Consider the following 85,272-nt stretch of genomic DNA (forward strand, 5'->3'; position numbering starts at 1 on the left):
GATGAACTCGCCCGGTTCCTCGGTGTACCGCTCGCTCGGCGCAGAGTCGGGTGCGGTGGTGAAGATTCGCAGGGCACAGCCTGCGGAACGACCCGGGGGTGAGGCATCGTGATCGTCGCCGCACCGACCGATCTGTCTATGTTCGGCACCGACCCGTGGTGGTTGGTGATCGGCAAGGCCTTGGCGGTCTTCGTATTCCTGGTTCTCACACCGCTCGTGGCGATCTATGCCGAACGCAAGATCATGGCGTGGATGCAGATGCGCGTCGGGCCCAATCGAGTAGGCCCGTGGGGACTGTTGCAGTCGCTGATGGACGGGATCAAGCTCGCACTGAAGGAGGGAATCACTCCGACCGGCGTCGACAAGCCGATTTACATTCTGGCTCCGATCATTTCGGTGGTTCCTGCCTTCATGGCCTTCGCGGTGATTCCGTTCGGGCCCGAGGTGTCGGTGTTCGGTACCACGACTCCGCTACAGATGACCGATCTGCCGGTGGGGGTTCTGTACATCCTCGCGGTCACCTCGGTGGGTGTGTACGGGATCGTCTTGGCCGGTTGGGCGTCGGGTTCGACCTACCCGTTGCTGGGCGCACTGCGGTCGACGGCGCAAGTCATCTCCTACGAAGTTGCGATGGGTCTGTCCTTCGCTGCAGTCTTTCTGTACGCGGGGACCATGTCGACCTCCGGGATCGTTGCTGCGCAACAGAACACCTGGTACGTGTTCTTGCTCCTGCCGTCGTTCCTGGTGTACGTGACGGCGATGGTCGGGGAGACCAACCGTGCGCCCTTCGACCTACCCGAGGCCGAAGGGGAATTGGTGGGCGGGTTTCACACCGAGTACTCCTCCTTGCGTTTCGCGATGTTCATGCTTGCCGAGTACATCAACATGGTCACGGTGTCCGCGCTCGCCACCACGTTGTTCCTGGGCGGCTGGCGGGCTCCGATTCCGTTGAGTCTGTGGAGCGGTGCGAATTCCGGATGGTGGCCGGTGCTGTGGTTCGTCGTCAAGGTGTGGGTGTTCCTCTTCGTCTTCATCTGGTTGCGTTCGACGTTGCCGAGGTTGCGTTACGACCAGTTCATGAACTTCGGCTGGAAGATCCTCATTCCCGTCGCTCTGGTGTGGGTGATGGTGATCGCGACGGTTCGGGTACTCGGGGCCGGTCGATACGACGTGCCTGTGGTCACGTTCGTCGCGTCGACGATCTTCGCGGTCGTCGTTCTGGGTTCTCTGCTGCTCATGCTTCGGAAGCGGTCGCGTGTCCGGAACGTTCCACCGCCGGCGTCCACCGAGAAATTCGACGCTGCGGCGGGCGGATTCCCGGTTCCTCCCATCCACCCGCAGGGCACGAACATCGCGAGCCGGCATGCCGGAGCACGGTCACACCCGGCCAGGTCACTGAAGGAGAACGCCGATGCCTGAATTCCTCGGTCCCATAGCAGGATTCGGCGTCACCTTCGCCACGATGTTCAAGAAACCCGAGACCGAGCTGTATCCGGAGGAGAAGAAGCCGACCGAGGTTCGCTATCACGGTCGGCATCAGCTCAATCGGTACGCCGATGGCCTCGAGAAGTGCATCGGGTGCGAGCTCTGCGCGTGGGCGTGCCCCGCCGACGCCATCTACGTCGAAGGAGCGGACAACACCGAGACCGAGCGGTTCTCGCCCGGCGAGCGATACGGCGGGGTCTACCAGATCAACTATCTGCGGTGCATCGGCTGCGGATTGTGTGTGGAGGCCTGTCCGACACGGGCTCTGACGATGACCAACGAGTACGAACTCGCCGGTGACAACCGAGCAGACCTGATCTACGAGAAGGATTCGCTGCTGGCACCGCTGGAGCCGGACATGGTGGCGCCACCGCACGCGATGGCACCGGGGCGTTCGGCCGAGGACTACTACCGCGGCACCGTCACCGGTGCCGAGAGCGAGGCCGAAACCGATCGCGGTCCGGTTCGATGACTGCCACGGTGCAGCTGGCCCTCGAAGCAACCTCCACCGGTGAGGCCGTGCAATTCTGGACCCTCGGTGTTGTCGCGGTCATCGGTGCTCTGGGTGTGGTGATGAGCACGAAAGCTGTCTACTCTGCACTGTTTCTCGCCGCCACCATGGTGGTGCTCGCCACCTTCTATATGGCGCAGGGGGCGCTGTTCCTCGGTGTCGTGCAGATCGTCGTCTATACCGGCGCGGTCATGATGCTGTTTCTGTTCGTCCTGATGCTCGTCGGGGTGGACTCCTCGGAGTCGCTGACCGAGACATTACGAGGGCACCGTATCGCGGCCGTCGTCATCGGAATCGGCTTCGGGCTGTTGATCATCGGGGTACTACTACGTGACTCGGCCCGCGCCGGTCGACTCGATTTCGTCGGGCTCGACGCGGCCAACACCACCGGTAACGTCGAAGGCCTGGCCGAGCTGATCTTCGTCGAGTACGTATGGGCGTTCGAGCTGACCGGAGCGCTGTTGATCACGGCCACCATCGGGGCCATGATCCTGGCGCACCGGGAAGCGCTGGGACCGGTGAAGGGTCAGCGAGAGATGTCGCAGGACCGGTTCCGTGACGGCTCCAGAGTGACACCGCTGCCGAGTCCCGGTGTGTTCGCTCGTCACAACGGCGTGGATCGCCGGGCTCTGCTGCCGGACGGAAGCGAGTCGGAGTCGTCCGTCAATGCACTGTTCGCGGATCCACGGAGCCAGTACAAGGTGGACGGGGGTGACGAGCGATGAATCCCGAGAACTACCTCTACCTGTCGGTCCTGCTGTTCACGATCGGCGCAGCGGGAGTCATCGTCAGGCGCAACGCCATCATCGTGTTCATGTGCATCGAATTGATGCTCAACGCAGTCAATCTCGCGTTCGTCACCTTCTCCCGCATGCACGGCAATCTCGACGGGCAGTTGTTCGCGTTCTTCACCATGGTGGTCGCTGCTGCCGAGGTGGTGGTGGGCCTGGCGATCATCATGGCCATCTTCCGTTCTCGTCGCTCGATCTCGATGGACGAGAACTCTCTGATGAAGAACTGACGGGGGAGCAGAAACGATGTCGATCCTGTGGCTTCTCCCGGCTCTGCCGGCCTTCGGTGCAGCCGTCCTGCTGCTCGGTGGCCGGCGCTGCAACCAGTGGGGGCACCTTGCTGCGACAGCCGCAGCGGTGTCTTCGTTCGTCGTCGCCGCACTGGTGTTCGCCTCGATGCTCGGGCGTGACGAGCAGAACAGAGCGATCGCCGAGACTCTGTTCCGCTGGGTTCCCGTCGACGAATTGCAGGTCGACTTCGGACTGCGTGCAGATCAACTGTCGATTTGTTTCGTCCTGTTGATCACCGGAGTCGGGTCACTCATTCACGTGTACTCGATCGGATACATGAGCCACGACGCGGAGCGTCGGCGCTTCTTCGCGTACCTCAATCTCTTTCTCGCCGCCATGCTGCTGCTGGTGCTGTCCGACAACTTCCTCGGCCTGTATCTGGGTTGGGAGGGTGTCGGTCTCGCGTCGTACCTGCTCATCGGATTCTGGCAGCACAAGCCGTCGGCCGCCTCGGCAGCTCGAAAAGCGTTCGTGGTCAACCGCGTCGGCGATATCGGCCTGGCGATCGCCCTGATGATCATGTTCGTGAACTTCGGATCGGTGCAGTACGACGTGGTGTTCGCCGGAATCGGGGATGCGAGTGAATCGGTGGCCACCGCGATGGCGCTGATGTTGCTGCTTGCCGCCTGCGGAAAGTCGGCGCAGGTCCCGCTGCAGTCGTGGCTCGGCGACGCGATGGAGGGCCCCACTCCGGTCTCCGCACTGATTCACGCGGCGACGATGGTCACCGCCGGTGTGTATCTCATCGTCCGATCGGGGCCGATCTTCGAGGCCTCGCCGGCCGCCCGAGCAGCGACCGTCGCCGTCGGCGCAGTGACGTTGCTGTTCGGTGCCGTGATCGGTTGTGCGAAGGACGACATCAAGAAGGCGCTTGCAGCCTCGACGATGAGCCAGATCGGCTACATGGTGCTCGCCGCCGGACTCGGACCGGCCGGCTATGCCTTCGCCATCGTCCTGTTGCTCTCGCACGGATTCTTCAAGGCCGGACTGTTCCTGGGCGCCGGCTCGGTGATGCACGCGATGACCGACGAGACCGACATGCGAAAGTTCGGCGGGCTCCGCGCCGCGATGCCGATCACTTTCGTCACGTTCGGTCTGGGCTACCTCGCCATCATCGGCGTACCGCCGTTCTCGGGCTTCTTCGCCAAGGACCCGATCATCGAGGTCGCGTTCGCGGCCGGGGGAGTGACAGGTGCGGTGCTCGGCTGCGTGACACTGCTCGGTGCGGGACTGACCGCGTTCTACATGACTCGGGTGATGCTGATGACATTCTTCGGGCCGAAACGGTGGGCAGCGCAGGCACATCCGCACGAGGCGTCGGCGACGATGACGGTGCCCATGATTCTGTTGGCCATCGGCTCGGTGGCATCGGGAGCCTTCCTCGCGGTGGGCGGACGCCTCGAGACGTGGTTGGAACCGGTGGTCGGATCGGCGCACGAGGAACACGCGATACCCGCCTGGGTCGTCACGGTCGCAGTTCTGGGCGTGGTACTCGTGGGCGCGGGCGTCGCGTACCGGAAGTACATCGCCCGCGACGTTCCCCCGACTCCACCCGAGGACGTATCGGTGCTGACCAGAGCCGCACGCGCCGATCTGTACGGCGACGCCTTCAACGAGGCCGCGCTGATGCGGCCAGGTCAAAAGCTCACTCGCACATTCGTATACGCCGACAATGCGGGCATCGACGCCGTCGTGGACGGGGTGGGGAGATCGATCGGCGGAGTATCGACTCGATCTCGGCGGCTGCAGACCGGATTCGTACGGTCCTATGCGTTGGCGATGTTCGCGGGGGCCGTTCTCGTCGTGCTGATGGTGGTGGTCCTGTGACGTTCCCCTGGTTGACCGTCCTGTGGGTTCTGCCGATTCTCGGCGCGATTTTCGTCGCCCTCGTCCCGGCCGATCGTCCGACGATCGCGCGTGGCGTCGCCGTCGGGTTCGCGACCGGCACACTCGCGCTGTCGGTGGTGCTCGCGATCGTCTTCGACGCCGGTGGCGATCGCTACCAGTTCCTCGAAGATCATTCCTGGATAGCGGCATTCGGCGCGCGCTACACACTCGGCCTCGACGGAATCGGCCTCGTGCTCGTGTTGCTCACCACCGTGCTGACCCCACTTCTGCTCGTCGCGGGCTGGCACGACGGCAGCCGCGTCGCGAACTACGGATCGCGTCGGGTCTCGCACACCTACATGGCGTTGATCCTGGTGGTCGAGTCCATGGTGATCGTCTCGTTCCTCGCCTTGGACGTACTGCTGTTCTACATCTTCTTCGAGGCCATGCTCATTCCGATGTACTTTCTCATCGGTGGTTTCGGGGGAATCCATCGAACGCGCGCTGCGGTGAAGTTCCTGCTGTACAACCTGTTCGGCGGCCTGGTGATGCTGGCTGCCGTCATCGGGTTGTACGTCGTCACCGCCCGGCCCGACGGTCCGTTCGGCGGCGGCACGTTCGATCTACGCGCAATCGCGGATGCAGCGGCATCGGGCGGGCTCGGTGTGGATCCGGCAGTGCTCAACGCGCTGTTCCTCGGTTTCATGCTCGCGTTCGCGATCAAGGCACCCCTGTGGCCGTTCCATACGTGGTTACCCGACGCCGCAGTGCAGTCCACCCCGGCGACGGCAGTGCTGATGATGTCGGTGGTGGACAAGGTCGGCACCTTCGCGATGCTGCGCTTCTGCCTCGAGCTCTTTCCCGGCTCGTCGCAGACGTTCGCCCCGTGGATCATCACGCTCGCAGTGATCGGCATCGTCTACGGCGCGATACTGGCGATCGGTCAGACCGACATGATGAGACTCATTGCCTACACCTCTATTTCGCACTTCGGATTCATCATCCTCGGCATCTTCGCGATGACCGGCCAGAGTCAGGCCGGTGCCACGCTGTACATGGTCAACCATGGAATCTCCACCGCCGCATTGTTCTTGATCGCAGGCTTTCTCGTGTCCCGTCGTGGTTCACGAGCGATCGCCGACTACGGCGGCGTCCAGAAGGTCGCGCCGGTGCTCGCCGGAACCTTCCTGGTCTCCGGTCTCGCCACGCTCTCGCTGCCCGGTCTCGCCCCGTTCATCAGTGAATTCCTGGTGTTGATCGGCACATTCGGGCGCTACGGTGTGGCCGCGATCGTAGCCACCGGTGCGCTCGTGCTGTCGGCGATCTACATTCTCTGGCTCTACCAGCGAGTGATGACTGGGCCGGTCCGAGAGGGCAACGAGAAGATCTCCGATCTCGTTCCCCGTGAGGCGTTGGTGGTGGTCCCGTTGCTCGCGTTGCTGATCGTGTTCGGGGTATACCCGAAACCGGCCCTCGACGTGATCACTCCGGCAGTGCAATCCACGATCGTCGACAGTGCAGGAGGTCAACCATGACCACTCCCGAGGTGCAGTACGGACTGCTGTCGCCCATGTTGATCGTCTTCGGTGTCGCGGTTCTCGGGGTCCTGGTCGAAGCGTTCGTGCCGATGCGGGCACGTCGTGGGGTCCATCTCGGCCTTGCGCTGGCCGGTTTGGTGGTGGCTCTCGCGGCCGTTCTCGGTCTGGCCGGCACCGAGGCGTATGCGATGAACGGGGCCGTGGCGATAGACGGGCCGACCCTGTTCCTGCAGGGAACCATTGTGCTGGTGTCGATTCCGGCAATCGCACTGCTTGCCGAGCGTACCGTCGCCGTCACCTCCACCGGTACCGAGCGCCGCATCGATTCGTTCACTCCGCAGGCGTCCACCACTCCGGGCAGCGTGGCGGAGAAGGAGGCCATCGATGCAGGCGTCGCTCAGACCGAGGTCTTCCCGCTGGCAATGTTCGCGATCGGCGGCATGCTGTTGTTTCCGGCGTCTACCGATCTGCTGACGATGTTCGTTGCGTTGGAAGTGCTGTCTTTGCCGCTGTATCTGCTGTGCGGACTGGCGAGACGACGACGGCTGCTCTCTCAGGAAGCAGCCCTCAAGTACTTTCTGCTGGGCGCGTTCTCGTCTGCGTTCTTCCTGTTCGGAGTCGCGTTCCTGTACGGCTACGCCGGGACGGTCCGGTTGGACGGAATCGCCGACGCAATCGCTGTAGACGGACAGGGCAAGTCGTTGGCACTGATCGGAACCGCCCTGCTGGCCGTGGGGTTGCTGTTCAAAGTCGGTGCGGTGCCCTTCCATTCGTGGATTCCAGACGTCTACCAGGGTGCCCCCACGCCGGTGACGGCGCTGATGGCCACCGTGACCAAGGTGGCCGCCTTCGGTGCGATCCTGCGGATCTTCGGAATGGCGCTACCCGGTCTCGAATCGAGTTGGCGTCCGATGCTGTGGGTGATCGCTATCGCGACGATGGTGCTCGGTTCGGTTGTCGCGGTGACGCAGACCGACGTCAAGCGCATGCTGGCCTACTCGTCCGTGGCACATACCGGGTTCATTCTCACCGGAGTGACCGCGCTGGGTAGTGCAGAGGATACAGGGGTTTCGGGCACGATGTTCTACCTGCTCGCCTACGCCTTCAGCACGCTGGGTGGATTCGCCGTGATCGGTCTGGCCCGAGACGAGCGCGGTGAGGTAGGCGACCTGGAACGGTGGGCCGGTGTCGGTCGACGCTCACCGCTCGTGGCCGCGGTGTTCGGGTTGTTCCTGCTCTCGTTCGCGGGTATCCCACTCACCAGCGGCTTCATCGGCAAGTTTGCGGTATTCAGCGCGGCCTCCGGTGCCGGGGGAGCTGCACTGGTCGTGGTCGGAGTGGTGTGCAGCGCTGTTGCGGCGTTCTTCTACGTGCGCGTGATCGTGCTGATGTTCTTCACCGAGCCCACGGATCGGACCGTCACCATGGTGCGTCCTACCGCATCGGTGTCGTGCGCGATCGGGGTGTCGGTGGTCGTCACCGTGGCACTGGGAGTCTTTCCCCAGCCCGTTCTCGATATCGCCGCGCGAGCGGGGAACTTCCTCTAGCTCGTCAGGCGTGTTCGGCGGACTTCATTCGCTGCTTCCACGTGTGCGAGCCGGTGCCGACCGGAATCGAACCGATGGCTCCCGCGAGGCCGAACGGCGGCATGTTCACGTAGATCGCTTCACTGTTCTGCGCTGTTGCGGTGTAGGTTTCGTGCCATACGCCGACATTGCCGGTCGCAGCGACCGACCGGTTGAACGCGCGCCAGGCCGGTGCATGGGGTGCCTGGGGATCGGAGGCGAATCGCGTGAGGTCTTCCGCGTTGCGCCAATAGCTGACCAGCATGGTGGTGCGTCCCAACCACGAGTGATAGCCGAGCAGTCCTGAGGCAGGATCCTGTTCGAGATGGCTGAGCATCCGTGGCATCGCGCGCACCGCGGGAAGCCAGGAGCGAACGGCAAGGGGGTTGTTGATGCGCATCCCGATGAGAAAGACCGTGACGGTGTTGCGGTCGGCTTCGACCGTGCTGCGGCCGTCGATGATGGGTTGCATGACGTGTTCCCGTCTGTTCGGGGGTCGGGCATTGCTGTGACACTGTTATAAAACACCGTCGTGGTAAGTTTCGCAAGTGGCGAGACCGAGAATTCACGATGCCGAACTGCGCACCCGGCTACTCGAGGCCGCGGCGGAAAGCGTTGCCCAACACGGCGTCGATTCGTTGTCGCTACGTAAACTCGCCGCCGCGCAGGGCACCTCGACCACGGCCATCTACTCACTGTTCGGCGGTCGCGCGGAACTGCTGGTGGCTCTGTTCGCCGCGTCGTTCTCCAGTTTCGGTGACGCCCAGCGGCAGGTGCCGGTCACCAGCGACCCAGAGGTCGATCTGCGCGAACTCGGCGTTGCCTACCGGCGCTGGGCTCTGCAGAACCCTCATCTGTACGCCGTGATGTTCGGCGGCCTTCTCGGTTCGGTCGATGTATCCGAAGAGGCGAAACTTGCGGCTGCAGCGATGGATCCGCTCCGGGCGGCGGTAGGGCGAGCCGTCGCGGCCGGCACCATGAGCGGCGCATCGGTCGAGGTGATCAGCCATTCGTTCTGGGCGATCGTGCACGGGTTGGTGTCGCTGGAGTTGGCGATGCCGATGAAGTACGACGACGAAAGTCGACGTGCGGTGTTCGATGCCGGGACTGCGTCGGTGCTACGAGGGTGGACGCGTCAGTAGGTGCGCGGTATCCCGAGGATCTTGGTGGCATCGACGGTCATGCCCAATCGTGCCGTCGGAGCGAGTGCAGGGAGTACCGGGAGGTCGTCGGGGGTAGAAGTCGCGGCGCCGATCACGTCGGAGCCGGCGATTTCGAAGTCCGATATCGCACGCCGCAGGTGACTGGGAGTCGTGGACAGAACCAGATTCTCGACGCCGATCTCCGCCGCCAGCGAGGTGGCGCGCTGCGCGTTCTGCACGGTCGAATTGGCGGTGGGCTCGGTGTGAATACGGTCGCCAACGACCTTGTTGTCGATCAGCCATTTCTTCATCACGTCGGCCTCGGTGATGCCGCTCTGCGGATTTCCGCCGGTGACGATGATGGGCGATTCGGGGGAGCGCTCTGCGACAGAGACGGCAGAATTCAGTCGCTCCACCAATTCCGGGGCCATGCTGCCGTCGCCGTTCAGCCCCAGGCCGAGTACCACGATCGCGGTGCGGGGCCCGTCGGTGACCGGTGCGAAGTCGATCGTCCGGGTCGCGGCGTCGTCGATGACGGCAATGGCCCGCTCCACCGCATCGGCGAGCGAGGGAGACAGGGTGCGCAGGCGGGCCGAGTGCTGCGTGCGAGCGGCGGCATCATCGGTTGCGTTGGCGTAGAACGTCTGCAGCGCTGCCACATTGGCATCGTCCGGTGCGGCCGCGGCAACCGCGTCCAGTGCCGCGAACCCGGCGTCGTAGCGACCCTTGACCAAAGCGTTCTGCGCATCGTCGTACTGCTGCGCGTCGGCCGAACGGACTGCCTCGGTGACTGTTGCCGGGGCGGGCTGGGCCGTCGCCGCGCCCATGCCCGTGCCGAGGGCAAGTGCAGCCGCACAGGTGACAACGGCAACACGGATCATCGGTTGTGCTCGGCCGGATCGCACTGTCGGTTGCCCTTCTGAGCGGTGACGGGTTTCCGTCACCATAGCTCAGTTCGGTACCAGTGTGACTGGTGTGATCCAAGTTTCTCGAGTTACACCGATGTACTTCTGAGCAGGCAATTTCCGCTCATCACAGGGTGACGGGGGCGCGTCCTCGATCGGCCGGTTCGATGGTGACCTCGGCGTCGGGGAGAAAAACGCGCTCGGTAGTCGTGGTGCCGTCGACGCCGTCGGTCACTGTCACCGCCACGTTCTCGGCAACCTGTCCGGCGCTTTCGATGAACCCGGTCGCAACGCCCTCCTCGATGAGGAGATGATCACCCACGAGCAGAAGGAGCTCGTCTGCCGTCACCGTTCGTCTGCCGCCCACATCTTCGATAGTCATGACCCCACCGTAATGCGCTGCGCTGCACGGTGCCGTCGCATGTTCGACAATCGCCGTATGAGCTTCACAGCGCCCGTGCCCGATCCCGTCGACGGTCCGCTCGTCGGTGACGAGAGACCGATTCTCGAGGGAGTGCTGCGCTGGCATCGAGCCACATTGCTGAACATCTGTGCCGGTGCCGATGCCGAACAGCTTGCGCGCCGCCCCTTCTCGCACTCGACGCTCTCCCTCCTCGGACTCGTCCGTCATCTCGCGAAGGTCGAACGTATCTGGTTTCGAGAGCGTCTGGCGTCGATGTCGTTCGAGCCGATGTACGACGCGGCCCTGGGGAAGGACTCCGACTTCCTGGGAGCGACGGCATCGAGCGCAGAGTCGGACTTCGCGCGATTCGCTGCCGAGTGTGCGGCCTCGGACGAGATCGCTGCCCGTCACTCGTTCGAGGATCCGGTCGACTCTCGAGGCGGGCCGATGTCGCTGAGGATGGTCTACGTACACATGATCGGCGAATACGCGCGGCACAATGGGCACGCGGACATCATTCGCGAACAGATCGATGGAGTCACCGGCCGCTGAGGGCATAACGTAGACACACGATCAGGCCCACTCACGGAAGAAGGTGTTTCGGTGACCGACTCCGACGCAGGATTCGATCCGACCGCATTGCGCCCCTCGTTGTTCGTCGACGGGCAGTGGCTGGGGTCCGGTGACGGTGGGACCCGCGACATCGTCGATCCGTCCGACGGCAGCACGGTGGCCGTCGTGGACGAGGCCACGCCCGACGACGCGTTGCGCGCGGTGGCCGCGGCGCGGTCCGCGTTCGACGACGGACCGTGGCGCTCGGTGACGGTGGGTGAGCGCAAAGACCTGCTCAATCGCATCGCAGACTTGCTCCAGCGCGACAAGGCGAAGTTGGCGCGCATCGAAACCCTCGACACCGGAAAGACGTTCGGTGAGAGCGAGATCGACATCGACGACGTCACGTCGGTGTTCCGCTTCTACGCCGATCTCGCGGTGGTGCAGGCAGATCGACTGATCGATGTCGACCGGCCCGAAATCCTCAGCCGCGTGGTGCACGAGCCGATCGGTGTGTGCGTCATGATCGCACCGTGGAACTACCCGCTGTTGCAGATCTCGTGGAAGATCGCCCCCGCGCTTGCGGCCGGTTGCACGATGGTTCTCAAACCGAGCGAAGTGACCCCGCTGAGCACCATCGCATTCACCAGGCTGGTCGAGGAAGCAGGTGTACCTCCGGGTGTGGTCAATCTGCTGCAGGGTAGCGGCGCGGTCCTCGGAGATGCGCTTACCAGGAACCGCGACGTCGACTTCATTTCCTTCACCGGTGGGCTCGCAACAGGCCGGCACATCCTGGCCGCGGCGGCCGAGAATGTCACCAAGGTGGCCGTAGAACTCGGCGGCAAGAACCCTCACATCGTGTTCGCCGACGCGGTGGCCGACGAGCAGGCCTTCGCCGACTCGGTCGACAACGTGCTGACCGGAGTGTTTCTGCATTCCGGTCAGGTGTGTTCGGCCGGTACCCGCCTGATCATCGAGGAATCCGTGGCCGATCGTTTCGTCGCCGCCGTGGCAGAGCGCGCGAAGACCATCGTGATGGGGCCGGGTATGGACCCGGCCAGCGAGACCGGACCGCTGGTGTCGCAGGCGCAGCGCAAGAAGATCGAAGGCTTCGTCGCGGGCGGCATCGACGAAGGTGCGACGTTGGTCATCGGTGGAACGAAACCGGACGATCCTGCTCTGGAGAACGGTAGCTACTTCCTCCCCACGATTTTCGATCATTGCACTCGGTCGATGAATATCGTGCAGGAGGAGACATTCGGGCCCATACTCACTGTGGAGCGCTTCGACACCGAGGCCGAAGCGCTGCTGTTGGGTAACGATACGAATTACGGTCTCGCTGCGGGAGTTCGGACGTCCGACGTCGCACGAGGCGAAAGAATGGTGCGTGGGCTCCGCCATGGAACGGTGTGGCTCAACGACTTCGGTGTCTACACGGCGGCCGCGGAATGGGGCGGCTTCAAGCAGTCCGGGAACGGCCGCGAACTAGGTCCGTCCGGTATGTCCGAATATCAAGAAGCGAAGCATATTTGGCACAACACCTCACCTACCGCGGCGGGGTGGTTCGGTACCCGATAGAGCACGATGGGAAAGGCCACAGGCATGGCAATACTGAACGACAACTCGAGCGGGATGGACGATTTCGGGTACAAGGAATCGCTCGACCGCAGTCTCGGCAAATTCGCCAGCTTCGCCGCAGGCGTCAGCTACATCTCCATTCTCACCGGCACGTTCCAGCTGTTCTACTTCGGTTTCGGCACCGCCGGGCCGGCGTACCTGTGGTCGTGGCCTGCGGTCTTCGTCGGTCAGCTCTGCGTGGCACTGTGCTTCATGGAGCTGGCCGCGAAATACCCGGTGGCGGGATCGGTGTACAACTGGGCGAAGCTGTTGGGCCGCAGGATCGTCGGTTGGTCGGCGGGCTGGTTGATGCTCACGGCATCGATCGTGACACTGGCCGCCGTTGCCCTTGCTCTGCAGCTGAACTTGCCACGCATCTGGAGCGGATTTCAGATCATCGGTGACGGTTCGGGTGCCACCGACTTCGCGGCCAACGCAGTGCTGCTCGGTGCGATCCTGATCGCCATCACCACCACGATCAACGCACTCGGAGTTCGACTGATGGCGATGATCAACAGCGCGGGTGTGTTCATCGAACTCATTGCGGCCGTGCTCATCGCGATCCTGCTCGCGGCCAACATCACTCGCGGGCCCGAAGTGTTCTTCTCCTCCAACGGCTACGGTGCCGGTGAGAGCGGCGGTTACCTCGGTGCCTTTCTGGTCGCGTCGCTGGCGTCGGGCTACGTCATGTACGGATTCGACACCGCGAGCTCGCTCGGGGAAGAAACCGTCGAACCGCGACGCACCGCCCCCAAAGCGATCTTTCGCGCCATCCTCGCCTCGTTCGTCATCGGCGGAGCCATCCTGGTGTTCGCCGTCATGGCCGCGCCCGACCTGAACGATCCCTCCCTCGGGAGCCCCGACGGCAGCCTGCAGTCCATCGTCGAATCGGTGATGTGGGGCCCGCTGGGTACCGTCTTCCTCATCTGCATCGTCATCGCCGTGTTCGTCTGCTCGTTGGCAGTGCACACCGCGGCAATCCGGCTCACGTTCGCCATGGCGCGAGACAACGCGTTGCCCTTCGGCGAGAGCCTGGCCAAGGTGAATCCCAAGACCCAGACCCCGGTGGTGCCCGCGGTGACCATCGGCGTGCTGGCCATCGTCATTCTCGTCGTCAACATCGGTCAGCCGCAGATCTTCACGGTCCTCACCTCGATCGCGATCATCATGATCTATCTCGCGTATCTGATGGTCACCGGACCGCTACTGGTCAAACGCATCAAAGGCGAGTGGCCGCCGGAGGATCTGAAACCCGGTGGATATTTCACAATGGGTAAGTTCGGGCTGCCGGTCAACATCGCGGCCGTGGTGTGGGGTGCCGGGATGGCAATCAATCTCGCCTGGCCACGAGAGGCCGTGTACGGAACCCCCTGGTACAACACCTTCGGTGCGTTCGTCTATATCGGAGGCATCTTGGGCGTCGGCCTGCTGTGGTACGCAGTCAAGGGGCGCAAGCACATCGGCACTCTGAAATCACATGCCTCCACGGGCAACTAGAAGGAGCCTGCAGTGACAGACACCCAGTTCGATTACGTCGTCGCAGGAGGGGGCACGGCGGGATGTGTGCTCGCCGCGCGATTGAGCGAGGATCCCTCGGTCAGCGTCTGCCTTGTCGAAGCAGGGCCGACCGATGTCGGTGACAAGGCGATTCTCGAACTGGCGGAGTGGATGCATCTGCTCGACTCCGGTTACGACTGGGACTATCCCGTCGAACCTCAGGAGCGGGGCAACAGCTTCATGCGGCACGCGCGCGCGAAAGTGCTCGGCGGCTGTTCGTCGCACAACTCCTGCATCGCTTTTCATCCGCCCGCCGAAACCCTCGACGATTGGGCTGCAGCCGGCGCGACCGGATGGGGCGCGTCGGACATCCTTCCTTTTGTCGCCCGCGTGGAGAACAACGACACCGGCCGTGGACAGGACGGCCCCGTGCGAATCCGCGACGTGCCGCCGAACGATCCCTGCGGTGCAGCAGTGCTCGAATCGGCGGCCGGAATAGGGCTTCCCACCGTCGAGTTCAACCGCGGGACGCCGGTACTCAACGGTGCGGGTTGGTTTCAGATCAACGCGGGAGAAGACGGCTCGCGTATGTCGACCTCCCATGCGTACCTGCACCCGATCATCGGCTCACGGCCGAACCTGGAGGTGCGCACCGACTGCTGGATCAGTGAGATCCTGATCGACGAGTCGCTGACCGCGACGGGTGTGCGGTATCAACGGCCCGACCTGACCGGCTACGACACCGTGTCCGCGCGTCGCGAGGTGATTGTCACCGCCGGTGCCATCGACACGCCGAAGTTGTTGATGCTCTCCGGAATCGGGCCGGCGGCTCAGCTGCAGGAGATGGGAATCACGGTGCGAGTCGACTCGCCCGGCGTGGGCGAGAACCTCGACGACCACGTCGAAGGGCTGGTGTTCTGGGAGGCGAGCAAGCCCATGGTCACCACCTCCTCGCAATGGTGGGAGATCGGAGTGTTCGCCCAGACCGACTCGTCGCTGAACTATCCCGACGTCATGATGCATTACGGCAGTGTGCCGTTCGACATGAACACCCTGCGGTGGGGCTATCCGACCACCGACAACGGCTTCTGTCTGACGCCCAACGTGACCCAAGGCCGCTCGCGCGGCACGGTTCGATTGCGCAGCAGGGACTTTCGCGATCGCGCCAAGGTGGATCCGCGCTATTTCACCGACGCAGACGGCCATGACGACGCGGTGATGCTCGCCGGTTTGAAGCTTGCTCGTCGGATCGCGTCGGATGGTCCGATGGCCGGCTGGATAGAACGTGAACTCGCGCCCGGGCCCGAGGCCGTCACCGACGACGATCTACTCGACTACGTGCACAAGACGCACAACACGGTGTACCACCCGGCCGGTACCGCCCGGATGGGATCGGTGGACGACGCGATGGCCGTGCTCGATCCCGAGCTTCGCGTGAAAGGAATATCACGTCTGCGCGTCGTCGACGCGTCGGCGATGCCGAAGCTGCCATACGTCAATCCGAACATCACGGTGATGACCATGGCGGAGAAATGCGCCGACCTGATCCGTGGCGGATAGACCGGCGCTCACCGAGTTCCTCGGCGCACACCCACCGTTCCAAGGCGCGTCACCTGCGTTACTGACCGACATCGCCCGAGCAGCTGTGGAACGCGACTATGCCGGTGGCGCATGGGTTGTGGGCCCGACGCCCACGCCCGACGTGGCCGACACCGTATGGGTGGTGCGTACCGGTCGAGTGGTGATCGTGCACCCCGACGACACCTCGCCCGCCGACAGACCGATCGACACCATCGGTCCAGGTGGGGTCTTCGGTTTCTCGGCATTGCTCGCCGGCGGGACGGTCGAATTCTGCGCGCGCGCCACCGAGCCGAGCACTGTCCTTCGATTGCCCGGGGAGCTGATCCGACCGCTGTTCGCAACGCCGACCGGGCTGGCGTTTCTGGCCGATGCCGTCACCTCGGCCACCACGCATCGCGGTGGGGCGGCCGAGGGTAGTTCCGGCCGTGCCGTCGGCGAACTGCTGTCGGCACCGCCGGTGTTCACATCCGCAGGTACTTCTGTCCGAGATGCGGTTCGGCACATGACCGAACAAGGCAGCTCGTACGTCCTGGTTCCGCTGCGCGGTTCACGCTACGGAATATTCACCGACCGTGACCTCCGAGTGCGTGTTGTCGCTGCCGGAATCGGCGTCGACACCCCGGTCGAGCGAGTCATGACGTCGCCCGTCGAGACCGTCACGGCTGACCGACTTGCCGGCACCGTCCTGATGGACATGCTCGAGCTGGGGCTGCGGCACATGCCCGTGGTGTCCAGCCGAGGTGAGGTTCTCGGCGTCGTCGAAGATTCCGATCTGCATGCCGCGTCCACCCGTCGCAGCTTCGTGGTTCGTCGTGCGGTGACCTCGGCGTCGACTTCGGCCGAACTCGCCGACGCCGGACGGCTCGTTCCGGGACTGGTGGTGGATCTGTTCCGGGGCGGGACCGACGCCGTGGCGGTCAGCGCGATCCTGTCCGTCGTGGTCGACAGCCTCGTCCGCCGAGCCGTCGAGATCGAATGGTCGGCGCGGCCGGAAGTGCCGCGCGACCGGTTCGCCTGGATCACCCTCGGCAGTGTGGCGCGTCGGGAAGCCATGCCGTCCTCGGACGTCGACAGCGCATTGACCTGGTCCGACACCACCGCGGACCCCGGCTCGCGAGGGAAATCGAGCGCGGTGTCGAGAACCCGCGACGAGGCGCTGATGGACTTGGCCGATCGTGTCCACGTGAGCCTCGACGGTGCCGGGCTACCATCGGACACCAACGGGGCGGTCGCGAGCTCGCCCCGATTCGCGCGCTCGGCCGGTCAGTGGGAACGGGCCGCGGCCCACTGGCTCAGCAACCCCTTCGGCGATCGAGGAAACCCGGCTGGTGACTCCGGTCTCATCATGTCCTCGCTGATGATCGACGGCAGGGTGGTGTGGGGCCCACGAGAGCTGAACACCGTGCCCGAGGCGTATCGCCGGCTCCTGGTCGACAACCCCGATGCACTGCGGTTGCAGCTGCGTGATGCGCTCGCAGGCCGGGCCCGGTTGCGCTCCCTGCGAGACGTGCTGGCTCGGCGCGGCGGAACGTTCGATCTCAAGGCCCATGCCCTGACGCCCATCGTCAACCTCGCTCGGTGGGGTGGGTTGTCGGTCGGCATCGCCTCGTCCTCCACCCCCGCGCGGCTCGCGGCGGCGTCGGGCAACGGCATGCTCTCCGAACGCGATGTCGCCACTCTGACCGAGGTGTTCGAGATGCTGCAGCGTCTGCGACTGTCGCACCAGATCGATCAGATCTTGGCAGGGCATCGGCCCGGTGACGTGCTGGTCATGGCCGATCTGTCACCCCTCGAGCGCAGTCTGCTCACCGACGGAGTCCGAGAGATCGCCGCGGTGCAACGCCGGGTCGGCTACCTGGCTGCCAATGTCGGCGTGCATCGCTGAGCGTCAACCACCAGACTGTGTGCCGTGACCACCAATCCCGTGAGCGTCCCTACCCCGTCCACCGTCGAGCACTCTCGGTTGGCGGAATCGCCCGGCGTCAGCGGCCCGTGGCGTCAGTGGGGGCCGTACCTGGCAGGACGGCAGTGGGGCACAGTGCGCGAGGACTACTCCGAAGACGGGAACGCGTGGGCGTCGTTCCCGTTCGATCAGGCGCACAAGCGGGCATACCGCTGGGGTGAGGACGGAATCGGGGGAATCTGCGATCGTTTCGGGTTCCTCAATTTCTCGTTCGCACTGTGGAACCGCAAGGACCCGATCCTCAAGGAACGGCTGTTCGGTCTCGCCAACGAAGAGGGGAATCACGGCGAGGACGTCAAGGAGTACTTCTGGGCTGTCGACGGAACACCGACGCACAGCTGGATGCAATGGCTCTACCGCTATCCACACGCGGAATATCCCTATGCCCAACTGAGGGAAGAGAATGCCCGACGCGGCCGTGACGACCGCGAGTACGAGCTGGCCGACACCGGGATCCTCGACGAGAACAGATTCTTCGACGTCCAGGTCACGTATGCGAAGGCATCACCCGACGACATCTGCATCACCATCTCCATCACCAACCACGGACCGGAGGCAGCGTCGGTCGATCTGCTGCCGCACCTGTGGCTGCGCAACACGTGGTCGTGGGGCCGCGACGACCGCGGCGGTGTCCTGGATCGGTTGACCCCACCGGACCTACTGGCCGGTGGTCTCGAAGCCATTGCCGTCGACCATGGATTTCTGGGACGCTACTACCTCAGTGCCGAGGGAACGCCGTCACTTCTGTTCTGCGACAACGAAACCAACGCTCAGGCGCTGTGGGGTCAGGAGAACGTCTCGGCCTATCCCAAGGACGGAATCGGGCGGCGAGTGGTCGACGGCGACGTGGATGCCGTCAACCCCGAGCAGACCGGAACGAAGGCCGCATTCTGGTATCGGTTCGACGACATCGCATCCGGTGCAACGGAATCGGTCAAACTGCGCCTGTCGCCCAACCGGCCGGACGAGCAGACGTTCGGGACCGGATTCGACGCGGTCACCCTCGATCGTCGAGTGGAGGCGGACGAGTTCTACGGTGCAGTGATCGGTGCCGATCTCACCGACACCGATCGGCACGTGGCGCGGCGCGCGTACGCGGGACTGTTGTGGACGAAGCAGCTCTACCGGTACGACGTCGAAGAGTGGATCGAAGGCGACAAGGTGGGGGCACCGGCCCCGGATTCGAGGCAGGACCCGCGCGGTCGAAACGCGCACTGGCGTCACCTCGCGTTGGCCGATGTGATCTCGATGCCCGACGAGTGGGAGTACCCCTGGTTCGCAGCCTGGGACTTGGCATTTCACGCGATTCCGCTGGCGCACGTCGACGCCGATTTCGCCAAGGAACAGTTGGTTCTGATGTGCCGAGAATGGGCCATGCACCCCAACGGTCAACTGCCGGCGTACGAATGGGAATTCGGTGACGTCAACCCGCCGGTCCACGCGTGGGCGGCATGGCACGTGTATCGCATCGACGGCTATCGGGATCGCGAATTTCTGGTTCGAGTGTTCACCAAGCTGTTGCTCAACTTCGCGTGGTGGGTCAACCGCAAGGACTCGGAAGGGTCCAACATTTTCGAGGGCGGCTTCCTCGGAATGGACAACATCGGATTGTTCAATCGTTCCGCACCGCTGCCCCCGGGGTTTCGCCTCGAGCAGTCCGACGCAACGAGTTGGATGGCGTTCTACTGCCAGCAGATGTTCAAGATCGCCTTGGAGCTCGCGCGGCACGACAGCGCCTGGGACGACGTCGCAACCAAGTTCTTCTCGCACTTCCTCTCCATCGCGAAAGCGGTCAATTCCTTCGGTTCGCAGCACATTTCGCTGTGGCACGAGGAAGACGGGTTCTTCTACGACGTCCTGGTTCAACCCGAGGGCGATGCGGTACCGATGCGGGTGCGATCCATGGTCGGACTCCTTCCCATTCTCGGTGCAACGGAAATTCCGCCCTGGGTCGAGGCCGAATGCCCGGATCTTGCCGCGCGGCTGCGGTGGGTGCAGCATCGTCGGCCCGAAATGGTCTCGCCGCTGCTGGCGCGGCGAGAAGGCAACGAGGTGCGTCTCTTGCTGACGCTCGTCCAGCCCGAGCGTCTGAAGCGGATCCTGGCGCGCATGTTCGATTCGGAAGAGTTTCTGTCGGAGTTCGGAATTCGATCGCTCTCGGCCTCGTACCGCGAGCCGGTGACCTTCGACGTCGATGGCCGCAGTCTGTCCATCGAGTACGAACCGGGGGAGTCGCGAACCGGAATGTTCGGTGGCAATTCCAACTGGCGTGGCCCGGTGTGGTTCCCGGTGAACGTGCTGCTGGCCGACAAGCTCCGCGCCTACGGTCGGTACTACGGCGACTCGTTCACCATCGAGATCCCCACCGGATCGGGCAACCACCGCACTCTGACCGACGCGGCCGACCTGATCGACAACGGCCTGGCCGGCCTGTTCCGGCCGGTCGACGGCAAGAGGCCGGCGGACGGCAACCGGATCGAATCCAGTGCCGACCCACTGTGGAGCGAGCACCCCAGCTTCAACGAGTACTTCGACGGCGACACCGGAGAGGGACTCGGTGCCACCCACCAAACGGGATGGACCGCTCTGGTTGCGCACCTGCTCAGGCCACGTTTGCCGCTGTGAGGGCCTGCGGCCCACGTGCACGGAAATTCGTAGCCCACTACGAAGTTCCGCGCACATGCGGCGGAGCCGCATAGTCTGGCGGGATGAAGATTCGCGGCGCAGTACTCGAAGAAATCGGCCGATCACGTCCCTTCGCGGACTCGCATCCCATTACGGTCTCCGACCTCGAACTCGGCTCGCCGGGCGACGGCGAATTGCTGATCAGAATCGAAGCCGCCGGCCTGTGTCACTCGGACCTGTCGGTAGTCGACGGCAATCGAGTGCGTCCGGTCCCGATGTTGCTCGGCCACGAGGCCGCAGGCCGCGTCGAGGAGGTGGGCGCGGGCGTCGAGGACATCGAGGTCGGGACCCGTGTCGTCATGACATTCCTGCCGCGTTGTGGTGACTGCGCCGGGTGCGCCACCGACGGCCAGATGCCCTGCGTCGTGGGAAGCGCGTCGAACAATGCCGGCACGTTGCTCGGCGGAGGCATCAAGTTGCACCGTGACGGGGAAGAGGTCAAGCATCACCTCGGAGTGTCCGGATTTGCGACACACGCGGTGGTCAGCCGAAAGTCGGTGGTCCCGGTGGACGACGACATCCCGGCCGATATCGCAGCCGTCCTCGGGTGTGCGGTATTGACCGGCGGCGGTGCAGTTCTCAACGCGGGAACTCCGAAGCCAGGGCAGTCGGTGATGGTGGTCGGCCTCGGCGGAGTAGGCATGGCGGCTGTTCTGACGGCCGTCTCGGTGGGTGCCGGTGAGGTGATCGGTGTCGACGGTGTCGCGGACAAGCTCTCCACCGCAACTGATCTCGGCGCAACTCAGGTCTACTCACCCGCCGAGGTCGCCGAGAAGGGCATCAAGGCCGACATCGTGATCGAGGCCGCAGGTAATGCCCGCGCCTTCGAGACTGCCGTCGCGGCAACCGCTCCCGGTGGTAAGACCATCACCGTGGGACTCCCCGCACCCGACGCGCGATCGTCCATCTCGCCCTTGGGCCTGGTGGCGGAAGCGCGCACGATCATCGGCAGCTACCTGGGCTCGGCCGTCCCGGCACGCGATATTCCCACGTACGCCCAGATGTGGCGCGAGGGTCGACTCCCCGTCGAGAAGCTGATCTCCTCGCGTATCACGTTGGACGAGATCAACCGCGGCATGGACGAATTGGCCGACGGTAACGCAATCCGTCAGGTCATCGTCTTCGACTGAGCATCAGCTCTGCGAGGCCGTGGCCACCCAACGGCCACGTTGCTTCGAGATCTCGATGGGATGGTCGAAACAGACACTGATGTTCTCGGTGGTCAGCACAGTGTCGACAGCCCCTTGCGCCAGTACTTTTCCGTTGCGGACCAACAGTGCGTGCGTCGTCGACACCGGGATTTCCTCGAGGTGGTGGGTCACCAGAATGCTCGCCAGGTTCGGGTGCTCGGACCGCAGTGAGTCGAGCGCGGTCAGAAGTTGTTCGCGGGCAGCGAGATCGAGCCCGGTAGCGGGCTCGTCGAGCAGCAACACCGCCGGATCGGGGAGCAGGGCGCGAGCGATGAGCGCTCGGCCACGTTCGCCCTGCGACAGCGTGTGCCAGGACGCTTCGGCGCGATGGGTGACGCCGAGGGACTGGATCAGCCGGCGCGCGCGGGCTACCTGGGTCTCGGTGGCCGACCATCTCGGGATCAGGTCTGGAGTGTTGGTCAGCCCGGTCAGCACCACCTGGAACAACGTCAGTGGAGCGTCGATCCTCAGCCGTGGATCGACGTGGCCGATGTTCGTCCGCAACTCCCGCATGTCCACCCGGCCGAGGCGATGACCCAGAACGTGGACGGCACCGTGGGTGGGATGGACGACGGCACCCAGCAAACTGAGCAGGGTGCTCTTACCGGCACCGTTGGCACCGAGCAACACCCAATGCTCGCCTTCGTCGACCCTCATCGTGGCATCGCTGAGTAGGTATCGGCCCCCGCGGACCAGATCGACTCGGTCGGCGAACAGAACGGTGGACGTCACCGGACGACCGTAGCTGCCGGTGCGAAGAGCGGGGAAAGTAGGCTCTGAGGTCAGTAAGGCCTCGAGACGACGACGAAAAGAGTGTGGACGAGACGTGAGTGCAACGGCACCTGTTCGAGTAGGGGTACTGGGATCGCGCGGCAAGGTCGGGCAGGCGATCTGCGCTGCCGTCGACGCAGCCGACGACCTCGAGCTCGTGGCCACCGTCGACCAAGGCGATCCGCTGGCGAACTTCGTCGATTCCGGCGCGCAGGTGGTGGTCGATTTCACTCACCCCGATGTGGTGATGGACAACCTGCAGTTCCTGATCGAGCACGGCATTCATGCCGTTGTCGGTACCACCGGTTTCGACGAGCCGCGGCTCGAACAGGTACGTGAATGGCTGGCCGGATCGCCGGACACGGGAGTGCTGATCGCCCCGAACTTCGCCATCGGTGCCGTGTTGTCGATGCGCTTCGCTCAGCAGGCCGCTCGGTTCTTCGACTCGGTCGAGGTGATCGAACTGCATCACCCCAACAAGGCCGACGCGCCGTCGGGCACGGCCTATCGCACTGCTGCGCTGATCGCCGAAGCGCGCGCCGCCGCAGGCACTGCGCCCAGCCCCGATGCGACGACGACCGAATTGGACGGTGCCCGCGGTGCAGACGTCGACGGAGTGCGTGTGCATTCGATCCGGCTCGCGGGACTCGTTGCGCATCAAGAGGTTCTGCTGGGGACGCAGGGCGAGACGCTGAGCATCCGGCACGATTCGCTGGACCGTACGTCGTTCGCTCCGGGAGTGCTTCTCGGAGTCCGAGAGATCGCCGCTCGACCAGGTTTGACCGTCGGTCTCGACCCACTACTGGATCTGTGAGCTGATCGACTGTGAACAAAGCGACCAAAGTCGTCGCCATCATCGCGGTGATGGTGCTGATCCTCGGCTTCTACTTCTTCTTACTCGGCCAGCGCGGAGTGACTCTGATCCAGAACGGTGGGGTAGCCAGTATTGCCCTGGGGATCGGGGTCATCCTCCTGCCGATCGTCGGATTGTGGATCGTGTGGGCGACGCTCAAAGCGGGGTTCGACCATCAGCGGCTGGCGTCACGGATGCGGGAGGAAGGGCTCGAACTCGACGTCGACGACCTCCCGCGGATGCCGTCGGGACGGATCGAACGCACTGCCGCAGACGAGATGTTCCAGCAAATCAAGGCCGAGTGGGAAAAGGATCCGGACAACTGGAGAAGCTCGTACCGGCTTGCGCGGGCCTACGACTATGCGGGCGATCGCGGGCGGGCTCGCGAGACCATGAAACGCGCTGTGGAACTGGAACGGGCCGAGAGCTGACGGTCGATGGCGCGCACTCTGCTGGTGGTTCATCACACTCCGAGCCCGCTCACTCGCGAGCTGCTGGAGGCCGTTGTCTCCGGCGCGCGTGATCCGGGGATCACCGGTGTCGACGTCCGCAGTGTCCCTGCTCTCGGCGCGACGGTCCCGGATGTGTTGGATGCCGACGGTTTCCTCTTCGGCACGCCTGCCAATTTCGGCTACATGAGCGGGGCGCTCAAGCACTTTTTCGATACCGTCTACTACCCGTGCCTGGACGCCGTCGCCGGAAAGCCCTACGCCGCATGGATTCACGGGAACAACGACACCGTGGGTGCCGCACGCGGTGTCGAGGCCATCGCGTCGGGCTGGGGACTCGAGAAGGTGTTCGGCACCCTGCACCTCGCCGAAGGAGGCAGGGCTGCTCGCGATCGCTGCTACGAGCTGGGCGGTACGGTCGCGGCGGGACTGTCCGACTGAAAGAGTCAGTCGGAGTCGGCGGGGGAGTGCGGTCGCAGAACGTCGTCGGCCGGGATCGACAACGGAATTTCCAGAAGCCGTTCCGGCCAACTCGGGTACGCGGGTCTGATCCAGACCCGGTTGTCGTCGAGTTGCGTCATCAACACCCGACGCCACTGCCAATCGTCCTGCGGGGTGAGGAGATCGGTCTCGAGCTGCAGAGGCAGCGGGGCTTTTGTCCAGTGCGGCAACGACAGTGATGCCAGTCCGCGTTCCTCCAGGGCGGAAATCGCGTCTTCCAACGACACACCCTGCGCAACAGTGATTCCCACCGGATTGACGGCGTCGACCAGATATCCCTCGTCGTTTTCGTCCTCGGCGTTCAGTTCATTCGAGCTGTGGGCGACAGTCCATCCGATCACCTCACCGTCCGAGGCTCGCTTCACCGGCAATCTGCTACGCCACCGTTCGATGTCCACTCCCTCGAGCTTACGCGGCTCGATGTAGTGAGTTCGGTGAAGAAACTATGTGCGATTGTGAGCAGGCAGGGCGGTCCTCGTGTTTGACTGCATGGGTTAGTTGATCTTTGTACCGCTCTCCATACCAAGGGATTTCGATGACCCTCCCCATTCTCGACCGCTCCAGAATCGTTGCTACGCCCGAGTGGAGTCGCTGGTTGATACCACCGGCAGCACTGTCGATCCACCTCGCGATCGGGTCTGCATACGCATGGAGCGTCTTCAAGAACGCCATCTCACAACCCGATGCGCTCGGACTCAGTGGAACCGTCACTGCTATTCCGTTCCAGCTGGCCATCGTGATGCTCGGCCTGTCCGCCGCAATCTTCGGGACCAGAGTGGAGAAGAACGGTCCGCGCTGGGCGATGGCCGTTTCGCTGGTATTCTTCGTATCCGGCCTGCTCATCTCCGCCCTCGGCATGGCCCTCGGCCAGTTCTGGCTGGTGATCTTCGGTTACGGGTTCGTCGGCGGTATCGGCCTCGGAATCGGATACATCTCGCCCGTGTCGACGCTGATGAAGTGGTTTCCCGACAGGCCGGGAATGGCCACCGGCATCGCCATCATGGGCTTCGGCGGTGGTGCGCTCATCGCGTCACCGCTCACCAGTCAACTGATGGTGAACTTCGGCGGCTTCACCGATGGTTCGATCGCCAAGACGTTCCTCACCTTGGGCGTCGGCTACGCGGTGTTCATGGCGCTGGGGGTCGTGCTCATCAGAGTGCCCGCCGAAGGGTGGACACCGGCAGGATGGACCCCGCCCGCCTCGTCGGCGATGATTTCCACGCACAACGTCTCGGCCGCGAATGCCGTCAAGACACCGCAGTTCTGGTTGTTGTGGGTCGTGTTGTGCTTCAACGTCACCGCCGGCATCGGAATCCTCGAGCGAGGCTCGGGTATCTATCAGGACTTCTTCCCCGACGCGACCTCGCCCCAATCTCTGGCTGCTGCGGCCGCCGGTTTCGTTGCCTTTCTCTCGCTGACCAACATGATCGGACGATTCGTCTGGTCGTCGGTCTCCGATGTGGTGGGCCGCAAGAACATCTACCGGATGTACCTGGGCGTGGGCGCGCTGCTCTATCTCTACATTGCGCTGTTCACCAATACGAACAAGATCCTCTTCATGGTCGCGGCACTGTTGATCCTGTCGTTCTACGGCGCGGGATTCGCGACCGTTCCGGCCTACCTCAAGGACCTCTTCGGCACGTACCAGGTGGGCGCGATCCATGGACGACTGCTCACCGCATGGTCGGTGGCGGGTGTTCTGGGACCACTGATCGTCAACGCCATCGCCGACGCCGGAGAGCCGGGAACCACCGGCCGATACCTCCCGGCCTTCTACGTGATGATCGGATTGCTGGTCGTCGGGTTCCTGGCCAACGAAGCCATCAAACCGGTGGCATCGAAGTACCACGAATCCGATCACACGGATTCTGCAGCCACCACGGGAGCGAAGGCATGAGCGGCGCACAGAAGCAGGTCACGATGGCGGTCGCATGGGCGTGGGTTGCCGTGCCGTTCGCCTACGGACTGTTCGAGCTGATTCTCAAGGCGAAGAACCTCTTCAGCACCTGACACCGTGTGTCGGTGACTCGTGACAGGGTGGATCGATGCGAGACATGAGCGCTGCGATGGCGCGCCGCACTGCTTTGGCCGCCCAAGGTCTGGCTTCGCGTCGTAGCAGGAGCGCCCCTGCCGGCCGAGCGGCAGTGCATGCCGCGATCGACACAACCGGGCTGTTGCAGATCGACTCCGTGTCGGTGGTGGTGCGCGCGCACTACGCGCCGGTGTTCAGTCGCGTCGGTGCCTACAACAGGAAATTCGTCGACGACGCCGCGTGGACCGACACCACCCGGCGTCCCAGGCGATTGGTCGAATACTGGGCGCACGAGGCGGCGTTGCTGCCGGTGGAGGACTGGCCGCTGATGCGCTGGCGCATGGAGTTGTATCGGCACGGTCGATGGGGCGGAGCCGCTCGCATTCTCGACCGAGAACCGACCCTGGTGGACGATGTTCTCGCTGTGATCGGAGATCACGGTGCATCCAGTGCGGGTGAGATAGAGACGCATCTGGACGTCGAGAAGCCCGGGCGCAAGGGTCCCTGGTGGGATCGAAGCGACGTCAAGGTCGTCTGCGAGCAACTCTTCGCTGCCGGGGTGGTGAGCGTACCGGCACGCTCCGGGTTCGTCCGGCAGTACGAGCTCAGCGAACGGGTGCTTCCCGACGCCGTTCTGCGCAGACAGATCGACGAACCGGATGCTGTGCGGGCTTTGATCGAAAAGTCCTCTCGTGCACTGGGAATCGGGACCGAGCCGGACCTGCGAGATTACTATCGGCTGTCCCAGAAGCAGTCCAAGGCAGCGATCGCCGACTTGGTGGAAGACGGTGTTCTCGAGCAGGTGTCGGTTCGAGGATGGAATGCGCCGGCCTACATGCATCGAGACGCCAGAACACCGCGAACGGCCACCGCGGCCGCCCTGCTGTGCCCGTTCGATCCGATGATTTTCTTCAGGCCTCGGGTGGAGCGGATCTTCGGCTTCCACTACCGCATCGAGATCTACACCCCGCAGCACAAGCGGGTTCACGGCTACTACGTCTTCCCGTTTCTGCTCGACGGCCATTTGGTGGCACGTGTCGACCTGAAGGCGGTGCGCGCCCTGTCCGAACTCCACGTCATTGCGGCCTACGTCGAGGGGGACCGCGACGCCCGCGACATCGCCCCACGCCTGCGTGATGTTCTCCGAGAGATGGCCGACTGGCTCGAACTCGAACGTGTGGTGGTGGGGGAGCGCGGCGACCTCGTAGCAGCGTTGCGCTGAATTCTGCCCAGGTGCGCCAATTCTGCCGAGGTGCACATCGACAGAATCGGTGCCACTATTTCCAGTGTGACTTCGCGCCGGACAGACACCGACTCCGAACTTCCGCCCCAGGTCGTCGTGCTGTTCGGCGCGACGGGGGATTTGGCCAAACGAAAACTTCTGTCCGGAATGATGCACTTGGCATTGTCCGATCTCGCGCCGAACATCCGCGTCGTCGGCACCTCGCTCGAAGAGATGTCGACCGATGAATTCCGCACTCTCGCTCGCGAATCGATCAACACCTATTCGAGTCGTAAAGTCGGCGACGATCAATGGAGTCGCTTTGCTTCACGTCTGACCTACGTGTCGCAGAAGGCAGGACCGGCGGCGCTGGGGGAGGCCGTGGCAGAGGCCGAGATCGAACTGGGAGGAAGCGCCAAACGGCTGCACTACCTATCCGTTCCACCGAGAGCTGCTCTCGCAGTGGTGGATACGCTCGCATCGGCAGATCTGGTCAAGCGTTCCCGGATCATCATGGAGAAGCCGTTCGGCACCGACCTCGACAGCGCGATCGCCTTGAATGCGCGGGTGCACGAAACGTTCGACGAGGACCAGATCTTCCGGATCGATCATTTTCTCGGGAAGGAGCCGGCGCAGAACATCCTGGCGTTTCGTTTTGCCAACGGCTTGTTCGAGCCGATCTGGAACCGCAATTTCATCGATCACGTGCAGATCGACATACCGGAGAAACTCGCCCTCGACGGTCGAGCAGGGTTCTACGAGTCCACCGGCGCGTACAAGGACATGGTCGTCACCCATCTGTTCCAGGTGCTGGCTTTCATGGCGATGGAACCGCCGACGGCACTCGAACCCCGCGCGATCAGTGAAGAGAAGAACAAGGTTTTCCGATCCATGGTGCCGCTGAAACCGAAAAACGTTGTGCGAGGGCAGTACACGGGATATCGATCGGAGGAAGGCGTGGCACCGGATTCCGACACCGACACCTTCGTGGCCCTCAAATGCGAAATCGACAACTGGCGCTGGGCCGGGGTGCCGTTCTACCTCCGTAGCGGGAAACGTCTCGCCGAAGGCCAACGCATCATCTCGATAGCGTTCCGAGAGCCACCGAAGAGCATGTTCCCGGCGGGTTCCGGGGTCGGCGCCCAAGGCCCGGATCATCTGACCTTCGACCTGGCGGACGCATCCAAGGTGTCGCTGTCGTTCTACGGCAAGCGGCCCGGGCCCGGGATGCGCCTGGACAAACTCAGCATGCAGTTCGCCATTCACGAAACCGAACGCGCCGGCGACGTACTCGAGGCCTACGAGCGGCTCATTCTCGACGCCATGTACGGCGACCACACACTGTTCACCACAGCCGAGGGCATCGAACGATTGTGGCAGGTATCGGAGCCGTTGCTGGCGGATCCACCTCCGGTGCGACTGTATTCACCGGGATCGTGGGGCCCCAACGCAATTCATCAACTCATTGCGCCGCACGCCTGGCGGCTCCCGTTCGAGCGGGAGTGGCGCGAGAAGAAGTAGCGCTCCTCAGTTGTTCCGGCCGCGATCCTTGCGCATCTGATCGCGCAGAGCGCCCTGAACCGCTTGTGACAACCACGAATTGAGAGATACGCCGCTGTTGTTGGCCGCATCTTCGGCGCGTTCCTTGATCTGTTCGACCAAGCGAAGCGTCACCCGTCGTACTTCGCCGGACACGTCGTCCATCGTCGGGTAGTCCTCGGCTTCGGGTGCGTCGGTCACGCCCATGTCCACGATCGGGGTGTCGTGTCGAACGTCGGCGTGCGCTTGCGTCCCGTCCAGTCGGACGGTAACGGTGTGGCCGTCCAGGTCGTTCGACACCTCGGCCGCAAAATCCGACAGCGCGGTCAGCAGCATCAATCTGGCCGAGGCCTCCGCGGTCTTTCCGAGCGCCTCCGCCGTCTGCCGGGTGTGCTCGTCTCCCAGGGCCGCAGCCGCAAGAAGATCGGTCCGTAGCGACTCGGTGTACTTGTCCAGTTCCATGACGCCAGTGTGGCGTCATAGATGACGTCAGTCAAGGCGCTTCTGTGGCGTCGATCGATCCGTGATGACGTCACGCGTCGCCGAATGCCGTGGACCGCACTTAGTGTTGTGCGGTGTCATCAGAAATCGAACGTAGAGCGGTGCCCCGAACGGTCGCGCTGAAAGTGCAACTCGTTGCTCGGACCGAATTCGTCCCACCGGCGGACATCCCGTGGGATACCGACGCCGACGGCGGACAGGCTTTGGTCGAGTTCGCTGGACGTGCGTGCTACCAGAGTTGGTCCAAACCCAATCCCAGGACGGCCACCAATGCGTCGTATCTGCGCCATCTGCTCGATGTCGGCCACCTGTCGGTGCTCGAGCACGCGAGCGTGAGCTTCTACATCACCGGTATTTCTCGGTCGTGCACGCACGAGCTGATTCGCCACCGACACTTCTCGTATTCCCAGCTCTCGCAGCGTTTCGTTCCCGAGCACGACGCCAATGTCGTTCTACCGCCTGCGATCGAAGGGGACCCCGAGCTCGAAGCGCTGTTCGCGTCCGCGACCGAGGCCAGTCGTGCGGCGTACACCGAACTGCTCGGTGCCCTCGAAGGCAAGTTGGAATCGGTCACCAATGCTGCGCTGCGCGGCAAGCAGGCGCGGCAGGCAGCAAGATCGGTACTACCGAACGCGACCGAGACGCGCGTGGTGGTGAGCGGAAACTACCGCGCATGGCGCCATTTCGTGTCGATGCGTGCCTCGGAGCATGCGGACGTCGAAATTCGCCGCGTCGCCGTCGAATGTCTGCGTAAGCTCGTGGCAGTGGCCCCGGACGTGTTCGGGGACTTCGAGATCTCCACGTTGCCGGACGGTACGGAAGTGGCCCGCAGCCCGTTCGTGACCGAGGTGTAGAGGCAAGGTTCGGTTCGGGCCTGAACCGGGTACACCCGTGAGGTGTCAGCCGGGAGTCCCGCTGCGCGAGAGTGGGTAAAGCACCGGGTAATCTGCTGCCATGACCTACGGTGACGCCGCTCCTTCCGTTGCGCCTGTGTTCGGTACGGTGCTCACTGCGATGGTGACCCCGTTCACAGCGGACGGAAAGTTGGATATCGACGCCGGTGTTCGCCTGGCGCATCACCTCGTCGAGCAAGGCAACGATGGGCTGGTTCTGGCCGGAACGACGGGCGAATCACCCACCACCACAGAGAACGAGAAGCTCGAGCTGCTGCGCGCCGTGATCGCCGCGGTAGGTCACCGAGCTCGCATCATTGCCGGAGCCGGAAGCAACGACACGGCGCACAGTGTGGAATTGGCCCGCGATGCCGCTCGTGCAGGTGCGCACGGTCTCCTTGTCGTCACCCCGTACTACTCCCGGCCACCTCAGGCCGGGTTGTACGCCCACTTCACCGCGGTTGCGAACGCCACCGACCTGCCCGTGATGCTCTACGACATCCCTCCCCGCTCCGTCGTTCCCATCGAGACCGAGACCTTGCGCAGACTGGCCGAGCACCCCCGGATCCTCGCGGTCAAGGACGCCAAGGGAGACCTCAATGCAGGCGCGGAACTGATCGCCTCGACGGGCCTGCAGTTCTATTCGGGCGACGACCCACTGAACCTTCCGTGGCTTTCGGTCGGGGCGACGGGCTTCGTCAGTGTCATCGGCCACCTCGTCCCCGCTCGGCTCCGCGAACTGCACACCGCCTTCATGATGGGCGACATCGCGCGGGCGCAGGCAATCAACGTCAGCCTCATTCCGGTCATTCGCTCGGTCGCACGCCTCGGCGGCGTCAGCGCCTCGAAGGCCGGCCTCCGCCTCATCGGAATCGATGTCGGCGAACCACGACTTCCCCAGGTGCCACCGAGCATCGATCACATCGAATTGCTCGCAGCGGAGCTGCGGGCGGCAGGAGTTCTTGTATGACACGACCGAACAGATCGCGCGGACGCGCAACCCGAAACGCCGGACCGCCGTCCGAGCGGCCGGCTCCTACGCAGGGCCGGCCGTCGGGTGCCCGGCAGGGTAAGCCGATGGTGCAGAACTCGGCGCGGACTCAACGTCCCGACAAGCGCCGTGAATTCGACCCGACACAACGACTCGGCACTCCGCCCAAGGCACCGTTCAAGGGCCTTCGAGTGGTTGCGCTGGGCGGTATCGGCGAAATCGGCCGCAACATGACCGTGTTCGAGCACCAGGGCAAGTTGCTGATCATCGACTGCGGCGTGCTCTTTCCCGAGGACCAGCAGCCGGGTGTCGACCTGATCCTGCCCGATTTCCGCCACATCGAGAACCGTATGGCCGATGTCGAAGCAGTGGTGCTGACACACGGTCACGAGGACCACATCGGAGCGGTCCCGTTCTTGCTGCGCCTGCGGCCCGATCTCCCCGTCGTCGGATCCAAATTCACGCTCGCACTGGTCGCTGCGAAGTGCCGTGAGCATCGGCTACGACCGAATCTCGTCGAGGTCATCGAGGGACAACACACCCAGCACGGTCCGTTCGACTGCGAATACTTCGCGGTGAATCACTCGATTCCCGACGCATTGGCCATTGCCATCAGGACCGACGCCGGTCTCGTCCTGCACACCGGGGACATCAAGCTCGATCAGCTGCCGCTCGACGGTCGTCTCACCGACCTCGCCGGTTTCTCGCGTCTGGGCGACGAGGGTGTCGACCTGTTTCTGGTCGACTCCACCAATGCCGAGGTGCCCGGATTCGTCACGCCCGAACGTGAGATCGGCGGAGTGCTCGACACCGTCATCGGCAAGGCGAAGCAACGCGTCATCGTGGCGTCGTTCGCCAGTCACGTGCACCGCATCCAACAGGTCATCGACGTCGCCGAGCGATACAACCGTCGTGTCGCGTTCGTCGGACGCTCGATGGTGCGCAACATGCAGATCGCCCAGGATCTGGGTTATCTGCGGGTGCCCGACGGCCTCGAGGTGACTGTCGACACCGCCGCAACACTTCCCGACGACCGGTTGGTGCTCATCTCCACCGGCTCGCAGGGCGAGCCGCTGTCGGCGCTGTCCCGGATGGCTCGGGGCGAGCACCGCCAGATCAACGTCAAGGCCAACGATCTCGTCGTTTTGGCGTCCTCGCTCATTCCCGGCAACGAGAACTCGGTATTCGCCGTCGTCAACGGCCTCGCCAAGCGCGGCGCGACCGTCGTGACGCAGCAGAACGCGAAGGTCCACGTCTCGGGACACGCGTCGGCGGGAGAACTGCTCTACCTGTACAACGCGGTTCGACCGACCAACGCCATGCCGGTGCACGGCGAGTGGCGTCACCTGCGCGCCAACGCCGCGCTGGCGAAGGCAACCGGTGTACCCGAGGACCGCGTGGTGCTCGCAGAGGACGGCGTGGTGGTCGACATGGTCGACGGCCTCGCCGAGATCGTCGGCCAGGTCCCGGTCGGTCACGTGTACGTCGACGGCCTCTCGGTCGGTGATGTCGGCGATTCGACGCTGTCGGATCGTCTCGTACTGGGCGAGGGCGGCTTCATCGCGATCAGCGTCGCCGTCGATTCGGCCACCGGCCGTGCAGTGACCGCGCCCGAGGTGTCCGGTCGGGGCTTCTCCGACGATCCGGCGGCCCTCAAGGAGGCCGGACAACTCGTGGAGGCCGAGCTGCAGCGGCTTGCCTCGGACGGGGTCTCCGACACTCATCGCATCGCACAAGCAGTGCGCCGAGTCGTGGGTCGGTGGGTAGCGGACAAGTATCGCCGCAAGCCGATGATCGTTCCGACGATCATTGCGGTCAAGCCGCAACCGCAGTCGAGCTAGTTCATCTAGACCAGTAGTCGCCAGAGTCCGATCAGTCCGAGAACGACGATGGCACCGCGTAAGGCCGCCGGCGACAGCCGGCGGCCGTACCGGGCTCCGACGGCACCGCCGATCAGGGAGCCGACGGCGATCAGACCGGCGGCCTGCCAGCTGATGTCGTCGAATCGAAAAATCGTGAATGCCACTGCTGCAACGATATTGACCACGAGCGACAGTAAGTTCTTGGCTGCATTCATCCGCTGCATCGTCTCGGGGAGCAGGGCTCCCATAACGCCGATGAGCAGGATTCCCTGTGCTGCAGTGAAATAGCCGCCGTAGATGCCGACGAGCAGAGTGCCGATGGTCACCAGTGCCATTCGGCCGCGACCGATCTGGTTTGCCGCCTTTCCGGCCGCTTCCGACCGCCGCTTCGCCCAGGCTTGGATCTTCGGTTGTGCGACAACGAGAATCAGCGCACCGATGAGCAGAACCGGAACGACCGAGGCGAACACCTTTTCGGGCAGGTGCAGCAGCAGCCAGGCCCCACCGAGCGCTCCGAGAAACGATGCGGGCAGTTGCCATCGAAGTCGGTGCCATTGCCCGCGCAGTTCTCGGCGATACCCCCACGTGCCCGAGACGCTTCCCGCTACCAGCCCGATGGCGTTGGACATCGTGGCGACCACCGGGGGATACCCGAACGCGACCAGCGTTGGAAACGTGATCAACGTTCCGGAACCGACGACGGCGTTGATTGCACCGGCTCCGAGGCCGGCAAGCAGGATGACGAGAATTTCCGATACCGGCACTGTTGGGAGGTTACCCAGACAAAGGATGAGATCCTGCGGCAGGATGCCGCTGGTTCCGTCTGGCCGTAGCCTGGAGCGCGTGAGCCTTGCCCAGGATGAACGTTCCCAACTTGTTCAGACCCTTCTCGACGTGGGTCCCGATGCACCGACGCTGTGTGGTGAGTGGACCGCTGCCGATCTGGCCGCGCACCTCGTCGTCCGCGAGCGACGGCTCGACGCGTCGCCGGGGATACTTCTGTCGCCGTTCGCCGGGTACACGGAGCGGGTCCAGCGTTCCGTCGCGAACCGACCGTTCGCGGCCGTGGTCGAGGATGTTCGCACCGGGCCGCCGATGTGGTCGCCGTTCGCGCTCCTCGATCCACTGATCAACCTCGGCGAGATGTTCGTGCACCACGAGGACCTGCGCCGCGCGACCGGGAGTTGGACGCGACGACTGCTGCCGGCGGCGGTGGAGAAACGATTGTGGCCGCAGGTCCGGTTCATCGGGCGCGCAGGCCACCGCTCCGCGCCGATTCCGGTACACGCTCGCACTCCGGACGGCCGCTCGGCCACGTTCAAGGGTGGCTCCGGTGCCGGTGTGACGGTGGTGGGGGAGCCGTCCGAACTGCTCCTCTACGCGTTCGGCCGGGACCAGCTCGACGTCGAGTTCGAGGGTTCGGCGGGCGACATCGCTGCGGTGAAGGCGCTCGATCTGAGCTTCTGACACACAACCTCTTCGCTGTTACTGGTGTTGCGGATGGTTTCGACGGGGCTGTTGCGACTAGCCTGGGTGCATGGCAGGAAAGACCAGCACCTCCACCGCCAGGGCCGGATCCAGCGGATCCGGGTCTTCGCGCGCGTCCGGCACCGCTCGTAAGTCCGGCACCGGCCGCACCGCGCGCACCGTCACGACGCCGAAGAAGCCCACCGCCCCGCGCAACCCGGCAACCTCCCGGGCGAGCGCGTCGTCTCGCGGTAAGGGAACGGCGAGAGGATCGGCGACGCGTCGACCACCCACCAAGAAGAAGTCACGCGGTGCGCTCGACGCGATCGGCCGCGGAATCGCGTCCACGTGGTCGATGGCGGCGCGAGGTGTCGGTGCCACGACCAGGACGGTCGGTAAGGCCGCCGACATCGAGCACGGACACCGTCGCGACGGGATCGCACTGGGGCTGATTGCCGTCAGCGTGGTGGTTGCCGCGAGCGTGTGGTTCAGCGCCGGCGGGCCAGTCGGTGAATGGATCGAGGTGGGTATTCGCGCTGTCATCGGTCAGGCCGGTTTTGTGGCCCCCGTTCTCGGTGTTGCCATCGCGGTCGTTCTCATGCGGTCCGAACCCCGTCCCGAGGTGCGCCCTCGGCTCGTTCTGGGGTCGATTCTTCTCGGCCTCCCGATCCTGGGCCTGTGGCACATGGCCGCAGGCTCGCCGACCGACGCTGCCGGCAGGTCCGAGGGTGCGGGCTTCGTGGGGTACGTGGCGGGCGGTCCGATTGCCGACGGCCTCACCGTCTGGTTGGCGGTACCTCTGCTTCTGCTCGCGGGCCTGTTCGGGGTGCTGTTGCTCACCGGTACCACCGTGCGCGACGTACCGGACCGGATGCGTGCGCTGTTCGGCACCGACAGTCGGGGTGATGAATACGAGGACTACGACCCGGCCGACTTCGGTTCCGAATTCGGAGACGAGGGCTACGGCGACTACGACTCCAACTTCGATGCCGACGGTTATCCGGTCCACGGCGGCGCGGATCCCTACGACAACTATCCGACCGAGGAGTACATCCCGGTCGCGAAGCCGCCGCGCGCCCGTAGGACCCCGGCCCCGGAGGCCGCGACCGAGGCCATTGCGCCTGCGGCTGCTGCAGTGCCGGTGCCGGAAGCGCCTGCCGCGCCTGCGCGGCCGAAGCCCAAGCCGATCGTCAAGGCGGCCGAACCGAAAGCGGCAGCCGAGGACGACAAGATCGTCGTCGACCGCGTCGTCGACGGGGATTACACGCTCCCGTCGTTGTCCCTGCTCATCGACGGCGACCCGCCCAAGACGCGGAGCCAGGCCAACGACGCCATGATCGAGGCCATCTCGGAGGTGCTCGAGCAGTTCAAGATCGACGCCGCGGTAACCGGATTCACCCGGGGCCCGACGGTCACCCGCTACGAGGTCGAACTCGGGCCGGGCGTGAAGGTCGAGAAGATCACTGCGCTCGCGCGGAACATCGCATATGCGGTGGCGACCGACAACGTACGTCTGCTCGCACCGATCCCCGGCAAGTCCGCGGTCGGTATCGAGGTACCGAACTCGGACCGTGAGATGGTCCGATTGGCCGACGTGCTGACTGCGCCGTCGACGCGAAAGGATCACCATCCGCTGGTGATCGGCCTCGGCAAAGACATCGAGGGCGATTTCGTCAGTGCCAACCTCGCGAAGATGCCCCACTTGCTGGTGGCCGGATCCACCGGTTCCGGTAAGTCGAGCTTCGTGAACTCGATGCTGGTGTCGTTGCTCGCGCGGGCGACGCCGGACGAGGTTCGGATGATCCTGATCGACCCGAAGATGGTGGAGCTGACGCCGTACGAGGGCATTCCACACCTCATCACCCCGATCATCACGCAGCCCAAGAAAGCTGCCGCGGCGCTGGCCTGGCTCGTCGAGGAGATGGAGCAGCGCTACCAGGACATGCAGATCAACAAGGTCCGGCACATCGACGACTTCAACAAGAAGGTGCGTTCGGGTGAGATCACCGCACCCCTCGGCAGTGAACGCGTCTACCGGCCCTACCCGTACATCCTCGCGATCGTCGACGAGCTTGCCGACCTGATGATGACCGCCCCGCGCGACGTCGAGGAAGCGATCGTGCGGATCACGCAGAAGGCCCGCGCCGCCGGTATCCACCTGGTGCTCGCCACCCAGCGACCCTCGGTCGACGTCGTGACCGGTCTGATCAAGACGAACGTCCCGTCGCGTCTTGCCTTCGCGACATCGTCGTTGACGGACTCCCGAGTCATCCTCGATCAACCGGGTGCCGAGAAGCTGATCGGTATGGGCGACGCTCTGTTCCTGCCGATGGGTGCGGGCAAGCCGACACGTCTGCAGGGTGCGTTCATCACCGACGAGGAGATTGCGGCGGTCGTCGACTTCGCCAAGAACCAGGCCGAGCCGGAGTACAACGACACCGTCACCGCAGCGAAGGTCTCGGACAAGAAGGATGTCGACCCCGATATCGGCGACGACCTCGACGTGCTGTTGCAGGCGGTCGAACTCGTCGTGACCAGCCAGTTCGGTTCGACCTCGATGCTGCAGCGCAAACTACGCGTCGGCTTCGCCAAGGCCGGTCGCCTGATGGACCTGATGGAGAACCGCGGAGTGGTGGGGCCGAGCGAGGGATCGAAGGCTCGCGAAGTGCTCGTCAAACCGGACGAGCTCGACGGTCTGCTGTGGTCGATCAAGGGTGGCGACCCGGACGAGCAGCCTGCGTCGGACGAGTTCTAGGGCTCATACAGCGCTCCCGGTACGCGTGAATGGACCATTGCAGCCGTCTCGGCGGTGCAATGGTCCACTCACGTGGGCTGGATGAGCGGGGGATCAGGACGTGAACGTGCCCATGACCGGGGTCCATTCGTCGAACGTTGCCGACTCGATCAGGTTCTCGATCGCGAACGGATCCTGAGCGAACAACGTTTCGACGGTCGCGGCATCCGGCCCCTCGACCAGCAGCAGTGCCCCGCTGCCGTCGGCGTAGGGACCACTCGAGACCAGAGTCTTCTGCTCGAGCAGGTCGGCCAGCCATGCGCGGTGGGCTGCGCGATGGGTGTCGCGCCCGTCCGTGGTGGCGGGGGAGTAGGTGTACCTGACGGCAATGAGGGGCATGGAGCTCTCTTCCGAATTCGATGGTTGTCCGGAGGATTCTGTCAGAGAGACAGCAGCATTCGGGTGTTGCCCAGAGTGTTCGGTTTGACGTAGCTCAGATCCAGGAACTCCGCCACGCCGGTGTCGTACGACCGGCACATCTCCGCGTAGACCTCGGCGGTGACGGGCGTTCCCTCGATTTCCGCGAATCCGTGCCGGGAGAAGAAGTCCACCTCGAACGTCAATACGAACACTTTCTGCAACGCCAGATCGCGCGCGACCTCGACGAGTTTGGCGACGATGAGATGCCCGGCACCATGCCCTTTCGCGGCGGGATCGACGGCGACTGTTCGCACCTCACCGAGATCGGCCCACAGCACATGCAATGCCCCGCACCCGATGACCTCGCCGTCACGTTCGGCGATCCAGAATTCCTGCACGGCTTCGTAGAGCGTCACAAGGTTCTTCTCGAGCAGAATCCGACCGGCGTAGATATCTATCAATCGCTTGATCTCGGGAACGTCCGAGGTCCTGGCACGACGCACGGTGAGTGTTCTGTCGGATGGGGAGAGGTGGTCCGTGGTCTCGTGGTGTGCGTCGGATTCGGGATTCGAGGTGTCGCGACTCGCCCGACTCGGCCCAGAAGTCATGGGGTGAACAGTAGTCAGTACCGCAACCGATAAACTTTTCGTGTGTCCTTCAGTGAGCTGTGTCCCCGTCTCGGCGGGTGGACGCTGCGCGAAGGTGTACCTACCGCCGGATCCGGCGCTGTCGGCTCGCGAGTTCCACGATGACCGGCCCGGTTGCGCCTGATCAGGGCGTCCCGTCGAGCAGCGGTAAGCCGAACGGCCGAGCCCCGGTCAGCGGTGCTTCGCGCTCCGGAAGCGGCGCGCGCAGTGCAGATCTGCCACACGGAAACGCAGTCCCCGGTGGTACGGACGAGGTGCCGTTGCTCAACATCGCCAACATCTTGACCGTCCTCAGAATCGCGCTGGTGCCGGTGTTCCTCGCGGCGTTGTTCGTGGGTGACGGCCATGACGCCACCTGGCGCCTGACAGCCACCGTGGTCTTCGCCGTTGCTGCCATCACCGACCGGATCGACGGCCAAGTGGCGCGCAAGTACGGTCTGGTCACCGACTTCGGGAAGATGGCAGACCCCATCGCGGACAAGGCTTTGATCGGTGCCGCGCTGGTCGGTCTGTCGATGTTGGGAGATCTGTCCTGGTGGGTGACCGTGATCATCGGGGTGCGGGAGATCGGCATCACCGCGGTGCGCTTCGCAGTCATCCGGCACGGCGTCATCCCCGCCGGTCGCGGCGGGAAGGTCAAAACTCTGGTACAGACGTTCGCCATCGGTGTGTACTTGTGCCCGCTGCCCACTGCGGTCGATCCGGTTGCGATGGGGCTGATGGCTCTGGCAGTGCTGCTGACCGTCTACACCGGAATCGACTACGTGGTGCAGGCCGTTCGATTGCGCCGAGGTGTGTCCGCCTCGTGAGTGTGCCGGCGGGATACAGTCGTGGGAAACGTGTCGGAGCTGCTTCGGCGCGTGTTGGAGTGAACGGGCATATAGGGTCGGGAACCAATCGGACCGACTGGGACGTTGAACAACATGACGGCTCCGGACGAACGAGATATGAACGTTGTCGTCTCGACGGCTCGGCCGTCGGCACGGACACCAACGAGGAGGAGCGAGATGGCGCTGCTATTGCGTGAAGCACTCGGCGACAGTTTGCGGCGTACTCGCGTCGCACAGAGCCGAACCCTGCGTGAAGTCTCGAATACTGCACGCGTGAGCCTGGGGTATCTCTCCGAGGTGGAGCGTGGCCGCAAGGAGGCGTCGAGCGAACTGCTCGCCGCGATCTGCGATGCGCTGGCCGTGCCGCTTGCCGATGTGATGAGCGACGTCAGCGTGACACTGTCCGACGCGTCCATCGCCGCCGCCCGACTCGACGATGCGGCTGTCGCCACCCGCATCGACGGCGATACCCGTGTCGTGATTCCCGCACCTGCTGCCAGAGCTCTCGCTGCCGCCTAAGATCGGGAACGTACGCCGTTTCCACTCCTGACCCAGACCAGACACCCGACTTTTTCAGCACGGACAGGTTCATTTCGGTCACTGCGAGAGCAGCCGACCCGTACGCGGCCACCGCGGCGCAACAGATGGAGGCAGGACCACCCCATGGCTAATCCTTTCGTCAAGGCCTGGAAATACATGATGGCGCTCTTCAATTCCAAGATCGACGAGAAGGCCGACCCCAAGGTTCAGATTCAGCAGGCGATCGAAGATGCACAGCGGCAGCATCAGGCTCTGTCTCAGCAGGCTGCGTCCGTCATCGGCAATCAGCGCCAGCTCGAGATGAAGCTCAGCCGGCAGCTGGACGAGGTCGAGAAGCTCAATGCGAACGCCCGACAGGCAGTCACACTGGCAGATCAGGCCGCTACAGCGGGCGATATCGAGAAGGCCACGCAGTACACCAATGCTGCCGAGGCGTTCGCTGCGCAGTTGGTGACCGCCGAGCAGAGTGTCGAAGACCTGAAGGTTCTGCACGATCAGTCTCTGCAGGCCGCCACTCAGGCGAAGAAAGCCGTCGAGCAGAACGCGATGGCGCTGCAGTCCAAGGTTGCCGAACGCACCAAGCTGCTGAGCCAGCTCGAGCAGGCGAAAATGCAGGAGAAGGTCAGCGAATCACTGCGTTCGATGGACAGCACGCTGTCCGCGCCCGGCAACACTCCGAGCCTGGACGCTGTCCGAGACAAGATCGAACGCCGCTACGCCGATGCTCTCGGTTCGGCGGAGTTGGCTCAGAACACCGTCTCGGGTCGCATGCTCGAGGTACAGCAGGCGTCGGTTCAGATGGCCGGCCACAGCCGGTTGGAGCAAATCCGCGCGTCGATGGCAGGCGACTCGCTGCCGTCCGGCGATTCCGCAGCCAAGCCGTCGATCGCCAAGTCGCCGAACGCAACGCCCGAGCCCCCGGCTCAGGCGTGATCGTCCAAACGAACACGCCCGTCGACTGACACCACTGTCGGCATGGGTAGGAAAGAACACGAATCGGGCCGGTCGCGTAAGCGGCCGGCCGTTTCGCTCGATCGGGACTCCATCGTAGCGGCGGTCGCGGAGTCCGGAGCGGTGGTCAGGTCCCTCGCGGAATCCGCGCGCAGTGTCGGCACGTCTGTGTTCGATGCCGCCGGACGTCGAAAAGACCCGCGGGCCAAGCATCTGAAGAAGATTCGTCGAGCCAGGCGACGAGGAATCCGGTTCGGTGCTGCATCCACCACCACAGCAGCCGGCACAGCAGGACTGGCCGTACTGTCTGCTCCTGAGTGGTCGCTGTTCGTCGGCGGCGGAGGTGCCGCACTCATGGCCGTCCCGGCTGTATTCGCGGTCACCCGGTTACGACGGCTTCGATCCCAACCGGTACCCGTGGGAATACCGGCACGACGCTTGTTGCCGGAACGCGGGTCTGCCGCCTACGAACCGATGGCCCGGCTGGCAGGAGCCGAGAAGAGTCTGTTCGAGCTGTTGGGAATCCTGGCGAGATCCAAGAGGATCGGGACCGACGAGGTCGAAGAGACGATCGGCGTCGCCTCGGAGGCAGCTCAGGGGCTCGAGGGCGTCGCCGTCGACATCGCCGCACTGGAACGAGCAGGCGCAGCAAGCCTCGCAACGCGAGAACACTTGCGCAACGGAATCGATTCGGCTGCAGCGGACCTCGCGGCCGGAGTCGATCAGTACGAACAACTCGTGGCAGCCGCCGCTCACATGACCGGACCGTCTGCCTTCACATCGTCGACGGTTGTGGATGTCCACCGCCGCGAGCTGGAGTCGGCCACCGACCGACTGCAAGGGTGGGCCGAGGCCCTCACCGAAATCGATCGGATCAGGGCGCGGCACCGCTGACACAATTCAGGGTTCACCCCGATGTGCTCGAAGCGCACCGATGTCAAGATCGATATACGCGACACGACACGGTGCGCGTCTACGGTTGGAGTTTCACATGTTCTGGAAAGTACTCGGATTCATCGTCCTGATCTGGATCGCGCTCGCACTGCTGGGCACCATCATCAAGGGTGTGTTCTGGCTGGTGGTAGCCGGTGCCATCGTGTTCGGACTCGTATGGCTGTACAAAGCGATCTCATCGAACAGTGACCACACTTCACTGAAGTACTGACACGTCGGTCGCTCACGCCCATGACGAGCGATCCCGGTCCACGAACACCCGCAGAGCACCAGGTACGGACTGCACGGTGACAGGCAGTTCACCGACGCGTTCACCGTCCGCATATGCGACGATTCCCTCGCACCTCAGGGTGACCCGCTCCGATGTGTACGTGTCGACCTCGGGCAGATCGATATGCGATCCCCGGTAGAGGGTAGGCGACATCCTGAGAAGTCGGGTTCGGCTCACTCCGCGCACGACGGTGATGTCGAGCAGACCGTCGTCGACCTGAGCAGCGGGGCAAATCGCCATCCCGCCGCCGTAGCAACGGCCGTTCCCGATGGCTACCAGCGTGGCGTCGACCCTGAGTTCGGCATCGTCCAATTCCAGGACGTACGAAAGGTTTTCGAGCGCGGCCAACTGCAGAATCATGGCCACGTTGTAGCGCAGGGGGCCGCCGAACCATCGCAGTCGACCGGCTCTCTCGGTGACCAGGGAATCGAAACCGCTGGAGAGAACGGTTGCGAACCACCGGTCGCCGGCTCGGCCCAAATCGATTGTTCGAGTGAGACCGTCGACGACGAGGTCGGCTGCTCGGACTGCATCTTCCAGAGGTATCCCCAGATCGCGGGCCAGATCGTTTCCGGTGCCTGCAGGGATGAGACCCATCGGGGTCTCGGTGCCGGCGAGCACTTGAATCACGAGATTGACGAGCCCGTCGCCTCCGACGGCGACCACGGCGTCCGTTCCGCTGTCTACCGCTTTGTTTAACAATGCCAACGCGTCTCCCGGGGTACGGCCTTCGATCGCCGTGACGTGAATTCCGCGCTCGCGGAGTCGGGCTACGGCTCGCCGACCGGTCTGTGCTGCGCGCCCACCACCGGCCGTCGGATTGGTCAGCACCGTTACCGATCGGGTCATGGTCGTCCGGATTCGTCGGTCACGTCGATCAGCTTGCCAGGGTTGACGATTGCAGTGTCGGTGACCGGCGCTATTCCCCGTCGACAGTCTTCGGCGTAGATTGCCGATTCATGTTCTCGCCGACTTCGGGACCGAATGTGACCGAATCCGTGAGGTACAGTAACGAAATTACTTGCTTCGGCCCGCGATTCAGATCTTCGGCCCATAGTGTGAAGGGTGGCACGTGACCGAGCGACCGGTGTCGAGTCCTGCCTCGTCTCAGTCCGCGCATCCGTCCGAGACGGACGCGCCGGAGAAGTCGATCGAAGACTCCGTGCTCGATGCGGCCCGATCGTGCATCCTCGAACATGGTGTCAGACGCACCACCCTGGCCGAAATCGCTCGCCGAGCCGAGGTCAGCAGGCCGACCGTCTACCGGAGATGGACGGACACACGAGCAGTGGTGTCCAGCCTTCTCACTCGCGAGATCGGCGCACTCATTCCGAGCTTCGATGCGACCGCGTCCGGCCGAGAGCAGATCGTGACCGCCGTGGGTCAGGCGGCCGACCGGATCCGAACTCACCCGCTGTTCGTGAAAATTCTCCGTTCCGATTCCGATGTGCTCGCCACGTACATCCTGCATCGGCTCGGTACCAGCCAGGCGCTGATCATCGATACCCTGACCTCATTGATTGTTGTGGGGCAACGTGACTCGTCCATTCGTCCGGGGGATCCCGCGGCGCTGGCAACCATGTTGCTGTTGATGGTGCAGTCCGCTGTCCAGTCCGCCGAGATGGTGTCCGAGCGCATCTCCGGTGCCGAAGTGATGCGCCAGATGACGTACGCGGTCGATGCCTACCTGCGTCCCCGGAGCGCGTGACGGGCGTTCCTTCACCTGTGGTGATCTCGACATACGTCGAGCTCGTCGAGTCGGGTGTGGCACCCTGAGTCGATGCGAGTTGCAGTGGTGGCCGGGCCCGATCCGGGACATGCGTTTCCGGCCATTGCCCTGTCTCTGTTGTTCCGTCGTGCCGGTGACGAACCGGTCCTGTTCACCGGAAGTCGTTGGGTGCCCGACGCTCGTGCCCTCGGGCTGCGGGCATTTCCCTTGGGCGGACTGACACCGCGACCGGAGGACGACGATCTGGATGCCGGGCAGCGTATCCACTCTCGCGCCGCGTTCGTCTCCACCGAATTGTTGCCCGACCTCGCTCGGGAGAACGTCGACCTCGTGGTGTCCGACATTCTCACTGCAGGAGGCGGTATGGCTGCCGAACGTCTCGGTACGCCCTGGATCGAGCTCTCGCCCCATCCCCTGTATTCGCCCTCTAAAGGTTTGCCGCCCATCGGAAGTGGGTTGGCTCCGGGCATCGGTCTTCGTGGCAGGTTCCGCGATACCGTCATGCGCGCGTTGACTGCACGCTCGATCGCGCAGGGACGGGCTCAGCGTTCCCTCGCGAGGGCGAGTATCGGTCTACCGGAGCGGGATCCGGGCCCGAGTGCTCGACTGATTGCCACAATCCCCGCGCTGGAGGTGCAACGTCCCGACTGGCCCGAGGACGCGCACGTGACCGGTCCGTTGCTGTGGGAGCCGACCGACGATCTGCTCGAGCTACCCGACGGCGAATCACCTGTGGTGATGGTCGCACCGTCGACGGCGTTCACCGGTGCCGAGGGGATGCTCGAGATGGCACTGAAGGGGTTGCATGGCGGCGGGGTTCGGGTAGTGGCTTCGGTTCTCGACGGGGCCCCCGACGTGTTGCCGAACTGGGCGAATGCGGGCCTCGGTCGGCAGGACGAACTTCTGCGTCACGCCGATGTGGTGGTGTGTGGGGGTGGCCATGGAATGTTGGCCAAAGCTCTGATGCACGGAGTTCCGGTGGTGACCGTGCCCGGTGGCGGTGATCAGTGGGAACTGGCGAATCGGGCTGCGCGGCAGGGGAGCGCCGTGATCGTGCGACCCCCGACGGCAGCCTCGATCGCCGGCGCGGTGGCCGACGTTCTCGCCGATCCTCGATTTGCCCTGGCTGCTGCCGAGGCGGCGGCCGGCGCGAAGTCCGTCGAGGATCCGGTGGCGGTATGTCACGAGGTCCTTGCTCGGAGCGCGCGTCGGACGGGGCGTTAGGGTTGTCGATGTGCGTCTGACCGAATTTCGTGAACTGCTCACCGAGGAGTTCGGCTCCGTTCGAGGCAATTCCCTGCTGACCGATCATGTGCTGTCCGGGATCGGACGAACCGGGGCACAGGCCATCGAGGAGGGCGTCGACCCGAGGGAAGTGTGGCGCTCGATCTGCTACGAGTTCGATGTTCCGAAAGAGCGCTGGTAGCCCTTCGCGGGTCGAATCCAGTTTGCTCGGCGTGTCGAACGCGGCGGTAGTTGACTCGAACACGTGTTCCCCTATGCTGGTGACAACGGTTGCTGAGCGGTCCAGAGAAACTTCTTGTCGGTACCCCGTTCTAGCGTTACCGACGACCAAGCTGAACGACACGACACAGCTGAACGACACGACACAGGGAGCTCACGATGGCTGCATACGATCGCGACAAAGCGCTCGATCTCGCACTCGCGCAGATCGACAAGAACTTCGGCAAGGGTTCGGTGATGCGCCTCGGTGACGAGGTTCGCCAGCCCATCGCCGTCATTCCCACGGGATCGATCGCGCTCGATGTAGCACTCGGCATCGGAGGGTTGCCGCGTGGACGTGTCATCGAGGTCTACGGCCCGGAATCCTCGGGTAAGACCACCGTTGCCTTGCACGCGGTGGCCAGTGCTCAGCGCGCCGGCGGCATCGCCGCCTTCATCGACGCCGAGCACGCACTGGATCCGGACTATGCGAAGAAGCTCGGTGTCGACACCGATGCACTGCTGGTCTCGCAGCCCGATACCGGTGAGCAGGCCCTCGAGATCGCAGACATGCTGATCCGTTCGGGCGCACTCGACATTCTCGTGATCGACTCGGTGGCGGCACTCGTGCCGCGCGCCGAGATCGAGGGCGAGATGGGCGACAGTCACGTGGGTCTGCAGGCTCGCCTGATGAGCCAGGCGCTGCGCAAGATCACCGGCGCGATGAGCAATTCCGGCACCACCGTCATCTTCATCAACCAGTTGCGCGAGAAGATCGGCGTCATGTTCGGCTCTCCCGAAACCACCACCGGTGGTAAGGCATTGAAGTTCTACGCCTCGGTTCGCCTCGACATCCGCCGCATCGAGACTCTGAAGGACGGAACCGATGCCATCGGTAACCGCACCCGGGTCAAGGTCGTCAAGAACAAAGTCGCGCCGCCGTTCAAGCAGGCCGAGTTCGACATCATCTACGGCAAGGGCATCAGCCGCGAGGGCTCGTTGATCGACATGGGCGTCGAGCACGGCTTCATCCGTAAGTCGGGTTCGTGGTTCACCTATGAGGGCGATCAGCTCGGTCAGGGCAAGGAGAACGCCCGCAAGTTCATGCTCGAGAACCCCGATGTGCGAGACGAGATCGAGAAGAAGATCATGGAAAAGCTGCAGATCGGCGCGGACGTCACCGCGGAGGAGCCCGCAGCCGCTCCGGTCGACTTCTAACCTTGTGCCGCTGTGCAGCAGCGAGACGAGGGTGGCGGCACCGAGGCGCAGGCGAAAGATGTCTGCCTTCGGTTGCTGACCGACCGAGCGCGTAGCAGGCACGAACTCGAAACGAGTCTTGCCAAAAAAGGATTCACTGCCGAGATCGCGAACGCAGTTCTCGACCGGCTCGAGAAAGCAAAGCTCGTCGATGACGAATCCTTTGCTGAACAGTGGGTCCAGTCCCGGCACAAGTACTCAGGTAAGGGCAAACGCGCACTCAGCATGGAGCTGCGGAACAAAGGCGTCAGCAACGAGTTGGCCGTGAGCGCCCTCGATCTGATCGATTCCGAAGACGAACTCCAACGTGCTGCGGAGTTGGTGCGCAAACGATTTCGATCGTTACGTCTGCCAGACCCGAACGGGCCCGACGCACGGGTCGAACGAGACAAAGTAGTGCGCAAGCTGGTCGGTATGCTGGCTCGCCGCGGATACTCGCAAGGAATGGCATTTGCGGTGGTCAAAGATCAACTCGACCGCGTAGGTGCAGACACCGAAGACTTCGACGGCCCCGACACGATGTGATCGTCCACCTCGAGTAGGAGGCGTCGAGAAACAGTAAGGCCCGCAACACCATCGGTGTTGCGGGCCTTACTTGTCGAGGGCCTCGATCAGTTTCAGTGTCGTGTAGTCAGGCTGCCTGGCCACCGTCGAGAGCCGGAACCACTTCAGTCGCGCCGGCCTTGCGCTTGCGAGAACGCAGACGACGCTCGACCACGGTGGCCAGCTTGGTCAACAGCGAGTTGATGATGATCATGATCACGGCGACGATGATCAGCGACGGCAGGTAGTTGCTGTAGAACGCGCCCACCTGCTGCCCGGAACGGACGACCTCGACGTAGCCGATGACGTAACCCAGCGCCGAGTCCTTCAGTGCCACCACCATCTGCGAGATGATCGCCGGAAGCATGGCGGTGACGGCCTGGGGGAGCAGAACCAGGAGCATTACCTGGCTCTTCCGCATGCCCAGCGCCGACGCTGCTTCGCGCTGACCCTTGGGCAGAGAATTGACGCCAGCACGCACGATCTCGGCAATGACCGAACCGTTGTACAGGGTCAGGCCCGTGACTACCGCAGCCAAGGCCAGGTACTTGACCTTGAAGACCTCGTAGTCGGCGTACACCGCGTACAGGAAGATCATCAGGATCAGCACGGGCACTGCGCGGAACAATTCGACGATTGCGCCACTGATCACTCGGACCACTCGATGATCGGACAACCTGCCGATACCGAGTACGGCACCGAGGATCAGGGCGAACACGATCGACAGTGCCGCTGCCACCAGGGTGCCCTGGATACCGGGAATCAGATAGGTTGTCCACGTGGTCGATTCGAGGAACGGATCCCACTTCTCGGCGGTCAGCTGTCCCTTCGAATCGAGGGCACGGTAGATCAGAAATGCGACTCCGAGTGAGACGATCGCGACCATAACGGTCAGAATGCGGTATCGGAGTACTGCTTTCGGTCCGGGAACGTCGTACAGAACTGCTACTGCATCACTCATCATGACACCGCCAATCGCTTGCTGATGTAGCCGAACAGCAACCCGGTCGGGAGCGTCAGGATCATGAAGCCGAGGGCAAAGATGCCACCGACGACGAAGATCGCGGCTTCGTTCTCGATCATGTTCTTCATCAGGAACGACGCCTCCGCAACGCCGATGACCGATGCGATGGTCGTGTTCTTGGTCAATGCGATCACGACACTGCCCAGCGGTCCGACGACGGCGCGAAATGCCTGGGGCAGAACGACGATGGAGATGTTCTGGGTGAACGTCATGCCGAGCGAGCGGCCTGCTTCGGCCTGACCGACCGGGACCGTGTTGATGCCCGATCGTAGAGACTCGGCCACGAACGACGCGGTGTAGACACTCAGACCGAGGATAGCCAAGCGAAAGTTGTTGTCGTCGAGGAACGTCGACGACGACTCGGATGCCAGGGAGACGCCCATGGTCTGGTAGAGACCGAACGAGGTGAACAGGATGATCAGGGTCAACGGGGTGTTACGGAAGATGGTGACGTACGTCGCGGCTATGCCACGTGCGATCGGGATGGGGGACACCCGCATCGCGGCAATGATCGTTCCGATGACCAACGCTCCGACGAGTGATGCCAACGTCAGATAGATGGTCGAGAGGAACGCGTCGATCAATTGATCGCCGTACTTGCTCAATAGGTTCACGGTGCTTGTTGATCCTCACGGCTCGGCGAGATCGAACCGCCGTGTTCCGCGTGCGCGTGCACGCGGAACACGACGAGAAGAGTCGATCAGTAGCGGTCGACGGTGGGCTCGGCGGGAAGCGGGTAGCCCGATGCGCCCACGGTGTCGTTGAACGCCTGCTCCCAGGCACCGCTCGACACCATCTCCTCGATGGCGTCGTTGATCTTGTTGCGTCCGTCGGTGTCGTCCTTGTTCAGGCCGATGCCGTAGTTCTCCGTCGTGAACGGCTCGCCGACCACCTTGAACTGTCCGGGTGACTGTGCGGCGTAACCGGCCAGGATGATGTCGTCGGTGGTGACGGCGTCGACGGTGCCGTTACGCAGGGCCTCCACGCACGCGGAGTAGGTGTCGAACGGCTGCAACTGAACGCCCGGGTACTCGTCGGCGATGTTCTGGGCCGGGGTGGAGCCGGTGACCGAGCACAACCGCTTACCGTCGTTGAGCGAATCGGCGCCGGTGATGTCGGTGTTGTCCTCGCGGACGAGCAACGATTGACCCGCCACGAAGTACGGTCCGGCGAAGCCGACCTTCTCCTTGCGGGTGTCGGTGATCGAATAGGTGGCGACGATGTAGTCGACCTCACCGTTTTCGATCAGGGTCTCGCGCTGTGCCGAGGGGGACTCCTTGAACTCGATGTTCGCCTCGTCGACGCCGAGCTTGCCGGCGACGTACTTGGCGACCTCGACGTCGAATCCGCTGAAGGTGCCGTCCGGATTACGCAGACCGAGGCCGGGCTGGTCGAACTTGATGCCGACGATCAGGTTGCCGGATTCGGCGCTGCTCGAGATGGTGCGGGCCTCCTCTCCGCCGCCGCAGGCGGTGGCGACGATGGAGAGAGCGGCGATGGCGACACCGAAGCGAAGCGGTCGGGTGATTCTCACAGTGAATGTCCTTCGGGTAGGTCGTGCGTATGGAGACGAGCGGTGAATCGGGTCAGTGACCGAGGATCTTGCCGAGGAAGTCCTTGGCGCGTTCGGACTTCGGAGACTTGAAGAAGGTCTCCGGATCGGTGTCCTCGACGACGGCTCCGTCGGCCATGAAGATGACGCGGTCGCCTGCCTTGCGTGCGAAGCCCATTTCGTGGGTGACGACGAGCATCGTCATCCCCTCCTTGGCAAGCGAGGTCATGACGTCGAGTACTTCGTTGACCATTTCGGGGTCGAGGGCCGAGGTCGGCTCGTCGAACAGCATCACCTTGGGGTTCATGGCGAGAGAGCGAGCGATCGCGACACGCTGCTGCTGACCACCGGAGAGCTGAGCGGGGTACTTGTCGGCCTGGTTGGCGATGCCCACGCGTTCGAGCAGTGCCAACGCGCTTTTCTCGGCCTCGTCCTTCTTCTGCTTGCGCACCTTCATGGGCGCGAGCATGACGTTCTGCAGAATCGTCTTGTGCGCGAACAGATTGAACGACTGGAACACCATGCCCACGTCGGCACGCAGTGCCGCGAGAGCCTTGCCCTCGGCGGGGAGTAGATCTCCGTCGACCTCGATGGCACCGGAATCGATCGGCTCCAACCGGTTGATCGTTCGGCACAGGGTCGACTTGCCCGATCCGGAAGGACCCACGACGATGACGACCTGTCCGGCCGGCACTTCCAGGTTGATGTCCTTGAGGACGTGCAGATCACCGAAATGTTTGTCGACGGATTTGAGCGAGATCATCGAAGGTGCGCCCGGCGGGGGTGTCGATGCCGGCGCGTCGGTGGCGTGCGTCATAAGACGAAACCCTATGCGTAGTTTCCTCGCCGACCGGTGTTTTCGCCTGCCATCTTCGATTATGTAATGGAAACTTTACTGTCGGCTCGCATCGGCCCTGCACAGTCTGCGGTGGAGCCCGCGACCCCGGCGGGCCGGTCGGTGCGATGGACGTACCCTGGAGGGGTGCAGACGAGTGTTTTTCCGACCGTGGACGTGGCCGATCGCGGGAGTACCGATCCCGTATCGGTGACCGACCCGGCGGCGGCAGTTCCCCGTAGCTACGAGGTGCGCACGCACGGTTGTCAGATGAACGTCCATGATTCCGAGAGGCTGTCGGGACTGTTGGAGGAGGCCGGCTACGTCCCGGCGGACGCCGGCACCGATGCCGATCTCGTCGTCTTCAACACCTGCGCGGTACGCGAGAACGCCGACAACAAGCTCTACGGCAACCTCGGCATGCTGCGACCGGCCAAAACGCGAAACCCCAACATGCAGATCGCCGTCGGCGGCTGCTTGGCGCAAAAGGATCGCAACACGGTCGTGGAGAAGGCGCCCTGGGTCGACGTCGTCTTCGGCACCCACAACATCGGGTCGCTGCCGGTGTTGCTCGAGCGTGCCCGGCACAACGAGCAGGCGCAGGTCGAGATCCTCGAGTCGCTCGAGGCTTTCCCCTCCACCCTGCCCGCGAAGCGAGAGTCGACCTATGCAGGCTGGGTGTCGATCTCCGTGGGCTGCAACAACACCTGCACGTTCTGTATCGTGCCGGCGCTGCGCGGCAAGGAGATCGACCGCCGACCGGGCGACATCCTTGCCGAGGTGCAGGCTTTGGTGGACCAGGGTGTACTCGAGGTGACCCTGCTCGGCCAGAACGTCAATGCCTACGGTGCCTCGTTCGCCGATCCGGACATGCCTCGCGATCGCGGCGCGTTCGCATCGTTGCTGACCGCCTGCGGCTCGATCGAGGGACTCGAGCGAGTGCGGTTCACGTCTCCGCACCCGGCCGAATTCACCGACGACGTCATCGAGGCGATGGCGTCCACCCCGAACATCTGCCCGACCCTTCACATGCCGCTGCAGTCCGGATCGGATCGAATCCTCAAGGCGATGCGGAGGTCCTATCGGCAGACGAAGTTCATGGGCATCATCGACAAGGTGCGCGCGGCTATGCCGCACGCGGCCGTCACCACCGACATCATCGTCGGTTTCCCGGGCGAGACCGAAGAGGACTTCCAGCAGACCCTCGACGTGGTGCGACGCGCGAAGTTCGCCAACGCCTACACCTTCCAGTACTCGAAGCGTCCGGGCACACCGGCTGCCGACATGCCCGACCAGGTACCCAAAGAGGTTGTGCAAGAACGGTATCTGCGATTGATCGCGTTGCAGGAAGAGATCGTTCTTGCTGCCAATCAGGCAATGATCGGTACCGAGGTCGAACTGCTCGTCGCCACCGGTGAAGGGCGCAAGAATGCTGCGACCCATCGGATGAGCGGTCGAGCACGAGACGGTCGACTTGTGCATTTCGCCGTCGACGTCGACAGAGCGAGCGAGATTCGCCCGGGCGACGTCGTCACCACCACCCTCACCGCGGCCGCTCCGTATCACCTGATTGCCGATGCCGGAGTGCTCACGCACCGCCGCACGGCGGCGGGCGACGCGCACGAACGCGGCGTCATGCCGAAGACGGCACCGATCGGCGTCGGCCTCGGACTTCCCTCGATCGGCGCACCGGCGCCGCTTCCGGTTCAGACAGGATGCAACGCATGACCGAGAAAGACGGACCCGACCGCGTCGTACCCTCCCGATCTGCAGAGGAACTCGGACGAACCGAGAGAGCGGTGATGACCGAGTTGGACCCTGGCGCACGGGCCATGGTCGTGGCTGGGCTGGTGCTGGTCCTGCTCGTCACGTTCGCGTTGCCGCACACCGGATCTGCGAGCGGATTCGACGTCCTCTCGGGGAGCGACGCGGCAGTCGCCGAATCGATTGCACTGCCGTCGCGCATCTTCGTCGTGCTGGTGCTGACGTTCGGTGTGGTCATGTCCGTGCTCGCGCTGGTGACCCGCATGTGGGCGTTGGCCTGGGCGGCGCTCGCCGGTTGCGCAGTGTCGTCGGTGTTCGGGATGCTCTCGATCTGGTCGAGGCAGACCGTGCCGGACAACCTGCAGGGCGGCGGGCCGGGCATCGGTCTGATCGTCGCGTGGATCGCCGTGATGGCGTTGACATTCCACTGGCTCAAAGCAGTGTGGAACAAGACGAACGCGCAACTCGCCGCTCAGGAACAGCGGCGCATCGCGGCCGCGTCGGGCGAGCAGAAGCTGCGCCTGTGGGACGGCCACTCGGCCCCGTAGACCGATCCGGCCACCTACCCCGGGTTCAGAAGGGTAGGCGGCCGGTTCGGCTCGAGCTATCGACTCACAACTCGTCGACGGCGCTCTCGGCCGCGTCGGCCCACTCACGCCACTGCTGGGCCTGGGCCAGCGCACGCTCGGCGTCCTTCGTCTTCCCTGCTGCGGTTGCCTTCGCCGCCTGGTCCTCGAACTGGGCCACCCGTTCGCGGAACTGAGCAGCGCGGGCGACGGCTTCCGGGTCGGAACGACGCCACTGCGACTCCACTGCGTCGTGGACGGACTTCTCGATCGCCCTCAGTTTGCCCTCGAGTTCCTGCATCTTCTCGCGCGGAACCTTGCCGATGGCATCCCACTTGTCCTGCAGATCGCGCAGTGCCGAACGGGCAGCATCGAGATCCTTGCTCGGATCGATGTGAGTCTTCGCCAGCAGGGCTTCCTTGGCTTCGGCGTTGGACTCGAACTCGGCATCCCGCTCGGACGCCGCAGCGTTGCGGGCAGCGAAGAACACGTCCTGGGCGGCCTTGAAGTTCTTCCACAGCGCATCGTCGGCATCGCGTGGAGCACGACCGGATGCTTTCCACTCCACCAGGAGATCGCGGAACGCGGCCGCCGTGGGACCCCAGTCCGTCGACGAGGACAACGCCTTGGCGCGCTCGACCAATTCTTCCTTACGGACTTTCGCGGCCCCTCGCTCGCGATCGAGATCGGCGAAGTGCGCGCCGCGGCGGCGGTTGAAGTTCTCCCGAGCCTTGGAGTAGCGCTTCCACAGGGCATCGTCGATCTTGCGGTCGACCCCGCGAATCGTCTTCCACTCGTCCAGAATTTCTCGTAGCCGATCTCCGGCCTGCTTCCACTGCGTCGATTCGCCGCCGATCTGCTCGGCCTCGGTTGCCAGTGCCTCCTTGCGAGCCGTGTGCTCTGCTCGTTCGAGTTCTTTCTCGTGCTTGGCCACGGCCGCTGCGGCGTCGGAGTGCTCGATGACGGCGTCGAGTCGTCGAGCGAGCAGGTCGAGGTCGCCGATGACGGCCGCGGTCGGCAGACTCTCCAACAGTGCGGCGGCAGCGGCCTTCGTCTTCTTGGCATCACCGGTGCCAGAGGTCAATCGAGCCTCGAGCAGAGCCACCTCCGTGGCCAGGTCGTCGTAGCGCCGACCGAAATGTGCGAGGCCCTCGGTTGCATCGCCTGCCTGCCAGGAACCGATCTGTCGCTCGCCGTCAGCGGTCGTCACCCACGCGGTGCCGTCCTCGTCGACTCGGCCGAACTTGCTGGGATCGCTTGCCGGGGCCACCGCGGGGACCACAGTGGCGACGTGCGAGGACGCCGGGTGGGGCTTGGCCGCGGCGGAACCGCCGGGACGAGGAGAACCGGCACCGGGACCGCCGGGCCTGGGTCCGCCACCGGGTTTCGGCCCTCCGCCTGGCTTGGGGCCTCCGCCTGGCTTGGGGCCTCCGCCTGGCTTGGGGCCGCTACCGGCTGTCGAGGTGCCGGGCTGGGCGGCACCGGGGGTCGGGGCAGGTGCATCCGAGGATGTGGCCTCGGTGGGCGTGCCGGCATTCGGGTCGGTCATTGTTCCTCATCTCTGCCGCGCGTCACGGCTGCCTTCACTCGCGATCTGGACACCATTGAACTAGGTGACGACCGATCGGACCATTGAAACAGCTCAGACGACTCGAGGTGGACTCGTCCGCCCAAGTCGAGCCACCGACTAGCGTGGTGTCCGTGTTTCGTGCCGCGGCCCTGGTGCCCTCCCCACCGTTGCTCGTCCCCGAACTGACGGGCTCCAGTGCTGCCGAGACGGCCGATCTTCGTGCCGCCGCGGTCGAGGCGGTAACGCAGCTGACGTCGAAGGTCGACCGGTGGATGTCGATCGGTGTCGATCGGACCGAAGGAACGTACGACGCGACCACGGTCGGTACGTTTCGCGGCTTCGGCGTCGACGTCGTGGTGCGACTGTCCGATCGACCGTCGTCGACTGTGCCGGACCCGGAACTGCCGTTGTCCGTCCTGATCGCCGGTTGGTTGCGCGGAACGAGCGATCCCGGCTCTGCGGTCGAGGTCCGGACGGTCCCCGCGGACGCGAGTGCCCAGTGGTGCGCGACACTCGGTGCGGAGCTGCGGCGCGAACTCGACGCGTCCTCCGAGAGCTGGGGCATTCTGGTGCTGGCAGACGGCGCGAACACGCTGACGGCGAAGGCGCCGGGCTCGTTCGACGAGCGGGCCGAAGCGGTTCAGCAAGGGATCGACGACGCCCTCGCCGCGGCCGACGTCGATTCGCTGGCGAACCTCGACGCGGACCTGTGCGCGGCGGTCGGCGTAAGCGGACGGGCGGCATGGCAGGTACTGGCGGCTGCGGTCGGCCCGGACATCATCGCAGGTAACGAGCTGTATCGCCGGGCTCCCTTCGGAGTCGGGTACTACGTCGGAACGTGGTCCCGTGGCTGAGGAACCCGGCTCGTACGACCCGGCCACGACCCCGATCGCGGTGATCGGACCGACGGCCACGGGCAAGTCCGATCTGGCACTGGATCTGGCCGAGACACTGAGCGGCGAGGTCGTCAACATCGACGCGATGCAGCAGTACCGGGGGATGGACATCGGGACCGCGAAACTTCCGATGGCTGAGCGTCGCGGCATACCGCACCACCAATTGGATGTGCTCGAGGTCACCGATATCGCGACCGTTGCGCGCTACCAGGCCGCTGCCGTGTCGGACGTCGACGACATCCGATCTCGAGGTCGGCGACCGATCATTGTCGGCGGATCGATGATGTACGTGCAGTCGCTGCTCGACGAGTGGGCCTTTCCGGCCACGGATCCGGTCGTCCGCAAGAAATGGGAAGACGTGCTCGAACGCGACGGGGTCGAGGAGATCCATCGCGCGCTGACGGCGGCCGATCCCGAGGCCGCGGCGTCCATTCTGCCCACCGACGGTCGTCGTATGGTCCGCGCGCTGGAGGTGGTGGAGCTGACCGGGAAACCGTTCGCTGCGTCGGCACCCAGGATCGGTGAACCACGTTGGGGCACAATCATAGTGGGGGTCGATCGCGACACTGCCGAACTGGACGAGCGAATCGATACCCGCACCCGACTGATGTTCGACACCGGACTGCTCGACGAGGTGGAAGGTCTGCTCGAGCTCGGATTGCGTGACGGGGTCACGGCGTCGCGGGCGATCGGGTACGCGCAGGCTCTCGAGGTGTTGGCGGGGGACTACGACATCGAGCATGCCTGCGAGCGCACGTTCATCGGTACCAGGCGTTACGTGCGACGGCAGCGTTCCTGGTTCCGCCGCGACGACCGGGTGCGCTGGCTCGACGGCGCATCGCCTACGTTGACCTCGGACGCCCTGGCTGTCATCGACCCCCCGTAGACTCGGCACCATGGAATTCGCCAAAGGCCATGGAACCCAGAACGACTTCGTCGTACTGCCGGATCCGTCAGCCGAGCTCCAACTCACCAGGTCGGCGGTCGCGGCGTTGTGCGATCGACGCCAGGGCATCGGTGCCGATGGCATTCTGCGCGTGTCCAGAGCCGGTGTGCTTCGAGATGCGGGTGTGCTCGATCGACTTCCGTCGGGTGTCGAGCCCGACGACTGGTTCATGGACTATCGCAACGGCGACGGCACGATAGCCGAGATGTGCGGCAACGGTGTTCGCGTGTTCGCCCACTATCTGCGCGTACACGACCTCGAACATCGCGATCAGTTCGTGGTGGGTTCGCGGGCCGGTGCCCGCGCGGTGACGGTGCACTCGTTCGACGACACCGACGCCGATGTCACCGTCGCGATGGGCGATGTCACGTTGATGGGCTCGAGTTCGGTGACCATTGCGGGTGGCTCGTACGAGGGCGTCGGGATCGATGTCGGCAACCCGCATCTGGCCTGCGTCGACGGCACACTGACCCGTGCGACTCTGGGCGCGTTGGATTTGACCGTACCGCCCACGCTGGACTCCGAGTTCTTTCCCCGCGGTGCGAACGTGGAGCTGCTGACCAGGCTGGACGACGGCGGCGTCGAGATGCGGGTGTTCGAACGTGGCGTCGGCGAGACTCGGTCGTGTGGCACCGGGACGGTGGCAGCAGCCGCAGCGGCTCTGTCCTACGAGGGCCTCGAGACCGGTGAGGTGAGCGTCGGCGTACTGGGGGGCCGGGTTCGCGTGAACATCGACCATGTCGGTGCGACCCTCCGCGGACCCTCGGTCCTGCTCGCCCGCGGCGAGATCGACGACCGATGGTTCGAGGCCCAGAACTGACGTCTCCGCCGGTCTCTGTGTGGCTGGAGCCGAAACCCGCGTGCACACGCTGGGCTTTTCGTGGATCATGGGAGATGTATGACGAACTCACATGAAACATCACCTGCGGGCGAACCGATCGACGAGAATGCCGACGGTTCACCCGACACCGCATCTGCATGGACCCGCGAAGAGTCCGACGCATGGTCGAGGCGGCTGGCCCGTTCTCCGCTCAACGACGACGACTCTCCGTCCTCGGGCGACATGCAGCTCGAAGAACGTACGGCCCTACGACGAGTGGCCGGACTGTCCACCGAGCTCACCGACGTCACCGAGGTCGAGTATCGACAGTTGCGCCTCGAACGTGTCGTGCTGGTCGGAGTGTGGACCACCGGTACGGCCGCGCAGGCGGAGTCCAGCATGACCGAACTTGCGGCGCTGGCCGAGACGGCAGGCTCGGAGGTACTCGAAGCGTTGATGCAACGACGCGACAAGCCCGACGCTGCGACGTACATCGGTTCCGGTAAGGCAAAAGAGGTCCGTGACATCGTTCTCGCCACCGGAGCCGACACGGTGATCTGCGACGGCGAACTGACCCCCGCTCAGCTCAATGCGCTGGAGAAGGTCGTCAAGGTCAAGGTCATCGACCGGACCGCATTGATCCTCGACATCTTCGCTCAGCATGCCACGTCGCGAGAAGGCAAGGCGCAGGTCGCGTTCGCGCAGATGGAGTACATGTTGCCCAGGCTTCGCGGCTGGGGTGAATCGATGTCGCGTCAGGCCGGTGGACGCGCGGGCAGCAACGGCGGTGTCGGTCTGCGCGGACCGGGCGAAACGAAGATCGAAACCGACCGCCGACGTATCCGTGAGCGAATGGCCAAGCTGCGCCGCGAGATCAAGGGGATGAAGCAGGCCCGCGACACCAAACGGGAACAGCGGCTGAGCGGCACGGTGCCGTCCATCGCGATCGTCGGTTATACCAACGCGGGCAAATCGAGTCTGCTCAACGCGTTGACCGGTTCCGGTGTGCTGGTTCAGAATGCGCTGTTCGCCACCCTCGATCCCACGACGCGTAAGTCGACTCTCGAGGATGGCCGCGCGATCGTGCTGACCGATACCGTCGGCTTCGTTCGGCATCTCCCGACTCAATTGGTCGAGGCCTTCCGCTCGACGCTCGAGGAGGTCACCGACGCCGATCTGCTGCTGCACGTGGTCGACGGATCGGATCCGCTCCCGCTCGATCAGATCAAGGCCGTCCGTGAAGTGATCACCGACGTGGTTCGCGAGCAGGATGCGAAGATGCCGCCGGAATTGTTGGTCGTCAACAAGATCGACGCTGCCGACCCCGTGCAGCTCACGCAGTTGCGCGGCCTGCTCGACGGCGCACGGTTCGTCTCGGCCAAGACCGGTGAGGGTATCGACGCACTGCGCGATCACCTCGGCGAGATTCTCTCCGAGCCCGACGTACTGGTGGACGTCCTCGTGCCGTACACCCGCGGCGATCTGGTTGCGCGGATCCACACCGACGGTCGAATCGTGCAGTCCACGCACGAGGAGGACGGCACTCGCGTCGAAGCTCGGGTGCCGCAGTCTCTGGCAGCTGCGCTCGTCGAGTTCACGGCTGTCGTCCCCAGCGCCTGACGTCGATGCGGTCGTGGTTGGTGGTAGGTAGTGCTGCTGTGTTTGCCACCACGTTCTCCGGAACGGCGTTCGCTGCTCCGATCGGCCCGGAAACGTACTGTCTTCCCACTGATCCCGGGCTCGCGGAACTCTCCGGGCTGACGTCGATCGACGGTGTCCTCTACGCGATCGGAGACAGCGGAGCCGACGATCGGGTCGCGGTGCTCGACGCGAACTGTGCTGTGGATCGGTGGATCGATGTACCCGTCGACCCGTACGACGTCGAGGACATGACCGCGTACGACGGCTCGCTGTGGTTGGCCGACATCGGCGACAACCAGATGCGCCGCGACACAGTGGCATTGACGCGAATGAACCCGACGACAGGCGTGGGTGAACTGCACCGGCTCACCTACCCCGACGGTGCGCACGATGCCGAGACGGTGTTGATCGAACCCGGCGGCCGACCGGTGATCGTCACCAAGGAACTCTCGGGCGTCAGCGGGGTGTACGTACCGACCGGCGACGAATCCGTCACCGAACTGAGCAGTCCGGGACCGACGGCCCTCCGCAAGGTCGGCGACATGGCGTTCTCCGCTACCGGGACTGTCGGTGGTCCACCGTTCGTGGTCGGATCGATTCTGGCGACCGGGGGAGCGGTGAGCGCCGACGGCACCGTCGCCGCGGTGCGCACGTATACCGATGCGTACCTGTTTGATCCGTCCGACGGCGACATCGCGTCCGCGTTGGTGGACCCGAACGCGCCACGTGCAGTGGTCGCGCTACCCGATCAACCACAGGGCGAGGCACTGACGTTCCTGGACGACGGAAGTCTGCTCCTGGGATCGGAAGCGGGATTCGGTCCGACGGACGGAACGCTGCCACCGATCCTTCGCCTTCCCGATGCACAGTTCGTCGAGCTTGCTGGCCCCGAACCCGCTGCGCGGGAGTCGGTATCGCCGACACCGAGCGCAGATCGGTCCTCGGATACGCCGGCAGCGACGGACTCGGAATGGGGATTCCGAGCGGCCGTCGCTGCCGGGGTGGTGCTGATCGCCGGAGCGGTGGGATTCACCGTCCGGCGATCGATGCGCTCGCGTTAGAAGTCGAGCTTCAGGCGTCCAGATCGGCTTCGACGAGTGCGACCACCTTGTCGAGGGCTGCCTGGTCGTCACTGGTGACGGTGACTTCGGTGCCCTTGGTGGCTCCGAGCGTCATGATCATCAGGGCCGAACCTGCGTCCACCGGCTCCGAATCGGCCACTGCGAGGGTGACGTCCACGCCTGCTTCGGCGACGGCGTCGGCGATCAGTGCTGCGGGACGAGCGTGCAGACCGATCGAGGATCCGACGGCGACTGTGGTGCTGGGCATGTGCTGCTCCTTCGTAGTGGGTTCGTTGCGATCGTAGCGAGTGTCAGACGGTGGCGAGTGCCGGATCGATTTCGGCCTCGGTCGGGGCGTTCTTACCCTTGATGAACTGCTTGGCCGAGACCACCAGGAACGCCGAGACGATGGTGCCGACGGCCAGAGACACGATGAACCAGATCAAGTTTCCGATGGCGAAGAACACGAAGATTCCGCCGTGGGGCGCACTGAGCGTGACGTTGAAGCCCATGATCATGGCACCGGTGACTGCGCCACCGGCCATCATCGAGGGGATGACGCGGAGTGGATCGGCCGCAGCGAACGGAATTGCGCCCTCGGAGATGAATGCTGCGCCGAGGAACCATGCAGCCTTGCCGTTCTCACGCTCGGCCTCGGTGAACAGACGCGAGCGAACGGTCGAGGCGAGTGCCATGGCCAGGGGCGGGACCATACCGGCAGCCATGACAGCGGCCATGATGCGCAGTGAGGCGGTGTCGGTGACCGACAGACCTGCAGTTGCGAATGCGTAGGCCGCCTTGTTGACCGGTCCGCCGAGGTCGAAGCACATCATCAGGCCGAGAATGATGCCGAGGATGATCACCGAGGAGCCGCTGAGGCCGTTGAGCCAGTTCGTCAGTCCGCTGGTGATGGCGGCGAGTGGCTTACCGAGCAGCAGGAACATGATGGCGCCGACGATGAGTGTGGCGAACAGCGGGATGATGACGACGGGCATCAGACCACGAAGCACCGCGGGGATCTTCCACTTGCTGATCCACAGTGCGACGAAGCCTGCGATGAGACCACCGACGAGACCGCCGATGAAGCCGGCACCGACGAGTACCGCCACTGCACCTGCGGTGAAACCTGGAGCCAGACCTGGTCTGTCCGCGATGGCGTACGAGATGTAGCCCGCGAGCGCCGGGACCAGGAAGCTGAACGAGAGTGCGCCGATCTGGAACAGGACGGCACCGAGGTAGGCGAGGATGCCGCCGTCCGGCAGGGCGGTGAGCGAGTTGTTCACGACGATGTCTTCGGCGACATCCTTGATCTCGTAGCCACCGAGTAGGAAGCCGAGAGCAATCAGGAGGCCACCTGCAGCAACGAACGGAATCATGTAGCTGACGCCGGTCAGCAGGATCTGCCGAATGCGAGTGCCCCAGCCGAGTTCGCCGGCGGAGTCATTCGAACCCGCCGCAACCGCCGTGCCGCCGACGCGAGCCGCGTCCGGGTTCAGCGCTGCGCGCAGGGCTTCGGTGAGCATGACGTCGGGTTCGTTGATGGCGCGCTTGACGCCGGAGGAGATGACGGGCTTACCGGCGAATCGCTCGCGGCCCTTGACACCCACATCGGTGGCGAAGATGACGGCCTCGGCACCGGCGATGATTGCGGGGTCCAACGGCGTGCTGCCGCTCGATCCTTGGGTCTCGACGTGCACGGTGACTCCGGCACGCTCGCCGGCTGCAACGAGAGAATCGGCAGCCATGTAGGTGTGCGCAATTCCGGTGGGGCACGCCGTAACCGCGACGATGTGCTTCGGGGCCGACGCCTCTGCCGGGGTGGCGGCCGCGCTGTGCTTGGCGGTGGACACCGTAGCTGCCGAAGCCGTTGCTGCCGTAGCCGCTACGGCGGGCTTTGCTGCGGGGTTGATGACACCGTCGACGAGCGAGACGATCTCTGCTGCCGAGGACGCGTTGCGCAGCGAAGTGACGAACTCCGGCTTCACCAGTGCTCGCGCCAGGCTAGAGAGCAGTTTCATGTGTGCCGAACCGGCACCGGCCGGAGCAGCGATCAGGAACACCAGATCTGCGGGGCCGTCGGGGGCCCCGAAATCGACCTTGGGGTTCAGGCGAGCGAAGCCGAGCGACGCGCTCGTCACCGACTCCGAACGGCAGTGCGGAATGGCGATGCCGCCGGGCAGGCCGGTGGCCGACTGTGCTTCGCGAGCGAGTGCTGCGTCGCGCAGGGCGTCGGTGTCGGTTGCGCGACCCGCAGCTGCCAGGACGCCTGCCAGGCGTTCGATGACGGCAGCTTTGGATTCGCCCAGATCGGCGTCGAGGAGGATCAGATCCTCGGCGATGATCGGCTGATCTTCGGTGGGGCTGGACATGTGAGGGCTCCTAGATACGGTTCGAAGAAGGGGAGAGCGTGGACGGGGTGACGGACGTGGAGATGTCGAGCGCGCGAACCGTCACCGATGTCGGGTGGGTCTGCTCGGGCAAGGGAAGCGTGGTGCCTGGAAGTGCGGTGGCGGCCGTTCCGTAGGCGACGGCGCGGCGAAGTTTGTCTGCGTCGGAGCAGTTTTCGGCATCGGCGAGGATGTAGCCGGCGAGCGAGGAATCACCTGCACCGACCGTACTGACTGCGGTGATCGGGGGCGGGCTGGCGTACCAGGCACCGACGGGGGTCACCAATACGGCTCCGGCGCTGCCGAGCGTGGCCAGCACTGCGCCGACGCCTCGGCCGAGAAGGATCGAGCTGGCGGCGATTGCCGCAGTGGGGTCACCCTGTGCTGCAGCACTTTCCAGCTCCTCGGAATCGTACCCGGTCAGTTGGGCCAGCTCCTCGGAATTGGGTTTGATGAGGTCCGGTGCCGACGCCGGAAACGCTGCTGCGAGAGCAAGCAGGGGTTCGTCGGACGTGTCGACGGCGACCTTCGCAGAGGTGGCCCGCAGTGCAACCACGAGCTCGGCGTACCAGTCGACGGGCAGTCCGGGCGGGAGGGAACCCGACAGTACGACCCATTCGGCGTTCGTTGCGAGCGAGAGGATCCGCTGACGCAGCTCGGTGCGGGTCTGCTCCGACACCGTGGCCCCCGGCTCGTTGATCTTGGTGGTGGTACCACCTATTTCGCTGACCGTGATGTTGGTTCGGGCGGGCCCCGACGTCGGAACCGCAGAGTACTGCACTCCTTTCGCGTCCATCGCGTCGAGCAGTGGGTCGCCGACGTTTGCCGGGAGAACCGCCAACGCCTCGACTCCGGAGCCGCCGAGGACACGAGCGACGTTGACGCCCTTACCGCCCGGGTCGGTGGCCGACGTCGATGCCCGGTGCACGCCACCGCGGACGAGCGGTGCGTCGAGTGTGACCGTGCGGTCCATACTCGGGTTGGCCGTGAGAGTGACCATCATGCGATCACCACCTCGATTCCTTTGTCGCTGAGATTTTTACGGTCGATGTGCGTGATGTCGCTGTCGGTGACGATGACGTCGATGGACTCCACTCGGGCGAAACTCACTAGGTGCTCGCGGCCGATTTTCGACGAATCTGCCAGTACGACAACATGATTTGCGGCGTCGACCATCGCGCGCTTGACTGCGGCCTCGTCACTGTCCGGGGTGGACAGTCCGTGCCCGACGCTGATGGCGTTGGTGCCGATGAACGCGACGTCCACCCGCAGCCATTCGAGGGCTCGCAAGGCTTCGTCGCCGACGGCCGCCTGAGTGGTTCCGCGTACGCGTCCGCCGAGCAGACGAAGATTGATGCTCGGCATGGTTGCGGCCCGAGCGGCAATCGGCACCGAGTTTGTCACGAGCGTCAGCTCGCGATCGTGGGGTAGTAGCCCCGCCAGCCGGCCCGTGGTGGTGCCGGCGTCGAACACGGCGCTGCCGCCCACCGGCGGCAGGAAGGACAATGCCGCGGCTGCGATTGCGTCCTTCTGGTCTGCCCGAGTGAATTCGCGCTCGGAGACTCCGGGCTCGAGTGTGGTCAGTGTGGACGCGGGTACTGCTCCACCGTGGACGCGGCGCACGACTCCCATGCGGTCGAGAGTGGCGAGGTCGCGTCGCACGGTTTCGGTGGTGACGCCGTACGTGGCAGAAAGATCGTTGACGGAGACGCGGCCGTGCGTACTGATCAGTTCGGCAATCGCGTGCTGTCGTTCTTCGGCGTACACCTGCGTCTCCTTCCCGGTTGATGTTGCTTTATGTTGTTTTACGCCCGTGTGTGTTGACATGTCAAGGCTTTGGAGTAATCTCGGTCACAACACAGGTAAGCAATTGAGTTCGCCACAGCTCGCCGAACAGTACGAAGACCTTTTGTTCACGCAGGATTCGAGGAGGACCACATGACGGGATCGGTTAGCACCGCGTCGACCGGACACGCAGACACGACAGTCGATGCTGCCGGAACCGGAGCAGCGGAGACGACACTGCGCGGGACGCCCGTGGTGCCCGGTGTCGGATACGGTCCCGTCATTCGCCCCGGTGCCCGTCCGTCCATTCCGGCCGACACCGGCGAGGTGGCCGAGGCCGATCGGGAGTCCGAGAAGGCCGTGTTCGATGCCGCAGCGAATGCCGTCGCCGCTCGACTGCGCGGTCGTGCGGAGCTCGCGACGGGAGCGGCGTCGGAGGTTCTGTCGGCAAATGCTGCAATGGCGACCGATCGCGGATGGCTCGGTGCCGCTCGCTCCGCGATCGCCAAGGGCAGTTCCGCCGTCACTGCGACGGCCGCGGCCACCGAGAAGTTCGCCGCCATGTTCACCCAGCTCGGCGGTCTGATGGCCGAGCGAGTGACCGACCTACGCGACATCCGCGACCGCGTGATCGCCGAGATCCTGGGTGTTCCGGAGCCCGGTGTTCCCGTCCCGGCCGAGCCGTCGATCCTGTTCGCCGATGACCTGGCTCCGGCCGACACCGCGGGCCTCGACCCCACCCTGATCGTCGGACTTGCGACCTCACTCGGGGGTCCGACCAGCCACACCGCGATCATTGCCCGCCAGCTCGGTATCCCGTGCATCGTCGCCGTGGCAGGCCTCGACGACGTCGCAGCAGGCACGAACGCATCTGTCGACGGAACCAGCGGCCGCATCGACCTCGAACCCGACGCCGACGCGGCCCGCTCTGCGGTGGTCTCCGCCCGCGACGAACTCGACAGAGTGTCGCAGTGGGTCGGCCCCGGCAGGACTGCCGACGGGCACGCGGTCGACATCCTCGCCAATGTGCAGGACGGGGCCGGTGCCCGTGCGGCGCGATCGAGTGCGGCGGACGGTGTCGGTCTGTTCCGCACCGAACTGTGCTTCCTGGATCGCGATTCCGAACCCACTGTCGACGAGCAGGCCGAGATCTACGCCCAGGTGCTCGACGCCTTCGAGGGCAAGAAGGTCGTCGTGCGCACCCTCGACGCCGGTTCGGACAAGCCGCTGAGGTTCGCCACCCATCCCGACGAGGCCAACCCGGCCCTGGGCATTCGTGGCATCCGCATCGCCGAAGCCGACCGCGGGATTCTGTATCGCCAGCTCGACGGGATCGCCGCCGCCGCGAAGGCGACCGACTCCTCCCCGTGGGTGATGGCCCCGATGATCGCGACCGCGCAGGAAGCGAAGGACTTCGCCGCCGACGTTCGTGAGCGTGGGCTGACGCCCGGCGTGATGATCGAGGTGCCCGCTGCGGCACTGCTCGCCGAACACATCCTCGAGCACGTGGACTTTCTGTCCATCGGCACCAACGATCTGGCTCAGTACACGATGGCCGCAGACCGCATGTCTGCTCAGCTCGCCGGTCTGACCGATCCGTGGCAGCCTGCGGTATTGGCTCTGGTAGCGCACACTGCTGCCGCCGGTGCCAAGGCCGGTAAGCCGGTCGGAGTCTGCGGCGAGGCCGCGGCCGATCCGCTACTGGCCTGCGTGCTGGTCGGACTCGGCATCACCTCCCTGTCTGCTGCGTCGGCGGCCGTCGCGCACGTGGGTTCCAAGCTGGCCACGGTGACGCTCGATCAGTGCAAGGCCGCAGCTGCGGCTGCGCTGAAGACCGACAGCACTGCCGCCGCCCGAGAGGCAGTGAGCGCGATCCTCGGCTGACGCAATAGTCTTTTCCCATCATGAGAAATCTGGGTTGGACGCTGCACGGAAACGGAAGAACCGTCGAGGCCGGGGCGGTGGTGGCACCGGACGAGCGGCTGTCGTGGCCGCGCACCATCGGTATCGGGATGCAGCACGTCGTCGCCATGTTCGGTGCAACGCTGCTCGTTCCGACGATCACCGGCTTCCCGGTCTCCACGACGCTGTTGTTCTCGGGCATCGGAACGGTGCTGTTTCTCGTCATCACCAGAGGCCGCGTGCCCAGCTACCTGGGTTCGTCCTTCGCATTCCTGGCTCCACTCGGTGCCACCCAGGCCAGCGGCCCGGCCGCGCAACTCGGCGCCGTGCTGTGTGTCGGTGTCGTGCTTGCGGCCATCGGCTTCGTGGTCAAGTTCGCCGGTCGGCGAGTGCTGGACGCCGCGATGCCGCCGGTGGTGACCGGCGCAGTGGTCGTGTTGATCGGGCTCAATCTGGCTCCCGCCGCAACGACGTCGTTCGAGGCGCAGCCCTTGATCGCTGCCGTGACGCTGGTTGCCATTCTGCTGGCCACAGCCGTGGGGCCCGGACTGCTGGGTCGGCTCGGGATTCTGCTCGGCGTCGTGGTCGGCTGGGTCTTTGCGGCCGTCACCGGGGGAATTTCGCAACTACGCCTGGATGCCTTGAGCGCCGCGAGCTGGATCGGCTTGCCCGAGTTTCGTGGACCGTCGTTCGAGCTGTCGGTGATCCTGGTGGCATTGCCGGTGGTGATCGTCCTCGTGGCCGAGAACGTCGGACACGTGAAAGCCGTCGCGGCGATGACCGGAAAGAACCTCGACGATGTGGCCGGTGACGCGCTGATCGCCGACGGGTTGGCGACCACCCTGGCCGGTGCCGCCGGCGGCTCGGGTACCACCACGTACGCGGAGAACATCGGGGTCATGGCCGCCACCCGCGTCTACTCCACGGCCGCGTACTGGGTCGCGGCCTTCACCGCGATCGTGCTCGCGTTCTCGCCGAAGTTCGGCGCCCTCATCTTCACCGTTCCCGATGGGGTCATCGGCGGGGCAACACTGGTTCTGTACGGACTCATCGGGCTGCTGGGCGTTCGCATCTGGACCGACGCCAAGGTGGACTTCGCAGATCCGGTCAACCTGATCGTCGTTGCCGCGGCACTGGTCGCGGGTATCGGCGACCTCACGCTGTCGGTCGGTTCGGTCGAACTCGGCGGAATCGCGTGGGGTTCGCTCGGCATTCTGGTCGGTTATCCGATCGTTTCGGCGCTCGCGAAAAGTACCGCGGCTCGGCGGACGTAGCGGGGGCGGTCACGGATCGCGCACGTTTTGGTCATCGACCCCCGGTGCACCGCGAAAGTAGTCTTGAACGGTGACGTCAGTCGCACCGACGACCGCGCTGTGACACCCCTTTCTCGCGGTCGACGACGGTGCGCACCGAACAAGGAGATCTGCGTGGAACGCACACTTTTCGAGCCCGAGCACGAACTGTTCCGGGAGTCGTACCGGAAGTTTCTCGAACAGCACGTAGCCCCCAATCACGCGAAGTGGGAAGAGCAGAACATCGTCGACCGCGGCGTCTGGGTCGAGGCCGGCAAGCAGGGCTTCCTCGGAACGGCCGCACCGGAGGAGTTCGGTGGCGGTGGCGTCAAGGACTTCCGCTACAACGCAATCGTCACCGAGGAAACCACCCGCGGCGGCTACAGCGGCATCGGCTTCACCCTGCACAACGACGTCGTCGCGCCGTACTTCATCGAGTTGGCGAACGACGAACAGAAGCAGCGCTGGCTCCCCGGATTCTGCTCGGGTGAGCTGATCACCGCGATCGCCATGACCGAGCCGGGCACCGGAAGCGACCTGCAAGGCATCAAGACCAAGGCCGTTCGCGACGGCGACGACTGGGTACTGAACGGATCGAAGACGTTCATTACCAACGGAATCAACGCCGATCTGATCATCGTCGTGGCGTGCACCGACCCCGAGAAGGGTGCCCAGGGCTTCAGCCTGCTGGTCGTGGAGCGCGACATGCCAGGTTTCGAGCGCGGCCGCAATCTCGACAAGATCGGTATGAAGGCCCAGGACACCGCCGAACTCAGCTTCACGGACGTTCGCGTGCCCGCAGCCAATCTGCTCGGTGAAGAAGGCATGGGCTTCATCTACCTCATGCAGAATCTTCCGCAGGAACGGCTCTCGATCGCTGTTGTCGCCGCCGCGGCCATGGAATCGGCCCTGGACATGACCATCCAGTACTGCCGAGATCGCAAGGCCTTCGGTAAGTCGATCGGCAAGTTCCAGAACACCCGCTTCGTGTTGGCGGAGTTGGCCACCGAAACCACCGCCACCCGCATCATGGTCGACAAGTTCATCGAACTGCTCAACGATGGCAAGTTGACCGTGCAGGAAGCCGCCATGGCGAAATGGTGGACCACCGAGAACCAGGTCAAGCTGATCGACCGGTGCCTGCAGTTGCACGGCGGCTACGGCTACATGAAGGAATATCCGATCGCCAAGGCCTACATGGATTCTCGGGTGCAGACCATCTACGGTGGCACGACCGAAATCATGAAAGAGATCATCGGCCGCGGATTGAATCTATGATCCGCTGATCCGAAAAACGACGAGGGCCGCAGCACACTGTGCTGCGGCCCTTCGCGTTTCGGTGCTGTTCTCTACAGCTTGCGCATCACGGTGACGACCTTGCCGAGGATGGCAGCGTTGTTTCCCGGAATCGGCTCGAACAGCGGGTTGTGCGGCAGCAGCCACACCTCGCCCTTCGACCGCTTGAACGTCTTGACGGTCGCTTCACCGTCGATCATCGCCGCCACGATGTCTCCGTTGTCTGCCACGGATTGCTGACGAACCACCACCCAGTCGCCGTCACAGATGGCTGCATCGATCATCGACTCGCCGACGACCTTGAGCAGGAACAGCGAACCCTGACCGACCAGCTCGCGGGGGAGCGGAAACACGTCCTCGACGGCTTCCTCGGCCAGGATCGGTCCACCGGCGGCAATTCGTCCCAGAACCGGCACGAACGTCGGCGTCGGCAAGCGATCCTGTTCCTCGGACGATCCGTCGACCGCGGCAGCAGCCTGATCGGCCTGTACCTCGTCGAGTCCGCGGACGTCGACCGCGCGAGGGCGGTTGGCGTCGCGCCGCAGGAATCCTTTTCGCTCCAGAGTGCGCAACTGATGGGCAACGGACGACGTCGACGTCAGGCCGACGGCATCACCGATCTCACGAATGCTGGGCGGGTAGCCGCGCTCGGTCACCGAAGCTCGGATGACCTCGAGCACCTTTCGCTGTCGCTCCGTCAGGCCGGCGCTGATGTCGGTGCCGACTTCCATGGCCTTGGGCGTCGGTTCCGCGGCAGGCTTCCCTGCGGCGGCCTTCGTAGGCACGGACGTGGTCGCCTTGGAACCGGTCGTCTTGGAACCCGTCGTCTTGGAACCCATGGTCGACCTCGTCGAGGTCTGGTCCTTCATGCTGTCGGCCTCCTGCTGATGTCCTGGATCCGGTCTGCGTGGTTCGGTCTGCGCGGACTGGAGTTGATGGTGTCGACTCGTGTGGCGTGTGGTTTCTGACACGAATCTAGCGTGTATCAGCTGTTGAATCAAACATCTGTTCGACTCGTGTCGCGTTTTCTGCAGACTTTGTCGGAGGCTCGTGATAGAACTTCGAACAAGCGTCCATCGAACGCCTGATCGAACAATCGATCCAACGAGCGAAGACGAGGTTCCGATGACCATCATCACCGATCGCCCCACCACCGCAGGTGTCCGTAGCCGGTCCACTGTCGTCGAACGTCGTCGCCGTGCTCGTCCTGCGTTGCGGAGCTCCATCGCGATGCGCGGTGCGTACACGACTCCGTGCCTGCCGGTTCTGGAGCCGTCCTGGACCGATGTCACCGACCGCGAGGCAGCCGATCGCGAATTCGACGAGACCTCGGCGCACTTCGCCGGTCAGCCGGTCCGGCTGCGATCGCTGGTGCTGTGGGTGCTCGCAGCCGTCGTCGTTGCCGGTGGCCTGATCGGCATCGCGAACCTACGAGCCGATGCGCCCGGCGCTGGGGTGCAGCCCGCAGGCGTGGTCGAGGTTCACGACGGTGCCGTGGTCGAGTACGCGCCCGGCAGATGACCACCGGCCCCATCGCACACGCCGATGACTGAGTATCCTCGACTGACTGCCCCGACACGCATGTTCGATGTCGGCGCATCGGCTACGACGGAGGCTCCTTCATGCATTGCCCGTTCTGCAGGCATCCCGACTCACGCGTGGTCGATTCGCGTGAGATGGACGAGGGGCAGGCAATTCGGCGTCGTCGCTCCTGCCCGGAATGCGGTCGGCGATTCACCACCGTCGAGGCCGCCGTGCTCGCAGTCGTGAAGCGGAGCGGAGTGACCGAACCGTTCAGCCGTGAAAAAGTCGTCAAAGGAGTGCGCAGGGCCTGCCAGGGCAGAGATGTCGACAACGACGCGTTGAATCTCTTGGCTCAGCAGGTGGAAGACGCCATTCGTGCCGCCGGCTCCGCCGAAATTCCCAGTAACGAGGTGGGGTTGGCCATTCTCGGTCCGCTACGCGACCTCGACGAGGTCGCGTATCTGCGATTTGCGTCCGTGTATCGCTCGTTCAGCTCGGCCGAGGATTTCGAGAAAGAAATCCACGAACTGCGCAAGCACCGCGAATCTGCGGACATCGACTGACGGTTCGACCTTCAGCGGGCCTGATCCGCGATTGCCTTCTCGATGCGTTTCTCCGAGACCGGATACGCAGTCCGAATTCCTTGCGCGAACAGCCCTACCCGCAATTCTTCGATCATCCAGAACAGCTCCTGCACGCCGGCGCTGTTCTTTCGGCCCTCCGGAAGCGAATCCAGCAGCCGCCCATACGAGGCGTAGACGCGGTCGAGTACGTCCATCGCGGCCGCATCACGGCCTGCGCTGCTCGGAAGAGTGGCCAACCTCTTGGTCGCCGCAGCGAGGTATCGCGGCAGGTCCGCCAGCCTGCGTGAACCGAATTCGGTGACGAACCCGCGAAAGATCAAGCCGTCGAGCTGTTCCCGAACATCGTCGGCGGGCTCACCCGAGGACACCTGTAGCTGCGCCGACAGCGCGAGAGCTGCCGTCAGCACAGGACGTACGAGGGCCAGCACCGCGGCGGTGCGCTGAGGAACCTCGGCGTTGACCGAAGCGCGAAGTTTCTCGAAAGCCTCCGGATCTCGGACCGGTCCACCGTGTGCGTCCATTGCTTCCTCGACCGCAAGGACTCGACACTCCTCGAGGAGCGCATCGACTCCGCCGTACGGATTCTGGCCGAGCGCAAGACGTTCCGCGGTCGGCAGGCCGGCCAGCAGAGCTTTGGTTCCTTTCGGTGCCGTCGACAACAGTAGGGCCCGAGTTCCGGAGCGCATGGCTGCTCGCTGCTGGGCGGGCGTGCTCAGGACTCGAACCGCAACGCCGGGTCCTTCCGGCACCAACGCCGGGTAGCCGGTGACCTTCTGTCCGCCCACATCACGGGTGACGGTCGACTCGAGTCGGCCCAGAGTGCCCGAGGTCCACGCGAGAGTAGGTGCGCGCTCGGCGTCGCCGACCGCACTCGCGACCTGACGACCGACTTCGCCGGACAGGCTGGTGCGCAGAACCGTCAAATCCTTGTTGCTACCCAACACCTTTCCGGCCGGGTCGACGGCTGCGAACGTCATCTTCAGGTGGTCGGGCAGACCCGCGGCGTCGAAGTCCTTCGCGGTGATGTGGCACTGGGCAGCCCGCGACAGCTCGCGTGCCAGTGCCGTCACCAGCGTCTCCGCGCGAGGCTTCATGACCGCCAAGGCCGCGGCGGCGAAATCGGGGGCGGGAACAACGTTGCGGCGTAACGCTTTCGGCAGCGATTTGATCAGGGCCGTCACCAACTCCGCGCGCATTCCCGGAACCAGCCAGTCGAATCCGACCGGTTGTACCTGTGCGAGAAGAGCGATGGGAATTCGTGCGGTGACTCCGTCGGCGGCCGTACCCGGCTCGAACTGGTAGGTCAGCGGAAACTGGATCTCACCCTGTCGCCACGCATCGGGATACGCACCGGTGAGCACCGAGGCCGCGTCGGAGTTGACGACTGTGTCCGTTGTGAAATCCAGCAGGGACGAGTCCTGTCGACGGGCCTTCTTCCACCACGTGTCGAAGTGTCTCGCGGACACTGCTTCCGGGGCGATACGGGCATCGTAGAAGTCGAACAGTGCGTCGTCGTCCACGACGATGTCTCGCCGCCGAGCACGATGCTCGAGTTCACCCACGTCGTCGAGCAGAGCCCTGTTCTTGTGGAAGAACGCGTGCTGTGTCTTCCATTCACCCTCTACCAGTGCATGTCTGATGAACAACTCTCGGGACGCCTCGGCGTCGATGCGGTGGTAGTTCACCGGTCGCTGCGTGACCAGAGGAATGCCGTACAGCGTCACCCGCTCGTAGGCCATCGCGGATTCGCGCTTGATGGACCAGTGTGGTTCCGAGTAAGTCCGCTTGACCAGGTGCGGTGCGAGCCGCTCGGCCCATTCGGGTTCGATGCGAGCGGCCATCCGGCCCCACAGGCGACCGGTCTCCACCAGCTCGGCGGCCATGACCCAACGCGGGGGCTTCTTGAACAGCCCGGATCCGGGGAAGATAGCAAAGTGCGCTCCGCGTGCGCCCAGGAACTCGCGCTTGTCACCCTCCCGGAGTCCGACGTGGGAGAGCAGCCCCGACAGCAATGATTGATGGAGCGCAGTCTCGGAGGAATCTGCATCCGGCACCGTCCAGCCGAGCCCGCGAGTGATCTGGCGGAGCTGGCCGTGTAGATCCTGCCACTCGCGAATTCGCAGGTAGTGCAGAAATTCGGTGCGGCACATGCGCCGGAACTGGTTGGACGACAGTTCGTTCCGTTGTTCGCGCAGGTATGTCCACAGCTTGACGTACGCCAGGAAGTCGGAGTTCTCGACTGCGAAGCGGGCGTGTTTTTCGTCCGCCGCCTGCTGATGCTCGGCGGGCCGCTCTCGAACGTCCTGGATCGACAGGGCCGCCACCACCACCAACGCGTCTCGCAGCGAGCCGTTGCCGTTGGCCTCGACCAACATCCGGGCCATTCGTGGATCGACCGGCAGCGCCGAGAGTTCCCGGCCGATGGGGGTGAGTTCTGCGGTGCCGTCCTTGGTGGCCGGCTTCAGCGCCCCCAGTTCTTCGAGTAGGCCGATGCCGTCCCGAATGCTGCGAGGGTCAGGCGGCTCGACGAAGGGAAAGGCATCGATCTTGCCCAGCCCGAGTGCGGTCATCTGCAGGATCACCGATGCCAGGTTGGTACGCAGAATCTCCGGCTCGGTGAACTGCGGCCGCGACTCGAAGTCCTCCTCCGAATACAGCCGGATGCAGATGCCGTCGGCGACGCGACCACAACGTCCGGCCCGCTGCCGCGCCGATGCCTGGGAGATCGGCTCGATGGGTAGTCGTTGAACCTTGGTGCGCAACGAGTATCGCGAGATTCGGGCCGTACCCGGGTCCACCACGTAGCGGATGCCGGGGACCGTCAACGATGTCTCCGCAACGTTGGTCGAGAGCACCACGCGCCTGCCCGAGTGCGGAGAGAACACTCGATGCTGTTCCGCCGCAGAGAGTCTCGCGTACAGTGGAACGATCTCGGTATTACGCAGATTGCGGTCGTTCAACGCGTCGGCGGTGTCGCGAATCTCGCGTTCACCTGACAGGAACACCAGAATGTCGCCATCGCCCTCGGCCATCAGCTCGTCTACAGCCTGGCAGGTGGCATCGACAGGATCGAGGTCGATCGTGGTGTCACCCGCGTCGACAGTCAGTGGCCGGTAGCGCATTTCGACCGGGAACGTGCGGCCGGACACCTCGATGATCGGCGCGGGCACGCCATCGCGGGCGAAGTGTTGGGCAAATCGTTCCGGATCGATCGTCGCCGAGGTGATGATGATCTTCAGATCGGGTCGCCGGGGGAGTAGCTGCGCGAGGTAACCCAGGATGAAGTCGATATTGAGGCTGCGCTCGTGGGCCTCGTCGATGATGAGGGTGTCGTACTGGCGAAGCAGCCTGTCTCGCTGGATCTCGGCCAGCAGAATGCCGTCGGTCATCAGCTTGACGAGGGTCGAATCCGACGACTGATCGGTGAATCTCACCTTGTAGCCGATGGATTCGCCCAATGGTTCACCGACTTCCTCGGCGATGCGCTCGGCCACCGTGCGAGCGGCGAGCCGGCGCGGTTGAGTGTGACCGATCGACCCACGAATTCCGCGACCGAGTGCAAGACAGATCTTCGGAATCTGAGTCGTCTTACCCGAGCCGGTTTCACCCGCGACGATCACGACCTGATGCTCGGCGATGGCGGCAGAGATGTCGTCCTTGCGGAGACTGACCGGAAGAGACTCGGGGAAATCGAGCGTGGGGACCGCGGCTCTACGATGGGCGACCACCGCTTCGGCGCGAGCGACATCGCGCTCGAGCGCGGCGAACGCGTCGTCGGTGCGGGCCTTGTCCAGTCGCCGCCGCAACCGGTTCTCGTCGCGGATGGTGACGTCTGCCAGACGTAGGGCGAGAGATTTTCGCTGACCGGACGGATTCGAGGTAGACATACTCACACCAGGATATCCGTATCGACGCAACCTTCGTGAATGCCGGCCGCGACTGTGCCAGGATCGCCGCATGAGCATCTCGCACGATGTGACCGCGGAACCACGCACGCCGGTACCGATCAGGACGCTGCGGGTGTTGTTCGCGGCCCTCACCGCCGCGGCGCTCGTCTCGATCATCGTGAACGGGCTCGGCTCTCCGACGTTCTCGTTGGTCAACTACTTCAGCTACTTCACCGTGATCAGCAACGTCCTGACGGTGCTCGTACTCGTCGTGGGCGGCGTGATCGATCCGCGGTCTTCGGGTTGGCAGCTCTGTCGCGGAGCAGTGACGCTGTACATGGTGATCACCGGCATCATCTACGCAGTCCTTCTCGCGAACATCGATGTCGGCGTCGCGGATCCGTGGACCAACAACGTGGTGCATCGCATCATGCCCGTGATCCTTCTGCTCGACTGGATACTCGCTCCACCGCGGCGGCAGATCTCCGAGTCGCGCAGTCTGACGTGGTTGCTGTTCCCGCTGATCTACGGGGTCTACACCTTGGTCCGTGGACCCGTCGTCGACTGGTACCCCTATCCGTTCCTCGATCCGCGCAGTCAGGGATACCTCGCGCTGGCCGTCGGGCTGGTCGTTCTCACCGTCGCCTTTGCGTTGATGGCCCTGGCGGTGAATGCCGTCGGGCGGCTCGCAGGACGGTGGAGGTACGGATCGGACTCGATCGAAGCGGACTCCACTACTGTGTAGCGCATGTCTTCCGACCTGGATCCAACCGCCACCACACACTCCTCTGCGCTGTGGCACGGCTTCGCCGACATGGGCAACGTCACCGCCAACGGGCCGTTCGTCGTGTCGCGAGGCGAGGGTGCGTACATCTTCGACAACAAGGGAACGAAGTATCTCGACGCGACTGCCGGTCTGTGGTTCACCAACGTCGGCCACGGCCGACGCGAGATCGCCGACGCTGTCGCCACACAGCTGAGCTCGATTGCCCACTATTCGAACTTCGGCGACTTCGTTCCCGAGACCACGCTGGCTCTGGCCGATCGCCTCGCTGCCATAGCGCCGGTTCCCGGCAGCAAGATCTTCTTCACCTCGGGTGGATCGGACTCGATCGACACCGCTGCGAAGCTTGCACGCCGCTACTGGGTGGAAATGGGACAGCCGTCCAAGAAGCTGATCGTCGGTCGGCAGAAGGCGTACCACGGCATGCACGTTGCGGGCACCTCGCTGGCCGGCATCCCGGTCAACAAGGAGAACTACGGCGAGCTCATGGCCGACGCCAGGACGGTCTCGTGGGACGACGCGAAGTCGCTGCTCGCGCTGATCGAGGAGGTCGGTGCCGAGAACGTGGCTGCGTTCTTCTGCGAGCCGGTGATCGGAGCAGGCGGAATCTACCTGCCGCCGGAGGGCTACCTGCGCGAGGTTCGGCAGATCTGCCGCGACAACGACGTCCTGTTCGTGGCCGACGAAGTGGTCACCGGGTTCGGACGCATCGGCGGTAGCTGGTTCGCGTCGACGCGTTTCGAGCTCGAACCCGATCTGATGACGACCGCCAAGGGGCTGACGTCGGGATACGTGCCCATGGGTGCGGTGTTCATTGCTCCGAAGATTGCCGAACCGTTCTTCGCAGGCGGAGTCTGGTGGCGTCACGGCTACACCTACGGCGGCCACGCAGGCGCGGCTGCCGCAGCGATGGCCAACCTCGACATCATCGAGCGCGAAGAATTGCTGACGCACTCCAAGCGCATCGAAGCCGCACTGCACACGCACCTCGCGCCGCTGGCCGAACACGAACGGGTCTCGGAGATCCGCAGCGGTATCGGCGCAGTTGCCGCAGTGCAACTCGCCGACCCGGGCGAGGCGCTGCCGTTCGTCAAGACTCTTCGTGCGCATGGGGTTTCGGGCCGTGCGGCCGGTCAGGGCGCGATGCAGATATCGCCCGCGTTCGTCATGACGGACGCCGAGATCGAAGAGATGGCCGCGCGAATCCTCAGCGCGCTCGGCTGAACCGGAGCCTGTCGCGCAGCTGCCGACCCCGCGAGGGCGGGGGAGCAGCTGCTGGCTCCGGTTCGCTCGACAGTGCCGCGAACCGCTGGTGTAGCTGATCGCGTACTTCGTCGGGGGCATAGGCACGCCGCTTACGCTCGGACCGCACCACCAGCGCCCCCGTAGCTGCGACGCCGGCCATCCCGGCGAGGCCGAGAGCTTTCCACACGTTCATTCGGCAACCGTACCGTCATGACGTGCGGTCTCCGGTGCGCCAAGACCTAGGGTGAGAGTCATGAACCCGTCTCGAATCAGCCTCGATACCGCCGTCGATGCCACCAGGACGGGCGACATCTGGATCTTCCGTGGAGAGTCGACGGCCGACCGGGCAATTCAGGCGTTGACCAACAGTCCGGTCAATCATGTCGGAATGGCCGTCGTGATCGACGACCTGCCGCCGCTGATGTGGCACGCAGAACTGGGAAGGTCGTTGCAGGACATGTGGACCGGCAATTTCCAGCGCGGCGTGCAGCTCCACGATCTGCGCGCGGCCGTCACCCAGTGGGCCACGAAGTACCAACAGCGTTGCTGGCTGCGGCAATTGGACGAACCAGTAACGAAAGAGCAGGAAGATGCCCTGCTGCGCACGATAGCTCGCATGGACGGAACAGCGTTTCCCACCACCGCCGCGCTCGCCGGTCGGTGGTTCCGGGGGCGGGTGCCGACGCTGCGGCGACAACGCGAGCAGGATGGAGCCACCCTCGAAACCGCCTACTGCGCAGAGGTGGTCGCCATGACCTACGACTCGATGGGATTGCTCACCGGCAACAAGAAGGCCAATTGGTTCGACCCGGGAAAGTTCTGGAGCGGTGACCGACTCCCTCTGGCTGCGGGCGTCCGTCTGGGCGAGGAAATCGAGGTGGACGTGCCGCTCACACCGTGATCGGCGCGTCGGTCACGGTTTGTCCGCCCAGTTCGACCCAGCCGTTTTCGTCGAAGGTCGTGCGTAGCTGCGAGCCTGCGCCTTGCACGATGTGCAGGCCGCGGCCGAGTTCCCCGGTGAGCCGGACGGCGGCGGCACCGGTTGCCTCGTCCTCGGCGATGCCCATCATGGGGGCGAACATGCGTGATCGCAGCGCCCCGTTCTCCTCGTCGGTCCACGCCCAGACGTAGTGGTGCCCACTGTCGTAGGCGCTGGGATCGGCCGAGGTTACCTCGGCTGCGTCGCGAACCTGATGGAAGGTGAACTCCGGAGCCCAGTCGGCGCGGGCGCGAACCCAGGTGTCGTCGCCGTCGTAGCGGATTCTCAACGGTGCGGCAGGGACGGCGAGCACATCGACCGGGTGTCCCATCTCGCGAAGCCACCACGAGAGTCCGACGGTGGGGTGACCTGCGAAGGGGAGCTCCACCGCGGGGGTGTAGATGGTCGCCGAGGCCGTACCCGGCTCGGTGCGATCCACGAACACCGTCTCGCTGAAGCCGAGATCGGCAGCGAACTGCTGCCGATCGTTCTCAGCGACGGCGTCGGCGGACACGATCCCGAGGGGGTTGCCGAACCTGCCGTCGGCATCGGTGAACACACGGACGACGGACACCTCGATAGCCATGCTCGGACGGTATCAGCCTGCAGTGATCACGATCTCGTCGAATACGATCTCGCCTGCCGCATCGGATTCCGGGACGTCGACGACACCGTCCAGCGACCAACCGTGGTCCCCGTCCGGATCCTCGAGTACCTGACGCACCGTGGTGGATTCCGCACCGACATTCAGGGTGAACAGCGCAGGACCACGGGCCGAGGGGCCGGTTCCGATCTCGCCGTACTCGGCGAAGAACGGATCCAGCTCGGTCTCCCAATCCGGACCGTCGTCCAGTTCGTCGAGCGCATTCCACTGGCGCCGCGCCGCCAGATCCACCCGGCGGAAGATCGCGTTACGGGCCAACACCCGAAATGCTCTGGGATTGGCCGAGATCGGACGCGGCGCGTCGGATCCGTAGGCCTCGACGAGGGCCTCGGGCTCGGCACCGGGGTCGGTCAGGTTCTCCCACTCGTCGAGCAGGCTCGAATCCACCTGTCGGACGAGTTCGCCCAGCCATTCGGTGATGTCCTGAACCTCTTCGGTTCGAGATTCCGGCGGAACCGTCTGGCGCAGTGTGCGATACGCGTCGGCGAGATAGCGCAGCACCAGTCCCTCCGATCGCATCAAACCGTAGTGACTGATCAGCTCGGCGAAGGTCATCGCTCGCTCGACCATGTCGCGTACGACGGATTTGGGCGACAGTCCGATCTCGGAGAGCCAGGGGTGGGTGCCGCGGTAAATCTCGAACGCCGGAACCAGGAGTTCTGCAAGAGGTTTCGGCCAGGTGACCTCCTCGAGCAACTCCATTCTCTCGTCGTACTCGATGCCGTCTGCCTTCATCTGTGAGACTGCCTCACCGCGCGCGGCATGCTGCTGAGCCATCAGGATCTGGCGAGGATCGTCGAGCGTCGATTCGATGATCGACACCACGTCGAGTGCGTGGGAGGGGGATTCGACATCGAGCAGCTCGAAGGATGCGACCGCGAAGGTGGACAGCGGCTGGTTGAGCGCGAAATCCGGCTGTAGGTCCACGGTCAGTCGAGCGTGTCGGCCGTCGGCGTCCGGTTCCTCGAGCTGCTCGACGATGCCCGCGTCGACCAATCCGCGGTACAGCGAGAGCGCACGCAGGATGTGTTTGCGTTGAGCGGCCCGAGTTTCGTGGTTGTCTTCGAGCAGGTGGCGCATTGCGTAGAAGCAATTGCCAGGCCGCGCAATGACATTGAGCAGCATGGCGTTGCTGACCGAGAATCGAGAGGTGAGCGGCTCGGGGCTCGCTGCGATGATCCGCTCGAATGTCGGCTCACCCCACGAGACGAAACCGTCGGGTGCCTTCTTGCGCTGCACTCGCTTGAGCTTCTTGGGATCGTCGCCGGCCTTGGCCACCAGCCGTGCATTCTCGATATCGTGCTCCGGGGCCTCGACGACGACCGTGCCGAGCGTGTCGTATCCCGCCCGGCCCGCGCGTCCGGCGATCTGATGGAACTCGCGGGCCCGGAGCTTGCGGGTCCTGATGCCGTCGTATTTCGTGAGTCCGGTGAACAGCACGGTCCTGATGGGAACGTTGATACCCACGCCCAGGGTGTCGGTACCACAGATCACCTTGAGCAGGCCGTCCTGCGCGAGCTTCTCGACCAAGCGCCGATACTTGGGCAGCATGCCTGCGTGGTGCACGCCGATGCCGTGTCGAACCAGCCTCGACAGAGTCTTGCCGAATCCGGTGGTGAACCGAAAGTTTCCGATGGCCTCGGCGATCTCGGCTTTCTCCTGTTTGGACGCGACGTTGACGCTCGTCAACGCCTGAGCGCGTTCGAGAGCCGAGGCCTGCGTGAAATGCACCACGTACACCGGCGCGAGGTGCGTCTGCACGAGTTCTTCGATGGTCTCGCTGATCGGTGTCGTCACGTAGGAGAACATCAACGGAACCGGACGCTCGGTGCCGGAGACGACCGTTGTGGTTCGGCCGGTGCGCCTGGTCAGATCGTCTCGAAAGAACGACACGTCGCCCAGCGTCGCCGACATCAGCAGGAACTGAGCGTGCGGCAGCTCGATCAGCGGAACCTGCCAGGCCCACCCGCGATCAGGCTCCGAGTAGTAGTGGAATTCGTCCATGATCACCTGGCCGATGTCCGAACCGGCACCCTGGCGCAGGGCGAGATTCGCCACGATCTCGGCGGTGGCGCAGATGATCGGGGCTCCGGAGTTGACGGATGCGTCGCCGGTCATCATGCCGACGTTCTGAGCACCGAAGATCTCGCAGAGTGCGAAGAACTTCTCACTGACGAGTGCCTTGATCGGCGCGGTGTAGAAACTGCGGATGCCCGCGGCCATCGCGGCGTAATGGGCCCCGATGGCCACCATCGACTTGCCGGACCCGGTGGGGGTGGCGAGGATGACATTGGAGCCGGAGACCAGCTCGATGAGAGCTTCTTCTTGCGCGGGATAGAGCGTCAGACCGCGATCGGCGGTCCAGGTGGTGAAGGTGTCGAACAGGACGTCCGGGTCGACGCCGTCGGAATTCTCGGCGGAGACATCGGGAATCAGTTCGGTGAGGAGCACCTCTACAGGCTATGTGGGATCTGCCGTCGGTCCCGCATCGACACCGAGCATCGGCCGCCGAGGAGACGCGTCAGGTCGCGCTGCGCTCGTCCGATCCCATGGCACCGAGAACAGCCATCCGGGTGCTGGCGCTTCCGCTGATCATGTCCTCACCGACGCCGGTGATGAGCAGGTTCCGCCACCGCACCTCGTCGAAGGTCAGAGACGGGGTCGAGTCGATGAAGTCCTCCACCACCTGTAGAAAGCGCATGGGGTCGTCACGGAACGGAAAATGTCCGGAGTTCTCGAACACCTCGAGAGTCGAACCCGGCATGGCCGAGTGAGCGAGCCGCGCATGACTGACCGGAATGACAGAGTCCTGATCACCCCAGACGAGCAGGACGGGCAGGTTTTCGGTCAGGTAGCAGCGGTCCAGCATCGTGACCACCTGACCGCGCCAGTCCACCACCGCGCGCAAGGTCCGCAGATACGCCTCGTACGTGGTCGGTGCAGGCAGCTCGCTCAACACCCGAATCAGGTCCGGGGTGTCGTGCAGCAGCGAACCGGGTCGCAGCGGCGAGCTGTGCAGCTTGCTCAGTATCCCGCCGGCCAGCTTGACCGCGGGAATCGCGCCCGGCAGGCGAAGTAGTTTGACCGCCTCGCTCAGGAACGGCATCGACGCGAGCCGAAGAATGGGGTGCACGTCCTTGGTGACGCCACCGGATGACACCAGCGCCAATCTGTCGACCATGTTGGGAAACTGATAGGCGAACTGCATCGCAACGCCACCACCGAGTGAATGACCGATGACGGTGACGTGCTCGATGCCCAGAACCGAGAGCAGGTCGCGCATACCGTTCGCATACGCGGCGACGGAGTAATCCGCGCGGGGTTTGTCCGAGCGTCCGTGCCCGAGAAGATCCGGTGCAATCACCGTGTAGTTCTTCGCGAGGTGTGGAATCACCTCGCTCCAGGTCTCGGAGTTGTCGCCGATCCCATGGATCAGCAACACCACTGGGCCCTCACCGGCCATGCGGAACGCTCGACGGTATCCGTGAATCGTCCGGAAGATCAGCCGTGGTTCTTGATCGGGAACCGGGCGGAGCTTGCGACTGCGCGGACTGGTAGCCATCTGCGCCTCCTGACATTCCCTGGTGTGCCGCACGTGCGACGCAGTACGGCGTGGCCGTGTACGAGTGTGTTGACGGTACATACCGGAGTACGTGTCGCTACGACTCTCGCACGAGATGACGTTCAGGGCAGAACATCGAGCGTATTTGCGGTTACAGGTATGTTTCGATCCGCTCCCGCTGTCCGATTCTACCGTTGCTACGACTCGTCGCTGTGACTACTCACACTGTCGGAGGGGTGCCTTCTCACTTCGGGTCGGTGTCGTCGCCCTCGTCGAGCCCGGCTTGCTCGGCAAGGAAACGCTCGAATTCGGCACCCAGTTCGTCCCCGCTCGGCAGTGGCTCGTCACCGGCCAGCAATGTCGACTGTTGCTCCTGTGCGGCCACGTACGTGTCGTACTGACGCTCCAGCGCCTGCACCACCGATTGCACCTCGTCGTTTCCGGTGATGTGCTCGTTCACCTGCTCGCGCACTCGCGCCGCGGCCTCGCCGAGCGCTGCGAGCGGAAGATCGAGCTCGGCGGCTTCACCGACGTTCTCGAGCAAAGTTTCGGCTGCGCCCGGGTAGTCCGTCTGAGCGAGGTAATGCGGAACGTGCACCGAGAAGCCCATCGACTCGTGGCCGTGCTGAGCCATCCGAAGCTCGAGCAGCGAGGACGCACTTCCTGGCACCTGCAGGTCGCCGGCCCAGCTGTTGCCTTCCTTGACCAGCTCCCGGTCGCTGGCATGCGCTGTGACCCCGAGCGGGCGCGTATGCGGAATAGCCATCGGGATGGAGCCGAGACCGATTGTGCGCCGCACACCGAGCTGCTCGGCGAGAAGGCGGACCGCGGTGGTGAACTTCTCCCACCGCAGATCCGGCTCCATACCGGCCAGCAGCAGGAAGGGCGTGCCGGCTCGGTCCTTGACTGCATAGAGATTCAACTCGGGTGCGTCGTAATCCGAGAAATGATCGGATTTGAACGTCATCGTCGGCCGACGGGACCGGTAATCGATCAACTCGTCGACGTCGAACGACGCCACCAGTTCGGATTCGAGGCTCTCGCGCAGGTGAGTCGTCGCCAACTTCACGGCGTGACCGGCGTCGGAGAATCCCTCCAAGCCGTGCACGAGGACGGGTCCGACGCCGTCGTCGGAGAAGATTTGCGGTGCCGGAAATTCCAGCTCGTACATCTTCGACTGTTCGGTCATGGCCGGGCCCCTTTCGGATCGACTCGTCGGTACTTCGATGCGAGATTCGGGTCAGAATACGCCGACCCTTCGTATGCACCGTGTACGCGCCGACGTCGAACGTGGCGAATCTCTGATGGAAAGAACAACCGGACAGCTGTCGTTCATTCCCCGGTGGTCGTCGGGGTTCGAGAGAAGCCCGTCAGCGGTCGAAGTTGGCCAGCGCGCGGATCTTGTTGGTGACATCCAGCGCGGCGACCTTGTACGCCTCGGACAGCGTCGGGTAGTTGAAGACGGCGTCGACGAGGTAATCGACGGTACCGCCGCATCCCATGACTGCCTGTCCGATGTGCACCAGATCCGTCGCACCGGACCCGAAGATGTGCACTCCGAGAATGGACCGGTCTTCGGTGGAGACGAGCAACTTCAACATTCCGTACGAATCGCCCGCAATCTGGCCGCGCGCCAGTTCGCGATACCGCGACACTCCGACCTCGTACGGGATAGACCCCTTCGTCAGATCCACCTCCGTCGCACCGACGTAGGACACCTCCGGTATCGAGTAGATGCCGATGGGCTGGAGATCGGTCAGTTTCGCGCTGGACTCACCGAACGCGTGATACGCCGCCAGTCTGCCCTGATCCATCGACGTCGCGGCCAGCGCCGGGAACCCGATCACGTCGCCGACGGCGTAGATGTGATCGACCTTGGTCTGGAAATGCTCGTCGACGAAGATGCGGCCGCGCGCGTCCGCCTCGAGTCCTGCGTTCTCCAGGTCGAGCGCCGTGGTCAGTCCCTGCCGGCCGGCCGAGTACATCACCGTCTCCGCCGGAATGCGCTTCCCGCTCGCGAGCGTGGTGACCGTTCCGTTCGGTCCGACGTCGACCGCGGTGACCGCCTCACCGAATCGGAACGTCACGGCTAGATCGCGAAGATGGAACTGCAGCGACTCGATGATCTCGCGATCGCAGAAGTCGAGCATGGAATCTCGCTTCTCGACGACCGTGACCTTGGTACCGAGGGCCGCGAACATCGATGCGTACTCGATTCCGATGACGCCCGCCCCGACGACCACCATCGATGCGGGAATGAACTCGAGGTTCAGGATGCCGTCGGAGTCCAACACCCGGTAGTCGTCGAACGCGACGTCCGCGGGACGCGCCGGCGCGGTTCCGGTGGCGATCACCACGTTGGCGGCAGTCACGGTGATGCGCTCGCCGCGTGACTCGTCCTCGATCGCGATGGTGTGCGCGTCGACGAACCTGCCGATACCGGTGATCAGTTCGATGCGGTTGCGCAGCAACTGCGAGCGCACCGTCTCGATCTCCCTGCCGATGACGTGCTGGGTGCGAGCGAGGAGATCGGCGGGGGTGATGTCTGCCTTGACCCGATAGCTCGCCCCGTACAGCTCACGCTGGTTCATACCGGTGAGGTAGAGAACGGCCTCACGCAACGTCTTGGACGGGATGGTCCCGGTATTGACGCACACTCCGCCGAGCATGTGTCCCTTCTCCACGATCGCCACTCGCTTGCCGAGCTTCGCGGCAGCGATGGCCGCCTTCTGGCCGCCGGGGCCGGAGCCGATGACCACCAGGTCGTACTCCATGGGTTCAGACATTGCTCATAGGTACCGGGCGCACGCAAAGACTGCGTGCCCACTCGGTCACAACCTTGTGAACTCCGCGGTTCGGTACGCCGAACCCATGCAGATGTCGCCACGTGCTGATGCGTTGTGCGAGGCTGGACCGAGCCCGCAACACACGATTTTCAGTGGAGGAACACATGCCGCAGCAGGTCCGCGCCGTCGTCGCCAAGAGCAAGGGCGCACCCGTCTCCATCGAGACGATCACCATTCCCGATCCCGGCCCGAACGAGGTCGTGGTGAAGATCCAGGCGTGCGGGGTGTGCCACACCGACCTGCATTACCGCGAGGGCGGCATCAACGACGAGTTCCCGTTCNCCCGGCCCGAACGAGGTCGTGGTGAAGATCCAGGCGTGCGGGGTGTGCCACACCGACCTGCATTACCGCGAGGGCGGCATCAACGACGAGTTCCCGTTCCTGCTCGGACACGAAGCCGCCGGCATCGTCGAGACCGTCGGAGATCGCGTCGAGCACGTCGAGGTCGGCGACTTCGTCGTCCTGAACTGGCGCGCGGTGTGCGGGGAATGCCGRGCCTGCAAACGCGGCACCCCCTGGTAYTGCTTCGACACCCACAACGCCGCCCAGAAGATGACCCTCGACGACGGCACCGMACTGACCCCGGCGTTGGGGATCGGGGCGTTCGCGGAGAAGACCCTCGTCCACGAAGGCCARTGCACCAAGGTCGCCGCCGACGCCGATCCCGCCGTCGTCGGRYTGCTCGGCTGCGGGGTGATGGCCGGGCTCGGGGCCGCGATGAACACCGGCCACGTCTCCCGCGGGGATTCGGTGGCGGTGATCGGCTGCGGCGGTGTCGGTGACGCCGCGATCGCCGGAGCGCGCCTGGCCGGGGCGTCGACGATCATCGCCGTCGACCGCGACAAAGGAAAACTCGACTGGGCTCTCGACCTCGGTGCCACCCACACCGTCGACGCCTCCGCCGTCGACGCGGTCGA

The 85,272-nt window shown here is 64.3% G+C and carries 81 protein-coding genes and 1 pseudogene (1 of these 82 running past the window's edge); 55 read left to right on the plus strand and 27 right to left on the minus strand.

From position 1 onward, the window contains the following. The 8 genes in view from ASG84_RS14350 to nuoN are tightly spaced (at most 26 nt apart) and all read left to right on the plus strand, a layout consistent with a single transcriptional unit that may run on beyond the window. On the plus strand, positions 1 to 112 hold the 3' end of the coding sequence (locus tag ASG84_RS14350; RefSeq protein ID WP_082520983.1) for an NADH-quinone oxidoreductase subunit G. 2,393 nt of this gene lie to the left of the window's left edge; 112 of the gene's 2,505 nt are visible here — the last part of the coding sequence; its start codon lies beyond the left edge, outside the window; the stop codon is at positions 110 to 112. A 26-nt stretch (positions 113 to 138) separates the two neighbouring features. Then, positions 139 to 1,419, plus strand: coding sequence for an NADH-quinone oxidoreductase subunit NuoH (gene nuoH, locus ASG84_RS14355; RefSeq protein WP_057477796.1), 1,281 nt, complete (start codon positions 139 to 141; stop codon positions 1,417 to 1,419). Beyond that, positions 1,412 to 1,957, plus strand: a complete 546-nt coding sequence (gene nuoI / locus ASG84_RS14360; RefSeq protein WP_057477678.1) for an NADH-quinone oxidoreductase subunit NuoI — start codon at positions 1,412 to 1,414, stop codon at positions 1,955 to 1,957. Before nuoH ends, nuoI begins: the two co-directional genes overlap by 8 nt. Further along, on the plus strand, positions 1,954 to 2,721 hold the full coding sequence (locus ASG84_RS14365; protein ID WP_057477679.1) for an NADH-quinone oxidoreductase subunit J: 768 nt from the start codon (positions 1,954 to 1,956) through the stop codon (positions 2,719 to 2,721). Before nuoI ends, ASG84_RS14365 begins: the two co-directional genes overlap by 4 nt. After that, the gene (nuoK, locus tag ASG84_RS14370) at positions 2,718 to 3,017 is read left to right on the plus strand and encodes an NADH-quinone oxidoreductase subunit NuoK (RefSeq protein ID WP_008717020.1); all 300 of its coding nucleotides are present in this window, start codon (positions 2,718 to 2,720) and stop codon (positions 3,015 to 3,017) included. The genes ASG84_RS14365 and nuoK overlap by 4 nt, the downstream gene beginning before the upstream one ends. Positions 3,018 to 3,033: 16 nt before the next feature. Then, positions 3,034 to 4,905 (plus strand): NADH-quinone oxidoreductase subunit L, encoded by a 1,872-nt coding sequence (gene nuoL, locus ASG84_RS14375; RefSeq protein ID WP_057477680.1) that lies wholly within the window; start codon positions 3,034 to 3,036, stop codon positions 4,903 to 4,905. Further along, positions 4,902 to 6,440: an NADH-quinone oxidoreductase subunit M gene (locus tag ASG84_RS14380; RefSeq protein ID WP_057477681.1), complete on the plus strand. Its 1,539-nt coding sequence runs from the start codon at positions 4,902 to 4,904 to the stop codon at positions 6,438 to 6,440. Before nuoL ends, ASG84_RS14380 begins: the two co-directional genes overlap by 4 nt. Then, complete coding sequence (nuoN, locus tag ASG84_RS14385; protein ID WP_057477682.1) at positions 6,437 to 7,990, plus strand: NADH-quinone oxidoreductase subunit NuoN; 1,554 nt, start codon at positions 6,437 to 6,439, stop codon at positions 7,988 to 7,990. Before ASG84_RS14380 ends, nuoN begins: the two co-directional genes overlap by 4 nt. A gap of 4 nt (positions 7,991 to 7,994) precedes the next feature. Here nuoN and ASG84_RS14390 read toward each other — a convergent pair whose 3' ends face one another. Continuing rightward, positions 7,995 to 8,480, minus strand: coding sequence for a DUF4188 domain-containing protein (locus ASG84_RS14390; RefSeq protein WP_057477683.1), 486 nt, complete (start codon positions 8,478 to 8,480; stop codon positions 7,995 to 7,997). A 76-nt stretch (positions 8,481 to 8,556) separates the two neighbouring features. Here ASG84_RS14390 and ASG84_RS14395 point away from each other — a divergent pair, with 76 nt between their 5' ends. Continuing rightward, positions 8,557 to 9,150, plus strand: coding sequence for a TetR/AcrR family transcriptional regulator (locus ASG84_RS14395; RefSeq protein WP_057477684.1), 594 nt, complete (start codon positions 8,557 to 8,559; stop codon positions 9,148 to 9,150). Here the strand turns inward: ASG84_RS14395 and ASG84_RS14400 are convergent. Beyond that, entirely contained in the window at positions 9,144 to 10,031 is an 888-nt protein-coding gene (locus tag ASG84_RS14400; protein ID WP_057477685.1) for a YdcF family protein, read from the minus strand. The two genes, ASG84_RS14395 and ASG84_RS14400, sit on opposite strands and share 7 nt — an antisense overlap. A 151-nt stretch (positions 10,032 to 10,182) precedes the next feature. Continuing rightward, complete coding sequence (locus ASG84_RS14405; RefSeq protein WP_032398387.1) at positions 10,183 to 10,437, minus strand: hypothetical protein; 255 nt, start codon at positions 10,435 to 10,437, stop codon at positions 10,183 to 10,185. 57 nt (positions 10,438 to 10,494) lie between these two features. Here ASG84_RS14405 and ASG84_RS14410 point away from each other — a divergent pair, with 57 nt between their 5' ends. The 7 genes from ASG84_RS14410 (at position 10,495) to ASG84_RS14440 (ending at position 21,483) form a co-directional block, all read left to right on the plus strand. Further along, positions 10,495 to 11,010: a DinB family protein gene (locus tag ASG84_RS14410; protein ID WP_057477797.1), complete on the plus strand. Its 516-nt coding sequence runs from the start codon at positions 10,495 to 10,497 to the stop codon at positions 11,008 to 11,010. Between the two features lie 87 nt (positions 11,011 to 11,097). Then, positions 11,098 to 12,588, plus strand: coding sequence for an aldehyde dehydrogenase family protein (locus ASG84_RS14415; RefSeq protein WP_442970952.1), 1,491 nt, complete (start codon positions 11,098 to 11,100; stop codon positions 12,586 to 12,588). Between the two features lie 24 nt (positions 12,589 to 12,612). Continuing rightward, a complete protein-coding gene (locus tag ASG84_RS14420) occupies positions 12,613 to 14,124 on the plus strand; it encodes an APC family permease (protein WP_235581659.1) in 1,512 nt (503 codons plus the stop codon). A 12-nt stretch (positions 14,125 to 14,136) separates the two neighbouring features. Further along, on the plus strand, positions 14,137 to 15,684 hold the full coding sequence (locus ASG84_RS14425; protein WP_057477688.1) for a GMC family oxidoreductase: 1,548 nt from the start codon (positions 14,137 to 14,139) through the stop codon (positions 15,682 to 15,684). Further along, complete coding sequence (locus tag ASG84_RS14430; protein WP_057477689.1) at positions 15,674 to 17,590, plus strand: putative nucleotidyltransferase substrate binding domain-containing protein; 1,917 nt, start codon at positions 15,674 to 15,676, stop codon at positions 17,588 to 17,590. Before ASG84_RS14425 ends, ASG84_RS14430 begins: the two co-directional genes overlap by 11 nt. A gap of 24 nt (positions 17,591 to 17,614) precedes the next feature. Further along, complete coding sequence (locus ASG84_RS14435; protein WP_235581660.1) at positions 17,615 to 20,293, plus strand: MGH1-like glycoside hydrolase domain-containing protein; 2,679 nt, start codon at positions 17,615 to 17,617, stop codon at positions 20,291 to 20,293. An 83-nt stretch (positions 20,294 to 20,376) separates the two neighbouring features. Continuing rightward, positions 20,377 to 21,483: an alcohol dehydrogenase catalytic domain-containing protein gene (locus tag ASG84_RS14440; protein ID WP_057477690.1), complete on the plus strand. Its 1,107-nt coding sequence runs from the start codon at positions 20,377 to 20,379 to the stop codon at positions 21,481 to 21,483. Between the two features lie 3 nt (positions 21,484 to 21,486). On the opposite strand, the gene ASG84_RS14445 is transcribed toward ASG84_RS14440, so the two are convergent. Continuing rightward, positions 21,487 to 22,275, minus strand: a complete 789-nt coding sequence (locus tag ASG84_RS14445) for an ABC transporter ATP-binding protein (protein ID WP_057477691.1) — start codon at positions 22,273 to 22,275, stop codon at positions 21,487 to 21,489. Positions 22,276 to 22,369: 94 nt separating this feature from the next. Here ASG84_RS14445 and dapB point away from each other — a divergent pair, with 94 nt between their 5' ends. Genes dapB through ASG84_RS14460 form a run of 3 tightly spaced genes read left to right on the plus strand, consistent with a single transcriptional unit; the run spans position 22,370 to position 24,057 of the window. Next, the gene (dapB, locus tag ASG84_RS14450; protein WP_057477692.1) at positions 22,370 to 23,128 is read left to right on the plus strand and encodes a 4-hydroxy-tetrahydrodipicolinate reductase; all 759 of its coding nucleotides are present in this window, start codon (positions 22,370 to 22,372) and stop codon (positions 23,126 to 23,128) included. Positions 23,129 to 23,178: 50 nt separating this feature from the next. Then, positions 23,179 to 23,598 carry a hypothetical protein gene (locus ASG84_RS14455; protein ID WP_057477799.1) on the plus strand — a complete coding sequence of 140 codons (420 nt, stop codon included), beginning with the start codon at positions 23,179 to 23,181 and terminating at the stop codon, positions 23,596 to 23,598. A gap of 6 nt (positions 23,599 to 23,604) precedes the next feature. Next, a complete protein-coding gene (locus ASG84_RS14460; protein WP_057477693.1) occupies positions 23,605 to 24,057 on the plus strand; it encodes a flavodoxin family protein in 453 nt (150 codons plus the stop codon). 5 nt (positions 24,058 to 24,062) lie between these two features. On the opposite strand, the gene ASG84_RS14465 is transcribed toward ASG84_RS14460, so the two are convergent. After that, the gene (locus tag ASG84_RS14465) at positions 24,063 to 24,515 is read right to left on the minus strand and encodes a hypothetical protein (RefSeq protein ID WP_235581661.1); all 453 of its coding nucleotides are present in this window, start codon (positions 24,513 to 24,515) and stop codon (positions 24,063 to 24,065) included. Positions 24,516 to 24,652: 137 nt separating this feature from the next. Here ASG84_RS14465 and ASG84_RS14470 point away from each other — a divergent pair, with 137 nt between their 5' ends. From ASG84_RS14470 to zwf, 4 genes are all read left to right on the plus strand, one after another. Beyond that, positions 24,653 to 26,014, plus strand: coding sequence for an OFA family MFS transporter (locus ASG84_RS14470; protein ID WP_057477695.1), 1,362 nt, complete (start codon positions 24,653 to 24,655; stop codon positions 26,012 to 26,014). Continuing rightward, on the plus strand, positions 26,011 to 26,127 hold the full coding sequence (locus ASG84_RS28760) for an MFS transporter small subunit (protein WP_442970944.1): 117 nt from the start codon (positions 26,011 to 26,013) through the stop codon (positions 26,125 to 26,127). Before ASG84_RS14470 ends, ASG84_RS28760 begins: the two co-directional genes overlap by 4 nt. Positions 26,128 to 26,162: 35 nt before the next feature. Then, positions 26,163 to 27,371, plus strand: coding sequence for a winged helix-turn-helix domain-containing protein (locus tag ASG84_RS14475; protein ID WP_057477696.1), 1,209 nt, complete (start codon positions 26,163 to 26,165; stop codon positions 27,369 to 27,371). Between the two features lie 66 nt (positions 27,372 to 27,437). Beyond that, positions 27,438 to 28,892 carry a glucose-6-phosphate dehydrogenase gene (zwf, locus tag ASG84_RS14480; protein ID WP_057477697.1) on the plus strand — a complete coding sequence of 485 codons (1,455 nt, stop codon included), beginning with the start codon at positions 27,438 to 27,440 and terminating at the stop codon, positions 28,890 to 28,892. A 6-nt stretch (positions 28,893 to 28,898) separates the two neighbouring features. Here the strand turns inward: zwf and ASG84_RS14485 are convergent, their stop codons facing one another. Beyond that, positions 28,899 to 29,372 (minus strand): hypothetical protein, encoded by a 474-nt coding sequence (locus tag ASG84_RS14485; protein WP_057477698.1) that lies wholly within the window; start codon positions 29,370 to 29,372, stop codon positions 28,899 to 28,901. Between the two features lie 140 nt (positions 29,373 to 29,512). On the opposite strand from ASG84_RS14485, the gene thyX reads away from it, so the two are divergent. From thyX to ASG84_RS14500, 3 genes are all read left to right on the plus strand, one after another. Further along, positions 29,513 to 30,265, plus strand: coding sequence for an FAD-dependent thymidylate synthase (thyX, locus tag ASG84_RS14490; protein ID WP_057477699.1), 753 nt, complete (start codon positions 29,513 to 29,515; stop codon positions 30,263 to 30,265). A gap of 100 nt (positions 30,266 to 30,365) precedes the next feature. Continuing rightward, the gene (gene dapA / locus ASG84_RS14495; RefSeq protein WP_032377140.1) at positions 30,366 to 31,274 is read left to right on the plus strand and encodes a 4-hydroxy-tetrahydrodipicolinate synthase; all 909 of its coding nucleotides are present in this window, start codon (positions 30,366 to 30,368) and stop codon (positions 31,272 to 31,274) included. A 107-nt stretch (positions 31,275 to 31,381) separates the two neighbouring features. Beyond that, positions 31,382 to 33,136 carry a ribonuclease J gene (locus tag ASG84_RS14500; protein WP_057477700.1) on the plus strand — a complete coding sequence of 585 codons (1,755 nt, stop codon included), beginning with the start codon at positions 31,382 to 31,384 and terminating at the stop codon, positions 33,134 to 33,136. A gap of 5 nt (positions 33,137 to 33,141) precedes the next feature. Here ASG84_RS14500 and ASG84_RS14505 read toward each other — a convergent pair whose 3' ends face one another. Continuing rightward, positions 33,142 to 33,921 carry a sulfite exporter TauE/SafE family protein gene (locus ASG84_RS14505; protein WP_057477701.1) on the minus strand — a complete coding sequence of 260 codons (780 nt, stop codon included), beginning with the start codon at positions 33,919 to 33,921 and terminating at the stop codon, positions 33,142 to 33,144. Positions 33,922 to 34,000: 79 nt separating this feature from the next. Between ASG84_RS14505 and ASG84_RS14510 the strand changes: the two genes are divergently transcribed. Next, positions 34,001 to 34,624: a TIGR03085 family metal-binding protein gene (locus ASG84_RS14510; RefSeq protein ID WP_200936583.1), complete on the plus strand. Its 624-nt coding sequence runs from the start codon at positions 34,001 to 34,003 to the stop codon at positions 34,622 to 34,624. Positions 34,625 to 34,694: 70 nt separating this feature from the next. After that, entirely contained in the window at positions 34,695 to 37,379 is a 2,685-nt protein-coding gene (locus tag ASG84_RS14520) for a DNA translocase FtsK (RefSeq protein ID WP_200936584.1), read from the plus strand. A 93-nt stretch (positions 37,380 to 37,472) separates the two neighbouring features. Here the strand turns inward: ASG84_RS14520 and ASG84_RS14525 are convergent, their stop codons facing one another. Beyond that, positions 37,473 to 37,757 carry a YciI family protein gene (locus ASG84_RS14525; RefSeq protein ID WP_057477704.1) on the minus strand — a complete coding sequence of 95 codons (285 nt, stop codon included), beginning with the start codon at positions 37,755 to 37,757 and terminating at the stop codon, positions 37,473 to 37,475. Between the two features lie 41 nt (positions 37,758 to 37,798). Continuing rightward, positions 37,799 to 38,386, minus strand: a complete 588-nt coding sequence (locus tag ASG84_RS14530; protein ID WP_082520986.1) for an amino-acid N-acetyltransferase — start codon at positions 38,384 to 38,386, stop codon at positions 37,799 to 37,801. A 140-nt stretch (positions 38,387 to 38,526) separates the two neighbouring features. Here ASG84_RS14530 and pgsA point away from each other — a divergent pair, with 140 nt between their 5' ends. The 5 genes from pgsA (at position 38,527) to ASG84_RS27950 (ending at position 41,911) form a co-directional block, all read left to right on the plus strand. After that, on the plus strand, positions 38,527 to 39,234 hold the full coding sequence (gene pgsA / locus ASG84_RS14535) for a CDP-diacylglycerol--glycerol-3-phosphate 3-phosphatidyltransferase (protein ID WP_082520987.1): 708 nt from the start codon (positions 38,527 to 38,529) through the stop codon (positions 39,232 to 39,234). Positions 39,235 to 39,432: 198 nt separating this feature from the next. Further along, the gene (locus tag ASG84_RS14540; RefSeq protein ID WP_057477705.1) at positions 39,433 to 39,774 is read left to right on the plus strand and encodes a helix-turn-helix domain-containing protein; all 342 of its coding nucleotides are present in this window, start codon (positions 39,433 to 39,435) and stop codon (positions 39,772 to 39,774) included. A gap of 144 nt (positions 39,775 to 39,918) precedes the next feature. Beyond that, complete coding sequence (locus tag ASG84_RS14545) at positions 39,919 to 40,728, plus strand: PspA/IM30 family protein (protein ID WP_057477706.1); 810 nt, start codon at positions 39,919 to 39,921, stop codon at positions 40,726 to 40,728. A 42-nt stretch (positions 40,729 to 40,770) separates the two neighbouring features. Beyond that, on the plus strand, positions 40,771 to 41,640 hold the full coding sequence (pspM, locus tag ASG84_RS14550; protein WP_235581663.1) for a phage shock envelope stress response protein PspM: 870 nt from the start codon (positions 40,771 to 40,773) through the stop codon (positions 41,638 to 41,640). 97 nt (positions 41,641 to 41,737) lie between these two features. After that, positions 41,738 to 41,911: a hypothetical protein gene (locus ASG84_RS27950; protein ID WP_200936585.1), complete on the plus strand. Its 174-nt coding sequence runs from the start codon at positions 41,738 to 41,740 to the stop codon at positions 41,909 to 41,911. Positions 41,912 to 41,923: 12 nt separating this feature from the next. Here the strand turns inward: ASG84_RS27950 and ASG84_RS14560 are convergent, their stop codons facing one another. Beyond that, positions 41,924 to 42,820, minus strand: a complete 897-nt coding sequence (locus ASG84_RS14560) for a diacylglycerol kinase (protein ID WP_057477708.1) — start codon at positions 42,818 to 42,820, stop codon at positions 41,924 to 41,926. A gap of 238 nt (positions 42,821 to 43,058) precedes the next feature. On the opposite strand from ASG84_RS14560, the gene ASG84_RS14565 reads away from it, so the two are divergent. The 5 genes from ASG84_RS14565 to ASG84_RS14585 all read left to right on the plus strand — a co-directional run bounded on the left by ASG84_RS14565 (position 43,059) and on the right by ASG84_RS14585 (position 46,925). Next, positions 43,059 to 43,679 carry a TetR/AcrR family transcriptional regulator gene (locus tag ASG84_RS14565; RefSeq protein ID WP_057477804.1) on the plus strand — a complete coding sequence of 207 codons (621 nt, stop codon included), beginning with the start codon at positions 43,059 to 43,061 and terminating at the stop codon, positions 43,677 to 43,679. 72 nt (positions 43,680 to 43,751) lie between these two features. Further along, positions 43,752 to 44,924, plus strand: a complete 1,173-nt coding sequence (locus ASG84_RS14570; RefSeq protein WP_057477709.1) for a glycosyltransferase — start codon at positions 43,752 to 43,754, stop codon at positions 44,922 to 44,924. A 10-nt stretch (positions 44,925 to 44,934) separates the two neighbouring features. After that, positions 44,935 to 45,126 carry a DUF3046 domain-containing protein gene (locus tag ASG84_RS14575; RefSeq protein ID WP_037189524.1) on the plus strand — a complete coding sequence of 64 codons (192 nt, stop codon included), beginning with the start codon at positions 44,935 to 44,937 and terminating at the stop codon, positions 45,124 to 45,126. Positions 45,127 to 45,323: 197 nt separating this feature from the next. Beyond that, on the plus strand, positions 45,324 to 46,361 hold the full coding sequence (gene recA / locus ASG84_RS14580) for a recombinase RecA (protein WP_008716921.1): 1,038 nt from the start codon (positions 45,324 to 45,326) through the stop codon (positions 46,359 to 46,361). A 12-nt stretch (positions 46,362 to 46,373) separates the two neighbouring features. Continuing rightward, the gene (locus tag ASG84_RS14585) at positions 46,374 to 46,925 is read left to right on the plus strand and encodes a regulatory protein RecX (RefSeq protein ID WP_057477710.1); all 552 of its coding nucleotides are present in this window, start codon (positions 46,374 to 46,376) and stop codon (positions 46,923 to 46,925) included. A 106-nt stretch (positions 46,926 to 47,031) separates the two neighbouring features. Here ASG84_RS14585 and ASG84_RS14590 read toward each other — a convergent pair whose 3' ends face one another. The 4 genes from ASG84_RS14590 to ASG84_RS14605 all read right to left on the minus strand — a co-directional run bounded on the left by ASG84_RS14590 (position 47,032) and on the right by ASG84_RS14605 (position 50,282). After that, positions 47,032 to 47,904 carry an amino acid ABC transporter permease gene (locus tag ASG84_RS14590; RefSeq protein WP_057477711.1) on the minus strand — a complete coding sequence of 291 codons (873 nt, stop codon included), beginning with the start codon at positions 47,902 to 47,904 and terminating at the stop codon, positions 47,032 to 47,034. After that, positions 47,904 to 48,581 (minus strand): amino acid ABC transporter permease, encoded by a 678-nt coding sequence (locus tag ASG84_RS14595; RefSeq protein ID WP_032377154.1) that lies wholly within the window; start codon positions 48,579 to 48,581, stop codon positions 47,904 to 47,906. Before ASG84_RS14595 ends, ASG84_RS14590 begins: the two co-directional genes overlap by 1 nt. An 86-nt stretch (positions 48,582 to 48,667) precedes the next feature. Further along, positions 48,668 to 49,501, minus strand: coding sequence for a glutamate ABC transporter substrate-binding protein (locus ASG84_RS14600; RefSeq protein ID WP_057477712.1), 834 nt, complete (start codon positions 49,499 to 49,501; stop codon positions 48,668 to 48,670). Between the two features lie 52 nt (positions 49,502 to 49,553). Further along, positions 49,554 to 50,282, minus strand: coding sequence for an amino acid ABC transporter ATP-binding protein (locus ASG84_RS14605; protein ID WP_170944851.1), 729 nt, complete (start codon positions 50,280 to 50,282; stop codon positions 49,554 to 49,556). 219 nt (positions 50,283 to 50,501) lie between these two features. Between ASG84_RS14605 and miaB the strand changes: the two genes are divergently transcribed. Next, positions 50,502 to 52,082 carry a tRNA (N6-isopentenyl adenosine(37)-C2)-methylthiotransferase MiaB gene (miaB, locus tag ASG84_RS14610; RefSeq protein ID WP_442970945.1) on the plus strand — a complete coding sequence of 527 codons (1,581 nt, stop codon included), beginning with the start codon at positions 50,502 to 50,504 and terminating at the stop codon, positions 52,080 to 52,082. Then, the gene (locus tag ASG84_RS14615) at positions 52,079 to 52,666 is read left to right on the plus strand and encodes an Rv2732c family membrane protein (RefSeq protein ID WP_057477806.1); all 588 of its coding nucleotides are present in this window, start codon (positions 52,079 to 52,081) and stop codon (positions 52,664 to 52,666) included. The genes miaB and ASG84_RS14615 overlap by 4 nt, the downstream gene beginning before the upstream one ends. Before the next feature lie 64 nt (positions 52,667 to 52,730). Here ASG84_RS14615 and ASG84_RS14620 read toward each other — a convergent pair whose 3' ends face one another. Then, positions 52,731 to 54,233 (minus strand): DUF349 domain-containing protein, encoded by a 1,503-nt coding sequence (locus ASG84_RS14620; RefSeq protein WP_057477713.1) that lies wholly within the window; start codon positions 54,231 to 54,233, stop codon positions 52,731 to 52,733. A gap of 152 nt (positions 54,234 to 54,385) precedes the next feature. Here ASG84_RS14620 and ASG84_RS14625 point away from each other — a divergent pair, with 152 nt between their 5' ends. From ASG84_RS14625 to ASG84_RS14645, 5 genes are all read left to right on the plus strand, one after another. Next, on the plus strand, positions 54,386 to 55,108 hold the full coding sequence (locus tag ASG84_RS14625; RefSeq protein ID WP_057477807.1) for a class III extradiol dioxygenase subunit B-like domain-containing protein: 723 nt from the start codon (positions 54,386 to 54,388) through the stop codon (positions 55,106 to 55,108). After that, positions 55,101 to 56,036: a tRNA (adenosine(37)-N6)-dimethylallyltransferase MiaA gene (miaA, locus tag ASG84_RS14630; RefSeq protein WP_057477714.1), complete on the plus strand. Its 936-nt coding sequence runs from the start codon at positions 55,101 to 55,103 to the stop codon at positions 56,034 to 56,036. Before ASG84_RS14625 ends, miaA begins: the two co-directional genes overlap by 8 nt. A gap of 10 nt (positions 56,037 to 56,046) precedes the next feature. Further along, the gene (gene dapF / locus ASG84_RS14635; RefSeq protein ID WP_057477715.1) at positions 56,047 to 56,916 is read left to right on the plus strand and encodes a diaminopimelate epimerase; all 870 of its coding nucleotides are present in this window, start codon (positions 56,047 to 56,049) and stop codon (positions 56,914 to 56,916) included. A 78-nt stretch (positions 56,917 to 56,994) separates the two neighbouring features. Continuing rightward, positions 56,995 to 58,536, plus strand: a complete 1,542-nt coding sequence (hflX, locus tag ASG84_RS14640; RefSeq protein WP_235581664.1) for a GTPase HflX — start codon at positions 56,995 to 56,997, stop codon at positions 58,534 to 58,536. Between the two features lie 38 nt (positions 58,537 to 58,574). Further along, entirely contained in the window at positions 58,575 to 59,618 is a 1,044-nt protein-coding gene (locus ASG84_RS14645; RefSeq protein WP_327213070.1) for a hypothetical protein, read from the plus strand. A gap of 10 nt (positions 59,619 to 59,628) precedes the next feature. On the opposite strand, the gene ASG84_RS14650 is transcribed toward ASG84_RS14645, so the two are convergent. The 4 genes from ASG84_RS14650 to ASG84_RS14665 are packed head-to-tail and all read right to left on the minus strand — an operon-like array spanning position 59,629 to position 63,772. Next, positions 59,629 to 59,886 carry an HPr family phosphocarrier protein gene (locus tag ASG84_RS14650; RefSeq protein ID WP_032377711.1) on the minus strand — a complete coding sequence of 86 codons (258 nt, stop codon included), beginning with the start codon at positions 59,884 to 59,886 and terminating at the stop codon, positions 59,629 to 59,631. Between the two features lie 43 nt (positions 59,887 to 59,929). Further along, the gene (locus ASG84_RS14655) at positions 59,930 to 61,987 is read right to left on the minus strand and encodes a PTS fructose transporter subunit IIABC (protein ID WP_057477717.1); all 2,058 of its coding nucleotides are present in this window, start codon (positions 61,985 to 61,987) and stop codon (positions 59,930 to 59,932) included. Between the two features lie 10 nt (positions 61,988 to 61,997). Continuing rightward, entirely contained in the window at positions 61,998 to 63,008 is a 1,011-nt protein-coding gene (locus ASG84_RS14660; RefSeq protein ID WP_057477718.1) for a 1-phosphofructokinase family hexose kinase, read from the minus strand. Continuing rightward, a complete protein-coding gene (locus ASG84_RS14665; RefSeq protein ID WP_057477719.1) occupies positions 63,005 to 63,772 on the minus strand; it encodes a DeoR/GlpR family DNA-binding transcription regulator in 768 nt (255 codons plus the stop codon). The genes ASG84_RS14660 and ASG84_RS14665 overlap by 4 nt, the downstream gene beginning before the upstream one ends. Positions 63,773 to 63,943: 171 nt before the next feature. On the opposite strand from ASG84_RS14665, the gene ptsP reads away from it, so the two are divergent. The 3 genes from ptsP to ASG84_RS14680 all read left to right on the plus strand — a co-directional run bounded on the left by ptsP (position 63,944) and on the right by ASG84_RS14680 (position 68,262). Then, entirely contained in the window at positions 63,944 to 65,674 is a 1,731-nt protein-coding gene (gene ptsP / locus ASG84_RS14670; protein WP_235581665.1) for a phosphoenolpyruvate--protein phosphotransferase, read from the plus strand. Positions 65,675 to 65,694: 20 nt separating this feature from the next. Then, on the plus strand, positions 65,695 to 66,966 hold the full coding sequence (locus tag ASG84_RS14675) for a uracil-xanthine permease family protein (protein WP_200936586.1): 1,272 nt from the start codon (positions 65,695 to 65,697) through the stop codon (positions 66,964 to 66,966). A 153-nt stretch (positions 66,967 to 67,119) separates the two neighbouring features. Continuing rightward, complete coding sequence (locus tag ASG84_RS14680) at positions 67,120 to 68,262, plus strand: acyl-CoA dehydrogenase family protein (RefSeq protein ID WP_057477810.1); 1,143 nt, start codon at positions 67,120 to 67,122, stop codon at positions 68,260 to 68,262. Positions 68,263 to 68,333: 71 nt separating this feature from the next. Here the strand turns inward: ASG84_RS14680 and lexA are convergent, their stop codons facing one another. Next, positions 68,334 to 69,011: a transcriptional repressor LexA gene (gene lexA, locus ASG84_RS14685; RefSeq protein ID WP_032377716.1), complete on the minus strand. Its 678-nt coding sequence runs from the start codon at positions 69,009 to 69,011 to the stop codon at positions 68,334 to 68,336. 394 nt (positions 69,012 to 69,405) lie between these two features. On the opposite strand from lexA, the gene ASG84_RS14690 reads away from it, so the two are divergent. Both ASG84_RS14690 and nrdR read left to right on the plus strand, forming a co-directional pair. Next, a complete protein-coding gene (locus ASG84_RS14690; protein WP_057477721.1) occupies positions 69,406 to 69,801 on the plus strand; it encodes a hypothetical protein in 396 nt (131 codons plus the stop codon). A gap of 101 nt (positions 69,802 to 69,902) precedes the next feature. Further along, complete coding sequence (gene nrdR, locus ASG84_RS14695; RefSeq protein ID WP_008716872.1) at positions 69,903 to 70,367, plus strand: transcriptional regulator NrdR; 465 nt, start codon at positions 69,903 to 69,905, stop codon at positions 70,365 to 70,367. 11 nt (positions 70,368 to 70,378) lie between these two features. Here nrdR and hrpA read toward each other — a convergent pair whose 3' ends face one another. Further along, positions 70,379 to 74,275, minus strand: coding sequence for an ATP-dependent RNA helicase HrpA (hrpA, locus tag ASG84_RS14700; RefSeq protein WP_057477722.1), 3,897 nt, complete (start codon positions 74,273 to 74,275; stop codon positions 70,379 to 70,381). Between the two features lie 70 nt (positions 74,276 to 74,345). On the opposite strand from hrpA, the gene ASG84_RS14705 reads away from it, so the two are divergent. Beyond that, entirely contained in the window at positions 74,346 to 75,020 is a 675-nt protein-coding gene (locus tag ASG84_RS14705; RefSeq protein WP_057477723.1) for a Pr6Pr family membrane protein, read from the plus strand. A gap of 3 nt (positions 75,021 to 75,023) precedes the next feature. Continuing rightward, on the plus strand, positions 75,024 to 76,283 hold the full coding sequence (locus tag ASG84_RS14710; RefSeq protein WP_057477724.1) for an aminotransferase family protein: 1,260 nt from the start codon (positions 75,024 to 75,026) through the stop codon (positions 76,281 to 76,283). On the opposite strand, the gene ASG84_RS14715 is transcribed toward ASG84_RS14710, so the two are convergent. Next, positions 76,267 to 76,497, minus strand: a complete 231-nt coding sequence (locus ASG84_RS14715) for a hypothetical protein (RefSeq protein ID WP_057477725.1) — start codon at positions 76,495 to 76,497, stop codon at positions 76,267 to 76,269. The genes ASG84_RS14710 and ASG84_RS14715 overlap by 17 nt on opposite strands. Positions 76,498 to 76,557: 60 nt before the next feature. Between ASG84_RS14715 and ASG84_RS14720 the strand changes: the two genes are divergently transcribed. Beyond that, positions 76,558 to 77,205 carry a hypothetical protein gene (locus ASG84_RS14720; RefSeq protein WP_057477726.1) on the plus strand — a complete coding sequence of 216 codons (648 nt, stop codon included), beginning with the start codon at positions 76,558 to 76,560 and terminating at the stop codon, positions 77,203 to 77,205. Here ASG84_RS14720 and ASG84_RS14725 read toward each other — a convergent pair. The 5 genes from ASG84_RS14725 to sthA form a co-directional block, all read right to left on the minus strand. Further along, on the minus strand, positions 77,195 to 77,869 hold the full coding sequence (locus tag ASG84_RS14725; RefSeq protein ID WP_057477727.1) for a PhzF family phenazine biosynthesis protein: 675 nt from the start codon (positions 77,867 to 77,869) through the stop codon (positions 77,195 to 77,197). The genes ASG84_RS14720 and ASG84_RS14725 overlap by 11 nt on opposite strands. A gap of 12 nt (positions 77,870 to 77,881) precedes the next feature. After that, positions 77,882 to 80,398 (minus strand): DEAD/DEAH box helicase, encoded by a 2,517-nt coding sequence (locus tag ASG84_RS14730; RefSeq protein ID WP_057477728.1) that lies wholly within the window; start codon positions 80,396 to 80,398, stop codon positions 77,882 to 77,884. A 70-nt stretch (positions 80,399 to 80,468) separates the two neighbouring features. Next, positions 80,469 to 81,509 (minus strand): alpha/beta fold hydrolase, encoded by a 1,041-nt coding sequence (locus ASG84_RS14735; protein WP_057477729.1) that lies wholly within the window; start codon positions 81,507 to 81,509, stop codon positions 80,469 to 80,471. Positions 81,510 to 81,753: 244 nt separating this feature from the next. Continuing rightward, on the minus strand, positions 81,754 to 82,698 hold the full coding sequence (locus ASG84_RS14740; RefSeq protein WP_057477730.1) for a proteasome assembly chaperone family protein: 945 nt from the start codon (positions 82,696 to 82,698) through the stop codon (positions 81,754 to 81,756). Between the two features lie 181 nt (positions 82,699 to 82,879). Next, a complete protein-coding gene (gene sthA / locus ASG84_RS14745; RefSeq protein WP_057477731.1) occupies positions 82,880 to 84,295 on the minus strand; it encodes a Si-specific NAD(P)(+) transhydrogenase in 1,416 nt (471 codons plus the stop codon). Between the two features lie 284 nt (positions 84,296 to 84,579). On the opposite strand from sthA, the gene ASG84_RS28765 reads away from it, so the two are divergent. Together ASG84_RS28765 and ASG84_RS27450 are read left to right on the plus strand one after the other, a co-directional pair. After that, the coding region (locus tag ASG84_RS28765) for a hypothetical protein (protein ID WP_442970953.1) at positions 84,580 to 84,636 on the plus strand (57 nt) is incomplete at its 3' end. Position 84,637: 1 nt separating this feature from the next. After that, positions 84,638 to 85,272, plus strand: a pseudogene (locus ASG84_RS27450) (alcohol dehydrogenase catalytic domain-containing protein); the annotation flags it as partial.

Origin of the sequence: Rhodococcus sp. Leaf278 (assembly GCF_001426085.1) — a bacterium.
Taxonomy (GTDB): Bacteria; Actinomycetota; Actinomycetes; order Mycobacteriales; family Mycobacteriaceae; genus Rhodococcoides.

Excerpts from the sequence above, each read along its gene's own strand:
- nuoI (WP_057477678.1), top strand. The coding sequence starts at position 1,412 with ATGCCTGAATTCCTCGGTCCCATAGCAGGATTCGGCGTCACCTTCGCC.
- ASG84_RS14720 (WP_057477726.1), top strand. The coding sequence starts at position 76,558 with ATGAACCCGTCTCGAATCAGCCTCGATACCGCCGTCGATGCCACCAGG.
- recA (WP_008716921.1), top strand. The coding sequence starts at position 45,324 with ATGGCTGCATACGATCGCGACAAAGCGCTCGATCTCGCACTCGCGCAG.
- ASG84_RS14545 (WP_057477706.1), top strand. The coding sequence starts at position 39,919 with ATGGCTAATCCTTTCGTCAAGGCCTGGAAATACATGATGGCGCTCTTC.
- nuoH (WP_057477796.1), top strand. The coding sequence starts at position 139 with ATGTTCGGCACCGACCCGTGGTGGTTGGTGATCGGCAAGGCCTTGGCG.
- dapF (WP_057477715.1), top strand. The coding sequence starts at position 56,047 with ATGGAATTCGCCAAAGGCCATGGAACCCAGAACGACTTCGTCGTACTG.
- ASG84_RS14460 (WP_057477693.1), top strand. The coding sequence starts at position 23,605 with ATGGCGCGCACTCTGCTGGTGGTTCATCACACTCCGAGCCCGCTCACT.
- ASG84_RS14735 (WP_057477729.1), bottom strand. The coding sequence starts at position 81,509 with ATGGCTACCAGTCCGCGCAGTCGCAAGCTCCGCCCGGTTCCCGATCAA.
- ASG84_RS14740 (WP_057477730.1), bottom strand. The coding sequence starts at position 82,698 with ATGACCGAACAGTCGAAGATGTACGAGCTGGAATTTCCGGCACCGCAA.
- ASG84_RS14660 (WP_057477718.1), bottom strand. The coding sequence starts at position 63,008 with ATGATGGTCACTCTCACGGCCAACCCGAGTATGGACCGCACGGTCACA.
- ASG84_RS14560 (WP_057477708.1), bottom strand. The coding sequence starts at position 42,820 with ATGACCCGATCGGTAACGGTGCTGACCAATCCGACGGCCGGTGGTGGG.
- ASG84_RS14710 (WP_057477724.1), top strand. The coding sequence starts at position 75,024 with ATGTCTTCCGACCTGGATCCAACCGCCACCACACACTCCTCTGCGCTG.
- ASG84_RS14530 (WP_082520986.1), bottom strand. The coding sequence starts at position 38,386 with ATGACTTCTGGGCCGAGTCGGGCGAGTCGCGACACCTCGAATCCCGAA.
- ASG84_RS14470 (WP_057477695.1), top strand. The coding sequence starts at position 24,653 with ATGACCCTCCCCATTCTCGACCGCTCCAGAATCGTTGCTACGCCCGAG.
- ASG84_RS14400 (WP_057477685.1), bottom strand. The coding sequence starts at position 10,031 with ATGATCCGTGTTGCCGTTGTCACCTGTGCGGCTGCACTTGCCCTCGGC.
- ASG84_RS14365 (WP_057477679.1), top strand. The coding sequence starts at position 1,954 with ATGACTGCCACGGTGCAGCTGGCCCTCGAAGCAACCTCCACCGGTGAG.
- ASG84_RS14525 (WP_057477704.1), bottom strand. The coding sequence starts at position 37,757 with ATGCCCCTCATTGCCGTCAGGTACACCTACTCCCCCGCCACCACGGAC.
- ASG84_RS14455 (WP_057477799.1), top strand. The coding sequence starts at position 23,179 with ATGGTGCTGATCCTCGGCTTCTACTTCTTCTTACTCGGCCAGCGCGGA.
- ASG84_RS14590 (WP_057477711.1), bottom strand. The coding sequence starts at position 47,904 with ATGAGTGATGCAGTAGCAGTTCTGTACGACGTTCCCGGACCGAAAGCA.
- sthA (WP_057477731.1), bottom strand. The coding sequence starts at position 84,295 with ATGTCTGAACCCATGGAGTACGACCTGGTGGTCATCGGCTCCGGCCCC.
- ASG84_RS14690 (WP_057477721.1), top strand. The coding sequence starts at position 69,406 with ATGACCATCATCACCGATCGCCCCACCACCGCAGGTGTCCGTAGCCGG.
- nuoN (WP_057477682.1), top strand. The coding sequence starts at position 6,437 with ATGACCACTCCCGAGGTGCAGTACGGACTGCTGTCGCCCATGTTGATC.
- hflX (WP_235581664.1), top strand. The coding sequence starts at position 56,995 with ATGACGAACTCACATGAAACATCACCTGCGGGCGAACCGATCGACGAG.
- ASG84_RS14440 (WP_057477690.1), top strand. The coding sequence starts at position 20,377 with ATGAAGATTCGCGGCGCAGTACTCGAAGAAATCGGCCGATCACGTCCC.
- ASG84_RS14675 (WP_200936586.1), top strand. The coding sequence starts at position 65,695 with ATGAGAAATCTGGGTTGGACGCTGCACGGAAACGGAAGAACCGTCGAG.
- ASG84_RS14615 (WP_057477806.1), top strand. The coding sequence starts at position 52,079 with ATGACCGAGAAAGACGGACCCGACCGCGTCGTACCCTCCCGATCTGCA.
- ASG84_RS14410 (WP_057477797.1), top strand. The coding sequence starts at position 10,495 with ATGAGCTTCACAGCGCCCGTGCCCGATCCCGTCGACGGTCCGCTCGTC.
- ASG84_RS14620 (WP_057477713.1), bottom strand. The coding sequence starts at position 54,233 with ATGACCGACCCGAATGCCGGCACGCCCACCGAGGCCACATCCTCGGAT.
- ASG84_RS14655 (WP_057477717.1), bottom strand. The coding sequence starts at position 61,987 with ATGTCCAGCCCCACCGAAGATCAGCCGATCATCGCCGAGGATCTGATC.
- ASG84_RS14650 (WP_032377711.1), bottom strand. The coding sequence starts at position 59,886 with ATGCCCAGCACCACAGTCGCCGTCGGATCCTCGATCGGTCTGCACGCT.
- ASG84_RS14520 (WP_200936584.1), top strand. The coding sequence starts at position 34,695 with ATGGCAGGAAAGACCAGCACCTCCACCGCCAGGGCCGGATCCAGCGGA.
- ASG84_RS14570 (WP_057477709.1), top strand. The coding sequence starts at position 43,752 with ATGCGAGTTGCAGTGGTGGCCGGGCCCGATCCGGGACATGCGTTTCCG.
- ASG84_RS14390 (WP_057477683.1), bottom strand. The coding sequence starts at position 8,480 with ATGCAACCCATCATCGACGGCCGCAGCACGGTCGAAGCCGACCGCAAC.
- ASG84_RS14500 (WP_057477700.1), top strand. The coding sequence starts at position 31,382 with ATGGTGCAGAACTCGGCGCGGACTCAACGTCCCGACAAGCGCCGTGAA.
- pspM (WP_235581663.1), top strand. The coding sequence starts at position 40,771 with ATGGGTAGGAAAGAACACGAATCGGGCCGGTCGCGTAAGCGGCCGGCC.
- ptsP (WP_235581665.1), top strand. The coding sequence starts at position 63,944 with ATGACGGGATCGGTTAGCACCGCGTCGACCGGACACGCAGACACGACA.
- nuoL (WP_057477680.1), top strand. The coding sequence starts at position 3,034 with ATGTCGATCCTGTGGCTTCTCCCGGCTCTGCCGGCCTTCGGTGCAGCC.
- ASG84_RS14420 (WP_235581659.1), top strand. The coding sequence starts at position 12,613 with ATGGCAATACTGAACGACAACTCGAGCGGGATGGACGATTTCGGGTAC.
- ASG84_RS14540 (WP_057477705.1), top strand. The coding sequence starts at position 39,433 with ATGGCGCTGCTATTGCGTGAAGCACTCGGCGACAGTTTGCGGCGTACT.
- ASG84_RS27950 (WP_200936585.1), top strand. The coding sequence starts at position 41,738 with ATGTTCTGGAAAGTACTCGGATTCATCGTCCTGATCTGGATCGCGCTC.
- nuoK (WP_008717020.1), top strand. The coding sequence starts at position 2,718 with ATGAATCCCGAGAACTACCTCTACCTGTCGGTCCTGCTGTTCACGATC.
- ASG84_RS14605 (WP_170944851.1), bottom strand. The coding sequence starts at position 50,282 with ATGATCTCGCTCAAATCCGTCGACAAACATTTCGGTGATCTGCACGTC.
- ASG84_RS14475 (WP_057477696.1), top strand. The coding sequence starts at position 26,163 with ATGCGAGACATGAGCGCTGCGATGGCGCGCCGCACTGCTTTGGCCGCC.
- dapA (WP_032377140.1), top strand. The coding sequence starts at position 30,366 with ATGACCTACGGTGACGCCGCTCCTTCCGTTGCGCCTGTGTTCGGTACG.
- ASG84_RS14725 (WP_057477727.1), bottom strand. The coding sequence starts at position 77,869 with ATGGCTATCGAGGTGTCCGTCGTCCGTGTGTTCACCGATGCCGACGGC.
- ASG84_RS28760 (WP_442970944.1), top strand. The coding sequence starts at position 26,011 with ATGAGCGGCGCACAGAAGCAGGTCACGATGGCGGTCGCATGGGCGTGG.
- pgsA (WP_082520987.1), top strand. The coding sequence starts at position 38,527 with ATGACCGGCCCGGTTGCGCCTGATCAGGGCGTCCCGTCGAGCAGCGGT.
- ASG84_RS14705 (WP_057477723.1), top strand. The coding sequence starts at position 74,346 with ATGAGCATCTCGCACGATGTGACCGCGGAACCACGCACGCCGGTACCG.
- hrpA (WP_057477722.1), bottom strand. The coding sequence starts at position 74,275 with ATGTCTACCTCGAATCCGTCCGGTCAGCGAAAATCTCTCGCCCTACGT.
- ASG84_RS14715 (WP_057477725.1), bottom strand. The coding sequence starts at position 76,497 with ATGAACGTGTGGAAAGCTCTCGGCCTCGCCGGGATGGCCGGCGTCGCA.
- nrdR (WP_008716872.1), top strand. The coding sequence starts at position 69,903 with ATGCATTGCCCGTTCTGCAGGCATCCCGACTCACGCGTGGTCGATTCG.
- lexA (WP_032377716.1), bottom strand. The coding sequence starts at position 69,011 with ATGGAAGTCGGCACCGACATCAGCGCCGGCCTGACGGAGCGACAGCGA.
- ASG84_RS14405 (WP_032398387.1), bottom strand. The coding sequence starts at position 10,437 with ATGACTATCGAAGATGTGGGCGGCAGACGAACGGTGACGGCAGACGAG.
- ASG84_RS14485 (WP_057477698.1), bottom strand. The coding sequence starts at position 29,372 with ATGGAACTGGACAAGTACACCGAGTCGCTACGGACCGATCTTCTTGCG.